115 protein-coding genes, 1 tRNA gene and 1 pseudogene (2 of these 117 only partly in view) are annotated in these 112,135 nt (G+C 54.1%); 50 read left to right on the top strand and 67 right to left on the bottom strand.

Annotation, left to right across the window (positions count from 1 at the left end):
* Positions 1–1,506, bottom strand: partial view of a phosphoenolpyruvate--protein phosphotransferase gene (locus ACGHP1_RS00815; RefSeq protein WP_005943743.1) — the 5' portion only. Its footprint begins 96 nt before the window's first position; the window shows 1,506 of its 1,602 coding nt (coding positions 1–1,506); its start codon is at positions 1,504–1,506; its stop codon lies off the left edge, out of view.
* Positions 1,493–2,683: a patatin-like phospholipase family protein gene (locus ACGHP1_RS00810; RefSeq protein WP_097774552.1), complete on the bottom strand. Its 1,191-nt coding sequence runs from the start codon at positions 2,681–2,683 to the stop codon at positions 1,493–1,495. Before ACGHP1_RS00810 ends, ACGHP1_RS00815 begins: the two co-directional genes overlap by 14 nt.
* A gap of 146 nt (positions 2,684–2,829) precedes the next feature.
* On the opposite strand from ACGHP1_RS00810, the gene ACGHP1_RS00805 reads away from it, so the two are divergent.
* A complete protein-coding gene (locus ACGHP1_RS00805) occupies positions 2,830–3,480 on the top strand; it encodes an HAD family phosphatase (RefSeq protein ID WP_097781135.1) in 651 nt (216 codons plus the stop codon).
* A gap of 188 nt (positions 3,481–3,668) precedes the next feature.
* Positions 3,669–4,655, top strand: coding sequence for a glycosyltransferase (locus ACGHP1_RS00800; RefSeq protein ID WP_390507230.1), 987 nt, complete (start codon positions 3,669–3,671; stop codon positions 4,653–4,655).
* Between the two features lie 53 nt (positions 4,656–4,708).
* Here ACGHP1_RS00800 and ACGHP1_RS00795 read toward each other — a convergent pair whose 3' ends face one another.
* The gene (locus ACGHP1_RS00795) at positions 4,709–5,431 is read right to left on the bottom strand and encodes a LytTR family DNA-binding domain-containing protein (protein ID WP_154255750.1); all 723 of its coding nucleotides are present in this window, start codon (positions 5,429–5,431) and stop codon (positions 4,709–4,711) included.
* Positions 5,432–5,539: 108 nt separating this feature from the next.
* Here ACGHP1_RS00795 and ACGHP1_RS00790 point away from each other — a divergent pair, with 108 nt between their 5' ends.
* Both ACGHP1_RS00790 and ACGHP1_RS00785 read left to right on the top strand, forming a co-directional pair.
* The gene (locus ACGHP1_RS00790) at positions 5,540–6,412 is read left to right on the top strand and encodes a glycosyltransferase (protein WP_097774548.1); all 873 of its coding nucleotides are present in this window, start codon (positions 5,540–5,542) and stop codon (positions 6,410–6,412) included.
* 14 nt (positions 6,413–6,426) lie between these two features.
* Positions 6,427–7,332, top strand: coding sequence for a glycosyltransferase family 2 protein (locus ACGHP1_RS00785; RefSeq protein WP_390507227.1), 906 nt, complete (start codon positions 6,427–6,429; stop codon positions 7,330–7,332).
* Positions 7,333–7,407: 75 nt separating this feature from the next.
* On the opposite strand, the gene ACGHP1_RS00780 is transcribed toward ACGHP1_RS00785, so the two are convergent.
* A complete protein-coding gene (locus tag ACGHP1_RS00780) occupies positions 7,408–9,207 on the bottom strand; it encodes an aminopeptidase P family N-terminal domain-containing protein (RefSeq protein WP_390507226.1) in 1,800 nt (599 codons plus the stop codon).
* A 397-nt stretch (positions 9,208–9,604) separates the two neighbouring features.
* On the opposite strand from ACGHP1_RS00780, the gene ACGHP1_RS00775 reads away from it, so the two are divergent.
* The 3 genes from ACGHP1_RS00775 (at position 9,605) to ACGHP1_RS00765 (ending at position 12,391) form a co-directional block, all read left to right on the top strand.
* Positions 9,605–10,837 (top strand): CobW family GTP-binding protein, encoded by a 1,233-nt coding sequence (locus tag ACGHP1_RS00775; RefSeq protein ID WP_390507224.1) that lies wholly within the window; start codon positions 9,605–9,607, stop codon positions 10,835–10,837.
* A gap of 89 nt (positions 10,838–10,926) precedes the next feature.
* Entirely contained in the window at positions 10,927–11,889 is a 963-nt protein-coding gene (locus ACGHP1_RS00770) for a GTP-binding protein (RefSeq protein ID WP_097774543.1), read from the top strand.
* A gap of 25 nt (positions 11,890–11,914) precedes the next feature.
* Positions 11,915–12,391 (top strand): hypothetical protein, encoded by a 477-nt coding sequence (locus ACGHP1_RS00765; protein ID WP_154260092.1) that lies wholly within the window; start codon positions 11,915–11,917, stop codon positions 12,389–12,391.
* A gap of 49 nt (positions 12,392–12,440) precedes the next feature.
* On the opposite strand, the gene ACGHP1_RS00760 is transcribed toward ACGHP1_RS00765, so the two are convergent.
* The 4 genes from ACGHP1_RS00760 to ACGHP1_RS00745 form a co-directional block, all read right to left on the bottom strand.
* Positions 12,441–13,130 (bottom strand): Crp/Fnr family transcriptional regulator, encoded by a 690-nt coding sequence (locus ACGHP1_RS00760; protein ID WP_005943776.1) that lies wholly within the window; start codon positions 13,128–13,130, stop codon positions 12,441–12,443.
* Between the two features lie 6 nt (positions 13,131–13,136).
* Entirely contained in the window at positions 13,137–13,994 is an 858-nt protein-coding gene (locus ACGHP1_RS00755; protein WP_294647252.1) for an NAD(P)/FAD-dependent oxidoreductase, read from the bottom strand.
* 185 nt (positions 13,995–14,179) lie between these two features.
* A complete protein-coding gene (locus ACGHP1_RS00750) occupies positions 14,180–14,509 on the bottom strand; it encodes a branched-chain amino acid transporter permease (RefSeq protein ID WP_390507221.1) in 330 nt (109 codons plus the stop codon).
* Positions 14,506–15,273: an AzlC family ABC transporter permease gene (locus ACGHP1_RS00745; RefSeq protein ID WP_390507219.1), complete on the bottom strand. Its 768-nt coding sequence runs from the start codon at positions 15,271–15,273 to the stop codon at positions 14,506–14,508. The genes ACGHP1_RS00750 and ACGHP1_RS00745 overlap by 4 nt, the downstream gene beginning before the upstream one ends.
* Positions 15,274–15,469: 196 nt before the next feature.
* On the opposite strand from ACGHP1_RS00745, the gene ACGHP1_RS00740 reads away from it, so the two are divergent.
* Positions 15,470–15,718 carry a hypothetical protein gene (locus ACGHP1_RS00740; RefSeq protein ID WP_390507217.1) on the top strand — a complete coding sequence of 83 codons (249 nt, stop codon included), beginning with the start codon at positions 15,470–15,472 and terminating at the stop codon, positions 15,716–15,718.
* Between the two features lie 49 nt (positions 15,719–15,767).
* Here ACGHP1_RS00740 and ACGHP1_RS00735 read toward each other — a convergent pair whose 3' ends face one another.
* Both ACGHP1_RS00735 and ACGHP1_RS00730 read right to left on the bottom strand, forming a co-directional pair.
* On the bottom strand, positions 15,768–16,229 hold the full coding sequence (locus ACGHP1_RS00735) for a MarR family winged helix-turn-helix transcriptional regulator (RefSeq protein ID WP_097781123.1): 462 nt from the start codon (positions 16,227–16,229) through the stop codon (positions 15,768–15,770).
* Between the two features lie 90 nt (positions 16,230–16,319).
* Positions 16,320–17,984, bottom strand: coding sequence for a Na+/H+ antiporter NhaC family protein (locus tag ACGHP1_RS00730; RefSeq protein WP_120080448.1), 1,665 nt, complete (start codon positions 17,982–17,984; stop codon positions 16,320–16,322).
* Positions 17,985–18,094: 110 nt separating this feature from the next.
* On the opposite strand from ACGHP1_RS00730, the gene ACGHP1_RS00725 reads away from it, so the two are divergent.
* On the top strand, positions 18,095–18,235 hold the full coding sequence (locus ACGHP1_RS00725; protein ID WP_005943803.1) for a hypothetical protein: 141 nt from the start codon (positions 18,095–18,097) through the stop codon (positions 18,233–18,235).
* A gap of 200 nt (positions 18,236–18,435) precedes the next feature.
* Here the strand turns inward: ACGHP1_RS00725 and ACGHP1_RS00720 are convergent, their stop codons facing one another.
* Both ACGHP1_RS00720 and ACGHP1_RS00715 read right to left on the bottom strand, forming a co-directional pair.
* Positions 18,436–18,825, bottom strand: a complete 390-nt coding sequence (locus ACGHP1_RS00720) for a thioesterase family protein (RefSeq protein WP_044953511.1) — start codon at positions 18,823–18,825, stop codon at positions 18,436–18,438.
* Between the two features lie 37 nt (positions 18,826–18,862).
* Positions 18,863–19,030, bottom strand: coding sequence for a hypothetical protein (locus ACGHP1_RS00715; protein ID WP_179860446.1), 168 nt, complete (start codon positions 19,028–19,030; stop codon positions 18,863–18,865).
* A gap of 212 nt (positions 19,031–19,242) precedes the next feature.
* On the opposite strand from ACGHP1_RS00715, the gene ACGHP1_RS00710 reads away from it, so the two are divergent.
* From ACGHP1_RS00710 to ACGHP1_RS00700, 3 genes are all read left to right on the top strand, one after another.
* On the top strand, positions 19,243–19,578 hold the full coding sequence (locus tag ACGHP1_RS00710; RefSeq protein ID WP_044953513.1) for a metalloregulator ArsR/SmtB family transcription factor: 336 nt from the start codon (positions 19,243–19,245) through the stop codon (positions 19,576–19,578).
* A 19-nt stretch (positions 19,579–19,597) separates the two neighbouring features.
* The gene (locus tag ACGHP1_RS00705) at positions 19,598–19,819 is read left to right on the top strand and encodes a cation transporter (RefSeq protein ID WP_097774536.1); all 222 of its coding nucleotides are present in this window, start codon (positions 19,598–19,600) and stop codon (positions 19,817–19,819) included.
* 555 nt (positions 19,820–20,374) lie between these two features.
* Complete coding sequence (locus ACGHP1_RS00700; protein WP_390507213.1) at positions 20,375–22,267, top strand: heavy metal translocating P-type ATPase; 1,893 nt, start codon at positions 20,375–20,377, stop codon at positions 22,265–22,267.
* 41 nt (positions 22,268–22,308) lie between these two features.
* Here the strand turns inward: ACGHP1_RS00700 and ACGHP1_RS00695 are convergent, their stop codons facing one another.
* From ACGHP1_RS00695 to ACGHP1_RS00630, 14 genes are all read right to left on the bottom strand, one after another.
* Positions 22,309–23,187 carry a beta-1,6-N-acetylglucosaminyltransferase gene (locus tag ACGHP1_RS00695; RefSeq protein WP_097781119.1) on the bottom strand — a complete coding sequence of 293 codons (879 nt, stop codon included), beginning with the start codon at positions 23,185–23,187 and terminating at the stop codon, positions 22,309–22,311.
* Positions 23,188–23,355: 168 nt separating this feature from the next.
* The gene (locus ACGHP1_RS00690; protein ID WP_390507210.1) at positions 23,356–24,516 is read right to left on the bottom strand and encodes an iron-containing alcohol dehydrogenase; all 1,161 of its coding nucleotides are present in this window, start codon (positions 24,514–24,516) and stop codon (positions 23,356–23,358) included.
* Positions 24,517–24,531: 15 nt separating this feature from the next.
* Complete coding sequence (locus ACGHP1_RS00685; protein WP_005939599.1) at positions 24,532–25,761, bottom strand: FAD-dependent oxidoreductase; 1,230 nt, start codon at positions 25,759–25,761, stop codon at positions 24,532–24,534.
* 61 nt (positions 25,762–25,822) lie between these two features.
* A complete protein-coding gene (locus ACGHP1_RS00680) occupies positions 25,823–26,083 on the bottom strand; it encodes a EutN/CcmL family microcompartment protein (RefSeq protein WP_005939597.1) in 261 nt (86 codons plus the stop codon).
* 3 nt (positions 26,084–26,086) lie between these two features.
* A complete protein-coding gene (locus tag ACGHP1_RS00675; protein WP_005939594.1) occupies positions 26,087–26,743 on the bottom strand; it encodes a phosphate propanoyltransferase in 657 nt (218 codons plus the stop codon).
* A gap of 39 nt (positions 26,744–26,782) precedes the next feature.
* A complete protein-coding gene (locus tag ACGHP1_RS00670; RefSeq protein WP_005939592.1) occupies positions 26,783–27,373 on the bottom strand; it encodes a BMC domain-containing protein in 591 nt (196 codons plus the stop codon).
* 63 nt (positions 27,374–27,436) lie between these two features.
* Entirely contained in the window at positions 27,437–28,882 is a 1,446-nt protein-coding gene (locus ACGHP1_RS00665; RefSeq protein WP_120080460.1) for an aldehyde dehydrogenase family protein, read from the bottom strand.
* Between the two features lie 55 nt (positions 28,883–28,937).
* Positions 28,938–29,882 carry a class II aldolase/adducin family protein gene (locus ACGHP1_RS00660; protein WP_097774530.1) on the bottom strand — a complete coding sequence of 315 codons (945 nt, stop codon included), beginning with the start codon at positions 29,880–29,882 and terminating at the stop codon, positions 28,938–28,940.
* 18 nt (positions 29,883–29,900) lie between these two features.
* Positions 29,901–30,725, bottom strand: coding sequence for a 3-keto-5-aminohexanoate cleavage protein (locus tag ACGHP1_RS00655; protein WP_097774529.1), 825 nt, complete (start codon positions 30,723–30,725; stop codon positions 29,901–29,903).
* A 134-nt stretch (positions 30,726–30,859) separates the two neighbouring features.
* A complete protein-coding gene (locus ACGHP1_RS00650; protein WP_097774528.1) occupies positions 30,860–31,579 on the bottom strand; it encodes a FadR/GntR family transcriptional regulator in 720 nt (239 codons plus the stop codon).
* Between the two features lie 135 nt (positions 31,580–31,714).
* A complete protein-coding gene (locus ACGHP1_RS00645) occupies positions 31,715–32,992 on the bottom strand; it encodes a TRAP transporter large permease (protein WP_120080466.1) in 1,278 nt (425 codons plus the stop codon).
* Complete coding sequence (locus ACGHP1_RS00640; RefSeq protein WP_120080468.1) at positions 32,989–33,483, bottom strand: TRAP transporter small permease; 495 nt, start codon at positions 33,481–33,483, stop codon at positions 32,989–32,991. The genes ACGHP1_RS00645 and ACGHP1_RS00640 overlap by 4 nt, the downstream gene beginning before the upstream one ends.
* 108 nt (positions 33,484–33,591) lie before the next feature.
* On the bottom strand, positions 33,592–34,665 hold the full coding sequence (locus ACGHP1_RS00635) for a TRAP transporter substrate-binding protein (RefSeq protein WP_097774525.1): 1,074 nt from the start codon (positions 34,663–34,665) through the stop codon (positions 33,592–33,594).
* 66 nt (positions 34,666–34,731) lie between these two features.
* A complete protein-coding gene (locus ACGHP1_RS00630) occupies positions 34,732–35,403 on the bottom strand; it encodes an aspartate/glutamate racemase family protein (RefSeq protein WP_097774524.1) in 672 nt (223 codons plus the stop codon).
* Between the two features lie 303 nt (positions 35,404–35,706).
* On the opposite strand from ACGHP1_RS00630, the gene ACGHP1_RS00625 reads away from it, so the two are divergent.
* Positions 35,707–36,027 (top strand): hypothetical protein, encoded by a 321-nt coding sequence (locus ACGHP1_RS00625; protein ID WP_223388376.1) that lies wholly within the window; start codon positions 35,707–35,709, stop codon positions 36,025–36,027.
* Positions 36,028–36,559: 532 nt separating this feature from the next.
* Here the strand turns inward: ACGHP1_RS00625 and ACGHP1_RS00620 are convergent.
* Together ACGHP1_RS00620 and ACGHP1_RS00615 are read right to left on the bottom strand one after the other, a co-directional pair.
* On the bottom strand, positions 36,560–37,987 hold the full coding sequence (locus ACGHP1_RS00620) for a four-carbon acid sugar kinase family protein (protein ID WP_390507203.1): 1,428 nt from the start codon (positions 37,985–37,987) through the stop codon (positions 36,560–36,562).
* Positions 37,988–38,001: 14 nt separating this feature from the next.
* Positions 38,002–38,331, bottom strand: a complete 330-nt coding sequence (locus ACGHP1_RS00615) for a cupin domain-containing protein (RefSeq protein WP_242960039.1) — start codon at positions 38,329–38,331, stop codon at positions 38,002–38,004.
* A 519-nt stretch (positions 38,332–38,850) separates the two neighbouring features.
* On the opposite strand from ACGHP1_RS00615, the gene ACGHP1_RS00610 reads away from it, so the two are divergent.
* The 3 genes from ACGHP1_RS00610 to ACGHP1_RS00600 all read left to right on the top strand — a co-directional run bounded on the left by ACGHP1_RS00610 (position 38,851) and on the right by ACGHP1_RS00600 (position 41,639).
* On the top strand, positions 38,851–40,296 hold the full coding sequence (locus ACGHP1_RS00610) for a deoxyguanosinetriphosphate triphosphohydrolase (RefSeq protein WP_390507201.1): 1,446 nt from the start codon (positions 38,851–38,853) through the stop codon (positions 40,294–40,296).
* A gap of 243 nt (positions 40,297–40,539) precedes the next feature.
* The gene (locus tag ACGHP1_RS00605; protein WP_390509801.1) at positions 40,540–41,208 is read left to right on the top strand and encodes an alpha/beta hydrolase; all 669 of its coding nucleotides are present in this window, start codon (positions 40,540–40,542) and stop codon (positions 41,206–41,208) included.
* On the top strand, positions 41,205–41,639 hold the full coding sequence (locus tag ACGHP1_RS00600; RefSeq protein ID WP_390507199.1) for a DUF188 domain-containing protein: 435 nt from the start codon (positions 41,205–41,207) through the stop codon (positions 41,637–41,639). Before ACGHP1_RS00605 ends, ACGHP1_RS00600 begins: the two co-directional genes overlap by 4 nt.
* Before the next feature lie 91 nt (positions 41,640–41,730).
* Here the strand turns inward: ACGHP1_RS00600 and ACGHP1_RS00595 are convergent, their stop codons facing one another.
* Positions 41,731–43,074: an MATE family efflux transporter gene (locus ACGHP1_RS00595; RefSeq protein ID WP_097774519.1), complete on the bottom strand. Its 1,344-nt coding sequence runs from the start codon at positions 43,072–43,074 to the stop codon at positions 41,731–41,733.
* A gap of 798 nt (positions 43,075–43,872) precedes the next feature.
* Here ACGHP1_RS00595 and ACGHP1_RS00590 point away from each other — a divergent pair.
* The 25 genes and pseudogenes from ACGHP1_RS00590 (at position 43,873) to ACGHP1_RS00470 (ending at position 69,425) form a co-directional block, all read left to right on the top strand.
* Positions 43,873–44,481, top strand: coding sequence for a helix-turn-helix domain-containing protein (locus ACGHP1_RS00590; RefSeq protein WP_390507197.1), 609 nt, complete (start codon positions 43,873–43,875; stop codon positions 44,479–44,481).
* Between the two features lie 84 nt (positions 44,482–44,565).
* On the top strand, positions 44,566–44,805 hold the full coding sequence (locus tag ACGHP1_RS00585; RefSeq protein WP_390507195.1) for a hypothetical protein: 240 nt from the start codon (positions 44,566–44,568) through the stop codon (positions 44,803–44,805).
* Complete coding sequence (locus ACGHP1_RS00580; RefSeq protein ID WP_390507193.1) at positions 44,798–45,571, top strand: BRO family protein; 774 nt, start codon at positions 44,798–44,800, stop codon at positions 45,569–45,571. Before ACGHP1_RS00585 ends, ACGHP1_RS00580 begins: the two co-directional genes overlap by 8 nt.
* 46 nt (positions 45,572–45,617) lie before the next feature.
* Positions 45,618–46,472, top strand: a complete 855-nt coding sequence (locus tag ACGHP1_RS00575; RefSeq protein WP_390509800.1) for a DUF6017 domain-containing protein — start codon at positions 45,618–45,620, stop codon at positions 46,470–46,472.
* A gap of 129 nt (positions 46,473–46,601) precedes the next feature.
* Complete coding sequence (locus ACGHP1_RS00570; protein ID WP_390507191.1) at positions 46,602–47,093, top strand: PcfB family protein; 492 nt, start codon at positions 46,602–46,604, stop codon at positions 47,091–47,093.
* Positions 47,090–48,859, top strand: coding sequence for a VirD4-like conjugal transfer protein, CD1115 family (locus ACGHP1_RS00565; RefSeq protein ID WP_390507189.1), 1,770 nt, complete (start codon positions 47,090–47,092; stop codon positions 48,857–48,859). The genes ACGHP1_RS00570 and ACGHP1_RS00565 overlap by 4 nt, the downstream gene beginning before the upstream one ends.
* 131 nt (positions 48,860–48,990) lie before the next feature.
* Positions 48,991–49,206: a Maff2 family mobile element protein gene (locus ACGHP1_RS00560; RefSeq protein ID WP_390507187.1), complete on the top strand. Its 216-nt coding sequence runs from the start codon at positions 48,991–48,993 to the stop codon at positions 49,204–49,206.
* Between the two features lie 39 nt (positions 49,207–49,245).
* Positions 49,246–50,115: a VirB6/TrbL-like conjugal transfer protein, CD1112 family gene (locus ACGHP1_RS00555; protein ID WP_007046101.1), complete on the top strand. Its 870-nt coding sequence runs from the start codon at positions 49,246–49,248 to the stop codon at positions 50,113–50,115.
* Between the two features lie 13 nt (positions 50,116–50,128).
* Complete coding sequence (locus tag ACGHP1_RS00550; protein WP_390507185.1) at positions 50,129–50,698, top strand: MT-A70 family methyltransferase; 570 nt, start codon at positions 50,129–50,131, stop codon at positions 50,696–50,698.
* Positions 50,686–51,174, top strand: coding sequence for an XF1762 family protein (locus tag ACGHP1_RS00545; RefSeq protein ID WP_008396842.1), 489 nt, complete (start codon positions 50,686–50,688; stop codon positions 51,172–51,174). The genes ACGHP1_RS00550 and ACGHP1_RS00545 overlap by 13 nt, the downstream gene beginning before the upstream one ends.
* Positions 51,143–51,523: a PrgI family protein gene (locus tag ACGHP1_RS00540; RefSeq protein ID WP_113999279.1), complete on the top strand. Its 381-nt coding sequence runs from the start codon at positions 51,143–51,145 to the stop codon at positions 51,521–51,523. Before ACGHP1_RS00545 ends, ACGHP1_RS00540 begins: the two co-directional genes overlap by 32 nt.
* A 67-nt stretch (positions 51,524–51,590) precedes the next feature.
* A complete protein-coding gene (locus tag ACGHP1_RS00535; RefSeq protein ID WP_390509799.1) occupies positions 51,591–53,924 on the top strand; it encodes a VirB4-like conjugal transfer ATPase, CD1110 family in 2,334 nt (777 codons plus the stop codon).
* Positions 53,925–53,941: 17 nt separating this feature from the next.
* Positions 53,942–54,517: a nitrogen fixation protein gene (locus ACGHP1_RS00530; protein ID WP_390507182.1), complete on the top strand. Its 576-nt coding sequence runs from the start codon at positions 53,942–53,944 to the stop codon at positions 54,515–54,517.
* A 28-nt stretch (positions 54,518–54,545) separates the two neighbouring features.
* Positions 54,546–55,499 carry a DNA-methyltransferase gene (locus ACGHP1_RS00525; RefSeq protein WP_390509798.1) on the top strand — a complete coding sequence of 318 codons (954 nt, stop codon included), beginning with the start codon at positions 54,546–54,548 and terminating at the stop codon, positions 55,497–55,499.
* Positions 55,499–57,451: a CD1108 family mobile element protein gene (locus ACGHP1_RS00520; protein ID WP_390507180.1), complete on the top strand. Its 1,953-nt coding sequence runs from the start codon at positions 55,499–55,501 to the stop codon at positions 57,449–57,451. The genes ACGHP1_RS00525 and ACGHP1_RS00520 overlap by 1 nt, the downstream gene beginning before the upstream one ends.
* A 652-nt stretch (positions 57,452–58,103) precedes the next feature.
* Positions 58,104–60,062, top strand: a complete 1,959-nt coding sequence (ltrA, locus tag ACGHP1_RS00515) for a group II intron reverse transcriptase/maturase (RefSeq protein WP_390507178.1) — start codon at positions 58,104–58,106, stop codon at positions 60,060–60,062.
* Between the two features lie 99 nt (positions 60,063–60,161).
* Positions 60,162–60,485 (top strand): annotated as a pseudogene (locus tag ACGHP1_RS00510) (C40 family peptidase); the annotation flags it as partial.
* Positions 60,486–60,501: 16 nt separating this feature from the next.
* Positions 60,502–60,738 (top strand): DUF4315 family protein, encoded by a 237-nt coding sequence (locus tag ACGHP1_RS00505; RefSeq protein ID WP_349136522.1) that lies wholly within the window; start codon positions 60,502–60,504, stop codon positions 60,736–60,738.
* Positions 60,731–61,510, top strand: a complete 780-nt coding sequence (locus tag ACGHP1_RS00500) for a DUF4366 domain-containing protein (protein WP_390507176.1) — start codon at positions 60,731–60,733, stop codon at positions 61,508–61,510. Before ACGHP1_RS00505 ends, ACGHP1_RS00500 begins: the two co-directional genes overlap by 8 nt.
* Positions 61,507–63,576 (top strand): DNA topoisomerase 3, encoded by a 2,070-nt coding sequence (locus ACGHP1_RS00495; RefSeq protein ID WP_390507174.1) that lies wholly within the window; start codon positions 61,507–61,509, stop codon positions 63,574–63,576. Before ACGHP1_RS00500 ends, ACGHP1_RS00495 begins: the two co-directional genes overlap by 4 nt.
* Complete coding sequence (locus ACGHP1_RS00490; RefSeq protein WP_390507172.1) at positions 63,573–64,331, top strand: phosphoadenosine phosphosulfate reductase; 759 nt, start codon at positions 63,573–63,575, stop codon at positions 64,329–64,331. Before ACGHP1_RS00495 ends, ACGHP1_RS00490 begins: the two co-directional genes overlap by 4 nt.
* 16 nt (positions 64,332–64,347) lie before the next feature.
* The gene (locus ACGHP1_RS00485; protein WP_390507170.1) at positions 64,348–66,216 is read left to right on the top strand and encodes a DUF3849 domain-containing protein; all 1,869 of its coding nucleotides are present in this window, start codon (positions 64,348–64,350) and stop codon (positions 66,214–66,216) included.
* A 12-nt stretch (positions 66,217–66,228) separates the two neighbouring features.
* Positions 66,229–67,422, top strand: a complete 1,194-nt coding sequence (locus ACGHP1_RS00480) for a DNA mismatch repair protein MutS (protein WP_390507168.1) — start codon at positions 66,229–66,231, stop codon at positions 67,420–67,422.
* Between the two features lies 1 nt (position 67,423).
* Positions 67,424–67,639 (top strand): transposon-transfer assisting family protein, encoded by a 216-nt coding sequence (locus tag ACGHP1_RS00475; protein WP_256292771.1) that lies wholly within the window; start codon positions 67,424–67,426, stop codon positions 67,637–67,639.
* 13 nt (positions 67,640–67,652) lie between these two features.
* Positions 67,653–69,425, top strand: a complete 1,773-nt coding sequence (locus ACGHP1_RS00470; RefSeq protein ID WP_390507166.1) for an antirestriction protein ArdA — start codon at positions 67,653–67,655, stop codon at positions 69,423–69,425.
* A 359-nt stretch (positions 69,426–69,784) separates the two neighbouring features.
* Here the strand turns inward: ACGHP1_RS00470 and ACGHP1_RS00465 are convergent, their stop codons facing one another.
* Complete coding sequence (locus tag ACGHP1_RS00465) at positions 69,785–70,114, bottom strand: helix-turn-helix domain-containing protein (RefSeq protein WP_033121893.1); 330 nt, start codon at positions 70,112–70,114, stop codon at positions 69,785–69,787.
* Positions 70,115–70,265: 151 nt separating this feature from the next.
* Between ACGHP1_RS00465 and ACGHP1_RS00460 the strand changes: the two genes are divergently transcribed.
* Positions 70,266–70,841, top strand: coding sequence for an SLOG family protein (locus ACGHP1_RS00460; RefSeq protein WP_390507164.1), 576 nt, complete (start codon positions 70,266–70,268; stop codon positions 70,839–70,841).
* Positions 70,842–71,117: 276 nt separating this feature from the next.
* On the opposite strand, the gene ACGHP1_RS00455 is transcribed toward ACGHP1_RS00460, so the two are convergent.
* From ACGHP1_RS00455 to ACGHP1_RS00435, 5 genes are all read right to left on the bottom strand, one after another.
* The gene (locus ACGHP1_RS00455) at positions 71,118–71,729 is read right to left on the bottom strand and encodes a hypothetical protein (RefSeq protein ID WP_390507162.1); all 612 of its coding nucleotides are present in this window, start codon (positions 71,727–71,729) and stop codon (positions 71,118–71,120) included.
* 289 nt (positions 71,730–72,018) lie between these two features.
* The gene (locus ACGHP1_RS00450) at positions 72,019–73,410 is read right to left on the bottom strand and encodes an NYN domain-containing protein (protein ID WP_390507160.1); all 1,392 of its coding nucleotides are present in this window, start codon (positions 73,408–73,410) and stop codon (positions 72,019–72,021) included.
* Between the two features lie 25 nt (positions 73,411–73,435).
* Entirely contained in the window at positions 73,436–76,525 is a 3,090-nt protein-coding gene (locus ACGHP1_RS00445; RefSeq protein ID WP_390507158.1) for a type I restriction endonuclease subunit R, read from the bottom strand.
* Positions 76,526–76,542: 17 nt separating this feature from the next.
* The gene (locus ACGHP1_RS00440; RefSeq protein ID WP_390507156.1) at positions 76,543–78,366 is read right to left on the bottom strand and encodes a DUF262 domain-containing protein; all 1,824 of its coding nucleotides are present in this window, start codon (positions 78,364–78,366) and stop codon (positions 76,543–76,545) included.
* Positions 78,367–78,389: 23 nt separating this feature from the next.
* Positions 78,390–78,749 carry a hypothetical protein gene (locus ACGHP1_RS00435; RefSeq protein ID WP_390507154.1) on the bottom strand — a complete coding sequence of 120 codons (360 nt, stop codon included), beginning with the start codon at positions 78,747–78,749 and terminating at the stop codon, positions 78,390–78,392.
* Here ACGHP1_RS00435 and ACGHP1_RS00430 point away from each other — a divergent pair.
* The gene (locus tag ACGHP1_RS00430; RefSeq protein WP_390507152.1) at positions 78,748–79,410 is read left to right on the top strand and encodes a restriction endonuclease subunit S; all 663 of its coding nucleotides are present in this window, start codon (positions 78,748–78,750) and stop codon (positions 79,408–79,410) included. The genes ACGHP1_RS00435 and ACGHP1_RS00430 overlap by 2 nt on opposite strands.
* On the opposite strand, the gene ACGHP1_RS00425 is transcribed toward ACGHP1_RS00430, so the two are convergent.
* The 23 genes from ACGHP1_RS00425 to ACGHP1_RS00315 form a co-directional block, all read right to left on the bottom strand.
* A complete protein-coding gene (locus ACGHP1_RS00425; RefSeq protein WP_390507150.1) occupies positions 79,407–79,952 on the bottom strand; it encodes a restriction endonuclease subunit S in 546 nt (181 codons plus the stop codon). The two genes, ACGHP1_RS00430 and ACGHP1_RS00425, sit on opposite strands and share 4 nt — an antisense overlap.
* A gap of 13 nt (positions 79,953–79,965) precedes the next feature.
* Positions 79,966–80,949 carry a site-specific tyrosine recombinase/integron integrase gene (xerA, locus tag ACGHP1_RS00420; RefSeq protein WP_390507148.1) on the bottom strand — a complete coding sequence of 328 codons (984 nt, stop codon included), beginning with the start codon at positions 80,947–80,949 and terminating at the stop codon, positions 79,966–79,968.
* 108 nt (positions 80,950–81,057) lie between these two features.
* Positions 81,058–82,266: a restriction endonuclease subunit S gene (locus tag ACGHP1_RS00415; RefSeq protein ID WP_390507146.1), complete on the bottom strand. Its 1,209-nt coding sequence runs from the start codon at positions 82,264–82,266 to the stop codon at positions 81,058–81,060.
* Positions 82,256–83,758, bottom strand: coding sequence for a class I SAM-dependent DNA methyltransferase (locus tag ACGHP1_RS00410; RefSeq protein WP_008816155.1), 1,503 nt, complete (start codon positions 83,756–83,758; stop codon positions 82,256–82,258). Before ACGHP1_RS00410 ends, ACGHP1_RS00415 begins: the two co-directional genes overlap by 11 nt.
* Positions 83,759–83,827: 69 nt before the next feature.
* Entirely contained in the window at positions 83,828–84,040 is a 213-nt protein-coding gene (locus ACGHP1_RS00405) for a helix-turn-helix domain-containing protein (protein ID WP_390507144.1), read from the bottom strand.
* 174 nt (positions 84,041–84,214) lie between these two features.
* Positions 84,215–85,582 carry a relaxase/mobilization nuclease domain-containing protein gene (locus ACGHP1_RS00400; protein WP_390507142.1) on the bottom strand — a complete coding sequence of 456 codons (1,368 nt, stop codon included), beginning with the start codon at positions 85,580–85,582 and terminating at the stop codon, positions 84,215–84,217.
* Complete coding sequence (locus tag ACGHP1_RS00395; RefSeq protein WP_118480153.1) at positions 85,543–85,872, bottom strand: plasmid mobilization protein; 330 nt, start codon at positions 85,870–85,872, stop codon at positions 85,543–85,545. Before ACGHP1_RS00395 ends, ACGHP1_RS00400 begins: the two co-directional genes overlap by 40 nt.
* 353 nt (positions 85,873–86,225) lie before the next feature.
* On the bottom strand, positions 86,226–86,648 hold the full coding sequence (locus ACGHP1_RS00390) for a hypothetical protein (RefSeq protein WP_390507139.1): 423 nt from the start codon (positions 86,646–86,648) through the stop codon (positions 86,226–86,228).
* A 36-nt stretch (positions 86,649–86,684) separates the two neighbouring features.
* Positions 86,685–87,128 (bottom strand): GNAT family N-acetyltransferase, encoded by a 444-nt coding sequence (locus ACGHP1_RS00385; RefSeq protein WP_390507137.1) that lies wholly within the window; start codon positions 87,126–87,128, stop codon positions 86,685–86,687.
* A gap of 35 nt (positions 87,129–87,163) precedes the next feature.
* On the bottom strand, positions 87,164–88,672 hold the full coding sequence (locus ACGHP1_RS00380) for a DNA methylase (RefSeq protein ID WP_390507135.1): 1,509 nt from the start codon (positions 88,670–88,672) through the stop codon (positions 87,164–87,166).
* Positions 88,673–88,701: 29 nt separating this feature from the next.
* Positions 88,702–89,325 (bottom strand): type A chloramphenicol O-acetyltransferase, encoded by a 624-nt coding sequence (gene catA, locus ACGHP1_RS00375; RefSeq protein WP_390509797.1) that lies wholly within the window; start codon positions 89,323–89,325, stop codon positions 88,702–88,704.
* A gap of 20 nt (positions 89,326–89,345) precedes the next feature.
* Positions 89,346–90,383 (bottom strand): O-acetyl-ADP-ribose deacetylase, encoded by a 1,038-nt coding sequence (locus ACGHP1_RS00370; protein WP_390507133.1) that lies wholly within the window; start codon positions 90,381–90,383, stop codon positions 89,346–89,348.
* Positions 90,384–90,402: 19 nt separating this feature from the next.
* The gene (locus ACGHP1_RS00365) at positions 90,403–90,924 is read right to left on the bottom strand and encodes an SRPBCC family protein (RefSeq protein ID WP_390507131.1); all 522 of its coding nucleotides are present in this window, start codon (positions 90,922–90,924) and stop codon (positions 90,403–90,405) included.
* A 20-nt stretch (positions 90,925–90,944) separates the two neighbouring features.
* The gene (locus tag ACGHP1_RS00360) at positions 90,945–91,154 is read right to left on the bottom strand and encodes a hypothetical protein (RefSeq protein ID WP_390507129.1); all 210 of its coding nucleotides are present in this window, start codon (positions 91,152–91,154) and stop codon (positions 90,945–90,947) included.
* Positions 91,155–91,190: 36 nt separating this feature from the next.
* Positions 91,191–91,391, bottom strand: a complete 201-nt coding sequence (locus tag ACGHP1_RS00355; RefSeq protein WP_390507127.1) for a hypothetical protein — start codon at positions 91,389–91,391, stop codon at positions 91,191–91,193.
* 40 nt (positions 91,392–91,431) lie between these two features.
* Positions 91,432–91,911: a flavodoxin gene (locus tag ACGHP1_RS00350; protein WP_390507125.1), complete on the bottom strand. Its 480-nt coding sequence runs from the start codon at positions 91,909–91,911 to the stop codon at positions 91,432–91,434.
* Positions 91,901–92,635 (bottom strand): hypothetical protein, encoded by a 735-nt coding sequence (locus ACGHP1_RS00345; protein ID WP_021748085.1) that lies wholly within the window; start codon positions 92,633–92,635, stop codon positions 91,901–91,903. The genes ACGHP1_RS00350 and ACGHP1_RS00345 overlap by 11 nt, the downstream gene beginning before the upstream one ends.
* Positions 92,636–92,639: 4 nt before the next feature.
* Positions 92,640–93,326, bottom strand: coding sequence for a hypothetical protein (locus tag ACGHP1_RS00340; protein ID WP_390507123.1), 687 nt, complete (start codon positions 93,324–93,326; stop codon positions 92,640–92,642).
* Positions 93,326–93,631: a carboxylate--amine ligase gene (locus ACGHP1_RS00335; RefSeq protein WP_390507121.1), complete on the bottom strand. Its 306-nt coding sequence runs from the start codon at positions 93,629–93,631 to the stop codon at positions 93,326–93,328. The genes ACGHP1_RS00340 and ACGHP1_RS00335 overlap by 1 nt, the downstream gene beginning before the upstream one ends.
* Before the next feature lie 31 nt (positions 93,632–93,662).
* Positions 93,663–94,487 (bottom strand): hypothetical protein, encoded by an 825-nt coding sequence (locus ACGHP1_RS00330; RefSeq protein WP_390507119.1) that lies wholly within the window; start codon positions 94,485–94,487, stop codon positions 93,663–93,665.
* A gap of 153 nt (positions 94,488–94,640) precedes the next feature.
* On the bottom strand, positions 94,641–94,970 hold the full coding sequence (locus ACGHP1_RS00325; protein WP_390507117.1) for a DUF6050 family protein: 330 nt from the start codon (positions 94,968–94,970) through the stop codon (positions 94,641–94,643).
* An 11-nt stretch (positions 94,971–94,981) separates the two neighbouring features.
* Positions 94,982–95,494 carry an ImmA/IrrE family metallo-endopeptidase gene (locus ACGHP1_RS00320; RefSeq protein ID WP_390507115.1) on the bottom strand — a complete coding sequence of 171 codons (513 nt, stop codon included), beginning with the start codon at positions 95,492–95,494 and terminating at the stop codon, positions 94,982–94,984.
* 59 nt (positions 95,495–95,553) lie between these two features.
* Positions 95,554–95,973 carry a helix-turn-helix domain-containing protein gene (locus ACGHP1_RS00315; protein ID WP_007592960.1) on the bottom strand — a complete coding sequence of 140 codons (420 nt, stop codon included), beginning with the start codon at positions 95,971–95,973 and terminating at the stop codon, positions 95,554–95,556.
* A 203-nt stretch (positions 95,974–96,176) separates the two neighbouring features.
* Between ACGHP1_RS00315 and ACGHP1_RS00310 the strand changes: the two genes are divergently transcribed.
* The 5 genes from ACGHP1_RS00310 to ACGHP1_RS00290 all read left to right on the top strand — a co-directional run bounded on the left by ACGHP1_RS00310 (position 96,177) and on the right by ACGHP1_RS00290 (position 100,112).
* Positions 96,177–96,440 carry a hypothetical protein gene (locus ACGHP1_RS00310; protein WP_007592958.1) on the top strand — a complete coding sequence of 88 codons (264 nt, stop codon included), beginning with the start codon at positions 96,177–96,179 and terminating at the stop codon, positions 96,438–96,440.
* The gene (locus ACGHP1_RS00305; protein ID WP_390507113.1) at positions 96,437–97,165 is read left to right on the top strand and encodes an ImmA/IrrE family metallo-endopeptidase; all 729 of its coding nucleotides are present in this window, start codon (positions 96,437–96,439) and stop codon (positions 97,163–97,165) included. Before ACGHP1_RS00310 ends, ACGHP1_RS00305 begins: the two co-directional genes overlap by 4 nt.
* A 450-nt stretch (positions 97,166–97,615) precedes the next feature.
* Positions 97,616–98,092, top strand: a complete 477-nt coding sequence (locus ACGHP1_RS00300; protein ID WP_390507111.1) for a hypothetical protein — start codon at positions 97,616–97,618, stop codon at positions 98,090–98,092.
* A gap of 497 nt (positions 98,093–98,589) precedes the next feature.
* Positions 98,590–98,829: a helix-turn-helix domain-containing protein gene (locus tag ACGHP1_RS00295; protein ID WP_314987181.1), complete on the top strand. Its 240-nt coding sequence runs from the start codon at positions 98,590–98,592 to the stop codon at positions 98,827–98,829.
* Between the two features lie 122 nt (positions 98,830–98,951).
* A complete protein-coding gene (locus tag ACGHP1_RS00290) occupies positions 98,952–100,112 on the top strand; it encodes a tyrosine-type recombinase/integrase (protein ID WP_390507109.1) in 1,161 nt (386 codons plus the stop codon).
* Positions 100,113–100,157: 45 nt separating this feature from the next.
* On the opposite strand, the gene ACGHP1_RS00285 is transcribed toward ACGHP1_RS00290, so the two are convergent.
* A tRNA-Ser gene (locus tag ACGHP1_RS00285) sits at positions 100,158–100,246 on the bottom strand.
* A 394-nt stretch (positions 100,247–100,640) separates the two neighbouring features.
* On the opposite strand from ACGHP1_RS00285, the gene ACGHP1_RS00280 reads away from it, so the two are divergent.
* Positions 100,641–102,008 carry an MATE family efflux transporter gene (locus tag ACGHP1_RS00280; protein ID WP_390507107.1) on the top strand — a complete coding sequence of 456 codons (1,368 nt, stop codon included), beginning with the start codon at positions 100,641–100,643 and terminating at the stop codon, positions 102,006–102,008.
* A gap of 51 nt (positions 102,009–102,059) precedes the next feature.
* Here the strand turns inward: ACGHP1_RS00280 and ACGHP1_RS00275 are convergent, their stop codons facing one another.
* Positions 102,060–102,791, bottom strand: coding sequence for a GntR family transcriptional regulator (locus tag ACGHP1_RS00275; RefSeq protein ID WP_294648508.1), 732 nt, complete (start codon positions 102,789–102,791; stop codon positions 102,060–102,062).
* Positions 102,792–102,879: 88 nt separating this feature from the next.
* Positions 102,880–104,079 carry an enolase C-terminal domain-like protein gene (locus ACGHP1_RS00270; protein ID WP_294648509.1) on the bottom strand — a complete coding sequence of 400 codons (1,200 nt, stop codon included), beginning with the start codon at positions 104,077–104,079 and terminating at the stop codon, positions 102,880–102,882.
* Positions 104,080–104,391: 312 nt separating this feature from the next.
* On the opposite strand from ACGHP1_RS00270, the gene ACGHP1_RS00265 reads away from it, so the two are divergent.
* A complete protein-coding gene (locus ACGHP1_RS00265; protein ID WP_390507104.1) occupies positions 104,392–105,747 on the top strand; it encodes a PTS transporter subunit EIIC in 1,356 nt (451 codons plus the stop codon).
* Positions 105,748–105,826: 79 nt separating this feature from the next.
* On the opposite strand, the gene argF is transcribed toward ACGHP1_RS00265, so the two are convergent.
* The 6 genes from argF to argH form a co-directional block, all read right to left on the bottom strand.
* Positions 105,827–106,741 (bottom strand): ornithine carbamoyltransferase, encoded by a 915-nt coding sequence (gene argF, locus ACGHP1_RS00260; protein ID WP_390507102.1) that lies wholly within the window; start codon positions 106,739–106,741, stop codon positions 105,827–105,829.
* Positions 106,738–107,940: an aspartate aminotransferase family protein gene (locus ACGHP1_RS00255; protein WP_390507101.1), complete on the bottom strand. Its 1,203-nt coding sequence runs from the start codon at positions 107,938–107,940 to the stop codon at positions 106,738–106,740. Before ACGHP1_RS00255 ends, argF begins: the two co-directional genes overlap by 4 nt.
* A gap of 132 nt (positions 107,941–108,072) precedes the next feature.
* On the bottom strand, positions 108,073–108,927 hold the full coding sequence (argB, locus tag ACGHP1_RS00250; protein ID WP_005938551.1) for an acetylglutamate kinase: 855 nt from the start codon (positions 108,925–108,927) through the stop codon (positions 108,073–108,075).
* Positions 108,928–109,144: 217 nt separating this feature from the next.
* Positions 109,145–110,374 (bottom strand): bifunctional glutamate N-acetyltransferase/amino-acid acetyltransferase ArgJ, encoded by a 1,230-nt coding sequence (gene argJ / locus ACGHP1_RS00245; RefSeq protein WP_005938553.1) that lies wholly within the window; start codon positions 110,372–110,374, stop codon positions 109,145–109,147.
* 168 nt (positions 110,375–110,542) lie between these two features.
* Positions 110,543–111,484, bottom strand: coding sequence for an N-acetyl-gamma-glutamyl-phosphate reductase (gene argC / locus ACGHP1_RS00240; RefSeq protein ID WP_390507098.1), 942 nt, complete (start codon positions 111,482–111,484; stop codon positions 110,543–110,545).
* Positions 111,481–112,135 carry the end of an argininosuccinate lyase gene (gene argH / locus ACGHP1_RS00235; RefSeq protein WP_154255776.1) on the bottom strand. Its footprint extends 746 nt past the window's final position, so only the last 655 of its 1,401 coding nucleotides appear in the window; its start codon lies off the right edge, out of view — the gene reads right to left on this strand; it ends in the stop codon at positions 111,481–111,483. The genes argC and argH overlap by 4 nt, the downstream gene beginning before the upstream one ends.

Here is a 112,135-nt window from a genome sequence, read left to right as displayed (position 1 = left end):
CGGGTTGCCCACCGCAAGGCCGCAGATGGTCACCGGCACATTGCGCACCTTTGCGGCATCCAGCACCATAGTGATGAGCTTTTTCATGGCCTTGCTGGCCGGGCGGTAGTAGTGCTCCGCGCTGGCAAGCTCACGGTCTGCCGCGTGGGTATACTGGGTCAGGTCGTTGGTGCCGACCACAAGAAAATCGACCCCGTGCTCTACAAATTCCTCAGCGGTCAGGCAGGCAGCGGGTACGCTGAGCATCACGCCGAACTTTGTATCTTCGTTGAACGCCACGCCGCGCTCCCGCAGGTGCTCGCGGCAGCGCTCCACCACACGCATGGCTGCATCCCAGTCCTCCACATTCGTCACCATGGGGAACATCACCCGCAGCGGGCCGCGGGCGGCGGCGCGCAGCAGTGCACAGAGCTGCGTCTCGAACTGGTGGGGCTGGCGCAGACTGTTGCGGATGCCCCGCAGGCCAAGCTTGGAAGACTGCAGGCCCTGATAGGCGTCGGAAATGGTGCGGTCTGAGCCAAAGTCGAAGGTGCGCACCGTTACCGGGCAGCCCTTGGCGGCAGCAAGACAGGAGCAGTAGAAGAAATACTGTTCCTGCTCATCGAGGATGCGGCCCGGCAGCATCATGTAGCCGGTGCGCAGCAGGCCCACGCCCTGTGCGCCGGACTGCATGGCCGTGTCGATGTCCTCCGGCCCAAAGCAGTTGGCCAGCAGCTCAAAGGGCTGGCCGTCCTTTGTCCTGTTGGGCAGAGCATGCAGCTGCCCCATCTCTTCGTTCTCCCGTTGCAGCTCGCAGATGCGGGTCTCGGCCTGCTGGCGGGCGGCAGCGTCCGGGTCCAGCGTGCACTGGCCCCCGGTGGCGTCCAAAATCACGGTGCGGCCGTCGCAGTCGTCCAGAAAATCCCGGCCCACCTGCACGATGCCCGGGATATTCATTGCCCGGGCAATGATGGCCGCGTGGCTCTGGCCGCTGCCCTCTGCCGTGATGATGCCTAAAATCATGCCGGAAGGCACGCTGAACAGGTCGGTGGGCATCAGCCGCTCTGCCGCAAGGATCACCGGGTGGTCCAGCGCCAGCCACATGCGGGGGCGGTTGGTGATGATGTTGATGACCCGGCGGCTTGCGTCGAGGATATCCACACTGCGCAGCTGCATGTAGGGGTTATCCTTCATGTTGGCCAGCTGGTCGGCGTAGCGCTGGCCCACCTGATTCATGGCCGCTGCCGCGCCAATGCCTGCATTGATGCAGAAGCGCACCTCGTTCATCATGCCCTCGTCGTCCAGCATCATGCTCTGGAACTGGAAGATGGCCTGCTCGCTGGGTGCGGCACGGTCTGCCATGGATTCCAGCTCGTCCTGCGCCGTGCGGATGGCATCGGTGAGCAGCTGCAGCTCCCGGGACGGTTTAAAGGGGCCCACGGTCGTGGTCTCCACATGGTGCTCCAGACGGCTCACCTGCCCCAGCACAAGGCCGGGAGAAGCGCAGGAACCTTTATACACTTTCATGTTCGGTCACCTCCGGCAAAAGCTCGGCTTCCGGCGTGGTCAGGGTGCGCCAGACCAGCGCCTGCAAAAAGGTATTGGGCAGCAGCGCGGCCAGTGCGGCCCGCGCCGCATCGGCACTGCCCTCAAACAGCGGCGCAAAGCTCTGCATCCGTGCCTGATCGCACTTTGCAAGGAATGCATCGCACAAAGTATGGGTGGTGTAGTAATGGGCCGGGTCCACACCGGCATCTTCCGCGGCGGCTTCCAGCGGGGCAAGGTCGGCATCCTTCATCTTGGCCAGCAGCAGGGCCGCATCCGCCGTCAGGGTGACCGGGTATTTCTCCCGCACGGCCTTTTGCACCCGCTCAAATTTTGCGTGGAACGCAGCAGCATCCGCGCAGCTCTGGGCATCACAGGAGACAGCATAGGCACACCCCCGCAGATATCCCATAGCGCGGCGGGTATCATAGTAGCCCAGCTCGATGTTGCGGCGGGCGGTGTCGGGGTCAAAGTGCAGGATATCGCCCAGCTCCCAGTAGCTGCGCACCATCACGGTGGGCAGGCCGGTGAGGTTGGGGCGGGTGATGCCCACGCCTTCCAGATCGACGCACACCAGTTCATCCGCGCCCATGCGTTTGGCAAGACCGGTGGGCATGTTGTCGCTGTAGCCGCCATCCAGAAACTTGACCCCGTCGATCTCCCGCGCACGCAGCGCCGGGAAGCAGGCAGCGGAGGCCATCAGGTAGTCCTTGACCTTTCCTGCCGGGATCTCGTCCAGCGTCAGCTCCCGGGGCTTTAAGCCCCGCTGCTCCACCGTGACAAGGCCGAAGCGGATGGGCGCCGCGCGCAGGGCATCCTCGTCCAGCACCCGCTCCACGATCTCTTCCAGCGGGGTCACATCCATGCCGCCGGCTTTCACCACGCTGCGCAGGAACTGGTGCAGGGCCGAAAGGTCGGCATCCTCCTCCGGCAGCTCCATCACATCCTTGCTGCGGATGGCCAGCCACATATCGCGGGCCGTCTCGTACTGGTCCAGCACGAACATGGCACCGTTCAGGCTGCCAACGCTGGTGCCGGTAATGATCTGCGGGTGCCAGTCCAGCTCCATCAGCGCGCGCCACACACCCACCTGATAGCTGCCCCTGGCTCCGCCGCCCGCCAGCACCAGAGCTTTGCACGGCGCACTGCGTTCATCCATTGCATCCGCCTCCTTTGATCGTTTCCGGTTTTGTTCAGATTATAGCATATTTCCAGAGAAATTTCTTCCGTTTTTTGTAAATTGATGCCTTTCTCCCGGCAAAGAAACATGGTATACTTGTCAGGATTTCAAAAGGAGGCATTCTAATGCACTGCAAGCAATGGATCTTTGATATGGACGGCACCCTGACCGACAGCATGACCGTGGTGTGGGAGGGTGCCCCCGACGCACTGCTGCGCCGCTATGGCCGCACCCCGCGGGGGGATCTGCGCGCCACACTGCTGAACATGGGAATGCAGGAGGGCGCACAGTATCTGATCCGGGAGTACGGCCTGCCGCTGACCGAGGAAAGCTATTTTTCCGTGATGCGCGAGGTGATCGCCGAATTGTACGAGACCGTGGAGCTGAAACCCGGCGTGCGCACGATGCTGGCAAAGCTGCAGGCCGAGGGCGCACGCATGTGCATCTGCTCCAACACCTGGGCCGAACAGTGCCGCACCGTGCTTACCCGGCTGGGCATCGCGCAGTATTTCTCCTTCATCGTGGAAGCGCAGGGCGTGCTGCACAAAAGCCGCCCGGAGGTGTTCTTTGAGTGCATGAGCCGTTTGGGCGGTGCAGACCCCGCCGCCTGCGCCGTGTGCGAGGATGCCGTATACGCCGCCGCCACCGCCCACAAGGCCGGGTATTACGTCATTGGCATCGCAGACCGCACCTCTGCCGCCGACGAGCCGGAGATGCGCCGCATCTGCAGCCAGTTCGTGCCCCGGTGGGATGCGCTGGACTGGACACGTGTGTAAGAAAAAAGGGCCGCAGCGTGCGGTTCTTTTCTTTATCTGATCCTTCTTTGCTCTTGCATTTTGTGCGCAAGAAGAGTATGATATTATAAATAGGACTGCCCCAAGGGGGAAGTGTCCTCATTTGTGAGAATACACTCTGTGATTTTCAATATAAAGGTATAATATCCGTAAAGAGGAGACCTTCCGTCATGAACAACCCACTCGTCAGCATTATCGTGCCTGTGTACAACGTGCAGAATAGTGTTGCCCGCTGTCTGGAGAGCATTTGTGCCCAGACATGGAAGGATATCGAGGTCATTCTGGTCAACGACGGGTCCCGGGACGAAAGCTTTTCCATCTGTGAGCAATTCCGTGAAAAGGACCCCCGCATCGTTCTGGTGGACAAATCCAATTCCGGTGTGTCGGAAACCCGCAACTGCGGCATGTCCCTTGCAAAGGGCAAGTATGTGCAGTTTGTGGACAGCGACGATTATCTCGACCCTGATTTTACCGAGCGGCTGGTGACTGCCGCCGAAGCGAACAACGCCGATCTGGTCATTGCACCTTACTGGATGGTGATTCCCGCCAACTCTTCCAAGGCCACGCAGGCACTGGAAAACCTGCAGGAGAACCTTGGCATCGATGCCGAGAAAAAGCCTGATGATATCCGTGAATACGGCTTCCTGCCCGAGGGCATCTACGACCGCGATACCTTTGCCCTGCGCCTGATGGAGAAGCCCGCATCCTTCTTCTACAGCGTGCTGTGGAACAAGCTCTACCGCCGGGATATTCTGGCAGACCATCATCTTCAGTTCACCAGCGAGGTGCGCTGGGCCGAAGATCTGGTTTTCAACCTGGAATACATTTTGTACGCCAATGTTTTCGTATCCATTTCCAAAGCGGGCTACCACTATGTGCAGAACCCCCAGAGCATCTGCCACACCCAGATCAATCTGGCTTCCATCGTGCAGAACAAACTGCAGGTGTTCCGCTATTACAAGGAGCTGTACACAAAGCTGGGCCTGTACGATCAGGTGCAGCCGCAGCTGTATAAATTCCTGACCGCGTTCTCCGAGAACGCCTATCCCTCCGGTTCTCCCCAGAAGATCATCATGGACATGGCCAACCACTGGGGCTTTGGTGTTCTGGATGCTTCCGACAAGGAAAAGAAACACAAAACCGAACCTGATGCCTGATCTCCGGGCACGAAAAAAAGAGCCGTGAAAGCGGCTCTTTTTTGTTTGCCATTTTACCGGTCGATCCAGCTGCGGAAGGCTTCGCGCACTGCACCCTCCCGTCCGCGCGGGATGGGGATGCGCGCACCGCTGCACATCTGCAGCTCGCCCGCCGTCAGCAGCTGTGCCGCCGCCAGATTGACCACATAGGAGCGGTGCGGCTGCAAAAAACGCCCGTCTTCCAGCAGCGGCTTTGCTACCTCGGCAAAGGACACCCGCAGCGAAAGGGACACCACATCCTCGCCGCTGAGCAGATGGAAGTGCACCACATGGTGGGTGCACTCCAGATATTCGATCTGCGCATAGGCCAGCGCCCGCAGGCCTTCGGCGGTGACAACGGTCATTGCCGGGCCGTACTCCGGCTCGGTGGCGCGGGCAAGCAGGGCCGAAAGCTCCTGCTGGTGCACCGGCAGAAGCAGATACTGCATGGCATCCACCCGGAAAGCACTGTAGGCGTGGGCCGGTGTGCGGGCCGCAAAGGCCAGCGGAGCCCTGCGGCCCCGGCGGCGCAGCTCCGCAGCCGCCGAAAGCCCTGCCGGGGCCGCTACAGCGCCCAGCTCGATGAGATACAGGTCAAACCGTTCTCCCTCGGTGTCCCGGCGCAGCAGCGCATCTGCATCCGGCAGCTGCTGCACGATGCACGCATCCTGCCGCCGGGCAAAATATTCCATGCACTGGCGTTCCAGCCCGCTGCGCAAGGCCGCGTCCGGGCTGCATACCGCAATGTGAAATACCATCTCACATTCTCCTTTCCGCCAGCCGCCCGCCTTGATTTTTGCGCAGGGCTGGAGTATGATAAATAAAACTTTGCTGCATCGAAAAAAGAAAAAACGGAGGGACCCGCCATGCCGCAGCCGCTTGTCAGCGTTATTGTGCCCGCCTATAACGCGGCGGGCTTCATCTCCCGCTGTGTGGAGAGCATCACATCCCAGAGCTACCCGGAGCTTGAGATCCTTCTGCTGAACGACGGCTCCACCGACGACACCCTTGCTGTCTGCCGGAAGCTTGCTGCCGCCGACAGCCGCATCCGTGTGGTGGACAAGCCCAACACCGGCGCAGCAGACACCCGCAGCTGCGGCCTTGCCCTTGCCCACGGCGAATACATCCAGTTTGCGGACAGCGACGATCATCTGCTGCCGGGCTGCACCGCAAACCTGGTGGCTGCTATGCAGCGCAGCCATGCCGACCTTGTGCTGGCTCCCTACCGGATGATGGTGCCCCGCAAGGATGGCGGCTATGACACCCGGGAGTACAGCCTGCTGCCCGCCGGGGTGTACAACAAGGTGGATTACCTGTGGCAGCTCACCGGCAATGCCGCTGCCTTTTACTACGGCGTGCTCTGGAACAAACTCTACCGCCGGGATCTCATCCAGATGGCGCACATCCGGTTCGAGCATGTGGTATACGCCGAGGACCAGCTGTTCAACACCCGGTATCTGCAGGTGGCACAGCGGTTTGCCGCCATCGACGAAGCCGCCTACTGCTACATCCAGAACCCGCAGAGCGTATGCCATACGCAGGTGAGCGCGGCGGACATGCTGCGCCACCGCAGCCGGATGTACCACACCTACAAGGAACTGTGCATCCAGCTGGGCGTGTACGATAAATTCCGCCTGCGGCTGCACGGCATCTATCTGAGCCTGTTTGAAAGCCCTCTGCCCAACGGCCCGGTGCAGAAACTTTCCGACGCATTTGCCCGCACCCACAGCCGCATCTGAGAAAAGGAGAACCTATGGAATTTCCCCTTGTAAGCATCATCGTGCCCATGTACAACACTGCCGGGTGCATTGCCCGCTGTGTCAAAAGCATCTGCGCCCAGACTTATAAAAGCATTGAGATCCTGCTGCTGAACGATGGCTCCACCGACGACACCCTTGCCGTCTGCCGCGCCCTTGCCGCCAGCGACCACCGCATTGCACTGGTGGATAAAACCAACACCGGCGCAGCGGATACCCGCAATCAGGGCATTGCGCTGGCCCACGGCAAATACATCCAGTTTGTGGACAGCGACGACTGGCTGGCCCCCGATTTTACAGAAAAGCTGGTCTCCGCCGCCGAGGCCCACACCGCCGATCTTGTGATCGCGCCCTTCTGGATGGTGTACCCGGAAAACTATGTGGAGCACATCCGCCCATGGGAAAAGGCGCTGCAGCATGTGCTCCAGCGCAATCCGCCCCGCACCCGGGCCTATGGCTATCTGCCTGCCGGGGTGTACACCGGACAGGAGTACGCAAAGCATCTGATCCAGAAGCCGAACACCTTCTACTATGGCAGCCCCTGCAACAAGCTCTACCGCCGTGACCTCCTGCGGAAGCACAGCCTCCATTTCCGCAAAGAATTGTTTGCGGAGGATCAGCTGTTCAACACCGAATATCTGCGTTTCGTGCGCACCGCCGTTTCCATCCCGGACATCGGCTATTACTACCTGCAGAACAGCCAGAGCGTCTCCCACTCCAGAGTGACCACCGCCGACATCCTTTCGCTGCGGCGGCGGGTGATGCTCCTGTACCGGGACATCTACACCGAACTTGGCATCTACCCGGAAACGCGGGCGGCCATCCTGCGTTCGCCCTTTGGCGAAAACGAGTTCACTCTTCCGCCGCTGGACACCCCACAGACGCACTGCTGCAAGCTGTGACCCTATAAAAAGCACCCGGCTGCCGCCGAGAGCCGCTCTGGCTCCTGCACGGCTCCGGGTGTTTTTTGCGCTTTCTCAGCAGCCGATGGCGGCACACTTCTCCGCCAGCCAGCTGCGCTCTTCGTCGTTCAGGTGCGGTGCCAGCTTTGCAAACACCTGACGGTGGTAATCGTTCAGCCATGCGATCTCGTCCTTATCCAGCACACCGGGCAGGATGGGAGAGGTGGCAATGGGCACAAAGGTCAGCGGTTCAAAGCCAAGGAAGGTACCGTACTGGTTATCGGCCTTGTGCACGCACACCAGCTCGTTCTCGATGCGGATGCCCACGAGGTCGGTCTCGTAAACGCCCGGCTCGTCGGTGACCACCATGCCGGGACGCATCCGGGTGATGTTGCGGCTGTTCAGGGCATGGGGGCCTTCGTGCACGTTGCCCACAAAGCTGACGCTGTGACCGGTGCCGCAGCGGTAGTTGATGAGGTGCCGCCACAGCGGTTCCCGGGCAATAGTGTCGATCATCTTACACTCGCAGTAATCCAGCCAGACGGCCTTGGCAAGGTCGATGTGGCTCTGCAGAGTCCATGTGTAGAAGCGCTTTTCGTCCTCGGTCAGCGGGCCAAGCGGGTAGGTGCGGGTGATGTCGGTGGTGCCGTCCATGTAGGTGGCACCGCTGTCCACCAGCAGAAAGCCCTTCTTTTCCAGCACAGCGTGATTTTCCGGGGTGGCGTGGTAGTGCATCATGGCTGCGTTGCCGCCGTAGGCCGCAATGGTGCCAAAGCTTTCCACAAGGAATTTATCGTCCGCACTGCGGTACTTGTGCAGAATTTCATCCACCGTCAGCTCGGTCAGGGTCTCACCGGCAGCAAGGCGGCTTTCCAGCTCGATCTGGAACCGCACCATGGCCACAGCGTCCCGGATATGGGCCTGCTTTGTGTGGGCAAGCTCCGTTTCGTTCTTCACGCCCTTCATCATCAGCAGCGGGTCGGTGCCGTCCTTCACGGTGAGGGCAGGGTTCTGCTCCAGCACCTGATACACGGCGTAGTTCACCGTGGAGCACTCGGCCAGCACAGTCTGGGGTTCCGTCTCAGCAGCGAGGAACTTCAGCACATCATCATACTCCGCCAGCGTGATGCCGTTGGCTTCCAGCTCTGCCTTTGCCTCCGGGGTGACGCGGGCCGTGTTGATGAAGAGTACCGCGCGGCTGGGGGTCACATAGCAGTAGGCCATGGCATAGGGAGTGCACTCAATGTCCATGGCGCGCAGGTTCAAAAGCCATGCCAGATTATCCAGCTTGCCCACAAACTGAGCAGTGCAGCCCAGCTCCTTGAGCTTGCTGCGCAGCTGATCCAGCTTTTCCGCCGGGGAGAAGCCCGCATATTCCTTCGGCAAGATCCACGCTGGGGTATCCGGCAGGGCAGGGCGGCCCTCTGTCCACAGCTCGTCCTCAAGGTTCAGGGTCTTGATGAAAGCGCCCTTCTTTTCCAGTGCCTTTTTCAGGTCGTTCACGAGGGCCGTGCTGGCGGTCAGGCCGCACAGGCCCAGTGCTTCGCCCACATTCAGGGCATTTGCGCAGTATTCCTCCACGGTGGGCACGCCGGGTTCCCCCATGCGCTGCAGCTTGATCTCGGTACCCGCAATTTCCTTCTCGGCCTGCACAAAATAACGGCCGTCGGCCCACAGGGCGCTCTCGGTGCGGGTGACCACGAAGTTGGAGTTCTCGCCGTGGAACCCGGAGAACCAGGTCAGGCTGGTGTAATGGCAGGGCAGGTATTCGCTGGCGTGGGGATCACCCACAGGGATCAGATAAACGGCCACGCCGTTTGCAGCCATGGCGGCACGCAGAGCGGCAAGGCGCTCTGGAACGGTATTCATGCTCATATGATTTGCTTCCTTTTCTCTCACCGGAAAGCCCGGCAGCGGTGCATTTCTGTTTGGCCTTATTGTATCATTCCGGGAAAAAGATTGCAATGCAGGGGGAACTCCCCCAGTCATCGCTGCGCGATGCCAGCCCCCTCGGAGATGGGGCCACTGGCGAAACCGGAAGCTTTTCCGTACTGCCAGAGGCTCCCTCCCCGAGGGAGCTGGCAAAACCGTCAGGTTTTGACTGAGGGAGTTCGTTCTCCCTCAAAATGCCGCCAATTTGCAAAAAAAGTTACAATTTTTTCTTGAAAAAGGCGGTTTTCCCATTGACAGCCTTGTTATAATAGGAGTGTAAGATTTTTGAGCCAGCACTCTGCGGCTCTGTGTGCTATTCGAAGAAAGAGGCAATTGAATCATGACCAAAATCGATATTTTCTCCGGCTTCCTTGGTGCCGGTAAAACTACCCTGATCAAAAAGCTCATCAAAGAGGCCTTTGCCGGCCAGCAGGTGGTGCTAATCGAGAACGAGTTCGGCGAGATCGGCATTGACGGCGGCTTTCTGAAGGAAAGCGGCATCCAGATCAACGAGCTGAACGCCGGCTGCATCTGCTGCTCTCTGGTGGGCGACTTCCGCACCGCCCTGCAGCAGGTGGTGGAGCAGTACCACCCCGACCGCATCGTCATCGAGCCCTCCGGCGTGGGCAAGCTCTCCGATGTGACCCGCGCTGTGGAAGGCGTGGCCGAGCATCTGGATGTGCAGCTGAACAGCTTTGTCACCGTGGCCGATGTGAACAAGGTGAAGATGTATATGAAGAACTTCGGCGAGTTCTACGACGACCAGATCAGCCACGCAAGCTGCATCCTGCTCAGCCGCACCCAGACCGCCAGCGAAGAGAAGATCGCCGCTGCGGTCGCCATGCTGCGCGAGAAGAACCCCACCGCTACCATCGTGACCACCGCATGGGACGAGCTGACCGGTGAGCAGATCCTGAAGGCCATGTCCACCAAGGACGACTTCAAGGCAGAGCTGATCGCCATGGCTGCAAAGGCCAATGAGGAGCACTCCCACGAGGACGAGGAAGAAGAGCATCACCACCATCATCACCACTATGACGAGAACGGTGTGTGCAGCTGCGGCCATCATCACGACCACGATGATGATGACGACGAGGACGAGCACGAGCATCACCACGATCACGATGAAGATGATGATCACGATGAGCACCATCACCACGATCATGACGACCACGACCATTGCTGCTGTGGCCACCATCACGACCACGATGATGACGATGATGACGACGAGCACGAGCATCATCACGACCATGACGGCCACTGCTGCTGCGGCCATCACCATCATCATGACCACGACGCCGACGAGGTATTCACCAGCTGGGGCGTTGAGACGGCCCGCAAGTTCACCAAGGCAGAAGTGGAGCACGCCCTCACCGAGCTGGATACCGGCAATTACGGCATGATCCTGCGCAGCAAGGGCATCGTGAACGGCGGCGCAGACGGCTGGCTGGAGTTCGACTATGTGCCCGGCGAATGGGAAGTGCGTGCCCGCGGTGCAGATGTGGGCGGCAAGCTGGTCGTGATCGGCTCCAAGCTGAACGAAAAGGCCATTGCAGAGCTGTTCGGCTGCTGAACTCCTTCAGTCAAACCCTAACGGGTTTGCCAGCTCCCTCAGAGAGGGAGCCTGATTGGATAATGATTTTTTAAGGAGAAACCATTCCTATGGCAAAAGAAATTCCGGTCTACCTGTTTGTGGGCTTTCTGGAAAGCGGCAAGACCAAATTCATTCAGGAGACCTTTGAAGACCCCAACTTTGACTCCGGCGACAAGACCCTGCTGCTGATCTGCGAAGAGGGCGAAGAAGAGTACAACGAGAAGAAGTTCGCCTTTCCCGGTGTGACCGTCAAGGTGCTGGAGGACAAGGCCGAGCTGAACCCGCAGAATCTGCTCAAACTGGAAAAGGAATCCGGTGCAGGCCGTGTGGTCATTGAGTACAACGGCATGTGGCTGCTGCAGGATCTGGCCGAGGCTCTGCCCGAGAGCTGGATCGTGTACCAGTGCATCGCCACCGCCGACGGCACCACCGCCCTGACCTACGCCCGCGACAACTCCATGCGCAGCCTGCTGCTGGACAAGATCGCCCGCAGTGAGCTGATCGTGTTCAACCGCGCTGAGGCCGTGAACAACGATGCCGCCCGTCAGGAGCTGCACAAGCTGGTGCGTCAGGCTTCCCGCAAGTGCGATATCGCCTACGAGTTTGCCGACGGCAGCGTGGCCTACGACGATATCCCTGATCCGCTGCCCTTTGACATCAACGCGGACATCATCGACATTCCGGATGACGATTTTGGCATCTGGTACATGGACTGTCAGGACGAGCCCCAGAAGTATACCGGCAAAACGGTCAAATTCCTTGCACAGGTGTGTCAGACCAACCGTGCCGGCAAAAACAGCTTCGTGCCGGGCCGTTTCGCCATGACCTGCTGCGTGCAGGACATCCAGTTCGTGGGCTTTCCCTGCAGCTACGATGGCTACAAGGCGCTGGAGCAGCGCGCATGGGTGCGGGTGACCGCAAAGGTAGGCTACAAGTTCCACAACATCTACCGCGGCAAAGGCCCGGTGCTCACCGCCATTTCGGTGGAGCCTGCCGAAAAGCCGCTGAACGATGTGGTAACATTCTCTTGATCTGATCTTTCAAGGAGGTCCCGGCATGAAAACACTGTTTCGTATCCTTGGCACGGCCGCTGCGGTGGCCGTTACCGGTGCTGCCATTGTGGCACTGGACAAGATCCTGAACCAGAAAGACCCGCTCCATGTGGAGGAAGTAGAGTTCCCGGAGGACGCCGAGCAGAACGCTGAGGAAGCCGCCAAGACTGCCGAAGCCTACGCCGAAGCGGAAACCAAAGCCTCCGATGCTGCCAACGAAAAGGCTGCAGAAGAAGCTGCGCCGGAAGCTCCTGCCGAAGAAGCGGCAGCTGCTGCCCAGCCCGCCGAAGAAGCCTCTGCCCCGGCGGCACCCGCGGAGGGCGGTGAGAAGCCGGTGTTCGACCCGGAAGCTCCCAACCAGAACCCTGTGGAAGCAGGCCCCGCCGTTGCTCCCAAAGACGAGAGCGGAAAATTCGATCCCACCAAGATCGCCGAAGCCAGTGACTTTGGCGACTGGGAAGAACAGGGCTGCAAAGGATAACCCATGACCCAAAAAGGGACGATGTGATGTTCACATCGTCCCTTTTTTGTTATTCTCCTCTTGCCAGCTGCTGCAGCTTTTTCCTGTCCAGCACCTGCACGCCGCCCCGGAACAGCCGCACCCAGCCCTCCTGCGCAAAGTATTTCAGCATCCGGCTCACCACCTCGCGGGCAGACCCCATGTATTTTGCCATCTGGTCGTGGGTCATGCGCACCTCGTCGCCGCCGGTCTTGGCCAGCTCATCGGTAAGAAAAATGGCAAGCCTGCGGTCTGCGCTCATGAACAGCACCTGCTGCATGGTCCACATGCTGTCGGAAAAGCGCTCCGCCGTCATCTGATAGGCGTAGCAGCGCACATGCACATTCTGCTGCATCAGCCTGCGGAAAACGCCCGCGCTGATGCAGTAGGCCTCGGTGTCCTCTTCGGCATCAATATACAGGTCGATGTTCACCGAGTCCATCACGCAGGATGCCGACAGGATGCACACCTCCCCGCCGAACAGGCGGTAGAGCGTCACGTCCCGCCCGTCCTCCGAGAGCAGGTAGGCCCGCAGCTGGCCCGAGCGCAGCAGCAGGATGCCCACACAGCTTTCCAGCGGGCTGTGCACCCGGGCGCCCTTTGCGTAGTGCACCGGCCGGGTATAGCGGCAGAGCATGTCCTGTTCGTCGGGTGTCAGGTCGTTCCAGAAGGGAAAACCTTTGGCCAGACAATCGCGGTGTTCCTTTGTTGTTTCCGACATTGCTTTTCATCCTTTCCGCAGGGCCTTGGCGGCTTCAGTGCCCGCCTGCGCGCCCTCATACACGGCCTTTGCCACCTGCAGAAGGCCCCCGGTGCAGTCGCCCGCCGCATACAGGCCGGGCACGGTGGTCTGCATCTTTTCGTCCACCACGATGCGGTTCCCGTCCACCTCTGCGCCGATCTTCCTAGCCAGTGCGGTGCTGCCCGCCACGCCCAGTGCCACAAATACACCGCTGACAGGCAGCTGCACACCGCCTGACAGCTGCACGCCGGTGACAACGGTTTCGCCCAGAACAGCCTCCACCGCCTGCGGATAGACTGTGACCTCTGGCGGGAAGTCCGCCGTCAGCGGTGCGCCGTTGGTCAGCAGGGCAACGCTTTTTGCCACCGGCAGCAGAGCCTGCACCTCGTGCAGGGCGTACTCGCCGCTGCCCAGCACCGCTACGTCCTTTCCACGGTAGAAAAAGGCGTCGCAGGCGGCACAATAGCTCACGCCGTGCCCCTCCAGCCCGGCAAGGCCCGGGATGCGCGGCACCGCCCGGGATGCACCCGTGGCAAGGATCACAGCGTCCGCCGGGTAATTTTTATCCACTGTTTCTACGGTGAGTTTATCCGTATAGGTCAGGCCCACGGCTTCGGCTGTGACGAATCTCACACCAAGGCGCTTTGCATTCTCGATGCTGCGGCGTTCCAGTTCCGCACCGGAGACCGGCTCGGCAAAGCCGTAATAGTTTTCAATTTTTTCGGCGCGGTCCAGCGCACCGGGGCCTTTGGTGAGCACCGTGGTATCCACACCGGCGCGGACAGCGTACAGCGCGGCGGATACGCCTGCCGGGCCGGAACCTATAATGATGATGCTGGGCATGGGAAAACCCTCCTTCGGATGCATTTTTCTACAGTATACACCTTTTTTTGAAAAATTTCCGTGACCGGGTCGCAAAGCATCGGTTTTTCGGACGGTCCCGCTCCGGTTCGCTGTCAGCGGATCGTCCCATGCACAAACGCGCTGTCGTACAGGAATCTTCCTGCTCGGCAGCGCGCTTTTTTCTTTCAGAACACCAGCTGCACCAGCAGCACATAGCACAGCGTACCGCCTGCGACACTGAGCAGGGTCTCATGCTTCCACTTGTGCAGGCCCACCGTCACCAGCAGGGCGATGGCCTCCGGAATGCCGCGGCTGTCCGCAAAGGGGGTGACGCTTTTCAGGCAGTAGACGATCAGCATACCAAAGATGGCGGCGGGCAGCACCCGGCCCAGATACCGCACCACCTCCGGCGGCTGCTGATCCTTGGAAGAGAACACCACAAAGGGCAGAAAGCGGGTGAGCATGGTGGCGGCGGTGCACACTGCAATGGTCAGGCCCATCTGGACTGCGGTCATGCGCCCACCTCCTCGCCGCTTTTTTCTGCTTCGGTGCCTTCGGCCTTTTCGATCGGTTTACGCAGGGCCAGAAGCAGGATCAGGATGCATCCCATGGAGGGCAGCAAAAAGCTGCTGGAGCCAAAAACAGCCAGACACACCAGCGGGGCGGCAAGGCCGATCAGGGCGCTGTAGTGCTGCCGGTCCTTTTCCCACTGGTTGAGGAAGATCACCGTGAACATGGCGGTCATCACAAAGTCCACACCCTCGGTGCTGAAGGGCAGCACCGAGCCCACCACCGCGCCAAGACCGGCACTGGCCACCCAGTAGCACTGATCCAGCAGGGTGATGAAGAACATGAACCAGCCCCTGTCCACCCCTTCCGGCGGCTCGGCCGAACAGGTGATGGAAAAGGTCTCGTCGCTCATGGCAAAGATCATATAAAAGCTGCGCAGGCCGTAGCCCTTGTAGCGCTCCAGCATGGCAAGGCCGTAGAACAAATGCCGCGCCTGGATCATCAGCGCCATCAAGAAGGCCGAAAGGGGCGAGAACGCGCTCAGCAGCAGGCTTGCCAGCACAAATTCCAGCGAACCGCCGTACACCACGGTGCCCATGAGCATGGGCATCCACACCGGCAGGCCCAGCGACTGCACATAAATGCCATAGCCCATCCCCAGCACAAAATAGCCCGCCAGCACCGGAATGGTCTGCGGTGCGGCGGCACGCAGTGCCCGCCATACGGTGCTCTGCCTCCTTGTCAGTTGTTGTTCGGTTACGTGTTCCATTGGCCTTTCCCTCAAAAAAAAAACAGCATAGGGCCTTTGACCGCAGCCGCAGTGCTGCCGTCAAACCCACTTTTTCGATATGTAGATGTCTGTATTATTATAGCAGGTTTCACGGCTTTTGCAAAGGCGTATCCGAAAACAAACAAGGAAATCAATTTTCCTCTAAAGGATTCCCCTGCCGTCCCTGTTCGGCTCCATGGCGCTGGGCCTGTTCGCCAGCTCTGCCAGCGGCAGCAAGGTGGTCAAGGGCGGCATCAAGGGCGTGCTGCCGGTGCTCATCATCATGACGGTGCTCTCCCTCGCCGCACGCCTTGCAGGCTACGGCTCCGTGCTGGGCGGCCTTGTGGGCATCTTCATCATCGTGATGCTGCCCATCGGCATCCTTACCTCCTATGTGCTGTGGAAGAAGGGCAAGATCCAGGTAGTGGATAAAGAGCAGAAGTAAGGGGAAACAAAAGAACTCCCGGACGGATGTCCGGGAGTTCTTTTGTTGCTTATTCTGCCTTTTCGTCCTTCTTGAGCATATCCAACTCGGGCATCAGCTCGGTGCTCACAATGGTGAGCATCTCCTCCAGCTTTGCACAGTCCTCGGGGGAGAAGCGCTCTCTTGCGCGCTCCACCACAGTGTGCAGGTAGGAATAGCTGATGTTGTAGTAATCGATATACTTCTGGGTGGGGCGCAGGTGATACTCGCGCCGGTCGGTGGTGGACTGGATCTTTTCCACATAGCCCTTTTTCACCAGACTGCCGATCTTATACGCCGCGTTGGGGGTGGAGATCTGCATCATGCGGGAAAACTCCGCAATGGTGGGTTCGCCCATGGCCATGATGCCCTCCATGCAGAAGGACTCCACCGTGGTCAGCGTGGCTTCCCGGGTGGCAAAACGCTGAAAAACGTTCTGGTAGAAATGCAGCTTGAATTTGGTGTATACGTCCTGAAATGCCTGTTCCAGCATAGGTCGTGTGCCTCCGATAGTTCATTTTATTTAAAAATACCACGTTTTGGCCGCGGCGCAAAGCGAAACAGCTGAATTTTGGGCAGGAATTTATTCTGCCGCCTTTTTGTTCGTGCGCACACGGATCACGCTGAGCACCACCAGCTCTACGGCAATGGCAACGGCCAGCAGGATCAGCGAGGTGAACAGGCTGCCGTTGGCGCCAAGGAAAGCCTGTGCAATGCCCGTGATCACATAGCACACTGCCGCGCAGGAAGCCGCCGTAATGGCGTAGGGCAGCTGGGTGGACACATGGTTCACATGGCTGCAGTGGGCACCGGCGGATGCCATGATGGTGGTGTCCGAGATGGGGGAGCAGTGGTCGCCGCAGACGGCACCGGACAGGCAGGCCGCAATGGAAATGACCAGCATCTCGCCCTCCGGGAAGGCATGGCACACGATGGGGATGAGGATGGAGAAGGTGCCCCAGGAAGTGCCGGTGGCAAAGGCAAGGAACACTGCCACAAGGAAGATGATGACCGGCAGCATGTACTGCAGCGCTGCAGCAGAGCCACTCAGCAGGTTGGCAACGTAATATTTTGCGCCCAGCAGGCCGGTCATGCCGGACAGGGTCCATGCGAGGGAGAGGATCAGCATGGGGCTGACCATGGCCTTGAAGCCCTCGGGAATGCAGGCGGCAAAGTCCTGAAAGGTCATCACATTGCGCACGCGGTAGAACACAAAGGTGAACAGCAGGGCAATGCTGCTGCCCAGCACCAGACCTGCAGAAGCGTTGCAGTCCGCAAAGGCGGTAACGAAGTCCACGCCCTCAAAGAAGCCGCCGGTGTAGATCATGCCGAAGATGCAGGCCACGATCAGCACCAGCACCGGGGCGAGCAGGTCTGCAACATGGCCGCAGGTATCGGTGCCATCGTCCACATCGTTGCCGTAGGGACGGTCGGCGGTGGTAAACAGGTCGCCGTTTTTGGCGTTGTCCTCGTTGAGCTTCATGGAGCCAAAGTCCGTGCCGGTGAAGATGAGGAACAGGCTCATCACGAGGGTGAGCAGGGCATAGTAGTTATAAGGAATGGTGCGCAGGAACATGGTAAAGCCGTTGATGCCGGAGCCTTCCGGCACGCTGGAAGTGACCGCAGCTGCCCAGCTGGACACCGGCGCAATGATGCACACGGGTGCTGCGGTGGCATCGATCAGGTAGGCCAGCTTTGCGCGGGACACCTTCTGCCGGTCGGTGACGGGGCGCATGACAGAGCCCACGGTCAGGCAGTTGAAGTAGTCGTCCACAAAGATCATCACGCCCAGCAGCAGGGTGGCAAACTGCGCACCGGCCCGGGAGTGGATGTGGGTGGAGGCCCAGCGGCCAAAGGCGGCAGAGCCGCCGGCCTTGTTCATCAGGGCCACAAGGATGCCCAGCATGACAAGGAACACCAAAATGCCCACGTTGCTGCTGTCCGAAAGCTTGGCCACCATGCCGCCGTCCTCATTGAAGAACAGGGTGTTGATGGCCAGCTCCAGATTGCCGTTGGCATACAGCAGTGCACCGGATGCGATGCCCACCAGCAGAGAGGTGTACACCTCCTTGGTGTTCAGCGCCAGCACAATGGCGATCACCGGCGGCAGCAGCGAAAAGATGGTGCTGTACACCGCACAGGTATAGGTGGACGGGTCCGCGATCTTGCCGGGCGTTGCCGCTGTGCACCACAGCAGCAGGGCAAACACCAGCAGAGCTGCGAACCATGAAAGGTTCTTGTTTTTCATAACGGATTCCTCTTTTTTCAAATTTCCGGGGATGCATACCCCTCTTTGCGCAGGAAAAACTATCCCCATCGAATGCAAGGGAGGTGTGCACCGCGCCGGACTATAAAGCGATGTATTTTGAGCTGTTCCGGGCCAGCGTGCAGGCCGCCCAGCTCTTGCAGGACGCGCAGAAGCGTGCCGAGCAGCACCTGCTGGAAGCTGACCCGCCGCCGATCAGGCTGGAGCAAACAGAGCAGACGGATGAAGAATAGTTTTCTTCGTCAGCGTCCTCGCCCTCTCAGTCACCTTCGGTGCCAGCTCTCCCAAGGGGAGAGCCTTTGGCAAAACCGGGAACTTTACCGTACTGCCAAAGCCTCCCTCATTGAGAAAGACTTCCCCCGGCCGGGGGAAGATGTCGTGTAAGCGACAAAAAGGGGAACGGTGGCATCGCGCAGCGATGACGGAAGGAGTTTTACCCCTTCTTTGCCTCCGCCTTGGCGGCGAACTTTGCGTCGTTCACCACAAAGCGCTCGTGGGTGCCGCCGCCTACAGGGCCTTTTTCGTCGTGCAGGGCCACCTTGAAGGTGAGCTTGCGGCCTTCCACCGCCACCAGCTCGCTCTCGCAGGTCACGGTCATGCCCACGGGGGTGGGGGCGGTGTGCTCCAGCTCGAGCTTGGTGCCCACCGAGCCATTGCCTTCGCCCAGCGCGTCGGCCACGCTCATCCAGCAGGTCTTTTCAGCCAGCGCCACCAGTGCCGGGGTGGCAAACACTTCCAGCGTGCCGCTGCCCATGGTCTTTGCGGTATTGGCTGCGGTGACGAGCACGCTCTGTTCCCCGCGGATACCGGTTTCCAATGTCATATACTTTCCTCTCCTTTTGCGCGCCGTATGGCGCATTTTATTTTTGAACACCTTTATAAGATACCACATTTTGCACCAGAACGCACCCTGTTTTACACTTTTTTGTAAATTTCTCTTTTTCTTTTTGCGCAAACGGGCTGCCAAGTCCTCTCTCTTTGGGAGAGGTGGCACCGAAGGTGACGGAGAGGGCGAGGACACTGACCATGCGGCGACCTCTTTTTTGTTTTCGCCTTCCCTCCAATCCGCATCCTTATTGCGATTCAAAAACGCAAATTTTCTGCGTTTTAAGGCAAATTTCATCAATTTAGAGCAGACGCCGAAAATCTTTAAAAAAGCCTTGACAAGGAGCATTCCGCGTGATACTATGAACACATGAACAAGCGTTCATGTGAATCCACAACGAAGGGAGACGTCAACATGGCGGAAATAAAGGAAGCAATGCCCGCGCCGCAGCCGGAAGCCTTGGATATGCCGGACGACGAGGTGCTGTACGAGTTGGCCGACCTGTTCCGGGTGTTCGGCGACTCCACCCGCATCAAGATCCTGTATGCACTGCACGACAACGAGCTGTGCGTGCAGGACATTGCAAACGCCGTGCAGCTGAGCCAGTCGGCGGTGAGCCATCAGCTGCGGGTGCTCAAGGATTCCAAGCTCGTGCGGTTCCGGCGCGAGGGCAAAACCGTTTACTACGCACTGGACGATGACCATGTGCGCAGCATCCTCTCCATGGGGATGGATCATATCGAAGAATAACGAAAGGCTGGTATTACTTATGAAGAAGAGCTACAAGATCGAAGTGGACTGCGCAAACTGCGCTCAGAAGATGGAAGACGCTGCCAACACCGTTGCAGGCGTGGCAAGTGCTACCGTCAGCTTTATGACCCAGAAGATGAAGGTGGAGTTCTCTGAAGGTGCAGACCCCCACGACACCATGGTGAATGTTCTGGCCGCCTGCAAGAAGGTGGAGGACGACTGCGAGATCTTTGACATCTGATGCGCGGCAGGTTGCTGCACACGATCAACAGCCTCGCCCTCTCCGTCACCTGCGGTGACACACTCCCCCTTTTGTCGCTACGCGACATCTTCCCCCGGCCGGGGGAAGTCTTTCCTCAAAGGGAGAGGCCTTGGCAAAGAGATGAAGTTTGCGTGGACTGCCAAGGGCTCTCCCTTTGGGAGAGCTGGCAAATCCAAAGGATTTGACTGAGAGGGCGAGCCCGCTAAAGAAAAAAGCATCTGCAGCAAGAATTCGTAGATTTTCTGAGAGCTCAAACGAATGTGCAGATGCTTTTTACTTTGTGTGCGATTGTGTTGTGCAATAACTTTTTCTGTTGAAAAATCAGACAGTTTTCAACAGTTTCCACTCAGTTTTCAACACCGTTTGCGGAAAAAACGTAAAATAAACGTGGAAAAGCGCTTTTACGCCTGAAAAACTGTGTGGAAAACACGGGTAAAACCGTGGAATATCCATTTTTATGGGGAAAAGTTGTTGAAATCCCCGCCCGCCGCAGCGTGATGCGGCCCATGGATCCCGCAAAAAGGAGAGTTTTGTATGAACAAAAAGCAGAAAAAGAACCTGCAGCGCATCATCATTGCGCTGATTTTGGTGCTCATCCTCAAGCTTTTGCCCCAGTTCCCCACGCCGGTGGAGCTGGTACTGTACTGCGTCCCGTATCTGGTGGTCGGCTGGGACGTGCTGCGCAAGGCACTGCTTGGCATCAAGAACCGTCAGCCCTTTGACGAGTGCTTCCTGATGGCCGTTGCCACTGTGGGTGCATTTGCACTGGGCGACTACGTGGAGGGCTGTGCCGTTATCATCTTCTACCAGATCGGCGAGCTGTTCCAGAGCGTGGCCGTGGGCAAGAGCCGGCAGAGCATTTCCAGCCTGATGGACATCCGCCCGGACTACGCCAACATTGAGGGCGAGGACGGCAGGCTGGAGCAGGTGGACCCGGACGACGTGGAGATCGGCACCGTGATCGTGGTCCAGCCCGGTGAGCGCGTGCCCATCGACGGCGTGATCATGGAGGGCGCTTCTGCCCTGAACACCGCCGCCCTGACCGGCGAGAGCCTGCCCCGCGATGTGCAGACCGGCGATGAGGTCATCAGCGGCTGCGTGAACATGACCGGCCTGCTGAAGGTAAAGACCACCAAGGAATTCGGCGAATCCACCGTTTCCAAAATTCTCGATCTGGTGGAAAATTCCAGCATGAAGAAGGCCCGCGCCGAGAACTTCATCACCCGTTTTGCCCGCGTGTACACCCCCGCCGTGTGCTATGGCGCATTGGCTCTGGCCTTTATCCCGCCCATCGCGCTGCTGCTCATGGGCCAGCCCACCCGCTTTGGTGACTGGGTCTACCGTGCCCTGACCTTCCTTGTTATCAGCTGCCCCTGCGCACTGGTCATCAGCATTCCCCTGAGCTTCTTCGGCGGCATCGGCGGTGCATCTGCCTGCGGCATTCTGGTCAAGGGTTCCACCTATCTGGAAGAGCTGGCCCGCACCGGCATCGTTGTGTTCGACAAGACCGGCACCCTGACCCAGGGCACCTTTAAAGTGACCGGCATCCACCCCGCAGAGGGCACCAGCGGGGAGCAGCTGGTGGAAGCTGCCGCGCTGGCCGAGAGCTGGTCCAAGCACCCCATCTCCCTCAGCATCAAGGCCGCTTACGGCAGGGAGATCGATCCGAACCGTGTCACCGATGTGCAGGAGCTGGGCGGCCACGGCGTGACCGCCAAGGTGGACGGCAGGACCGTTGCTGCCGGCAACGCCCGCCTGATGGAAAAGCTGGGCCTGAAGGCTCCCGCCGTCAGCGAGACCGGCACCATCGTGCATGTGGCCATCGAGGGCATGTACGCCGGTTATCTGCTGATCGCCGATGTGGTGAAGCCCCACAGCGCACAGGCCATCCGGGGCCTGAAGGATGCCGGTGTGCGCAAGACCGTGATGCTGACCGGCGATGCCGAGCCGGTTGCAAAGGCCGTTTCCGCAGAGCTTGGGCTGGATGAATACCATGCGGGCCTGCTGCCGGGCGACAAGGTAGACCAGATCGAAACGCTGCTCGCCGCAAAGCGGCCCAAAGAGAACCTTGCCTTTGTGGGCGACGGCATCAACGATGCCCCGGTGCTGTCCCGTGCCGATGTGGGCATTGCAATGGGCGCTCTTGGCTCTGACGCTGCCATTGAGGCCGCTGACGTGGTGCTGATGGACGACGACCCCGCCAAGATCGCACTGGCCATGCGCATTGCCCGCCGCACATTACGCATCGTGTACCAGAACATCGTGTTTGCACTGGCCATCAAGTTTGCCTGCCTTGTGCTGGGCGCGATCGGCATGGCCAGCATGTGGACCGCCATCTTTGCCGATGTGGGCGTGATGGTGCTGGCTGTGCTCAACGCCACCCGTGCCCTGTACACCAAGGATCTGGCGAAAAAGAATGAACAGTAAAAAACAGTGCCGGACAGCCTGAAAACTGTCCGGCACTGTTTTTATATATGAGGTGCATACAGGCGTTCTATTTCATGCACAAGCTCCGGTTCTTTTTCGATATCAAATTTTCTGGCAAACATGCAGGGCGATGCTTTCAGCTGTTCCAGATCAGCGTATTTCCAGACCCACGGATTGCCTCTGTCCCAATCGATGGCACGGGCACTGGTATCACCCGGCCCCTGATAGATCTTATCCTGATACGGCGACTGCGCGATCAGTGTCTGCACAAAGAACTCGTCCGAGCAAAAGGTCTTGTCCAGCACCTGCAGGACCCACTCTTCTTTTGTCAGCAGATACCGTGCAAAGCCATCCGTGCAGCTGAACCATTGACTGCCCTTTGTGAAGTGAACGTCCTGATTGCGCTTTATTCTCAGCAGCTTCTGGCCCGACAGCAGGATTCCATTGATCACGCCGAGCACTGGATGGCGGCGCAGATCGATATTCTGGAAAAAGTGCCGGTAATAAACGCGCTCATCGTTGAATGGGCTGAACGGGTGCGGGTCGAAATGAACAAATTCCTTGTCCGGGTTTGCCTCAAAGAATGCGCGGATATCTTCCGGTGGCTGAATCGGCAGATCCGCACCGGAGATCAGGTGGTAATGTTGGTATGGGCCGTGATCTACCGCTGCCTTGAGCAATACAAACTCTGCCTTTACTAAAGTAATACCACCCCAAACAGCGCTCGTTCTCTGTGCGTGAAAAACCTTGGCATATTTTACATATCGTTCAACGGTTTCTGGCTGGTAGTTTTCATTCTTGCTGTCCATATGGATGAAAATATCATTCCACGGTGCATCCAGCATCCGAAGCAAAGTCCAAAACATCTCATTGCACTGATGTGCCATAAGCATGTACGCCTGTTTTTCTCTTGTTTCCATCGCTTTTTCCTCTTACTTCTGCACCGCGTTTTCATTTTATTATAACAGAATCCTCTTTAAAAACAATCCCACCACCCCTTTTTTACAGCACAAAGCCGCTGCTTTCCCTTGCAGAGGGAGAGCGGCGGCTTTGTTTGGGTATGGAGAAAATGGAGGAGGTCTCAAAGTTTATCCGCGGAAAGCAGCGGTATATACCGCCACCACCTCGTCGCGGGTGGGGGTGATCTGGTTGGTGGACATGCAGGTGTCGTGCAGGGCAAGCTCTGCCAGCTCGGCAAAATCTGCAGGGTCCACCTTGTTCAGCTGCGCAAGGTTTGCGGGGATGCCCACCCCTGCACTGAGCTGACGGACAAACTGGATCACTGCCGGTGCGGCAGTGTCCGGGGTAAAAGCGCCCTGCAGGCCCATGGCAGCGGCAATGGTCATGAACCGCTCCCGACACACCGGGCTGCGGCTGTTGAAGGCCAGCACGTAGGGCAGCAGCACCGCATTGCACACACCGTGGGGCAGGTTGTAGTGTCCGCCCAGCGCGTGTGCCATCGCATGCACCATGCCAAGGCCCGCGTTGGAGAAAGCCATGCCTGCCACATTTTCGGCGTAGGCCATCATGGTGCGGGCGGCTTCATCCTGACCGTTGGCAACGGCCCGGGGCAGGTTCTGCACGATCGCATGCATGGCCCAGTAGGCATCCTTGTCCGTGAGCGGGTTGGCGTTTCTGGAAAGCGCCGCCTCGATGGCGTGGGTCAGCGCGTCCATGCCGGTGGCTGCGGTGAGCTTGGGCGGCATGGAGGACATGAAGTCGGTGTCGTTCACCGCAATGCTGACCATGCAGTTGGGGTCCACCATGGCCATTTTGCTGTGGCGGACAGGATCGGTGACGATGTAGAAGGAGGTGCACTCGCTGCCGGTGCCGGCGGTGGTGTTCACCGCCACGATGGGCAGGCCGGGCTTGGAGGACTTGTTCTCGCCCTCGTACTGCTCCACGGTACCGCCGCAGGCCACCACGATGCTGGTTGCCTTAGCGGTATCGATGGCGCTGCCGCCGCCCAGGGCCACCAGCAGCTGCACCTGCAGGGTGCGGGCTGCGGCAATGCAGTCGTTCACCACCTGTACGGTGGGGTTGGGCTGCACATTGTAGTACACGGCGTACTCCACACCGGCATCGGACAGTACCTGACCGACCCGGGCAGCGGCACCGGAATCATAGAGAAAGCGGTCCGTCACCAGCAAAGCACGGCGGATGCCCATCTTCTGAAGCTCCGGTCCCAGAAGACGGATGGCACCCTTGCCAAAAAAGCTGGTCTTGACGGCGTTGATGCGTTCTGCCATGTGTTCACCCTCCGCTTACTGTGCCTGACCGCAGACGATCTGCACCGGGTCCCAAATGGAACAGGACGAGGAGGAATAGACGAAATCCACCTGACCCAGTGCTTCCACGGTCATGCCAGCGCGAATGGCAACGGCAATGGCGTTGATGCGGGCCGAAACATTCTTTTCTCCCCATGCCTGCGCACCCAGCACCTGACGGGTATTGGCCTCATACACCAGCTTGATGGTGATGCGGTGGGGGTTCGGGCAGATGCCCGGACGGTCGGTGCCGGTGGCCATTGCACTCTTGACCCGCAGACCGGCCTTGCGGGCCTCGGTCTCGGTCAGGCCGGTGCGGGCGATCTCCAGATCCGCCACCTTCAGGCTGCTGGTGCGCAGAGATCCGTCGCGGCAGGCCGCGCAGTCGCCCACGGCATAGATATTGGGCACACTGGTGGCAAGGTCGGCACCAATGAGCACAGCGCCATTGGGTGCCAGCTGCGCCCCGGTACCGGCCAGCAGGCCGGTGTTGGGGGTAACGCCGATGGCTACCACGCAAAGGTCACAGGGGTAGGTGCCGCGGTTGGTCTGCACCTGCTCCACGAAGGTACGGCCCGGGAAGGAGCGCACCTGCTCGCCCAGATTGAACTGCACGCCCTGCGCTTCCAGCTCCTTCTGGATCAGCTTGCTCACCTCAGGGTCAAACTGGGGCAAAAGCTGCTGCTCTTTTTCAATGATACGCACATTGCGGCCCAGCTTGAGGAAGGACTTTGCGATTTCCAAACCGGCCCAGCTGCCGCCCAGGATCACGATGTCCCGCACATAGGGGGTGCGGACGAACTCCTTGAGGAAGATCAGATCTTCCACGGTTTTGAGGGTCTGCACGCCCACGCGGTCACTGCCGGGCACCTGCGGCACACGGTTGGAAGAACCGGTGGCCAGCACCAGCTTGTCGTAGTGGTCTTCAAACACGCGTCCGGTGGCAAGATCACATACCGTCACCTTGCGGGCGGCTGCGTCGATGCCGCGCACCTCATGGCGCAGATGTGCGGTGATGCCCTGCGCGTTCAGCTCAGTCTCCTTGGCCTGAATGGCCTTGTTCAGGCTGTCCAGATCCTCGCACAGGTAATGGGGCAGGCCGCCGGTGCCGCAGGAGTAGAAGCCGCCTTTTTCGTAGACGGTGATCTGCGCTCCGCGCTGGGCGGCGGCAAGTCTGGCGGCGGCCGAAACCCCGGCGGCAATGCTGCCGATGATAATAATTTTCATTGTTTAAGCCTCACGATCCCGCCGGGAGGAAGCCCCTCTCTGCGGCAAAACTTGCAGGGTGTTACTTACTCAGGGTGGGAGGATTGTCCACGATGCCCACGATGAAAGCATCAATGGGCGACGGATGGTCCAGACCATGCTGGGTGGTCTCGTCGGTGGTGACCAGAACCATCTCGCCTACACCCGCGCCGATGTTGTCGCCCGCCACGATGGTATCCTTTTTGGAGCCGAACACCGGCTCCACCAGCAGGAACTTATAGCCTACAAGCTCCGGCATTTTGCGGGTGGCGACAACGGTCCCCTTGACGATCCCTAAAATCATAGCTTACTCCTCTTTGCCCAGCACGGTGACCAGCTGCCCCTGCTTGAGCAGGAAGGCATTGCCATCGTCCGTGTCGATGTGAAAATCTAGTGCACATTTGTCGTTTGCGCGGATCAGCACCCCGCCCATCACGCCCGGCTTGGGGCCGTCGATCTTTACCTGCACGCGGTCGCCGTCGGCAAGGCCGAAGGCCGCTGCCTGTGCGGGAGTCATGTGGATGTGGCGGTCGGCGATCATCACGCCCTCCGGCACGGTCAGGGTGCCATTGGGGCCGCGCAGGGTCACGCCCGGCGTGCCCTTTGTATCCCCGCTGGAACGCACCGGCGCTTTGATGCCGATGTTGCGGCAGTCGGTCTGCGCCAGCTCGATCTGAGTGGCACTGCGCTCCGGGCCAAGGATGCGGACATGCTTCAGTTCGCCCTTGGGGCCGATGATGTCCAGACATTCCTCGCAGGCAAACTGGCCGGGCTGGCTCAGCGCCTTTTTGGGGGTGAGCTGGTAACCATAGCCGAACAGCTTGTCCACATCATCGCGGGTAAGGTGGATGTGCCGCACCGAGATGCCTACCGGCACCTGACGGCTGCGCTTTTGCAGCTCTGCCTGCACGGCCTGCGTGATCAGGAGCAGCAGCTGTTCCTGACTGATGTCATGGTAAACCAAGGCACAGCGCTCCTTTCTTATGCAGCGTCAGCGCAGGGCTCAACGCAGCTCAGGCATGCACTCGGACACGCTTGCGTGCGGGCGGGGAATGACCAGTGCGCTGACCACTTCGCCAATGCGGGAAGCAGCGGTCTGGCCTGCCTCAACAGCAGCCTTCACAGCGCCAACGTCGCCCTGCACGAACACGGTAACAAGGCCTGCGCCGATCTTCTCCTGACCCACCAGAGAGACATCTGCGCTCTTCAGCATGGCATCGGCTGCCTCGATGGAAGCGGTCAGGCCGTTGGTCTCGATCATGCCCAGAGCGGCATCCAGCGGCACCTGCTCGCCTGCGGGCAGGCCGGACTTGCCGGTCGCGGGGCCCTTGGCAGGCATGATGCGGGCCAGATCTGCGTGGGGACGTGCAATGACGTTGACGCAGAACAGCTCACCCACGCGGGAAGCAGCCTCTTCGCCAGCCTCGGTAGCAGCCTTGACAGCGCCCACCTCGCCGGTAACGATCACGGTGGTCAGACCGGCACCGATGGTGTCGGAACCAATGAACTCAACGTCAGCAGCCTTCAGCATTGCATCGGTAGCGTCGATGTTGCCAACCAGACCCTTCGTCTCGATAAAACCCAGAGCTTTCATAAGTTGTTCCTCCTGTCAGAACACTGAAAAAAATTGTATGTGATGGTTTCGTCCTTCAAAAACTCAGATGATGCGCAGCCCGCCCTCGGCCAGCATGCAGCGGCGGCGGCGGCAGAAGCTCTTTGCGCAGGTGATGCCCTCGCCGGTGGGGCCGGCAATGGTCATGGTGCAGTGGCCCTCGCCGCCAATGCCAACACCGGCCTTGGTGGCGCTGTTCTTTACGTAGATAGTGGTCTCAATGACCCGGGCAAAGCGGGTCATGTGGTCCACATCCTTGGAGAAGATGGAAGCGGTGTGGCGGTTGCCGTGCTCAGCGACCACGGCATCTTCCACCGCCTGTTCAAAGCTCTGGCAGCGCACGATGGGCAGCACCGGCATCATCTGCTCCACCAGAACGAACGGATGGTCGGCAGGCACCTCGCAGATGGCAAGGCGGCAAGTATCCGGCACATGCACGCCGATGGTCTCCAGAATGCGGGCGGCATCCTTGCCCACCCACTTTTTGTTCACCTCGTGGCCGCCGCCCTTCTTGGGCTGCAGCACGATGTTCACCAGCTGTTCGGTCTGGGCCTTGTTCAGCAGGTAGGCACCCTGCTTCTGCAGCTCGTGCAGCAGGCCGTCGTAGGCGGTGTTCACGGCGAACACTTCCTTCTCTGCAAAGCAGAGGATGTTGTTATCGAACGAAGCGCCTTCGTAGATCTTGCGGCCTGCCAGCTCGATGTCTGCGGTCTCGTCCACGATGACGGGCGGGTTGCCTGCACCGGCACCGATGCACTTTTTGCCGCTGCGCAGCAGGGCGTTCACCATGCCCATGCCACCGGTGCCTGCCATCAGGCGGATCTTGGGGTTTGCGGCCATCTTGTCCACATTCTCCATGGTCGGCTCACGGGTCATGGTAATGAGGTTTGCAGGGCCGCCCGCCTCGATGATGGCGGTATTCAGTGCCTGCAGGCAGTCGGCAGACACCCGCTTTGCGCGGGGGTGCACGTTGAACACCACGGTGTTGCCGCCTGCGATCATGCTGATGGTGTTGTTGATGATGGTCTCGGTAGGGTTGGTGGTGGGGGTGATGGAGCAGATCACACCAAAGGGTGCGTACTCTTCCAGCATCAGGCCCGCGTCACCGCTCTTGGCTTCGGTGGTCAGGCATTCGGGGCCGGGGGTCTTGTTGATGACGGCCAGATGTTTTTCCACCTTGTCCTCATAGCGGCCCATGCCGGTCTCTTCCACGATCTTGTGGCACCACTCCTCCACATGTGCGCGGGCACAGCGGCGGATGGCTTCAATGATGCGCTGGCGATCCTCGATCTTGTAGTTGGCCACCCAGTCGCGCTGGGCTTTCCATGCAGCCTCCACTGCGTCGTCTACGTTCTCGAACACGCCGCGGTCGCCTGCTGCACCGCCGGGTGCAGCGGTATAGGCTGCAGGGGCGGCGCTTGTCTGTGCACCGCCCATACCGGCAAGCACCTGCTTGACGATCGCTTCAATTTCCTGCGAACTGATATCCATGGTTTTCGTTCCTTTCCGTAAAGGTCATATCCGTTGGATCAAACGAAACTTTTTGTTATTGAAAGCTCTTCAGCGTCCGGCGGATGACCTCGGCCATTGCGGCATCGCGGGCATTTGCGGACTTCGGTGCGGCCGGGGCCGCTTCCATTGCAGGGACTGCCACAGGCTGTGCGGCGGGCACCGGGGCAGGGGCAGGAGCCGCCTGCTGTTTGGGCAGGGTGGGCAGCGCCATGCCCGGCTGGATCAGCCCGGTAACGCCCGGCAGGCTCACCGGCTGGGCAGGCTGTGCGGCGGGTACTGCCATTGCCACAGGCTGTGCAGCGGGCTGAGCCATGGGCTGCACGGCAGGTGCGCCGCACTTGCTGCAGCCGGTGCAGTGACCGCCGCAGCTGCCGCATTTGGAGCAGCCTGCGCAGCCCAGCTTTGCGGTGACGGCTGCGTAGTAATCCAGTGCTTCCACCAGATGGGCCGCATCTGCCGGGGTCTTGCCCCAGGTCAGGCAGCCGTCATTTTCCAGCAGGACAGCCTTATCGGTGCGGCACAACAGGCTGACAGCCTGTGCCTGTGCGTCCACGTTCTGGGCGGGCAGCAGCTGCACCCGTCCCAGCGCCCGCACTGCGGGGCTGAATGCTGCAGGCTGCACGGTCTGGCCCTGCATCCCCATCACAGCCGCGCAGGCCGGATAGGTGTGCATCACGCACTGGGCGTTCTCGTTTTCCTGATAGATTTTCAGATGGATGGGCAGGTCTTCGGGCAGGGGCTTGGGCTTTGCGCTGAGCATCGCCTTGCCATTCATATCCACGCGCACCAGCATATCCTGCGTGAGCGCGGCCTTGTCGGCACCGGCAACGGTCACCCACACGGCCTGCGGGCCGACGCGGACGCTCATGCTTCCGTCACCGGCCACCAGCCAGCCCTTGGCTTCCAGCCGACGGGCCATTTCCATGATGGCTTTTTTTGCCTCAAAGTCTGAGAGGTAAGTAACGCCTTGAATCACCATACGTTTCTTTCCTCCTTTTTAACGGCGCAGCGGCGGGATCTTGAGCATGGCGCGCACCTCGTCGGGAGTCATGGGCATCATGCCCTTGGACTTTACGATGTCCGACACCTTTGCGATCAGCGCTGCGTTGTTGTCCACATGGACACCCGGCGCGATCATGTCCGAATCCTCAAAGCCGATGCGCACGGTGGAAGCGCCCATATCCAGCGCAGTCTTGACCATTTCCCAGTCCTCGCGGTGGGCCTGCGTGTAGCCCCACAGGTAGTCGCCGTTGGGAAAGTTTTCTTCCAGCGCCTGGATCATGTGGCGCAGGGCCGGCACCGTGGCAGGCATCTCGCCGCCATGGCCGAACACCAGTGCAAACAGGATGGGTTTTACAAAGTGGAACTTGTCGTTCAGTTCCCGCACGGTGTTGATCATGCCCAGCTCAAAGACCTCGGTCTCCGGGATCTTCTTGTTGTCCATGATGGTCTTGACGCAGTACTCCACATCCTTGATGGGGTTCTGGTACACCGAGGTACCCAGATTCACCGAGCCGACATTCAGGCTGTTGGCTTCCACCCAGGAGGGGTAGCAGGGCTGCACACGTTCCTCAATGGTCAGGTTGGACACGCCGCCGGTGGAGATCTCCACCACGATGTCGCACATCTCGCGGATGTAGGCCACCGTTTCTTCCAGCAGGCTCAGATCCGGGGTGAGGTTGCCGTTCAGGTCGCGGCAGTGCAGGTGCACCATGGACGCGCCGTTTTTGTAGCACTCATACACATCCCGGGCAATGGCCCGCGGATTGATGAGAATGTCTGTGGCCGCAACGGGGGCCACGGAGATCATGATTTTTTTCATTGGATGAACACTCCTTGCATGTCGCATTGGAGAAGCTTAACAAAGGATGCTAACGTCATTTTAGCACAAACATCCTATCTTGTAAACTCACAGTCCCCCGCCCGCCTTTTACGGCAGGCAGGAGGCCTGTATGCTTACTTCTTCCAGAAGATGTAGTGATCCTGCACTGTAGCGGCGATCTCGTCCACCTGCCTGCGCTCGATCACGCTGAGCAGCTGGCGGTGCAGCTCTACGAACCGCTCGATCTCCTCTTCGCCCTTGGCCAGCACCTTGCGGGTGGTCTCCAGACGGCTGGGCAGCGTCAGCCGGGTGATATACTCGGTGATGGTGGCCAGCATAGGGTTCTGGGCCGCATTGGCGATCTGGGTGTGGAACCGGCTGTCCAGCTCCAGCACCTTGTCCACCGAAGGCTCCGGCGAGTGCATTTCGGCAGAAAGCTCGCCGAAGGTGCGGTACAGGTCCGGCAGAAAGGATGTGATATCATTGCGCTGAATGATAATATTCAGCGTACCGATATCGATGACGGAGCGCAGTTCCACAAATTCCTGCCAGCTGTTCTTCTGCAGGATGATGCTGTACAGCATCGGGTCCAGCATTTTCTGGTTGTAGTTTTCGCTCACAAAGGTGCCGTCGGCACGCTTGATGTACAGGATGCCGTAGGCCTGCAGCTTTTTCACAGCTTCCCGCACCGAGTTGCGGCCCGCGCCGAACTGCTTGCACAGTTCCATTTCGGTAGGCAGCTTGTCGCCCGGATGCAGGGTGCCGTCGATGATCTGGGAGATGATCCCATCCATGACCTGATCGACTACAGACTTTACCGCATTCTTCTGTTTTTCCGGATGTTCCATTGACATAGTTCCGCCTCCAAATCCGGTTTGGTGGATATTCGGGGTCGTTCAACGTGGAACGTTCTGGGGCAAAAAGCCTCCAAACATCACACGTTGAACTTCCACCACTATTTTACCATATCTGAAAAGCGGACGCAACGGTTACGCCATCAAATAGGTGGGCAGCAGGATCAGCTGAGGGAAGGCGACCATCAGGGCAATGCAGACGAAGGTGGCCGCAATAAACGGCACCAATGTGGGGAACACTTCACCAACAGTCGTATCCATCAGGTCGCAGGCAACGTAGATACACATGCCCACCGGGGGAGTGACCAGACCAATGCCGATGACCACGGTGATCAGAACGCTGAGCACGATGGGGTTGATGCCCACGCCCAGAGCAATGGGATACAGTATGGGCATGAACAGGGTCAGCGTTGCAATGGACTCCATGAACATGGTGACGATGAAGAAGATCAGCAGGATCATGATGAGGATGACGGTGGGGTTGGTGGAGAAGCCCAGCATGGTCTTGGCCACCCACTTGTCAAAGCCTGCGGTGGTCAGCATGACGGTGTACAGCTTTGCAGCGCCGATAACGATGAAGATACGGCCGCTGGTGCGGACGGTCTCTGCAAAGGCAAACTTGATGTCCTCCCACTTGAGTTCGCGGTAGATGATGCCGCCGGCAAACAGACCGTAAACAACAGCGATCACGCCTGCCTCGGTGGGGCTGACGATACCCATGGTAATGGTGCCCACGATGATGATAGGCATGAGCAGGGCGGGCCAGCTCTCCCACAGGCCGTGCAGCACAGGGCCGATGGTGAAGTGACCGGGCTCCTTGGGCACGCCTTCTTTCTTAGCGAGGAAGTAGCTGACGATCATCTGTGCCAGACCGCACAGGATGCCGGGGATGATGCCGCCGAGGAACAGCTTACCGGTGGAGATGCCGCAGATACCGGCAATGACCACCATGGGGATGGACGGAGGAATGATGATGCCGATGGTGGAGGAAATGGCGGTAACGGCAACGGTAAAGTTCTTGGAGTAGCCCTTGCGGATCATTTCCGGCATGAACATGCCGGAAACACCAGCGGTATCGGCAACAGCGGAACCGGAGATGCCCGCAAAGATCATGCTGGAAAGCACGTTCACGTGAGCCAGACCGCCGTAGATGTGGCCGACGATGGAGTAGCAGAAGTCCATCAGGCGCTTGGAAATACCGCCCTTGGACATGGTGAAGCCGGCAAAGGTATACAGAGGGATGGCCAGCAGTGCAAAGCTGTTCATGCCCTCAAACATGCGCTGGGCAATGGTGACGGTGCTGCCGCCGCCCAGGAACAGGATGCCGCCCATGGCGGACAGGCCCAGACTCATGGCGATGGGCACACCAAGGAACAGCAGAACGAAGAATGAGATCAGCAGCCATGCGATCATTTGGATTCGCCTCCTTCAGGTTTCGTGGTAAGCTCAACCACCAGATTGAGAACGGCGGACAGGATGCACAGCACACCGGCAATGGGGAAGATGGTGTACACCTGACCCATGGTGAACTGCGGCATGGTGGAAACGGCCTGCTTTGCGCGGGTGCACAGCTGGTAGCCGCCGTAGGTGACCATGACGTAGAACAGGATGATGAACACATCACGGATGATGACAACGATCTTTTTGCCCAGCGGAGTCTTACCGAGGATGGAATCCACCACCTCCACGCGGAGGTTGGTGCCCATGGCGTTGATGCCAATGCAGGCAATGAGCATGGACCAGACGTTCAGATACTGGCTGCTCTCCATGTACCACTTGAAGCCGCCGATGCCGGGGATCAGGCGCAGCACAACGTTTGCGAACAGAATTACCATCATAGCCGCGCACAGAATGGCGGAAATGAGGGTGGTGATCTTGTCCAGAGTGGTTTGCAGTTTTTTCACAGTACAAACTCCTTTCCAAGTGCGATTCAGATAAAATGCAAAGGGACGAAGGGCACGCCCCTCGTCCCTTTGCTTCGGTTTTATTTCAAGGTTTTCTGGTCAGTGATCTCAGCGGGCTTCTTTCCATGCCTTCAGCTGATCCAGCAGGTCGCCGTAGGTATCAGCGTTGTCGGTCAGGACTTTTTCGGTCGCAGCTGCAAACGGAGCCAGTTCCGGGCTGTTGATCTTCATGCCCTTCTCTTCCAGAGCGGAGACCAAGTCGTTGGTCTGCTGCTCGTTCAGCTCACGGTCGTAATCGGCAGATGCCTTTGCAGCGTCGGAAACGATCTGCTGCTGGTCAGCGCTCAGCTTGTTCCAGCTGCTCTCGGCAATGGTAAAGCACATGCCGGAGTAGATGTGGTTGGTGATGCTCAGGTACTCCTGAACCTCGAACAGGTTGTTGTTGTAGATAACGGGGATGGGGTTCTCCTGTGCATCGTAGGTCTTCTGCTGCAGAGCCTGATACAGCTCAGAGAAGCTCAGCGGCTGGGGGTTGGCACCCAGAGCGGTCATGGTAGCCATGATGACGGGGTTCTCGGGGGTGCGGATCAGCAGACCGTTCATGTCGGCAGGGCTGTTGATGGGGCCCTTGGAGTTGGTCACGCAGCGGAAGCCGTTGCAGTAGTGGGCCAGCACACGCATATTCTGGCTCAGCAGGCCTTCCTCAGCGGCAGCCTCGATGTCGCTGTCCATGAATGCCCATGCATCGTCGAAGGTCTCGAACTGGAACGGCAGTGCGGAAATGCCCATCTTTGCATCGTAGGTGGCAAAGTTGGAAGCGTCGGTGATGATGATATCCACCGTGCCGGAATCCAGAGCGATAGAGTTGATCAGGTCAGCATCGCCGCCCAGCTGGCCGGAGGGGTACAGCTGAACTTCCACAGCGCCGCCGGTCTTTTCGGCAACTTCTTCTGCAAACTGCTTTGCGCCCTTTGCACGGGGGTCTTCTTCGTTGGTGGAGAAGCCCAGCTTCAGGGTGACAGCCGAGCCGGAAGCGGCAGCGGAAGAACCGGTGGAAGCTGCAGTAGAGGCAGTGGAAGCAGCAGTGCTGGTGCCGGAGCCGCCGCAGGCAGCCAGACCCAGAGCAGCAGCGGAAATGCCAGCCACCTTCAGAAAGTCACGACGGGAAATCATCTTTTTCATAAGAATTCTCCTTCAAAAAAATATCTTCTCCTGAGCCGGTCTCGTGCTCCGGCTCTTGTTCCTTTTTTAAATGGTGCCTTTCTTTTCCAGCGCCTTTTTCAGCTCGGCTGCACCAAAGCGGGGGCTGCTGAGGACCACCTTGCCAAACTTATCGGCGATATACTGTTCGCAGTAGGCCATGCTGCCCTGTGCAAACACGATCACATCCACCTTGTCGGCAATGGTACCGGCCATCTCGGTCATGCGGGCCTTGAACTGGTCCTGATCCAGACCGAATGCACCGTCCACCAGACAGTCCACCAGCTCCACGTGTCTGTTGCACTCGCGGGCCATGCGCAGGATGGTGCCCTTGGTGGGTTCCAGCGTGGTGGGCAGGGTAGCCATCACGCCGATGCGCTGGCCCTTGCGGACAGCCTCGCGGCACATCTCCTCGTCCACGCGGACGATAGGCACACCAATGTACTTTGCCACGTCCTGTGCGCTGTCGGCAACTTCGCCCACGCTGCTGCACAGGTTCAGCATGGCATCCACGCCTTCCTCAGCAGCTTTCATGTACATGCCGATCAGGCGTGCTGCCGGTGCAGTGGTCACATAGCCTGCCGCGCGAACATCTGCCAGAATGCTGGGGTCCTGCAGGCTGTACAGCTCCACATCATCGCCCAGCTGCTTTTTGACCTCCTGCTCCACCAGTTCGATCAGTTCCGGGGTGGTGCTGGTATAGATCAGACCTACCTTCATAACGGAAAAGCCTCCTTTTGTTTTTCGTGTTCTCGTGCCGGACAAGCCCGCAGCAAAGGCTCTTTGCTACATCCTACCTTTAGTTCAATCTCAACAGCTTGTCCGTCTTTACATCCTACCATTAGATTACTCTTCGGTCCGCAAAAAGTAAATTGGCGAATAGCCGATATTTCGGGCCGGTTTTGGTCGTTCTGCACAAATGTGGGATGCAATCGGTGAAAAATCCACTTCTTTCTGGACATCATCCCATCTTGCGGCGTATAATACCCTTAAAGAAAAAGACAGGGAAGGAGCCACCGGAACATGAATCCGTTTCAAAGTGATAACATCTGGAAAAAGAAGGCCCGGCAGGGCAAGGCGCAGCAGCATCCGCTCACGCCGCAGCAGGAGTGGCAAAAGCAGGTGAGCAGCAGCAGCCTGTGGCTGGGCGGCGGCGTGGTGCTGCTGGCACTGTATCTGGCCGCTGTCCGCGCCGGCACCGTGGCGCTGGACGCAAGCGCCGTCGTGCTGATCGTGGTGGTGGGCTGCTTCTGCGTATACACTGCCGCATCCCTCGGCAGGCTGATGAAGAACAAGCCGGAGGAAAAGGCAGCAAAGAAGAAAAAGAAAGCCAAAAAAGAGTGATCGTTCATTTAAAATGGCTCCGCGTGCGCTGCGCCATAAACAGCGGAATTATTATTTTTGTATATTGCAAAGCCGGAATGACTGCGGTCATTCCGGCTTTGCTTTTTCACGGGAAGGGGTCGTAACAGGTAGTGGCATTTGCTTCGCAAACCGGTCTGCGGCTCAAAAGTCCCACTGGGGCTTTCATGCCCTGCGGGCACCGCCGTCCTTTCTGGTTCTCTTTTGGCGCGCAAAAGAGAACGTATCCGGCGGCAATGCATTTTATAAAAGCCATACAAACCTGCCCCACACGAATACCCACTGCACAAGAAGCAGCTTATCTTCGTGAAAAAGCAAAACAGCCAGACCCGCGGAACTTGTCGGGGCAAGGCCCCTCCATCTTGCTCCCGCAAGAACGTTCTGCCGCTTGAAAGCCCCACTGGGGCTTTCATTGCTGCGCAACCGCGGTCTGGCTGTTTTGCAATCATTAAAAATAATTTTTCCGCTGAATATGCCCAGAGCGAAGCGGAGGGCATTCTAAATCATCAGAGTGTCAGCCCAGCAAAATTTCCACCGCTTCCCGCAGGGTGGACACTTCGCCCACATTGCCCGGGAAGATGATGTACGGAGTGCCGGGGAACAGGCTTTCGGCACCGGTCTGCCATACCGGGATGCCCGGCCGGATCTGGCCCAGCACCTTGGCGCATTTCACGCGCAGGGCCTTCACGCCCACGTCGCTGCTGGTGATGCCGCCCTTTGCCACTACAAAAGCCGGGGAAGCGGTCAGCCTGCCCACGCAGCTCTGCAGTGCATCGCTGATGGCAACGCTGCGCACGAGGGCTGCTTCCGGGGTGTCGTCCGGCAGGGTGAGCACCACGCGCTTTGTGGACACGCAGCAGGTGATGCCCTTTGCGATCTGCTGTGAGCAGTGGGCCACGATGGCGGCTGCTTCCTTTTCCAGCTCGCCCGGCACCAGCACCTTGTCGCTGTCCATCTCAATAAACTCGATGCCCTGTACTTTTTTCAGTTCTTCCAGCTGGGCAGTGGTCTTTTTGGTGTGGCTGCCCACCACGATGATGCCGCCTGCCTTGCTTTCCTGCGTGACCATCTTTTCCCGGGTGAGCAGCGGCTGGTCGGAAATATTGCCGATGGCCTTGACCAGTGCGGCCGCACTGCGGATGGTGAAGTGACGGCCCTTTGCCATGGCGCGGTACAGTGCCACTGCAAACACCTTCACATCGCAGTCCGCCACTGCGTTGACGATCACATGGCCGTAATCGTGCACCGCCAGCAGCTGGGCCTCGATGCCGTCAAAGTCCATGGCGCGCAGGCTTTCCAGCGAGATGCAGATCACGTCTCCTGCACGGACTTTGCCGCCGGTTTTTTCCTCAATGTATTCGCACAGGTTGCTGGCGTGGTAGCCAAAGGTCTCGTCCTTGGCAAATTCGGTCTGGCCGCAGGGCACAAGCTCTGCGCCGTAGCGCACATAATGCACGTTGTCCAGTGTAAAGCGTCCGCCCTCGCGGAAGTAGGGGCACAGGATGTCGCCATCCATTTTGTAACCGTTCTCAGCCTCCGTCACCTCGCGCAACAGGTCGGTCTCCAGCGGGTAGTGGCCGCGCAGGGTGGAGTCGCCGCGGCTGATGATAAGGTAGTCCATGCCGAACTCGCGGGCCACCTTGGCGGTGTTCTCCGCGATCTCGCGGTGGGCCTTGGTGGTCTCGGCCACGGTAAAGCCGCGGCTGTTGGTCAGAATAAAGAAGAGCTTTTCCGGCGCAGCAAAGCCCTTGCGCAGGCTTTCTACCGTCCAATCTGTATAAACATAAATATCATGTACCGTCTGTACGCCAGTAGGGTCGTCGTCCAGCACAATGATCTTGCGGTTGCTGGCGGCAGCTTCGGCGGCAAGGGCGGCGTTCAGTTTTTCCTCATCCACCTGCGGAAAATTGGCCAGAACATCGGCACTACGGATCTGTTCCATCTGAAGCTCCTCCTTTATTCGTACAGCACCTGTGCGATCAGCACCAGCGGCTCGTCGCCCAGGCAGGCGATCTGGTGGGTGTCGCCGGGCATGGCGGCAATGATGTCGCCCTTCTCCAAGATCTGCTCCTCGCCGTTGATGATGTGGACAGCGCGGCCGGAGACGATGACCATGCTTTCCATCTCGTGCTCATGCGTGTGCCTGCCAATGGTCACGCCCGGTGCCAGCGTGTGGCGCACGTAGGCGCGGCCCTTGCCCAGCATTTCGGCAGGCGCATCCAGCAGGCGTTCCATCATCACGGTGCCCTCGCCGCCCATGCAATGGGGGATCGGAGTGGGTTTCATCTCAGAAGCTTTCTTATACAACATCCCATGTTCCACCTTTCAAGTCATCTGCAGCAGCATACGGCAGAGTGTTTTTAAACATCCTACCTTTCAAGTCAAGTCCATTATACATGAGCGCAAGCGGAATAGCAAGATTTTTTCCTGAAAAGCTGTTCAATTTTGTGCAATGCGTTTTGTGCAATCTGGCTGATATCCCGCCGTTCCTGCCCCGCAGGCATACAAAAAAGCTTCCCCGCCGCAGGCACGCAGCCCACGAAAAGGGAAGCTTTTGTCTGATTCAATTTCGGGTGCATCTGACGGAAGTAGTACACCGCAGCATAACACTCCGCTTTCCTTTTTTCGGATCCCGAAATAAATTGGAACTCTGCACATGTTCAAGCTGCAGTTTTTGTGTTTTTTTTCAGAGAATCCGTTTTTTGTTGCCGGAGCAGCGTTTCTTTTGTATAATGGCAGTGATGGAAGGCCGATGCCTTTTGCAGGTTTTTAATCACGACGTTTCAAAAGCGAGGTGTACTGATTATGGAATGGGCAAAATTGCTGTCAACTGAAAAGCTTTCTTCTGAACCTCCTGAGCCCGATTCGTTCAAGGAGTATCCCATCAATGCATTTGAAAAGGACTACAGCCGGATCGTTTCCAGCGCTGCATTCCGCAGGCTGCAGGATAAAACGCAGGTGTTTCCTCTGGATAAGAGCGATTTCATCCGAACCCGCCTGACGCACTCGATCGAAGTCTCCACGATCGCCCGGCAGCTTGGCATCATGATCTCCAAAAACACAACACCGTACAAGCCAACTGATATTGCTGTGCCGGAGGATGCCGAAGCCATCGCATCGGTCCTGCTCTGCGCCGGCCTTTTGCACGACCTCGGCAATCCGCCCTTCGGGCATTTCGGCGAGACCGTGATCGGTGACTGGTTCAAAGAGAACCTCGACCATGTAAAATACAAAGGACAGCCCCTTCGCAGCTGGTTATCCGCGCAGATGATCGCTGATCTGGAAAATTTTGAGGGCAATGCACAGGCGCTGCGGATCCTGCTGAAAGCAAAACACGGTTCCAGCCTCAATCTGTCCAAAGCGATCATCAGCACGCTGGTAAAATATCCCACCGACTCCTGCTCCGTTGATAAAGGCAGTGCGGATATCCGAAAGCACAAACTCGGCTTCTTCGCTGCAGAACAGGAGACTTTTGAGCAGATCTCGGAAGCGGTTGGGACCACCACTCCCGACAAAGGCATCGTGCGCCATCCGCTGACCTACCTGCTGGAAGCGGCCGACGACATTGCATACTCTACTGCCGATCTGGAAGATGCCTTTAAAAAGGGCCTGTTCACCCTTGACCAGTTCATTGAATATTACACAAATTCTTATGACCATTCAAAGATCGTTCCCCGCAGAAGCCCTGAGTACTTCTCCGATGAGCGGATCCAAGAACTTTCCAAGCAGCGCGGTGCAGACCACACCCCAGAAAACGACAGCGCTGCATTTAAAAAATGGCTCACCCAAACGCGTCAGTGGCTGATGTATGTAGCCATCTACCGTTTTTCCTGCAAATATAAAGAGATCATGGCCGGAACCTACTGCGGTGATCTGTTTGAAGGAACCAATCACGCCATCACCATTGACATTCTGAAAGGGGCCATGCGGAAATTCGCCTTCGATACGCCCGGCATCCTGAAACTGGAGCTGTCCGGACAGGTCATTCTCGATTTTCTGCTGGATCATTTTGTTCCCGCCGTGCTGTACTATGACTCTGCATACTGCACCGACGGGCAGGCACCTTCCAAGGCCGACAAAAAGCTTCTCGCCATTTTCTCCGGCAATTACAAGCAGGATTACCAAAACACCCGAACCGGCACGGAATCTTTTGACTTATACCTCCGGCTGCTGATGGTCACCGACTATATCAGCGGCATGACAGATTCCTATGCCCGCACGCTGTACCGCGAGCTTAGCGGTATTGAATAACGCTGCCCTGTTCAAATCCCACGTACCCGGTTCGTCTGCCGCTTATGGGCTACGGCATGATCGTTCAAAAACTGCTGATACATCACTCTGGAAGCCTCGCACAACTTCAAATCAGGTGCCAGCTTTTTTACGAAGACACTGCTTGCGAATGCGAACGCCTTTTGAATTGCAAAATGATTTTTCAGTTGCTATACTGGGCTTATCAAAGTTTTTCGGGAGGATGCTGCAATGACCGCACATACAATGCAAATCGGGAACAGACCTTGCCGCATTTACGGTGAAGCCCATGCAGAATACCTACTGCTCCAAATGACAGGCGAACATGAGCTGCAAAGCATGGAAAGCGAGATTGCCGCTATTGCACAGAGTGCGCACCACTTTCTGTTTGCGGCCATCCCGGTGGAAAGCTGGAACGATGCACTTTCCCCGTGGGAAGCCCCTGCCGTGTGGGGAAAGCAGGGTTTCAGTGGCAATGCTGCGGACACCCTGAGCTTCCTGACAGAACAGGTCATTCCAACGCTGAAGCAGCAGTTTCGTCTCCCGGAAGACGTCAAAATCATTCTGGGCGGCTACTCGCTGGCGGGATTGTTTGCTCTGTGGGCATCCACCCAGACTGATCTGTTCTATGGTATCGCTGCCGCCTCGCCCTCTGTTTGGTTTCCGGGCTGGATGGAGTTTGAACAGCGGCACCCGATGCAGGCACAGCGCGTTTATCTGAGCCTTGGCAACAAGGAAGAGCATACGAAAAACGCTGTCATGGCTGCGGTAGGTGATAACATCCGCACCCTGCACAGTCGGCTTGCAGAGCGTGGCGCAGACTGCACCCTTGAATGGAACAGCGGCGGGCATTTCAAAGACGCCGATTTGCGTACCGCGAAAGCCTTTCGGTGGGCGATGGAGGAACACGCATGACCATTTTGATCGATGCAGACGGCTGCCCGGTGGTCGATTTGACGTTGCAGATTGCAAAGCAATTCAGTGTTCCAGTCATCATCCTGTGCGACACCTCTCACCAAATCGAGCGGGAAGGTGCGCAGACGCTGGTGTTCGATAAAGGGGCAGACAGCGTAGATTTTGCTCTCGTCAATCGGGTAAAACCGGGGGATATTGTCGTAACACAGGACTACGGGCTGGCGAGTATGTGCCTTGCCAAGCGCGCACGAGTGCTGAATCAGAACGGGCTGGAGTACACCGCCGACAACATGGAAGCTCTCATGCTGCGGCGTTATGAAAACAAAAAACTCCTCCGTGCCGGAAAGCACCCCAAGGGGAGCCCAAAGCGGACGAAGGAGCAGGATGAAGCATTTGTCGCCACACTGACAAATATTTTAGCGAGCATCTGATTTTCTGAACGGAACACCGGCGAATTTTTTTCGCGTCACATTCTCTGTAAGTGAAGCCCGTCAGAACAAAGCACCTCTCCACTGCATGAAATCATTGAGATACCGCTGCTTTATCCTCTGGCCACGATCTTCTGAGCGCCGCATAGGAAATAAGGAAGTTTGCAAGCCAACCTGCCGGGACTGCAAGCCAAACAAAAGCAATGCCAAAACGCGGTGCACAAATCAAAGCAACAGACAAGCGGATTGCAAGGTTTACCATATTTGCAATAAGAAACGGCCGCATGATTCCAAGTCCGCGAAGAACGCCATCCGTCGCCATCTTGATGCCCATGAAGATGAAAAAGTAACCAAGCCATCTCATATAATCACCGGACACCTGATAGGCCAACGCGGTTCCGTCTTTTCCCAAGAACAACGAGGAAATCTGTGTGTGCAGTGTTTCAATGACCACGAAAGCAAGAACTGCAAAGCATAGATCCAACACCAGTGCAGCATGATACCCTTTTTTGATACGCTCAATTTTCTTTGCGCCAAAATTCTGGGATACAAACGGCGAAACTGCATTGCCGATGGATACGAAGATCAGCGAAAAAACATTTTCTACCCGCATCGTTGCCGCATACCCGGCAAGTGCCTGTGTGCCGAAGGGATTTACCACTGCCTGCACGATCATCATACCGATAGACACTGTGGACTGCTGCAAAACCGATGGTACCGCAATGCGAAGCATGGAATACAGCTCCTGCCGGTCGAACCTGCTAAAGGAGCTCTTGTATTGCCGCATCCGAGACAGAAAGATCAAAAACGAAAACACGGCAGAAATTCCTTGTGCGATCAAGGTCGCAAGGGCTGCACCAAACACCCCCAGACCAAGACCGGCCACCATCCAGAGATCCATAAAAATATTCAGGATAGATGAGAATATCAGCAGTCCCAACGGAATTTTGGATTCACCGATGGAAGTGAACATGGTGGAAAGAATGTTGTACATGAATAGAAACGGGAAACCCACAAAGTAGACACGCAGATACAATACTGCTTCTTCCAATATATCGGCAGGGGTCTGTAATCCGCTCATCATGAAATGGGAAAAGCAAAAGCCAAAGACACCAAGGACAACGCTTAAGATCAAAAAGCTGATCAGGGACGTTGACACAATGGTTTTCATTTTACCATAATTTTTTGCACCAAAATAGCGGCTTACAAGCACACCTGCGCCCACACCAGCACCAAGCGCCACACAAATAAAAACATTGGTCAGTGCAGCACAAGCACCAACAGCCGCAAGTGCCGAGGAGCCAACAAATTGACCAACTATTATGGAATCGGCCATATTGTATACTTGTTGAAAAAAGCTGCCAAGGATCATCGGCATCGCAAAAACAGTCAGCGCTTTAAGGGGTGGATCTGTGATCAAATATTCATCTTTCGACATGATTATATTCCTTCCAAAAATCGTTTATCGCAAATTTTATCGCAAGTTAAGAAATTCGTGCAACATTCAAACGGCATCTTTGCGATATGCAATTCACCGCTTTTGCATTAAAAAGTTAAATTGCTATAGTATTGGAATCTATCCAATATAAGTATATTCCCCCCTGTCTCAAAATGCAATCTGCGACTTCTGGCGGAGATGGTGGATATTCTCCCGCGGGCTAAGCAACAGCCCACAGGGCTGGTTGCTTGCGGCCTGCGGGCCGCCGCCCTGTTCTCATCCGCACCATCTAGCCGCAAAAAAGGCACCAGCCTGAGCTGATGCCTTTTGTTGGCGGAGATGGTGGATATTCTCCCGCGGGCTAAGCAACAGCCCGCAGGGCTGGTTGCTTGCGGTCTGCGGGCCGCCGCCCTGTTCTCATCCGCACCATCTAGCCGCAAAAAAGGCACCAGCCTGAGCTGATGCCTTTTGTTGGCGGAGATGGTGGGATTCGAACCCACGTGCCCGATTAAGGACAAAACGATTTCGAGTTAGAGTCGCTATCCGGACTTTGAAGGAAAACGGCGGAAACTCACGGACAATGCGAGAGCTTGCAAACCCTTGAAAAATCAGCATTTTTCCGCCCTTGAAGGTTGAAAATCCCGAAAGCCCAGACAGAGCAAGGAGTTCGAAAGAAATCCGGTTTTGGGGAGAAAAAAGCCCGTTGGGGAGAAGATGGGGAGAATTCGGGGAGAAATCACAGTCCAATGCAGATGATACCTACCGATACCGAACATCAAAATCAAGGTGGTTATCCGCATGACTGAAAGCATGAAATATTACGAATCCATCCGTCGCAAATACCCTGAGACGGTCTCGAAGGATCAGTTCTACCAAATCGCCCATATCAGCAAAGCAACCGCTCTGCACCTTCTGCAAAACGGTTTAGTCCCGTGCAAGGATACGGGCAAGAAAACCCGCCGGTACACAATCCGCACCGACGATATAATCTTCTATTTGATTGACCGGGAGCTTCACCCGGAAGTCTATCGCGCACCGGATCGCTGGTATCAGGAACGGTCTGGTCATTACAATTCGCGTGTCACCTATCGGAATGAACTGACGAGGCTGTCCGAAGAGGAACGAGCCAGCTTCCGAAAATACATGGAAGACGAGTTTTGTCAGTACGGTGATCTGCTGACCATCGTTGAAGTGGCTGAGGCAATCGGCTACTGCGATACTTCGCTTTATCGCTGGTGCAACGCCAAGAAGCTCAAATCATTCAATATCTCCGGAAAGTTCCTTATACCAAAGATCAGCCTCGTAGATTTCCTCGTTTCTCAGTACAGCTTCGACATTACACGAAAAACTTGGAAGCACACGCTGCTCATCAAAAGTTTTCTTGATAGACTTGATACAACAGAATAATTCGTATAGCAAAGCCCCGTTATTGCACTGCGCATAGCAGAACAATAACGGGGCTTATTTTTTGTCAAATTGGAGGTCAAGGCAATGAACACAAGAGATTCTGCCAAGGCATTTGACGCCTTGATGCAGGAAACGCCGTATTCCCATTTCGATAGCGGCTGCGAGGGCATTATACCGGAATGCCGAACTTGCCGCTTTCATCGCCCCTTCTGGAAATATCAGTCCTGCGTGTTTGCAGAGTGTCCCTACTGCTGCAATCCCGTTTCTACCCTCAAAAATCAAAGTGGCACATCTGATGCCGGAAAGGAAGTCAATCATGGATAACAAAATCGAAGTCTTCAAGAATGAACAGTTTGGAGAAATCCGAACAGCCCTGATCGAAAACGAGCCGTGGTTTGTGGCGGTAGACGTGTGCAGGGCCTTGGAGATCGGCAATTCCTCTCAAGCCATTTCACGGCTGGATGCAGATGAGAAGCTTATTACCCTCATTTCAAATGAGGGTAATAAGCGAGGCAATCCCAACATGACGGTGGTGAACGAACCCGGACTTTACACGCTTATTCTGAGCAGCCGCAAGCCCGAAGCCAAAGCCTTCAAACGCTGGATCACGCATGATGTCATCCCCATGATCCGCAAGACCGGCTGCTATATGACGGACTCTGTGCTGGAACGTATCCGCAAGGATCCGACGTTTACCTATACACTGGCAAAGGCAATGCTCCGGGAAAAAGACCGTGCTGATGCGCTTGAAGCGGAACTGAATGCCACAAAACCAAAGGCTGATTACTACGACGCCTTCATCAATCCGGATGACTGCACCAATATCCGCACCACGGCGAAGGAGCTGAAAATCCCTGAGCGCAAGTTTGTCAAGTTCCTGCTTAACGAAGGCTATCTGTTCCGCTCTCCATCCGGTCAGCTTCTTCCCTACAACAAGAAGAGCAACGAAGGACTTTTCATCGTCCGGGATTTTGTGACCTTCCGCTACACCGGCTCTCAGACCTACTTTACACCGAAAGGCAAGGATGTTATCCGCATCCGGTACTTTGGTATCTGCGGCGTTGAAGTGTCTGCGAAAATGGCAGGGTGATTATGTGTCCGTCTATCGCGTCAATAAAACCCGTGACTTCACGGTCATGGGCAATACACATCTAAGGGATAAGAACCTGTCCCTCAAGGCAGTCGGTCTTCTTTCAAAAATGCTGTCGTTCAATGATGGCTGGCAATTCTCCACCCGTGGGCTGGCTGCTATTTGCAAGGAAGGTCCCGACGCCATTCTCTCGGCACTCAAAGAGCTTGAGAAAAACGGCTATCTTGTTCGTCACAGAGGAAGAGACAGCAAGGGTAGGCTTGTCACCACGGAATTTGACATTTACGAGTCTCCACAAGCAGGTTTGCCACACAGGGAAAAACCACATAAGGAAAATCCCGATGTGGATAGTCCAGATGTGGAGAATCCCCATTGGGATAATCCCGCACAAATAAATACTATCCAAGTAACTAACCAAGGAAGAAATACTCTCTCAAAGAACTATCAATCCATCAATCTTGATGGGATGGACAGGATGGATGAGCGAAGCGAGTATGAAGAGATTATCAAAGAGAATCTTGATTACGACATTCTCTGTCAGGATCCGAAGTTCGATAAAGACCGCTTCCGGGAGATCATGGACATCATGCTGGATGCCGTCTGTTCCACTGCGCCGACCATCCGCATCAACGGTGAGGATATGCCGCAGCAAGTGGTCAAGTCCCGCTTTCTCAAGCTGAATAGCAGCCACATTGAGTACGTTCTGGAAGCAATGAACAAGAATCCGTCAGACATCCGTAATATCCGGGCATACCTTTTAACCGCTCTGTATAATGCCTCTCTGACGATAGACAATTATTACTCTGCGCTTGTCAACCATGATTTCTACGGGCAGGACAGAACGGCAGGGTCAAAGAAGTCCAAGACCTACGATTATAGCCTCTGTGAAGACACTCTTTAATGAATACTGTCGTGAGCATTGCTCGGAAAGGAGGACAGTGTAAATGAAAATCATCTATCGCTGGATTGTGCCGCCTTAGCTTCGGCAGCAGTCCCCATAATCATTCCATGGAAGGAGGTAAACGCCGCAATGCAGGATGAAGTCAACACCAAAGTTGTTGCAATCATGATCAAGGGCGGCAAAATCTCAGCCGAGGTGCTGAAAAAGGCGCTGGACAAGTTCGTTCAGGAGATCGAGAAGGCGCAGAAGCAGATGCAGCAGCCCAAAACCTATCGCGGCAAGCAGTCCATCAAGCATCTGATGAGCCAGAACGCCGCCATCTCCAACATCGAAGTGACGGATGGCAACATCAAGTCCTTTGAGCGAACTGCCAGCAAATACGGTCTGGACTTTGCGCTCAAGAAGGACGTTTCCGTTGAGCCGCCCAACTATCTTGTCTTCTTCAAGGGGCGGGACGTTGATGTAATGACCGCCGCCTTCAAGGAGTTCTCTGCCAAGACTGTCAAGCAGAAGGAACAGCCGTCCATTCGGCACAAGCTGGATCAGGAGAAAGCTCAGAGCAAGGCGCAGCACAAAGAGAAAGTCAAGGTCAAGACCAAGGATCGGGGTGTGGAGCTGTGAACAAACCCGATGTGAAGAGGCTCATTCTTCTAAACCTTCCGTATGTCTTCGCCTTCTACTTTGCGGATAAAATCGCCGCTGTATTCCGCCTTGCTCCCGGCACAGCATTCATCGACAAGCTGACAAACGGCTTTGCTGTATTCGGCACTGCCTTTGCAAATCCGCTGCCCAGCTTTCATCCCGTCGATCTGCTCATCGGTCTGATTGCCGGTGCGTTGCTCAAGCTGGCGGTCTACGTCAAAGGCAAGAACCGCAAGAAGTTCCGGCAGGGCGAAGAATACGGATCTGCACGATGGGGTAAGCCGGAGGACATCAAGCCGTACATGGACCCGGAGTTCTCGAACAACGTCATTCTGACGCAGACGGAGTTCCTGACCATGAACAGCCGTCCAAAGCAGCCGAAATACGCCCGCAACAAGAACATCCTTGTCATCGGCGGTTCCGGCTCAGGCAAGACGCGCTTTTTTGTAAAACCAAATCTGATGCAGATGCACAGTTCATACGTTGTCACCGACCCGAAGGGTACGGTGCTGGTAGAGTGCGGCAAGATGCTCGAAAAGGGCGGCTATGTCATCAAGTCGCTGAACACCATCAATTTCCGGAAATCCATGCACTACAACCCTATCAGCTACATCCGCAGCGAGAAGGACATCCTCAAGCTGGTCAATACGATCATCGTCAACACGAAGGGAGATGGCGATAAATCCGGCGAAGATTTTTGGGTGAAGGCGGAAAAGCTGTACTATACAGCCCTCATCGGTTACATCTGGTACGAGGCACCCGACCACGAGAAAAACTTTACTACCCTGCTCGAAATGATCAATGCCTCGGAAGCCAGAGAGGACGATGAGACCTTCAAGAACCCCGTGGATGTCATGTTCGATGAGCTGGAAGCCCGCGACCCTGACCACTTTGCGGTCAAGCAATACCGCAAATACAAGCTGGCGGCGGGAAAAACTGCGAAGTCGATCCTGATTTCCTGCGGTGCAAGGCTTGCGCCCTTCGACATCGCAGAGCTGCGGGAGCTGATGAGCTACGATGAGATGGAGCTGGACACCATCGGAGACCGGAAGACGGCACTGTTCGTCATCATTTCCGATACTGATGACACCTTCAATTTCGTCGTGGCGATCATGTATTCTCAGCTCTTCAACCTTTTGTGCGACAAAGCAGATGACGTTTACAACGGACGGCTTCCCGTCCATGTGCGGTGTCTGCTGGACGAGTTTGCGAACATCGGTCAAATCCCGAAGTTTGATAAGCTCATCGCCACCATCCGAAGCCGGGAAATCTCGGCGTCAATCATCTTGCAGTCCCAGTCTCAGCTCAAGACCATCTACAAGGATGCGGCGGACACCATCACGGGCAACTGTGACTGCACACTTTTCCTCGGCGGCAAGGAGAAATCCACGCTCAAGGAAATCAGCGAGGTGCTGGGCAAGGAGACAATCGACCTTTACAACACCTCAGAAACCCGTTCCAGCAACAACTCCTACGGCTTGAATTACCAGAAAACCGGCAAGGAACTGATGTCTCAAGATGAGATCGCCGTCATGGACGGAGCCAAGTGTATTTTGCAGCTTCGAGGCGTGAGACCTTTTCTCAGTAACAAATACGACATTACGAAGCATCCAAAGTACCGGCAGCTCTCCGACTACGACAAGCGGAACGCCTTTGACATCGAGAAGTACCGGCAGCACAAGCTGGTAGTCAAGCCCGATGACACATTCGACCTCTATGATATGGGCGAGGCCGAAGCGGATTAAAGCCCCGTCGCTGCACTGCGCAGTGGGTAAAGCCTGATGGCTCCCAAAGCAGAACAGCGACGGGGCTTCTTTTTTTATGCCCATTTTCAAAAATACACAACCAATCTTTTTCAAATCAAGGAGGAAAATATATGGCTTTCATCAATCAGGCTGTCACGGTTCTTCAGACGCTCGTTATCGCCCTCGGCGCCGGTCTCGCGGTGTGGGGTGTTATCAACCTCATGGAAGGCTACGGCAACGACAATCCGGCGGCTAAAAGCCAGGGCATCAAGCAGCTCATGGCTGGCGGCGGTGTGGTGCTGATCGGCTCGACCCTCATCCCCCTGCTCTCCGGTTTGTTCGGCTAATCCACGGCAAGCCCAGCTTAACCGAAGGGTGGTGAAATATTGGGCAGCATTTTAGAAAAGATCGAACAGGCTCTCAAGGATATGCTGATCGGATGGATCGAGAGCAACCTGACCAATATGTTCACCGATGTCAACGAGAAGGTAGGAACGATTGCCGCCGAGGTCGGGCAAACTCCGTCCGGCTGGAACGGCGGCGTGTACCAGATGATCCGGGGACTATCCGAAAATGTGATAGTCCCCATCGCTGGTATCATCATCACCTTTGTTTTGTGCTACGAGCTGATTTCCATGATCACCGAGAAAAACAACCTTCATGACATGGACACATGGATGTTCTTCAAGTGGTTTTTCAAGGCGGCTGTGGCGATCTATCTCGTGACACACACGTTTGACATCGTGATGGCAGTATTCGACATCGGGCAGAACGTGGTTTCCGGTGCAGCCGGTGTCATTCACGGCAACACCAGTATTGATATTGATTCGACGATTGCGCAGATGCGTACCGGCATGGAGAACATGGGCGTCGGAGAACTGCTCGGACTGTCGATAGAAACGCTTCTGATCAGCCTGTGCCTCAAAATTATGGCGATCCTCATTACAGTCATTCTCTACGGGCGCATGATTGAGATTTACTGCACCGTGAGCATTGCGCCTATTCCCATCGCAACCATGAGCAACCGCGAATGGGGCAGCATCGGCACGAACTATCTAAAGGGTCTGTTCGCTCTGGCATTTCAGGGATTTCTCATCATGGTCTGCGTCGGCATCTATGCGGTGCTGATCAACGGCATGATTATCGCAGACAACATTCATTCGGCTCTGTTCTCTGTGGCAGCGTACACGGTTATTCTGTGCTTCTCGCTGTTCAAGACCGGAAGCCTCGCAAAATCCATTTTCCATGCGCACTAAGGAGGTCGGCAGCATGAAGAAGTACAGCATCATCTACGCCGATCCCCCTTGGGCGTATCGGACTTACTCCAAGAAGGGACAGGGACGGTCGGCGGAAAGCCACTATCCGACGATGCGCATTGAGGACATCAAGGCACTTCCGGTTGGTGAGCTTGCCGCCAAGGACTGCGCTCTGTTCCTCTGGATCACGTTCCCGTGCCTCTGTGAAGCACTCGAAGTGCTGACGGCATGGGGCTTTTCTTATAAGACTGTGGCTTTTGTATGGGTGAAGCAAAACCGCAAGAACGATGACCTCTTCACCGGCATGGGGTATTGGACAAGGGCAAACGCGGAAATCTGCATCCTTGCCACAAAGGGGCACCCGAAGCGAGTTGACGCCGGTGTGCGTCAGGTCATCCTCAGCCACATCGAAGAGCATTCCAAAAAGCCGGATGAAGCGCGGGAGCGCATTGTTCGGCTCATGGGAGACCTTCCCCGCGTGGAGCTTTTTGCCCGTCAGTCCCCCGAAGGCTGGGACGTTTGGGGCAATGAGGTCGAATGCACGGCTCATCTTCCTATGGAGGAAACACCATGCTGCGGCTAAGACCCATCTCTCTTCGAGACGCCAACGAGTATGTCCGGCAGCATCACCGACATCACAAGCCGGTTGCCGGTCACAAGTTTTCCATCGGCTGTGAAGCAGACGGTGAGCTGGTCGGTGTAATCATCGCCGGGCGTCCCGTCAGCCGGTATCTGGATGACGGCTTCACATTGGAGGTTACAAGGCTATGCACCAATGGAGAAAAGAACGCTTGCAGCTTTCTCTACGGTGCGGCGGCAAGAGCTGCTGCGGCTATGGGCTATAAGCGCATCATCACCTACACGCTGGAAAGCGAAAACGGTGCAAGCCTTCGGGCTTCCGGCTGGATTTGTCAAGGCAAAGCGGGTGGGCTTCGCTGGACGGGCAAGCGTCAGCCGAAGGAGGATCAATATCCCGCACAAATGAAGCTGCGCTACGAGAAGCAGCTTAGAAAGGAGGAAACAGTCAATGGCATTTGTTCCGGTCCCGAAGGATCTTAACCGCGTCAAAACGAAGGTCATGTTCAACCTGACCAAGCGGCAGCTCGTTTGTTTTTCCATCGCTGCGGCGGTCGGCGTTCCGATCTTCTTTCTGGCGAAGGCACATCTCGACTTGTCTACGGCGGCAATGCTGATGGTGGTGATCATGCTCCCGTTCATCTTCTTCGCGCTTTACGAGAAGGACGGTCAGCCCGCCGAAAAGTATCTGTACCACATCGTACAGTCCATGTTCATCCGGGACAAGGTGCGTCCCTATCGCACAAACAATCTCTACGCTGAAATTCAGCAGAAAATCAAAGAACAGGAGGAATTGCAGCTTGAACAACAGCACAGCAAAGGCAAAGCCTAAGAAGGCCGTCAAGAACGGCGTCGTTTACGGCGATGCCCTTTCCGCTCAGGAAAAGAAGCGGATCGTCATGCAGAAGAAAAAGGACAGGAAGGCAAAGAAAGTCCGCAAGTCCGCCCAGCAGACCATTCCCTATGTGGAGATGTGCCGCGACGGTATCTGCAAGGTAAACAGCCGCCTCTACACGAAGTCCATCGCCTTTGAGGACATCAACTACCAGCTTGCGCAGAACGAGGACAAAACTGCCATCTTTGAGAACTGGTGCGACTTTCTGAACTACTTCGACAGCTCGATTTTCGTCCAGCTCTCCTTCATCAATCAGAAGGCAAGCCTCAATGAGTTCCGCAAGCGCATCAACATTCCGGCACAGGAGGATGCCTTCAACGACATCCGCTCCGAGTATTCCGGTATGCTGCAAAGCCAGCTCACCAAAGGCAACAACGGATTGGTCAAGAGGAAGTACATCACCTTCGGCATTGAGGCGGACTCCCTCCGCACGGCAAAGCCGAAGCTCGAACGTATTGAAACCGACATTCTCAATAACTTCAAAACCCTCGGTGTGAGAACCGAGCCGCTGTCCGGCTACGAACGGCTGAAAGTGCTTCATGACGTATTCAACATGGACACCAATGAGCTGTTCCGCTTTTCCTTTGACATGGTTGCCCGGACAGGACTCAGCACGAAGGACTTCATCGCTCCCACTTCCTTTGACTTCCGTGAAGGCAAGTGCTTCAAGATGGGCAGAACCATCGGCGCGGCGAGCTTCCTGCAAATCCTCGCGCCGGAACTTAATGACCGTATGCTTGCCGACTTCCTTGAGATGGACAGCAACATTACGGTCAATTTTCATATCCGGACGATTGACCAGGCGAAGGCAATCAAGAGCATCAAGTCGAAGATCACCGACCTCGACAAAATGAAGATCGAGGAACAGAAAAAAGCAGTCCGCTCCGGCTACGATATGGACATCATCCCGTCCGATCTCGCCACCTTCGGCGGTGAGGCAAAGCGTCTGTTGCAGGATCTCCAGACCCGCAATGAGAGACTGTTCCTTGTGACTATCCTCATCATGAATACGGCAACCAATCGCCAGAAGCTCGAAAACGCGGTATTCCAAACCGCCGCCATTGCCCAAAAGTATAACTGTGCGCTCAAGCGTCTTGACTTCCAGCAGGAGGAAGGGCTGATGTCCTCTCTGCCTATCGGCGTCAATCAGGTGGAGATCGAACGTGGGCTGACCACTTCCAGCACGGCGGTTTTCGTGCCGTTCACCACGCAGGAGCTTTTTCAGGGCGGCGAAGCTCTCTACTACGGGCTGAACGCGCTGTCCAACAACATGATCATGGTTGACCGCAAGCAGCTCAAAAACCCCAACGGGCTGATCTTGGGTACGCCCGGTTCCGGTAAGTCCTTCTCCGCCAAGCGCGAAATGACGAACGCCTTCCTCATCACGGAGGATGACATCATCGTCTGTGACCCCGAAGCCGAGTATTCCCCCCTCGTGCAGAAGCTCGGCGGTCAGGTCATCCGCATCTCGCCGGTCAGCACGGATTACATCAATCCGCTGGACATCAACACGAACTACTCCGAAGAGGAAAACCCGCTGACGCTGAAATCCGACTTCATCCTCTCTATGTGTGAGCTGATTGTCGGCGGCAAGGACGGCTTGCAGCCGGTTGAGAAGACCATCATTGACCGCAGCGTCCGCATGGTCTATCAGGAGTTTCTTGCAGACCCCATGCCGGAGAAAATGCCGATCCTTGAAGACCTCTACAACATTCTGAGAAATCAGAAGGAGCCGGAGGCACAGCGCATCGCAACCGCCCTTGAAATCTATGTTCACGGCTCTCTGAACGTCTTCAATCACAGAACGAATGTGGATGTCAACAACCGCTTTGTCTGCTATGACATCAAAGAGCTGGGCAAGCAGCTCAAAAAGCTCGGAATGCTCATCGTGCAGGATCAGGTGTGGAACAGAGTCACCATCAACCGCGCCCAGCACAAGGCAACTCGCTACTACATGGACGAGTTCCACCTTTTGCTGAAAGAGGAACAGACCGCCGCGTACAGCGTGGAAATCTGGAAGCGTTTCAGAAAGTGGGGCGGCATCCCCACCGGCATCACCCAGAACGTCAAGGATCTGCTTGCGTCCCGCGAGGTGGAGAATATCTTTGAAAACTCGGATTTTGTCTACCTTCTGAATCAGGCGTCCGGCGACCGGCAGATTCTCTCGAAGGCGCTGAACATCTCGCCCAGCCAGCAGAACTACATCACCAACTCCAACGCCGGTGAGGGGCTGATCTTCTACGGCTCGACCATCGTTCCCTTCAAGGACGATTTCCCCAAGGACACCCAGCTCTACCGCATCATGACCACCCGTTTAGAAGAAACCGAACTGAACTAATAGGAGGATTTTTGAATATGAACAACAAGATGATTACCATTCCCTACGCGGACGCTATCGAATACGGAGAGAACACCTCTGCACTGTTTAAGGCTCTGTGGGAGCTGACCGATCTGATCCGACTGGAAAGCGACCTCAAGAAGCATCATCGCGCCTACCTCCATGTGAGGGAGGACATCGACGAAAAGGTCAAGGAGGCGCGTCAGATTATGACCAAGGTATCTGTGGGTATGATCGGTTTCTACCTCAAGCATGATGTTCCCGAGTGCAGTAACAGCAACGAGGAAACCCCTTTCGCAGATGCGATGGATGACGAAACCGTTACGATCCCCAAGGGCAAGTATGAGCTGATGATCGACGATCTGCTCACGATGTCCGAAATCATTCAGTGCGTTGCGGATATGCGCACGCAGGATGTGAAGGCAATCCGCGAGTTCGGCAAGTTCGTTCCCGCCTTCGCTGCCTTTGAGAAGAACCGCCTGAGCCTCTATCGTGAGGCGGCGAAGGAAGCCGAGGAAATCTTTGACCGTTGGGCGGACGAGATTGACGATCTCGACGAGGACTACGAGCCGGACGAGTTCTTCTCTGACTGAGCCGTCCGGCTCTCAAAGGAAGGAGCTGATACCCATAGAGTTTGACACCATTCATACCGGCGATTGCCTTGAAATCCTGAAAACTCTGCCCGATGACAGCGTTCATTGCTGTGTGACGTCCCCTCCGTATTACGCGCTCCGTGATTACGGTATGGAGGCTCAGATCGGCAGAGAGACAACGCCGAAGGAATACATCTCGCGCCTGACGGAAGTGTTTACCGAAGTCAGGCGCGTTTTGCATCCGGATGGAACGCTCTGGCTGAACATTTCGGATACCTACGCCGGAAAGGGCAATCAGGGAGATTTCATTGACCCGAAGAACCCCAACGGCAGAAACGGTCAGGCTGTGGCTCTCAACAACAAGGTTGAGGGCTGCAAGCCGAAGGACATGATCGGTATTCCGTGGATGCTGGCGTTTGCCCTCCGCGATACCGGCTGGTATCTGCGCAACGACATCATCTGGATGAAGGATAACCCCATGCCGGAGAGCGTGAAAGACCGCTGCGCCCGCTGCTACGAGCATATTTTCCTGTTCTCCAAGTCCAAGAAGTATTTCTTTGACTACAAGGCAATCTCCGAGCCGATTGCCCCTGCAACGGCGGAACGGCTCAAGCGCGGCATGAAGGGCGGCAAAAAATACGGCAAGCCCGTTCCCGGTCAGCCTCAGCCGCAGTCCATCAACCGCCCCCGTGAGCATGGCGAGATCAAGGATTGTGACATCAATCCGCTTCGCAACAAACGCGATGTCTGGAAGATCAACACCGTTCCCTTCAAGGGCGGTCACTACGCCGCCTACCCTCCGAAACTGGTTGAAACCTGTCTGCTTGCCGGTTGTCCCGAAGGCGGCATTGTGCTTGATCCCTTCATGGGGAGCGGCACAACCGGCATGGTTGCCGCGCAGATGGGGCGTCATTTCGTCGGCATCGAGCTGAATCCGGCGTACACCGAGCTTGCCTACAAGCGGATCGGAGGTGAAATCTGATGCCCAAGGAACCGGAACTCAAAGCCCGTGACAAGGTAGTCGTGCGGATGACACGGGAGGGCGCGGTCGAGGAAAACCTGACGGCTGGCACCGAGCAGCGTGTGTCAAAGCGGCTGGAAGATGCAGAGCTGGTGAAGCCCGCTGAGACAGCCGTGCCTTCCGAAGCTCTTTCACCGGAGGAACAGAAAAAGGTGCAGATGCGCCGTCAGCAGCGTCAGTTTCAGGCGGAACACGCCGAGGGTAACGACACACAGCCGCCCTCGGAAACGTCCGTCACAGAAGAGAAAAGGGCAGAAAATCCACCCCAGAATGTATCTGAACCGCTGCCTTCGGAAACGCCGTTCAAGCCTCCAACTTTAGAGCAGCACGGCGTTTCTTCTCATACCGGCACGGTGATTGCCGAAACGGTTGTCACGCACAAGCTGCGCAAGACCTCTGCGGTTGAAGCCGTTGACGCGGATGCCATTCTCACTCAAGCGGCGGAAACCGCCTCTGCAAAGCCGCTCTCGGACGATGCCGTCCCGCCCACGAAGCGGATGCAGAAGCTCGAAAGAAAATCTGAGAAGGCACATGATCGGCTGGATGCTGCCCGTGAGAAACTGCCCACGCACAAGGTTCTCAAGAAAGAGCGTGTCTTTGATGAGGAAACCGGCACGGGCAAAACCCGCCTTCATTTTGAAGATGAGCTGAAAAAGCCGAAGGGCAAGGGCAAACTGCAATTTGAGGCGGACAAAACCGTCCGCAAGGTCGGTGACACCCTCACTTCCGGCATTCACGGCAAAATCCATGAGGTCGAGCAGGAAAACTCGGCTGTCGAGGCGGCGCACAAAACAGAGATTGTCGCCGAGACCGCCGCAAGGCATTTCAGTCATCACAGAGAAAAAAGCGTCAACAAGCCCTATGAGAAGGTCTCCAAGCTGGAACATAAGGCGGATGCTGCTGATGCAAAGCTCCAATATGAGAGAAATCAGCAGGAGCATCCTGAGATGAAGAAGCAGAACATGAACAAGCACTACCAGAAGCAGAACATCAAGAAGGAATATGCCGCTGCACGGAATGCCGGGTCTCAGACCGCCGGGACTGCCACAAAGAATACCGGCAAGAAGCTCGGTGAGAAGGCGTCCGACAAGATCAAGGAGTTTTTTGAGAAAAACAAGAAGGTCTTCATCTGGGTCGGAGTCGGAATTGCCCTTCTCGTTTTGCTCGCTGCCGGAATCAGCTCGTGTTCGATGCTCACCTCTACCGGCTCGTCGGTTATCGCTTCCTCTTATCTCAGCGAGGATGACGCGATGCTCGGCGCGGAGGCGCAGTATTGCCGGATGGAGCAAGAGCTGCAACGCTATCTCGACACCTACGAAAGCACTCACAACTATGATGAATACCACTTCGATCTGGATGACATTGAGCATGACCCCTATGTGCTGATCTCCATTCTATCAGCTCTCCATGAGGGCGAGTTCACGCTGGATGAGGTGCAGGGAACGCTCCAAATGCTGTTTGAAAAGCAGTACATCCTCACCGAAGAGGTCATCGTCGAAACGAGATACCGCACGGAGACCGACACTTGGACGGACGCGGACGGCAACACGCACACGGAAACCTACCGCGTCCCGTATGACTACTACATCTGCAACGTGAAGCTCGAAAACTTCAATCTCTCCCATGTCCCGGTCTACATCATGTCTCAGGAACAGCTTTCCATGTATGCGACGTATATGTCGGTGCTGGGCAACCGCGAGGATCTGTTCGGTGACTCTCCCTATGTGGACAAGTACATCACAAATCCGCCCGCTGACTACGATGTCAACCCGGAATACCTGAACGACGAGAAGTTTGCAGCGCTGATTACCGAGGCGGAAAAGTATCTCGGCTATCCGTATGGTGCAACTTGTTCCCAACTGAAAAGGTTGGGCACTTGTCCAATGATTGGAGGTGAAAAGAAAGACAGGTGAACTGGTAATTCGATTGGTGGAATGATGGAGTAACGCCCTGAAACGCCAGCCTAATACTCCGACTGGCTTAAAGCGGAAACGCTATGGGTCAGAAGCTCGGTGAAGTCGGCCGAGAGTGACCGTAAGAATTGCTGGATAACAACCAGCCACACGAAAGCCGCCCAGAGGTGGGCGGTGTCACCTATAGGCCGGGGCTCTATAAAATACCTATGGTTAGAATGTGCGGAAGCACTGACGAAAACCGCGAATGTACAGGTCTAAAGGTAGGCCATATAGAAATGTATGGTGGCGTTAATTCGCCGTCAGTGTGGTTTAGTAAAAATCGTATGTATGAACGACCATGATGTGTTAAAGGCGCATCCAAGCTGACAGGACTAAAGCGGAGACCTAAGGGTATATGCACAGATAGAATTATCGGAACAAGGAAAGGTATCGGGCTTTACCATATTGGTAAAGCAGGCAGACGAAGAAAATAAGCTGCCGAACCGGTGCTGAAAAGCAGAGGTCGGACTTACGATGAATCCCGCGAAAAAGAAGGATTCGGAGGGATGGCCTCAAGTCATTAGTCATATATGAAACAATCATTCAATCGCAGTAAGGATTCGAGTAGGACAAAAAAGTCACTCAATTCAAAAGAAGGGAGTGATGCCTTATGCCAAAAGAGAAAGCCGAAAAATCATTATGTATGAGCGGACTGCGCCATGCTGAATATTACGGGATACAGGAAGTGTTTGACGGTCTGTATGCGAAAAGCAGTAAAAATGAGACTTTCACAAATTTGATGAACATCATCTTAAAACGTGAAAATATCCTGCTGGCATATAGAAATATCAAGTCAAATGACGGAAGCAAAACTCCGGGAACAGATGGCGTGACATTCGATGACATCGGAAAGCTGATGCCGGATGAGGTTATTGATACAGTCCGTTTCATTACAATCGGCAGTACACATGGGTATCGTCCGAAACCTGTCCGAAGAAAAGAAATACCAAAACCTTACGACCCAACAAAAACCAGGCCGCTGGGAATCCCCTGCGTCTGGGACCGGCTGGTACAACAATGTATCAAGCAGGTCATGGAGCCGATTTGTGAAGCGAAATTCAGCGAAAACAGTTATGGATTCCGTCCAAACAGGTCTGCTGAAAACGCCATCGCAAGAGCGGAGTTCTTAATACAGAATACAAGACTGCACTATGTCGTTGAGTTTGATGTCAAAGGATTCTTTGACAATGTAGACCACAGCAAGCTGATAAAGCAGATATGGTCGCTCGGAATCAGGGACAAAAATCTCCTGTTCGTGCTGAAACGGATTCTTAAAGCACCAATACGGTTAGAAAATGGGGCAATGGAATACCCGACCAAAGGGACACCCCAAGGCGGTATTATCTCCCCGCTTCTGGCGAATATCGTGCTGAATGAATTAGACCAATGGGTTGACAGCCAATGGCAGGATAATCCGGTCACGGCAAAATACAAGACCTCCATAAACGCAAATGGCAGTATCAATAAATCCAATGCCTACAAGTTTATGCGAAGGACAAATCTAAAGGAGATGTATATTGTCCGTTACGCTGATGATTTCAGAATATTTTGCAGGACGAAAGATGAAGCGGAACGGACGATGAAGGCAGTCACACAATGGTTAATGGAACGTCTGCATTTAGAGGTTTCGCCAACAAAAACAAGGATAGTGAATGTAAAACATCGCTATTCAGAGTTCTTAGGGTTCAAGATGAAGGTGTTTCGCAGAGCAGATAAATATGTCATCAAATCTCATGTAGGTGACAAACAGCTTGAACATGCGCGTCAAAAACTGGTCACACAGGCGAAAAATATAATCCACCCAAGAAAGGAAAAACATGAGCGTGGTGAGATTTCGCTGTATAACTCAATCGTCGTGGGGCTGCAAGACTATTACAGAATAGCAACTTGTATCAGTGAAGATTGCAGTTCCCTGGGACGTTCTGTCATGACAGTGCTGACCAATGGATTAAAGGAACGCCAGGGAAGCAGACTTGTGAGAAACGGCCGAAAATTAACGGTCTTTGAATCGCAGAAATATGGAAAGTCTAAATCGTTACGCTATGTGAAAGGGACGGACGAACCAGTATATCCTATCAGCTATATCCGGCATAGCATCCCTCTAAGCCGAAAAAGGGCTATCAACTGCTACACCCCAGCGGGGCGGAAGGGATTGCACGATAATCTGAAAATCAACGTGAATCTGATGCTGGCACTTATGCGACAGCCTATAGGAAACAGGAGCGTTGAATTAGCTGATAACCGGATTTCCCTATTCTCGGCACAATACGGGAAATGTGCTGTTACGGGAATGCCATTTCTGACAACAGATGAAATACACTGCCACCACATCAAGCCGAAAAAATACGGTGGGAATGACAGCTACGAAAATCTGGTGCTGAAAAATAAACTGGTACACCGGCTCGTCCATGCAGAAACGGTTGAAACGATTACTTATTACCTTGAAGTCTGCAATCTCAATAAGAAGCAAATGGAAAAGCTGAACGCTCTGCGCCTGAAAGCAGGTTTAGGAGAAATTCGGGGAACACAACCCCTAAAAACGAACAAGGTAGATTGTAATAGATTGTGAGTATGACTAACGATGGAACGCCGTGTGCGGTGAAAGTCGCATGCACGGTGTGAAGTGGGGGAAAATCCGGAGATAACATCAAAGGATTACCTATCACTATTGTGGGGCGGCTCCAATCCTGACACGTCCTTTGACTGCTCCGGCTTCGTCAGCTATGTCCTCACGAACAGCGGACTTGTGAACACCGGACGGCTGGGCGCGCAGGGGCTTTACAATGTCTGTACGCCGGTTTCAAAGGCGAATGCACAGCCCGGTGATCTCATCTTTTTTGTCGGAACGTATGACACCCCCGGCGTGTCCCACGTCGGCATTTACGTCGGTGATGGGGTCATGATCCACTGCGGCGATCCCATTCAGTACACATCCATCAACTCTTCCTACTGGCAGCAGCATTTCTACGCCTTCGGAAGACCCGCCTATTAAAAGAAAGGAGTTTTTCATGAATCCCAAGTATCAGAAAGTCCTCTCCGACATCGAGAAGGCTGAAAAGAAGAAGTCCGAAATCGAAGGGCAGCTCAAGGAGCTGTACGACAAGAAGACAGAGCTGGAAAACCTCGAAATCATCAATACCGTGCGCTCTATGGTGATGGACAAGGATCAGATCATGGCGTTCCTGTCTTCCATGAAGGGCGGTAACAAGCCCGCCGAAAATACGGAGGTAATCGACAATGCGTAAGAAGTTTCGTTTTATGACCGTCCTTGCGGTCTGCGTCATGGTGCTGTCCTGCTTCTCGGTGACGGCGTTTGCCTATGCCGATGACACCGAGCAGAACCTTCCCGTCACCGAGGCAACCCAGCCGGAACAGCAGCCCGCAGTCACTCCCGCCCCTGAAAAGCCGAAGGGTGAGCCGATTGACGATGAGGGCAACGCCCACACCCGCGACTTGCTCTATGACAGGGCAACCAACAAGCAGTTCATCACTGTTCAGACGAAGAACGGCAACACCTTCTTCATTGTCATCGACTACGATGCGCCCATCAACGAGGATGAGGAACAGTATCAGACGTACTTCCTGAACATGGTCGATGAGAGCGATCTGCTTGCGCTGCTGGATGAAGACACTGCGGCTGCTCTGACCACCTGTAACTGCAAGGAAAAGTGCGCTGCCGGTCAGGTCAACACCGACTGTCCGGTCTGCAAGACCAATATGAGCGAATGCACCGGCACAGCCCCCGTTACACCTGAGCCGGATAAGGATGCGGAAACCGATGTCCCCGCCCCTAAACCCGAAAAGAAATCCAACATCGGCATGATCCTCGTCATCTTTGCCCTTGCCGGTGCTGCGGGTGCAGCTTATTACTACATCAAGTTCGTCAAGGGCAGAAAGCCCAAGGATGAAGATATGGACTTCTTTGATGATGAAGGCTACGAGGAAGAGCCGTACATCAACGAGGATGATGAGCCGCAGATTGCGGAGGATGCTGAAACGGATGGTGATGAAGATTGATCTTAGTCATTGCTGAAAAGCCCAGCGTTGCCCAGTCCATCGCAAAGGTTCTGGGCGCAACTTCCCGAAAGGACGGCTACATGGAGGGCGGCAATTACATCGTTTCGTGGTGTTTCGGTCATCTGGTGGAGCTGGCAGACGCCAGCTCCTACGATGAGCGGTATGCCAAGTGGCGGTATGACGATCTGCCCATTGTTCCGGAAAACTGGATGTTTGAGGTCACAAAGGACAAAGCTCAGCAGTTCAAGGTGCTGTCCTCTCTTATGAAGGACAAGCGCGTCACCGAGCTTGTCTGCGCAACCGATGCAGGACGCGAGGGTGAGCTGATCTTCCGGCTGGTCTACAACAAAGCCGGATGCACCAAACCCTTCAAACGCCTGTGGATCAGCTCGTTGGAGGATTCCGCCATCCGCGAAGGCTTCCAGCATCTCCGGGACGGCAAGGAATATGACCGCCTCTATGAAGCAGCACTCAGCCGCTCGAAGGCGGACTGGATTGTCGGCATCAACGGCACCCGCCTTTTCACCACGCTCTATCACAAGAAACTGGTGGTCGGGCGCGTCCAGACGCCGACTCTTGCAATGCTGGTGGAGCGTGACGGGAAAATCTCCACGTTCCAGAAGAAGAAGTATTTCAACGTCCACGTCTGCAAGGGCGATCTGACCGCCGATCTGGAAAAGGTCAAAACCGAAGAGGAAGCAAAAAAGATTGCGGCGGCTTGCGAGAAAAAGCAAGCCGTCGTTTCTTCTCTCAAGCGGGAGACAAAAACCGTCAATCCTCCGAAGCTCTATGATCTGACCACCTTGCAGCGCGAGACGAACCGCTACTACGGCTTCACTGCCCAGCAGACACTCGATCTCGTCCAGACGCTTTACGAAAAGAAGCTACTGACCTATCCGCGCACGGACAGTCAGTTCATCACCGAGGACATGGAGGCTTCCGCCCGTCAGGTCATTTCTATCGTCCGCCGCCAGCTTCCGCTTTTCTCCGGTGTTTTGGTCACTCCGGACATTGCCCGCGTGACCGACAACAGCAAGGTTACAGATCACCATGCCATTCTCCCGACCGTTCAGCTTGAAAAGCAGGATGTTTTCGCGCTCCCTCAGTCGGAGCAGAAAATCCTCAATCTTGTCGGGATGCGCCTTCTGTGTGCGACCGGCGAGAAGCACACCTACGCGGAAACGCAGATCACGCTCTCCTGCGAGGGCTACGAGTTCAAAACCAAGGGGAGGACCGTCGTTCAAAACGGATGGAAAGCCATCGAAGAGCTGTTCAAGGCTTCCCTCAAGACGAAGGAAAAGGACGATCCCATGAAGTCCCTGCCCGAAGTCCATGAGGGCGATGCTCTGGATGGTGTATCTGCCAGTGTCACCGAACACTTCACAACGCCTCCGAAGCAGTACACGGAAGACACTCTCCTGTCTGCGATGGAGACTGCCGGAAACGATCAGTTTGACGATGACACCGAGAAGAAAGGTCTCGGCACTCCTGCGACCCGCGCCGGGATCATTGAAAAGCTGGTGAAGTCCGGCTTTGCAGAGCGCAAGGGTAAATCCCTCGTTCCCACGAAGGACGGCTGCAACCTTGTCTGCGTCCTGCCGGAACAGATCACCTCTCCCGCAATGACGGCGGAATGGGAAAACACGCTCATGGAGATTGAGCGCGGCAAGGCAGATGCGGACGGCTTTCTCAGCGGCATTGTCCGAATGACCGGAGATTTGGTAAAAGCCTACCCGTTTCTTTCTGATGCCGAAGCCCAGCGTTTCGGCACGGGCAAGGAGGAAATCGGCAAGTGTCCCCGCTGCGGTTCTCCGGTCTATGTGGGCAAGGGCAGCTTCTATTGTTCCAGTAAGGAATGCAACTTCTGTTTGTGGGAAGACAACAAGTTCTTTTCCAGCAAGAAAAAGAAGCTGACCAAGAGGATTGCAAAGGAGCTGCTGGACAAGGGCTGGTGCCGAGTGACCGGACTTTACACGCCGAAGAAGCCTCAGCTCTACGATGCGGTGATTCGTCTGGATGACAGCGGCGGCAAATATGTCAGCTTCAAGATGGAGTTCGACCGATGAGCCGCCCGAAGTATGTTGCCTCTTGCAGTGGAGGCAAAGACAGCGTAGCGACGCTCCTGCTGGCTGCACAGCACAAGGAACCGATGGACGAGGCGATTTTCAGCGAGGTTATGTTTGATCAGAACACAAGCGGTGAAGTCCCGGAACATCGGGACTTCATCTATGACCGGCTCAAGCCCTTCTGTGAAAAGGAACTGGGCATCAAGTTCACCATTCTCCACGCGGACAAGACCTACGATGATGTGTTCCATCATGTCATCACCCGCGGACCGCATAAGGGCGAGGTTCGCGGCTTCGCATGGGCTGGTATGTGTGCAGTCAATCGGGACTGCAAAATCCCGCCCGTCCGCAAGTACAATGCCGCACTCTCGCCGGACACCGTGAGCTATGTCGGCATTGCGGAGGATGAGCCAAAACGCCTTGCTCGTCTGGATGGAGTAACGAAGGTCAGTCTGCTTGCCAAATACGGCATGACAGAGGCGGACGCCTACAAGCTCTGTCAGGATCACGGGCTGCTTTCCCCAATCTACGCTCACTGCCGAAGAAACGGCTGCTGGTTCTGTCCCAACGCCAGTGACTCGGAGCTGCTGCACATGGTCACAAAGCACCCGGATATGTTTGACCGGCTGATTGAATGGGAGAACGAGGATAACATCTTCCATCGTCGGATGACGCGCAGAGAAACCCCGTCTGAGGTAAAGGCTCGTTTACTGAGTAAATCCCAGACGGGGTTTTCTTCGCCCAAAAGCAAATAAGAAATGGAGGTTTGAGATGGCTGAAAACAAAAATGCACAGCAAGTCCGCGAAATCACGGACAAGCTGGAACAGGGCATCAAGGAGCTTTTTGAATCCGAGCGGTTCAAGGAATACCTCCGCACGATGTCCAAGTTCTACAACTATTCCTTCAACAACACGCTGCTCATTGCGATGCAGAAACCGGAGGCAACCTATGTTGCCGGTTATACCTCGTGGCAGCGCAACTTTGACCGTCAGGTCATGAAGGGCGAAAAGGGCATCAAGATTCTTGCACCCGCGCCGTACAAGTCGAAGGAAGAGCGCGAGAAGATCGACCCCGTGACGCAGAAGCCGGTAATCGGCACGGACGGAAAGGCTGTCACGGAGACGGTTGAGGTCCTGCGTCCTGCCTTCAAGGTGGTGAGCGTGTTTGATGTCTCCCAGACGGACGGCAAGGAGCTTCCGGACATCATCGTCGATGAGCTGAAAGGCACCGTCGAAAACTACGAGGCGTTCTTCGATGCGCTCAAGCAGGAATCTCCCGTCCCAATTTCCTTTGAGGATATTCCGGGCGGGGCAAAGGGATTCTTCTCGCCGGTTGAAGGCCGCATTGCCATTCAGGAAGGCATGAGCGAAATCCAGACGGTCAAAACCGCCATTCACGAGATCGCCCACGCAAAGCTCCACGCTGTCAAGCCGGACGAGAAAACCGCCCCCGAAGATAAGAAGGATCGTCATACCAAGGAGGTTGAGGCAGAGAGCGTTGCCTACACCGTCTGCCAGCGTTACGGCATTGAAACCTCGGACTATTCCTTCGGCTATATCGCCGGTTGGTCATCCGGCAAGGAGACCAAGGAGCTGAAAAGCTCTCTGGACACCATCCGCATGACGGCGGCTGAGATGATCGAGGGCATTGATGCCAAGCTCAAGGTGCTGTTGGCGGAGAAAGCGCAGTCCGCCGAGCAGGAAGTCGCTCCGGAGGAAAAATCGGAAGTCCCCATTTACCGCGAGACGGCGAATTACGCCTATGAAGCCGGTGAGATGGAGCCATATCGTGCTTCTCTCGCCGCAAACGTGGAATGCCGACGTGCGATTGAGGCGGAAATCAGTTCTAACTACGGAGACAACCGGCTGGATGCGGATGCTGCCGTGAAAAGCGTCCTTGAGCAGTTCTCTCCGGAGCGCGTCCGGTATGTCCTCGCAAACACCATTCAGCAGAAAGACTTTGACGGGCGCATTCCGCAGCCCCTCAAGGAATGGGCAAAGAGCGTTGACGTCTGTCCGGAGAATGCCTCCCGCTTCCTTGTGGATAAACCAAATCCCGGACTGACAGCACTTTTCGTCGATGCGTTCCGCCAGCAGACCGAAGCTCAAAAGGAAGTCACTTCTGAGAAAACAGAGGAAAGAGACCCTGAGGTTGTTGCGTGGGAGAACGATGAGATTACCTCTATTGAGGTAAAAACCGTGGAGGTCAAGTCTCCCTTTGCCCCCTTGCCGGAGGAAGCGGCAAAAGCACCGAAAGCGCACCGCCTGACTGCCGAAGAGAAGGAGATCAAAGCCGCCGTCATGGACACGCTCAAGGGGCAGATTGCCTATAACAACGACGGTGTGCGGGCGTCCTATCGCGCCTCTAACCACTCCTTCAATCTGCTGGCTCGGAACGGCGTCAAAATCGAGGGCAACACGGTCACGCAGAACGGTGAGCCGCTGTTCAAAATCCATCGCCGTCATGCGACGCGGAAAACGCAGGGCTGTTACCGTGAGCTGATGCCGACGCTGGAATACGTCAAGCAGGAGCAGAAGCAGGAAAAGCCCTCCATCCGTGATCAGCTCAGGACTGCTGCAAAACAGCAGCCGGAGAAAAAGTCTCCGGTCAAATCCAAAACGCACGACATGGAGTTGTGAGAAAGGAGACGCATGAAGAAATACACAGACGTTGACATCGTTGCGGAGCTGCAGAAGCTCGTGGACAGTCATGTAGACAGCTACAAGGAAGACTTCGACATCGACAAGCGCATCATCCGCCGCGCTGCCGAAAGCCGGAATCCCGAAGAGAAAACGCTGATGTGGTTCTGCCGTCCGCATGGAACGCACTGCCTCAATGAAAATCAAGTCTTTATTCAGGGAACGCGAGATCACAACACCTTCCGTTTTTACGCGGAACAGACCTACGACGAGTGCATTGCCCGCGTCATTGTCCCGAAAGCCGTTAAGCGCGGCAAGGTCTTCGGAGATGTCTTTGAGATCAACTACCGGGAACAGGCGGCAAATGTGGCGCAGAACTCGGTTGCGCCGGATCACGACCGGCTGACCTTTGCAGATGGCTTTGTGCTGGAAGCCCCATGCCGCAGCAGCTTCGATGCAGCAATGGCTCTGGTCGGTGAGCATGGCGGCGTCAAAACCCACCAGACGCTCCCGAAGGACGCGGATGCTCTGGTGGAAGTGCTGTCTAAGCAGAAAAGCCGCCGTGACAGACTGCCGGAGACTGAGAGGACGGAGGCGCTTTCGCCTCTGCCCGTTGCAGAACTCCGCAAGTACGAAGCGGTCAAAAAGGCACATCCGGACGCGCTGGTTTGCTTTGCCCAGAACGGCTATTTTGAGCTGTATGGCAAGGACGCGGAAAAAGCCGCGCCCTTGCTCGGCACGAAGCTCCTTGAGAAGAAGGTGCGCGGCAAGCCCTCCATGCCGGTGACCGGCTTCCGTGAAGCTGCATGGGTAGCAGCATCAAAGAAGCTCTGGCAGTCCGGTGCGGATGTCTTTCTCAGCAAGGACGGCGAGACCTTCAAGGAACTCAAAGCCGCAGATTACATTCCTGTCGGCGCGACGCTGAATGTGGACGGCATCAAGTGCAGAATCGACGCGGTTGATTTTGCCGCTGATGAAGTCCGGCTGACCAACATCGAGGACAAGAACCGCCCCATCCGCTTTTCGGAAAGCATCCAGTATGTCCGCTCGTATGTGGAAGATGCCGGTATTGCCGTCTATGACACCGTTCCGAAGAAGTCCGCTGCCCGTGAATCCATCCGTGACAAGCTGAAATCCGCGCAGAAAGCCCAGCCGTCCCACACACCGAAGCCGCAGAAAAACAAAGGAAAGGATATGGAACTCTGATATGAAGAATTTTACCGTGGAAGAAATCAACCTGATGTGCTGCTTCAATACGTCCAGCCGCAAGCGGCTGATCGACGATATGAAGAGCGTCACCCTGAACGACATGGACGGCGAGATCGCAGAGCTGATGTATAAGACCATCCGGAAGCTCGAAGCCATGACTGACGCAGAGTTTGAGGAACTGTATATCATGCCGGACGGCATGATGGATGACTGAAAGGAGGATGCCTATGCCCGTATTAGACGGTAATTTTGAAGCCTTCGTCACAAACCTTGGCAAGTACAACGAGGGTATGCTGGTCGGTGAGTGGGTGAAGCTGCCCACCACCGAAGAAGAGATGCAGAAGGTTTTTGAGCGTATCGGGATCGGCAAGCAGGATGAGTTCGGTCAGCCCTATGAAGAGTGGTTTATTACCGACTACGAATGCCCGATCTACGGTGTCCAGAAGATGCTTGGCGAGTATGAAAGCCTTGATAAGCTCAACTACCTTGCCGCTTTGATTGACGAGCTTTCCCTGAGCGATCAGGAAAAGCTCGTTGCCATTATGGAGGCTGGCTGCGATGAGGTCAGCGACATCGACGATCTCATCAACCTGACGTTCAATCTGGACTGCTACGACATCATGCCCGGTATCAACGACGAATATGACCTCGGCTATTACTATGCCAACGAAGCCGGTATCTACTCCGAAAAGGATCTCGGTCCTCTGGCAGACTACATCGACTATGAACGCTATGGTCACGACATCGCTTATGATGAACAGGGACGCTTCACCGATGAAGGCTATGTCCGCGTCGCAAGCGAACGCTGGGACAGACAGTTTAACGGTGAGCTGGACGATATTCCCGACGAATACCGGATCACCGGCTCAGGGGAAGACGCCGAGCGTGACAGCACCATCGCCGTTCTCGTCGTTGAGCCGGGAAAGGAGCCTTATGTGAAGGAGATTGACTCTGGTCTGGAGTCCTTGCAGCATGAGGTCGGCGGCTACATTGAGGCAATTTATCCCTACGAAGACCCGGTTGCCTTAGTCTGCAACGAGGAAGGCAAGCTGGAAGGTCTGCCCTTGAACCGCGCTCTGCGCGATGAGGACGGTGACATCTACGATGTTGTTGCCGGAACATTCATGGTGGTCGGCTTGACGGATGACAGCTTCGGCTCTCTGACCGTAGAGCAGATGCAGAAGTTCTCTGACCACTTCAAAGTGCCGGAGCAGTTTGTCAAGCTGGGCGATAAGATTGTGGCGATCCCCATGATCTCGCAGGAACAGCAGAAGCAGGAGAGCATCGAGCAGAAGGACTTTGAGATGAACGCCGATACCTCCGGTCTGACGGTTGCCGGTCACATCGGGACGTGGCACACCATTGACCGGCACGAGGTCGGCGGTCACAGCTTTTACCTGATGGAGCATGACACCTACGGCGATGAGGCGGCTTGCATCATCGTCGATGAACGCGGCAAGTTCGTCCTTGATGATGTCTACAACGGCTTTGACGATGACACGCTCCGCCTTCTCGACCTTGAGGTCAAGGAAGTGCCGGAGATGCCCGATCCTGCGCTCTCCGTTCAGGATATGAAGGACTACGGCTACGCATGGGCTGGCGTCCTTCCCGCCGGTCAGGAGGCGGCTGAGAAGGCTTTGGAGAAGGGCTGCGAGGTTTACCGTCTCTATTCGGATAACACCGAGGGCTTGTGCGTGGATGCAAAGGAGATTGCCGACCATGCGGCAAAGGGCGGAATGCTCGGTATCAGCAAGGAAAGCTGGATGACGGCACTTGAGAAGGAAAACTATCTCAAGGCAGCGGAGATGTCGATGGAGGATGACTACGGCATGATTGACGGAATCATCAACAACGGTTCGAAGGAAGACAAGACACTTGATGCCAAAGCCCCCGAAACCGGCGAGAAGTCCTCCATCATGGACAGGCTCAAGTCCGCAAAGGCTGAAAAGCAGAAGGAGTGCTGCCCTCCCAAAAAGCACAAAGGAGAGCTTGACTTATGAGCAGAAGTCAGAAATGGCGGCAGGAGTGGTCATTCTTCATCGGGGACAGCGGACGCCGGAAGTATAACCGCTTCTGTGTCCGCTGCGTCCATAGCTGCAAGCAGAGCTTCCGTGCGGATCTCATCGCCTGTCCGCACTTCTCCCGGAAGGGGGCGCAGAGTAGACAATTAGGGGTTGAAAAAGCCTGTGATTGCAAGCCTCAGAGCGACGCAAATTGACCAACCTAAGTGATTGTATTCCCTGCGCGGTTTCATCCTTAGCGCGGAAACAAGTGTCGATTTCGGCACTTGTTTGAATGCCCGGAAAACGAATCAAGAGCCTCTGTCGATGCCCGGTTGGGTGTCGGCAGAGGCTCTTTTTTATGACATATTCAAAATAGCGGACAGCAGTTCTTGAACCTGTTGCCGGTATTCCGGCTTTATGTCCGAAATACGTCTGGCAAGCGCAAGGGCTTCCGCTTCTGGATCGTCAGTCCCAAAAATAATTCGGTCTGCGCTGACGCCGAGCAAACGGCAAAGACGCTGCAAGGCTTCAAGAGAGATACCGGATGCACCACGCTCAATGGCACTCAGGTGATTCGGCGTCATGCCAAGCATTTCTGAGAGCGTGTCCTGCGTATAGCCCGCCTGTTCTCTTGCCACTTGAATATTGCCGCCGATTTCAATATTGATATCCTTCTTCTCTCGCATAGCCTCACCACCTTTGCATTTAGTGTACCTAACGGCGGTGTCATTATCCACGGTACGCCGTCGTTGTTTTTGCTAACGACAATGCGTTGACTGTCCGTGATGAGGGTGATAGAATGGAGTTACCTACCAAAAGAGCGAAAGAAGGGGTGTCATGTCGCGCATTATTGAGTTTAGAAAGTCTGCTCAAAAAGCTGAAAAGAAATCCGTTCAAGGCAAGACTTGTGCGTTTACCGGTCATAGACCGCAGAGTCTTCCGTTCGGCTTTGATGAATCCGATAAGCGTTGTACTTCTTTGAAGTCTGTTATGCGGGGTCAGATTGTAGCACTCATCGAGAACGAGGGCGTCACGCATTTTATTACCGGCATGGCTCTTGGCGTCGATATGTATGCTGCGGAAATTGTACTCGATTTGAAATCAAAATACCCTCACATTACTCTGGAAAGCGCAATCCCTTGTGAGACACAAGCGATCAAATGGTCTGTGGCTTCACGGGAACGGTATTATAATATCGCGGCAAAGTGTGACAAGGAGACCATGCTGCAACGGGAGTACACGCCGGACTGCATGGACAAGAGAAATCGGTACATGGTCGATCACGCCGATTATATTCTCGCAGTATGGAATGGATGCCCCAGCGGTACCGGGAATACCGTGAGATATGCCCACAAAAAGGGCAAGACCATCATCGTCATCAATCCGGTTTCCCTTGATGTCACGCGGGAATAAGGCAAAAATCCCACTCCTGAATCATGCGTTGTGAAAACCGTGAAGTATTTCCCGATAGCGAATACACATTGCATTACTCAGTGATTATTGGAAACGTGTACGGCGTATGCTGCCCAGTGAACATCTCCACGGAACACTTTGAATTTTCGCGGCTTCGTAAAACGTGAAGTATCACCTTATGAACAGTCCCTTGCCGAGAGAAAAATAAATCGCTGGAAACGGGAACGCCCCCGGCACTGTGCGTCTGGCACAGTGCCGGGGGCGTTTTTCCGTGTCCTAGTTATGAGCCAGTTCATTTAGGAGCAGCTTTCGATAGTCTACATCCAAGATGCAGCGATGGAAGTCCATCAAACGGTGTTCGTCGAACAGTTTTTCACAGAGCTTGGTCAGCGGATGATTCATCAGCTTTGCAGAAATGCCAGTCTCGTTGAAAAACCTTGCCCATGTGAAGACCTCTTCTAAATCCTCCTGCCCAAGCGTGGCAGGAATGATGGCGTTGCAGAGACGGACAATGGGGCTGTCCGCAAATCGCTCTGCGACTTCCCCCGGTGTGCATTCATAGAGGTCATAGTCAAAGGAAAGCGCATCCTCAATTTTAAGATAATTTTCGGTTTCATCCCGCGTCAAGGTTATAGTGTAGTCTCCCATACCGGACGGCACATCAATATTCTCCATGACATCAAGCTCGTAACGGGATCCGCCGATGATCGCTTCAAAGGAGAAGGACTGACAGATTACTGCTGGGTTCTTGTCTATCTTGTCCTCATTCAGAAAGGACAGCGGATTGTACTCTGTTAGTTCCCAGTCGATTTTTCCTCTCTCTGTTTGTTCGGCGATCTGCTGGATCAGATGTCGTTCTTCTTCGCGCAGATTTTCATTGTACAACATGATACACCTCCGTTTTCTGATTTCCTTTTTTGGGGGCTGTTCTATGTTTCCGAAGAGAATGCCGTTTGTACCACCATTCCTTGGCTGAGGGCAGACCTTCGTAAAACTTCCTCAGTTCATCCGGACTGCTTGTACGATTCTTGATAGGCAGGGAGTCCCATGTGATGTCATGATAGCGTTCCGGCGGCTCGTCCCGCAGTCTTTCTGCGCTTTTTCCGTTCCTCCGATGTATTGAATCCAAAATAGAATCTGTTGTCCATCCACATTCCTCCCGGAATAGAAACCAAGGCTATCCGCGTTTCAGTTCAATGCTGACATTTCCGTTCTCGTCGATGGTCAGCGTCATGTGCCTGATGTGCTTCTCATAGAACTGCCGTCGCTCTGCGGGAGACATTTCGATCCTCGTGTTTCGCAGAGCTGCATCAAACATATCGTTGACATTCAGGTGGATGGAGTTGTCGATCCAGCGATACATCTCCTTGAACAAAGCGTTCTTCTTGATGTCTTCGCTGTTGCCAGAATAAAAGTCATCCAGATAGCAGTAGAAAATACCGGCATCTGCAAGTGCCTCTTTCATGTCCGGACCGCATTTCTCGCGCTCAATCATTACAAGGAAATGCGCATCTGGCAGAGACGAGATTAAGCCCCAATAGTCTGAATCGCTGGACACGATAACGAAGGAATCTACATCGTTTTTATAATGTTCCTGACAGGCTCGTGCCGTCAGCTTTATATCTACAAGAGATTTGTTCCGCTTAATACGCTCGATCATAATATGCTCGACCGGAAGTTTGGTATAGCTCTCAAGGATTCTCCATGCGGTTGCTGTGTGGACATCATCAAAGAGAATGACAGAAGAGATTTTCTGCATGACATCATAATCGAGGTTTTTCAGGGTTGCGCACAGCTTGTACGGATCCGAGTTCTCGCAATCCACGACAAGCACGGTTTTTTCGCTATCGTCGATGAAATCGTAGATATTGTTCTTTACAAAAGCGCCAGCATCCGAGACCTTACTGTATTCTGTAAATGCGTCGTTGTGCCATTGATAGAGCAGCGTTGCAAACTTCTTGTCGTTATAGAGGACATTGCCCTCGTCCATCGGTACCCAGTTGATGTACATTTGATAGGGGTAGTAGGAGAGACTTGCGTAATAGATGTCCGCAGCATCTTTCGTTCCGTCCTCTGTCAAGCCGTTTGGCATGATGAACAGCTCTTTTATGTATGCCCAGTTAATCCAGATTGGAAAGAGGCTTTTACAGTTGTTGATGCGATCAGAGATCAGACGGTTGATTTCGATTATATGGTGGCAGAGCCTTGTGCTGGACTTTTTGATGAAGTTAATTCCGTCATGCGAGAGCTGCTGCATACAAATTGGAGGAATAATCTCCGGAATCGAAAGCAGCCCTCGGTACTCCATCCGCATGATGTCATTGATTTTACGGTAGTTTCTCTCTATGGACGTCCGTATGATACACAAATTGCGGATGATACGGGCATTCTTGTCTTTATCAAGCTGCTGGTATATTTCGAGTTTTGGAGGTTCGTGTTCATTTTCAAATATCCGCAGCGGGACGCCGATCAGAAACGCCACCTTAGACACAAGCTCATAGGTGCTGTCCTTATAGGCAAGCGGCTCTCCGATGTATTCAATCTCATTTTGCATGACTGAATTGCCCATGCTCTACTCCTTTCTCGTGGTGTAGTTAAGCTATCATTACATTGTCCGTCCACATCTCACACTGGCTCATGACAGTCTGAACGGCATCATCCATGCCCTCTGGCGGATATTTGTGCTTTTTCAGCAGCCTTTTGACCAAGCGCCGCATTCCAGCTCTTGCACTTTCTTTCTTTTGCCAGTCTATTGTGCGGTTTTTACGAAGCAAGTCCGTCAGTTCCTTCGTGATTGCAATAAGCTCATCATGCTCATAGAAATCTTTGATGGCTTGTGGTTTTGTGAGAGCATCGTAGAAGGCAAGCTCGTCCGCTGTCAATCCGAGTTTTTCTCCTTCGGCAGCAGCGGTAGCAATGTCTTTTGCCAGCTTGAGTAGTTCTTGAATAACTTCCTCATTGGTGAGCATTCCGTTCAGGTAACGGTTCATCGCACTCTGAATGATTTCGGAGAACTTCTCAGACTTGACGATGTTTGTTCGGCGGTAAACAGAGACCTGTTCGGAAATCAGTTTTTTCAGGAGTTCGACTGCAAGATTCTTCTCCTTCATGTTTGCCACTTCTTCAAGGAACTTCGGATCGAACAACGAAAACTCAGTCTGGACATCAGAGAAAAGGTTGATAACGCCTTCGCTTTTGATACTGTGCTTCAAAAGTTCGTTAATGCGCTCATTTACTTCCGGAAGCGTAAACTTCTTTCCGGTACCGCCTGAAACCAAGCGCACGGTCATTGTTCTTACGGACTCGAAGAAAGCTGCCTCCATTCGAGTTTGCTCGTCTACCAAGCTGCTGCACAGCGAAAGTGCCTGCTTGAGAAGCAGGGCTTCTTTGATAAACACATTCTGTGTCTTCTCATGGTCGGGAAGCTCGTACTCTGCAACACTCTTGCCGAGTATGAAGTTCACTCCGCCGCTGATGAGCTTCGCCCTGTCAAGGTCGCTTCCGGTCATGAATTTCTCATAACTGAATCCGTGGAACAAATCTCTGCAAATAGAGAGCTTTTCAAGGAACTTCGGATATGCAGCCTTGCTTACATCTGTATCACCATAGTTCTTCTTGTCTCTGGCAGTATAGTCGTTCATTGCCTGTTTCAGTGCAGCCGCAATACCGACGTAATCGACAACCAAACCGCCTTCTTTATCTTTGAAGACACGATTGACGCGGGCGATAGCTTGCATCAGGTTGTGTCCAGCCATCGGCTTATAGACATACATCGTAGCAAGGGAGGGAACATCAAAGCCGGTCAGCCACATATCCACGACGATGGCGATTTTCAGCGGAGAGTTGTTGTCTTTGAATTTCCGCGCCATATCGTCCTTATGAGCTTTGTTGCCGATAATCTCACGCCATTCTTCGGGATCGTTATTGCCTTGCGTCATGACCACTGCAATCTTTTCCGTCCACGCTGGGCGCAGCTCAAGAATGCGCTTATAAATCTTCATTGCTATGGGACGCGAATAAGCAACGATCATCGCCTTGCCGGTCAGGATATTCTCACGGTAATTCTCGTAATGATCAAGAATGTCATTTACCAAGGAATTGATCGTCTGGTCGGCACCGAGGATTGCTTCCATCTGACCAAGTTCCTTTTTGCTCTTTTCAATGACATACGGATCGGCGTTGTCGGCCATAATGTCATACTCATTATCGATCAGATGGAGGGTGTTCTCGTCGAGTTTCAGGTGAATCACACGGCTCTCGTAGTAGACGGGTCTGGTCGCGCCATCTTCAACTGCCTGAGTCATATCATAGATGTCGATGTAATCACCGAAGACCTCTCGTGTACTGCGGTCTTTTGTGGAGATCGGTGTTCCGGTGAATCCAATGTAGGTCGCATTAGGAAGCGTGTCTCTTATAATGCGGGCAGTGCCGATAACGGTTTTCGCCTCGACTTCGCCGTTGTCCTTCTGCTTGACCACAACCTTCTCATTGAGACCATATTGCCCACGATGCGCTTCATCAGCCATCACGATAATGTTCCGACGCTCCGAAAGAGCTTCGTTGCTTTCTTCAAACTTCTGCATGGTCGTGAAGATTATGCCGTTTGCCTGTCTGTTTGCAAGCAGTTCTTTCAGATTCTTGCGGCTCTCAGCGTGCTGCGGCGTTTGCCGGAGGAAGTCCTTGCAGCGGGCGAATTGTCCGTAAAGCTGGTCATCCAGATCGTTACGGTCGGTAATGACGACGATAGTGGGGCTTTCTAACGCTTCTTGCAGATAATGAGCATAGAAGACCATAGACAACGATTTTCCGCTGCCCTGTGTATGCCAGAAGACGCCACCCTTACCGTCCGTCACGGTTGCGTGTTTTGTAGACTCAATCGCCTTTTTGACTGCGAAATACTGATGATACCCGGCGAGTATCTTGAATGTATTCTGTCCATCCACATTAAAGCAGATGAAGTTTTTCACGATGTCAAGGAAGCGGGTCTTCTCAAACAGTCCTACAAAGAATGTGTCAAATGATGCGTGTTGCGTATTCTCATAGCTGCCGTCTGTTGTTTTCCACTCCATAAAGCGGTCTTCGCCGGACGTGATTGTACCAGCCTTTGAAGTGGTCAAGTCACTCATGACACATACCGCATTATAAATGAACATAGAGGGAATCTCATACATATAGTTCCGGAGCTGACGGTATGCTGCGGAAGCGTCGGTTTCTTCGCGGGACGGAGACTTCAACTCCACAATGACGAGCGGGAGACCATTGACAAAGAGGATCACATCCGGTCTTTTTTCGGAGTTCTCAATGAAAGTCCACTGATTCGCAACTGTGAACTCGTTACTGGCGGGATTTTTGAAGTCTACAAGGTAAACAAGGGTAGAGCGTTCTTCACCCTTGTCATAGTATTTTACCGGAACCCCGTTTTGGAGGTAGTCCATAAAGACCATGTTCTTCTGCAAGAGCGTTCCGGTTTCAAAGTTCTTGAGTTTGTAGATTGCCTCCGTCAGAGCGTCCATAGGCAGGCTCTTGTTGATCCGCTGCAAGGAAGGTAGCAGAACATCCTCATAAAGCGGCGAGTGATAATCGCGCTCCACGTCCGGTCCATAGATATAGTTATAGCCCAGTTCTTCATTGAGAAGCTGCAAGACAGCGTTCTCGTAATTTGATTCTGTAAAATATCCTGCCATAGTTTTGTCACTCCCTTTTACGCCAGACTCGCCCCAAACTGATCCAGCGTATTTTCTGCATCTCTGTCAGTGACAGGCTTATTCATTGCCTTTTCAATCAGATTGAGAAGACTCTTTGCTCTGTCAATGAAGTAGCCATTGAAGTTATCTTCCTTCAATTCTGCATAGTTGATAAAGTGCGATTCCACCCGTGCTTGCAACTCATTCTCAGTCAGTCCATCAACCTTTTTTAGAATTGCCCCCAGATACTCACTCGGCGCATTTCCGCCAATCGAGCGGTTGGTGGCTGGAAGAATCGGCGTCTTGTTAATGATGGAATTATACCGTTCGCGCTTGATGCCCATTTTCTCGCAATATGCTTCGGGGAATATATGGTGAATATCCGGAGACTCAAGCATACTGTTTACAATGTCAATCGTCGTGTTGTTCATAAAGTCACGACACTTCTCCTTGTAAAGAAGAGCCATTATACCTTTATATGCCGCGCTCAAGCGAGTTTGAAGGGTTAGCAGCCGCGTAGAAGAAAAGACTGCGCTGTTAATCGTGTGCATTGCATTCGGACGTCCATTGACATCTTCAACCATGTCCTCAATGTCATAGGCATAGCGGGTTTCGTTCGCACCGCCATACATCTCACCCAAAATCCCGCACCAATACCACCGAGAAAGAGTTTTGATTGTGTTTGGCTCATTGCATTTGGATTTTCCGAGAACAGCGCAGATTGCCGCAAGTGGAATCAACTGCGTTGTATAGGGCAAATCTCTTTGACGGAAAACGCACTGATCCCGAAGAAGAAACTCCTTTGCGATTTTGAACCCAGACAGCACTGCATCCCGGTTCGCTATGTACGATTCATAAGGAAGTCCCAGAACATCTTTCTTTTTGCAGGAGATTGTGTTTGTCTTTCCAGACTGCTTGTTCAAATAGCTTGTATAGAGACAAACCGTTGTCAGGAAGGTAGTCTCATCAATCCCATCGAACAGGTCTGTTCTCAGCGTGTCACCGAAACCGCAAATTGTATTTCGACACTGCACCCAGTCTTTTCTCAGGTCAAAGTCTCTTGTGGCATAAGTTGCGGTAACAAGCTCAAACACCGTGAGAGGAACACCGCCAGTATTGACGTTCTCAAACACCTTGCATACCGCCTCTCGCGGCGTGGACTTGTCCAGCGTAATCACAGGCAGCTTATACCCGGAAATTGTATTCAGCACATCCGCCTGAAAACGCTTGAACTCGTCCATTGCTTCCGGCTTCATTCCATAGTGCGTCATGTAGCCCATGAACCAGTCCATTACGGCATTGCTATCGAACACAATATTGACCGGAAACAACTTGTTCTCGTATTCATACTCTCTGGTTGAGAGGTCGAGCTTCACATCACGGTCAAAGTTCTCTTTAATCTTGCGGTCTTCGGGGATGGACAGGACTGCATCAAAGCGATCCTCATCATCGTCAAGGCACTTCTCCATAGAGAGGTAGTAGTACCGCTTAATCGCCTTGCCTTTTTCCGTTTTGGTAGAGACCGGCTCTTTTGAGGATGTTGCCTGATAGATGGAAGTAAGCCGCTGCTGACCATCGAGAATCAAATGCTCCGGCTTTACTGAAACACCCTTCACACCCGTAATTGTACGGTATTTGAATTGGATGTCCGGATTGCCGTATTGCAGCCGCATGATGGCACCCATAGGATAACCCTGTGATAAGCTGGCGATGATGCCTCTAATCCGGTTATCATCCCATGTCCAGTCACGCTGAAACTCCGGCAACTGCATTGAGCCGGACTTAACCTCCGCTAAAAGCTGACTTAGGTTTGTATCAAGAGATTGTGGTGAAATAATCACGTCTGCGCCTCCTTCATTGAGTTTTACTGATCGGACGAGCCCAGTCTGCTTTCCAAATCTGAAATATCGCTGCGGATGGAAGAGATGTCCGACTCAATATCGTCAACCCGCTCGGATAAAGAAGCCTGCTGACTTTGAATGTACTCTATCTGTGAGTATAAGCCGCGCACTGCCAGAATCAATTCTACCTTCAGCCCCTTATCATCAAGGGAGAGAAGGCGTTCTTTTTCAGCCTGTATCTTTTGAGCCTCCTGTTGAAGCCGCTCTTCCTCACGAGTTGCTTCTGCTGCGGCTTTCTCAAGACGAAGCCGTTCCTTTTCAAGCCGCTTTTTCTGGCGCTCGTCTTTGCTTCTTTTCAAGCTCTCCTGAACTTTATCAAACATGGTATATCCTCCATATCAGGTAAACGATAATTTACAACAGCAGGCACAGGCTCTGTTTACTCAATGTTATGAACAAGCGGATGTTAGTGTCCCATTTACTGATCTCATCCAGGTGCTTGGTGGTGGTACACCAAAAACTGGCGAAGCATCGTATTGGAATGGTGAGATACCTTTCTTTACGCCAAAAGATGTCGGTACTCCTTACACTCTGACAACTGAGAAAACAATTACTCAAAGTGGTCTGGAACATTGCAACAGCAGACTTTATCCCGTGAATACTGTTTTTGTTACTGCACGAGGAACAGTTGGCAAAGTTGGACTGGCTGGTGTACCGATGGCAATGAATCAATCATGTTATGCCCTTACAGGAAAGAGCATTAGTCCGCTTTTAACTTATCATTATACATTGATGACAGTTGCACACTTGAAACACAAAGCAAGCGGAGCTGTTTTTGATGCAATTATCACGAGAGATTTTGAAACGGAAACTGTTAAAAAGCTCTCCGATACACTGGCAGAACAGTTTGTTGCTGTGGCATCTCCCATTTATGAGTGCATCTTGAATAATTCACTTGAGAGCCAAAGATTGGTTGATCTGCGTAATGCACTTTTGCCTAAGTTAATGTCTGGTGAGCTTGATGCATCAGACATTGAACTTTAAGCAGCTACCGCATGTAAATTATCGTTTATCTGCTCGTTGCAGGTGATCTTATCTTCGAGGCATTGCATCGTTTGTACGATAACTTCTTGTACAGCAAGCGAAGGAACGGGTATGGTCAAATTGGCAACTTCGGAAAATGTAATCTGAGGGAATGTGCCAGATCGCGTTTCAGCTAACAGTTGAAGTTCTGCAACTGTGGAACTATTCTTCAAGAAATAGTATAGGTACTTAGGAGATACCACATCCTTTTTTGCACGAATTACCATCAGTTTAGTTGAAGCGATATAGTCTATGGGCGAAAAATCCACATAGGCAAACCGCCTGTTCTGTGGACGGATCTCGCTATATAAAATATCGTCTCGCTGAAAAGTCTTCTTGAACTGCCCTTTCAAATTGGAGTTTGGAACTCGTTCGTGGTTGAGAACTCTACCCTCTAAAACGTCCGAGGTATTGATAAGCGTCACCATATTCTTTTTTTCGCGATAAGTGTCCGAAATAGACGAACAAACTTCACCAACGGGCATATATATTGTTCCATTCATACTACCCACCATCCTAACCGATGTATTTTCTATGTGCCAGCTTCACATTCTGTTGTTTCACCATTGCATAGTGCATGGTGGTGTCGATTTTCTGATGCCCTAAGAGCTGCTGGACTTGCTCTATGGGCATTCCTTTGTCTATGGCAGTTGTAGCCAGTGTACGCCTGAACTTGTGAGGGTGAACCTTCGGGATATTCAGACGCTTTCCCAATTCCCGAAGGCGTGTCTCCACTCCACCGATCATCAATCGGTCAAAGGGTTCTTTCAGAGAAACAAATAAAGCTGGGTTTCCATCCGTTCGACCCTCAAGATAGTTTTGAAGGTGGATCTTCGTCCTTGCATCGAAGTAGACCAATCGTTCTTTATTGCCCTTGCCGATAACAACACATTCGCGTTCGTTGAAGTTGATGTCTTCTCGGTTTAGCGTGACAAGCTCACCAACACGCATTCCAGAGGAAGCCAGAAGATCAATCATCGCCAAGTCTCGTGCTGTTGTGCAGTTGTCACGCATCAGCTCTAACGCTTCATCGGTGTAGGTGTCCTTGACCACCTTTGCAGTCTTGACTTTGTGAATCCGGCGTACCGGACTTTTCACAATGAAATCCTCATCTTCAAGCCATGAGAAGAAGCTGGACAGGATCCGGCGGATGTTGTCTATGGTCACTTTGCTCGACCTGCGCTGAACTTGGTAGCTTGTCAGATAGCGGCGCAAATCATCTGTGGTGATCTGTTGCACAGCCTTTCCGACTCCGGCAATCAGAGATTCAATCGTCTTCCGGTAGTAGCTTAGGGTTTTCTCTGAGCAGCCTTCGATCCGTTTTGCCGTGATAAATGCTTCGACTGCATCTGTTTCTTCTGCTGGAATTGAGCCACTATCATAGGTGATCGTTGCCCCTTCCAATGTCTCAGCCATTGCATCCCGAAGGTGCATGAGCTGTTCGTTGTTAAGATACGGCAGCATTTTTCGCTGTATCTCCGTGATGAGTTGTTCTGTCATTGTCGTGTCTCCTTTCGAGGTAAGAGAACGACATTCAGTGGCAGTTCCTTTTGTAAAACTCTCGCCACTGGTGAGAGTTATTTAGACGGTAAACGATAATTTAGCAGCTTAGAGCTGGACGGCAGAGACGTCGATCTCGCCGGACATCAGCTTGGGTAAAAGACTATCCCGAAGTCGTTTGAGCTTGTCGTTTTCAATGGCGTTAATCCGCATTTGAGCGTACATCGGTGAAACGAGAGACTGAAACTCTGCCAGCTCGTCCTCCGAAGGAAGAATTAACTCATAAGAGAGCGTGTCCGACGGTGTTGTTCTTTGTCTACTGCCCGTTGAGCCAGTAACATGACTACACATAAAGTCGGAAAAGGAGCCGCTGTCTATGACTGAGTACAGGAAATCCGTAATAGATTGATCCTTTGCTTTATAGACGATGAACTCCGTAGAGCATACTGCATTCCCGGTCAGACAATACGGCTTCCAAACACGCTTCGTTGTTGGGTTGAGTTTTGAGATCATGAAGCACGAGGCATCAATGATGAATTTATTGCTCTTGATGGATGTGGATAGCTCAAAGACCGGAAACCTCGCCTCATCAAAAGCTGGAATGCTATAATGCTCAAGCAGTATCTCAGGCTCTTTCAGTGGGTTGAAACTCTTATTTGAGATTGTCGCAACCTCTCCAAGAGTTACAATACGCCAGTCGGAAGGCAAATCATTAGGCGAAACAGTCTCAAAACGCTCATGATATATTGCTTGCGCTTGCTGCTCTAAATTATCGTTTACCTTTTCGTTTGCAATAATCTTTGCATCAATAGAGGAAAGAATTGCAGCTATCACTTTCTGCTCTTGAATCTCTGGACACCGGATAATACATTTCATCAATTCTGGCTGGCGCAAGCCAATTACGGTCGTACCAGTGGCACGTCCATCCAATTCACTTTGAAATTCAGGGGTTGTCATGTAGTAATAGATAAAACGTGCATCGTATTCAGGCTTAATTCTGACACAGAATAGACGTTGACTAAGAACAATCTTCTCGTCGCTATCCCAGAAGAAAATCTGTCCAAATGGAGCCTCTGATGTAATGAGAATATCGCCGCGCTGAACTTCATCCTTCATCCACTTTCGATACAACGATTCGTCAATATATCTGATAGTTTCAGCCTGAACGATGCGTCCGGTTTTGATGTTTTTCGCGGATAAAGCTCTATATCCTTGTTTGCACCAATCACCACCAAGTTTTTTGGGCGTCTTGCCTCGATAATCAATAACAAGCTCTGTGATTTCACCAAGCGCGAAGTGGTTCCACTCAGATGTCATATCCAATCGCCCCCAATCGTTCTTTGATCTGAGCTTCAAGCTCATGAGACTTAGTGAAAAGCTCAGACAGTTCAGAAGTCAGACGCCCCATTTTCTCTTCAAACGGCTCACCGTCATCTTCCTGTTCCTCAATACCAACATAGCGTCCCGGAGTGAGAATGTAATCCTGCTTTGCAATGTCCTGTGTAGTGACAACAGCACAGAAGCCCTTTTCATCTTCGAGTGTTCCGTCAACGAAGGCATTGTAAGTGTCGGCAATTTTCTTAATGTCTTCATCCGTCAGTTCTCGCAGCTTTCGTGTGACCATAGTACCGAGCTTCCGTGCGTCGATGAACAACGTTTTGCCTTTTTGCTTCTTGTTCTTTGCAAGGAACCAGAGCGATACCGGGATCTGCGTCGTGTAGAATAGCTGCGTCGGCATTGCAACGATACAGTCCACAAGGTCAGCATTGATAATGTTCTTGCGGATTTCACCTTCACCGCCGGACTGCGAAGAAAGCGAACCATTTGCAAGCACCATACCGATACGTCCATTCGGAGCGAGATGCCAGATCATGTGCTGCAACCACGCGAAGTTTGCATTTCCAGCAGGAGGCGTACCATACTGCCAACGGACATCATCAACGAGCTTATCCGCACCCCAGCCGGAGAGATTGAAGGGCGGATTTGCCATAATGAAGTCTGCCTTGAGCTGAGGGTGGCAATCGTTAAAGAACGTGTCCGCATTAAACTTGCCGAGGTCGGCTTCAATACCGCGAATGGCAAGATTCATCTGCGCCATCTTCCATGTGGTCGGGTTGGAGTCCTGTCCAAAGACGGAAATCTTGTTGATGTTGCCGCCGTGATTTTCGATGAACTTTGCGGACTGAACGAACATACCGCCAGAGCCGCAGCACGGGTCATAAACACGTCCATTAAACGGCTGCAATACTTCAACAAGGGTACGCACGACACAAGAGGGAGTATAGAACTCACCGGCAAGTTTTCCTTCCTGTTCAGCAAACTTAGAGAGGCAATATTCGTATGTACGACCGAGAATGTCCTTGCTGCTCCCATGCTCGATCATCTGAATGTTGGTGAAGAGATCAACCACTTCACCAAGCCGCCGCTTGTCCAGTTCCGGACGGGCGAAGTTCTTAGGAAGAATATCTTTGAGACGCTTGTTTTCTTTCTCTATACTGCGCATTGCATCATCAATCACCGTGCCAATTTCCGGCGTGTGAGCGGCAGCAGCAATCGCACTCCATCGTGCATTCTCAGGGACAAAGAAGATGTTTTCGGCAGTGTATTCGTCCTGATCCTCTTCAAATCCGTCGCCTTCTTCAACCAGTTCCTTGTACTTTGCCTCGAAGCGATCAGAAATGTATTTCAAGAAAATCAATCCGAGAACGACGGACTTATATTCGGATGCGTCGATGTTTCCGCGCAGGACGCAAGCCGCGTCCCAGATTTGTTTTTCAAAACCGATATTGCTTGTGTTATTCTCAGCCATTTCAGCAACCTCCAAAGTTATAGTTTCACACTTACTATTCTACAAAAAGAGCTGTACGAAAAACCGGACTCAGTTCTTGTCCGTTCGCACAGCCTCACATATATCTCCGATGTCACAGTTCAAGTAATCACAAATGCGCAGCAAAATAGAGAGGGACACTTCTTCCCCCTTGTTCAGTTTTGTCCAAGTTCCGGATGAAAGGTTAAGCTCCTTCCGAAATGAGGACTTCTTGATGTCACGGTCAATTAGTAACACCCAAAGTTTTTTATAGCTTATTCCCATAGTCTATACCCCTTTACTCGTTCGCTAATTACGACCTCCACCATATTATACACGAAACCCTCTTCTTTTGCAATCAGCCTATTTGTAAATCAGAAGGAATGCTGCAAGTTCTTGATGTTTTTGCTACTCAAAAAGCGAGACGGTTATCAACGACAACCGCCTCGCTTCATTCAATTATTCCCGCTGCGAACTACGCTGATAATCGTGTTCCTGCTCTGTACTCGGCTTGAGGAAATCGTCCACGTTTGCCTTCATGGTGTCGATCATCCGCACCTCCTTTTTGAGCCTTGCGCGTTCATCGTAGAGCCGCTGCTGTTCCTCCAAAAGCTGTTGTTGCTCCGCTTGCAGTGTCTTCAAGCTCGGCAGCTTTTCTTCTCCCTGCATGGCAAGCAATGTGCTTCGCGCCGCCTCAAAGATCACAAGCTCCGCTTCGTGCTTTGCCTTGAAGCTCGGCTTATCCTTCGCCTTCTGGAAGGCGTCATACACGGGCTTGAGCCGCTGATAGTTGGAGATATTTTTGATAAGCGGCTGAACTTCCCGTAGACGCGCCTCAACGCCTTTCAGCTCCTTGCCGGTGCGTTCATAGGAGTTGTGAACATCCTCGACCTTCTTCTCAAGATCGGCGTATTGAAGCAGATTGTTTTCCGTGAGATAGTTGAGTGTCCGTGCCGCTTCCTTGAGGATAGTGAGCTTTGCTTTATGCTCGTAACCCTTGCTGTCGATAAGCCTGATCCGCTCCTGAATATCTCCGATGAGAGAGATGCCCTTCGGCGTGGTCTGTCTCTGACTTCTTCGGGGCGTCCGTCCGGCAATCCGTTCCTTGATGCGTTCCTCGGTGTAGTTCTCTCCGATGGTTTTAGACCGGGTAAACCGCTCCTGACCTTCAGCGCGAAAGGAGATGTATTTGCCCGGTTTGATTTCATAACCGGCTTCCTGCATGAGCCGCAGAAAGTCATCGTAGTCCTTTGCTGTGATGACAAGCCGGTCGATGGTCTGCTTGAGCTTTTGCTTCCAGCTCGTGCCGCGTTTGGCTTCGGTATATTCCTTGTAGTCCATGCCCTTGTTCTGCGACGGAGGGATCACAGACAGCCCGTGTTCCTTGCATATCTCATCACTGAGTTGACGCAGCTCACGATAGGTTCTCTTGTTGCTCCGGTAGGCATGGAAGTCCACATAGTTCACGGCATTGAAGATGATGTGATTATGGCAATGCCCCTTGTCGATGTGGGTTGCAATCACATATTCGTACTTGCCCTTGAGCCATTCGTCCGCAAGCTGCTTTCCAACTTCATGAGCCTCTTCCGGCGTCACTTCACCGATGTCAAAGGACTGAATCAGATGACGGGCAAGTACCTTCGGCATTTGCATTCCTTGCTGCACTGCAAGGTTTCTCGTCCACTCAAATTCTTTTGCCGCCGCATCGCTTGCAGCACATCCGTAGGACGAAACATAGAAGGCATCGTCGGTCTTCTGCGGGTCGAGAATATAGGCGAGAGCTTTATTTACAGTTCCTCGGATTGGCTTGATTTTAGTAATTGCCATATCTCACCCTGCCTTTCTTTCAGCTCTGCAATATCGTCCGCATAGAAGTGTCCGGTGGAGTTGATGCGGCGGCAAATCTGATTGATGTTTGAGGCAACACGGCTGACTGCGGCGGCAAGTTTCTTCTGCTGCGTATAGTCCACCTTGATGATATAACCGTCAATCGCCATCTTCCGGAGATATGCTCCCATGTTCTTTGTTCCAAGCTGCGCCATCTTTGCCTTGATGATTCTTTTCTCATCATCGGAAACGAAGAAGAGTATCTGATTTGGTCGCGTTCTGTTTGCCATAGGCGTTCCGTCCTTTCGTAAAGGAAGAGGGTTTGGGAGACTTCCCAACAAGCATTTTTTTCGATTAAGGGGAGGGTTTCCTTAATCAGAAATCGCCGTGTGTATATACACCGGCTGTGCTTGCTATTCTCTAAAATCGTATTCCCTCGTAGAGACTCCCCGTAAAATACCCCTTCATATAACAACGGACAGTTTATTGGGATTTGTCCGGGATTGAATAGGATTTTTCTTAATCTCATTTAGATTTGATACGTCTGCATCCACCGTTTTCACATAAAAAAGACTGCTTGGCATTGCGCCTTGCAGTCTTTTTATCTCTGTATTCAATTCGTTCGGTCGCATGGCAAGCGACATTATTCCAGCGATGAGAACAGCTCTCCGTCAATGCTTAGAACGTCATCCATCGGAATCTTCGTGCCGTCCTGCATGGTGATTCGCCGCTCAAAATCATCAACCTTTTTGACCGCGCTGGTTGCTGTTATGTATTTGCCGCCAGCCTTCCGCTCATCGGGCTGGAAGTAGGTGATGGTGACCTCCGGTGCATCATCAAAGGCATCCATAAGAAGCTGATACTTCATGTCCAATGCAGTCAGAGCTCCCTCGTCAAGCTCAATCCTTTCGTCGGTCAGACGCCCGGTTTCCTTGATGGCGGAGTCATATCCGGTGAGTGCTGCGAAGGGCGCGAACTGCGCCGCTCGATCTGACATCGGCATCTGTGGTCGCGTCTTGGAGATGTGGTGAGGAAGATTGATAATCTCGTCGTACCTATTGTTCATGTGTATTGTGCATCTCCCTTCCATGTAACCGGGGATTTATAACTGCCTTTGCAAATATATCATGTCAACAAGTTGAACACCACACTCAAATATCGGATGGTCATAATTGTCAGTAAAGAAATTAGGGATGCAATGAGAGCGTGTAAAACCGCATTTCTCATAAAACGGAACAGTCAACGCACTATCTCCTGTCCCTACTTGCATAATAGAGTATTTCCCTGTATATCGGTGAATTAAGAAGTTAATTAGGGCTTTTCCGTAACCGCAGCCCTGATATTCTGGCTTCACAGCAATATTCTTGATTTCAAGAATCGCGTTTCCCTCGTCGGTAACGATACACTCTGCTTTCACGCCATTATCATCAAGTACATACATGGTTCCCTTTTCAAGATAGCGGTGAATCATATCTTCCTGTTCATCTGCCAGCAACAATAAGTCCATATAAAGCATCTTATCATCAACGATTTCTTTGATCACCATATTTGACCTCTGCAATTTCCGATTTGTTTGATTCTTTATGCCTTATGCCCGCCGATCTGCGCATTGCGGTCTTTGGCGGTTGCGCCTTCTTCAAGATTCATCGCCTTGAGGATGGCGTTCTTTCCGTACTTCTTTTTGATCGCAAGAGCCGCCTTCTGGATTTTTCGTTCCCGTTCCAATGCGGCATTCTCAGCTTTCTGCTTTTCCTCTTCGGCGGCATAGTCAGTGAAGAGGTCGAGCTGGACAGCACCGTCGTTTTTCTTCGGCGCATCCGCTTCCGGCAGTACATGATTTGCCACAACATACATACGGCGGACAAGCAGATTCTTGTCCACGATCCGGTCGAATAGCTCTGACACAGCACATATTATTTTGCGGGTAGAGGATGTGTGACCGTCGAGATTGATAGAGCCGTGAGCCTGTTTCGGAATCTGCCTTCCATAGTGATCTTTCTCAACCGTGCCGTGATACTTTGCCCGCCGCGAAGGGTCGGTCAAGTTCTCAATATCATAACCAACGGTGAGAACCATCTGGTCAGTAACAAGCCCCTTGTCCACCAAATCCAGCACAAGCAAGTCCGTCATTTCCCGCACAACCAGCTTCGCCTTCTGCGGCTCATAGGGACAGTGCAATACCTGACCGGAGCTGAGGCTGTTGGAGCTGGGACGATACGCTTTAATTGCTTCAATGGTGGTCGGTTCCCATCCCCACGCATGGTCGATGAGCAATTCCGCGTTCTTGCCGAACAGCTTGTAAAGCAAGTCCTCGTTTCGCTCTGAACAAAGTGCAACATCGCCCATTGTGAACATCCCATTCTGCTCAAGTTTCTTGGCAATACCTCGACCCACGCGCCAGAAATCCGTGAGAGGCTGGTGCGCCCAAAGCTCACGCCGGAACTTCATTTCATCCAGTTCGGCTATTCGGACGCCGTTTTTGTCGGCGGGGATGTGCTTCGCTACAATGTCCATTGCCACTTTGCAGAGAAAGAGGTTCGTCCCGATTCCTGCGGTTGCTGTGATGCCGGTTGTTTCAAGCACATCGAGGATGATCTTCATGGCGAGGTCATGTGCCGAGAGCTTGTAAGTATTCAGGTAGTCCGTCACGTCCATGAACACCTCGTCGATGGAGTAGACTACGATGTCCTCCGGCGCGATGTACTTGAGGTAAACCTGATAGATGCGGGTGCTGTACTCCATGTAGTACGCCATCCGGGGCGGCGCGATGATGAAGTCAATCGCCAGAGACGGGTTTGCTTGAAGTTCCGAGAAGAAGTGCGATGTGCCGTCCAGTCTGTGTCCCGGCGCGTCGTGCTGCCGTCCGACATTCGATTCCTTCACGCGCTGCTTGACCTCGAATAGCCGTCCGCGCCCGGAGATACCGTAGCTTTTGAGGGACGGCGTGACGGCAAGGCAGATGGTCTTGTCCGTCCGGCTTTCATCCGCAACGACGAGGTTTGTGTCCAGAGGATCTAAGCCGCGTTCCCGGCACTCCACGGAGGCATAGAAGGATTTCAGGTCGATTGCAATGTAGGTGTGTTGTTTCATCTTCTATACCTCCTTGCGCAGATCAGAAGTTAACTGTTTATCAATTCTTGCAGTTCATTGACAAACCGGCAGATATGAAACCCATCACATACCGCATGATGAACTTGAACCGCTAAAGGAAGCACAATTCTTCCATCTTCCTCGTAATATTTCCCCAAGGTGAAAATGGGAATTAAATAACTATACCCTTTCTGCAAGTTCAAATTAAAACTATCAAATGTTGACCACGGTATCATAGATACCGTAAAAACATTTTCCGGAACATCTGGTTTTCCTATCATGCCGTGGTTACTTCCATACAGACGAATATCGTTTTCATAAGCCCTTGAAAATTCTTCAATATTCGGTACATATTCAGTCCAAAGGTCAGAAAATGTCTCTGTGTCCTCATGGAATATGGTATAGCTGGGTAGCATCTCGTCATATATTCCCAGCTCACCCGCTTGATTGAATGCCGTTCTGAACTCTGAATGACGGTTTACAATCGTTGCAAGATAATAAAGCATCGCAGGGTATAGCTTCATTCGTTTCTTCTTTATTTGCGTAATATCCAATTTAACAGTCATACTGTATGTGCAAGGTATATTCGTAAAGTAGTGTTCAAAATACTCGCGTCGCTTCCATCCGTTTATATCAATTACTTCAAATACCATCCTCTTCATCGTTGTTCTCCTTATGCACCTATGAGACTCTGGTCAAAGGCGAACAGGGCCTCATTGATTTCAAACACGTTATAGTTCCCATGCTCCACGAAATACTCCACGATGATGTCAAACTTGTTGGAGTGGGAGAGTGCAAAGCCCGCTTTCATGAGCATATCCTTCATTTCCGCAAGCGGCAGCTCAAGGGCGATGGCAAATGCAATGACGGTAGGCTTGGAAGGCTTGTAGGACTTGTCCGAGCGGATCTTCGAGAAGAGTTTCCGGTCAATATTTGCCTTCTTGTAGCACTGCGCGTCCGTCATGCCGTGTTCATCAATCTTCCGCAGAAGCATCTCCGAAAAACTCTCATCGATCTGTCCCAGAGCATCGTCAAGGGATGCCGCCTTTTCGGAGCTGACTGCCATAGGAGCTGTGAGCTTTTCAATAGCCTCATCGTAAACGGGGGACTCGCAAGGCATCGGCTCTTCCAACCGGAAGGCACTCATTCTGCGCAGCCGCTCGGAACGATCATCGGTATGCTCGTCCACATAGCGGTCGTCTATGTATGAAGCAATGTCGGCAAACAGCTTGCCGCTGATCTGATAGGCTTTGCGGTCGAAAATGACGATGTACACCGTCATTTCGTTTTCAAGAAGGAAACTGCTGATGGTGTCAATCGCCACTTTGAGAGCCTGATCCTTCGGATAGCCAAAGATGCCGGAGGAAATCAGCGGGAACGCAACAGACTCGCAGCCGTATTCTTTCGCCAGCATGAGCGAAGTCCGATAGCATGAGATCAGCCGTTCGCGCTCACCATGCCGTCCGTCATACCAGCGCGGACCGACTGCGTGAATGACATATTTGCAGGGCAGACGATAGCCCTTCGTGATTTTTGCGCTCCCGGTCTTGCAGCCGTGGAGCGTTTCACATTCCGCCAGCAGCTCCGGTCCTGCAGCGCGATGAATGCAGCCGTCCACACCGCCGCCACCCAGCAGCGACTCGTTGGCAGCGTTGACGATGGCGTCCACCTTCATTTTTGTGATGTCATTTCTGACGATTTGAAGCGGCATTATTCAGTCCTCCGTCCGGTTACTTCGCGCCGGTCAGCAGCTTGTCCAGCGGGATCCTTTCCGGGTATTTTCCTTCGGTCAGAATGTCGTATAAATACCTGTTATCCAGAATCATATCATCCCGGATAAGCTGCCAGTTTGCCTTTTTCCTGAAAAACACCTTGAAGATCAGGAAGTTCATGATCGCCCCAATTACCGGCGTGGTCATGCCGAAAGCCTCGGTGTGAGAGAAATGGCACCCTGTTTTGGTTCTTTTCCCTTCAAAGGTGATGAACGCCGTTTTCTTGTCGCTCCGGAATACAATGCGGAAGTGGTTCTCATCCTGTTCGCATTCCGTAATCGTGCCTGTCACATCGTAGTCCAGCCCCATGACGATCTCGCGGAAGCGGACCTTGCTTCCAACATGATAGTTTCCGTTATAGAGATTGCATTCGATGTGGTAGGGACTCCATTTCACAAACTCTTCCTCAAAGTTAGCAGTCCATGCCTTTAATTTTTCATAGGAAGCCGGAATCTCTATCTGCTCTGTAAGAATAATCATTGTCAGTTTCTCCTTCTCTGTCAAAGTGGCATCGGTGTACGGGCGATCAAAATGACTGCCAGAATCGCGCCTGCAAATGCCGCTGCTCCGATGGCAGCCAACAGCTTTTTGCTGAGTTTCTTTTTCGCTGCCTTGCAGATCAGCGCGGCGCAAGCCATGCAGACAGCCGCAGCCACAAGTGCAATGCCCAGCGTTTCCCATAGCCACGAAAGTTCATGTAGGGTTTTCATGCGATCATCATCTCCTATTCGTCAAATTGGAATTGGTCACGCTTTTGACTTAGAGCATTTCCAAGTTATAAATGCAAGAATACCGCAAATTACGGCAACTCCGATGCATACGGCTTTCGCAATATTGCTCAAATCCAAGAAGCCACTTCCTGTGCCTGTAATAGCACAGGCGATTGCTAAAATGGTTATGAGAACAAAAACAATACTAATAACTTTCAGACTGACGCCTTTTTTCACGCAATCACGCTCCTTTATCAACTTATGATTTGTACTCTTCTCAAAGTCCAAGTCCTTCAACCCACGCCGCAAGCTCCTGATGCCTGACGCTGCCCTTGAAGACCTTGCCGTCCATCAGCTTTGCTCCTTTGCAGCTCGGCACAAGGCGTTCGTTCGTCTTGCCCATATCGCTCCCGCCAGAGGTTGCAAACGGGATGACCGTCTTGCCGGTCAGGTCATAGCTCTCAAGGAACGTATTGATAATCGTCGGCGCAACATACCACCAGATCGGGAAGCCCACAAAGATTGTGTCGTAGTCCTTCATGTTGTCCCGCTTTACGGCAATTTCCGGTCGTGAGGCGGGATTGTTCATTTCAATCGTGCTGCGGGCGTTCTTATCCATCCAGTTCAGATCAGCATCCGTGTAAGGCACCTTCGGCTCAATCTCAAAGATGTCCGCGCCGATTGCCTCTGCCAACGTCTCAGCTACCTTCGCGGTCACGCCGGACGCAGAAAAATATGCTACAAGTTTATTGCTCATTGTGTTCTTCCTCATCAATCTTTTCATTTCCTTCATTCAGCATGAAGTATAGCAGTGCTTCCAGCAATGTTGCCATATAGTGAAGCGACCAGTTTTCTTCCGGCTCTTTTGCCATCTTATCAAGTACGGCTCGAAAAGCCGTGGTACGGTCAATCCTTGTTTCCTCATCAATGCGGTCAAGTATGCCCTTCATTTTCAGAGCAAGTTCTTTTTCCTCGTCAGAAAGCTCCGGTATGCCAAGTAGCGCAGATAGTTTCTTGTCCTGCATAATAGCATCGCATTCGATGTATGACTTGTGTTCGGCTGACATCAATTCTTCAAAGTAGTTGATAAAAATATGAACGCGAATGCCACCTTCTTCGTCCGGGGAGAAGCAGACGGTTTGCGATTTTTCTGCAATTTCTTTCAAAAATGCAAGGTCTTCTGAGTCATCGAACTCCGCAAACGGAAGAAACATATTGATTTCCGCGTGCCAACGATGATAGTCCACGATTCCCTTGATATACCCGCGGTGTTGCTTGACAAACGCATCACAGCGTTCCAGAAGATACTCGTAGTTCTTCTTGTCCTCCGGTACAATGATCTTTGGTATCTTGTCCATTGCTTCGGAGTACGCTTTCAGCATACCCCCATTGACCGCGCGGTCAAACACCTCATCGCACCATTTATCGTATTCGACAGACTCGGTTTCCCGGTAATCCTTCTCAAAGATAATATCGTCCATTGCGTTACCCCTTTATGATTTTCTCAAGCTGCATTTCGGTCGCGTTAGGCAGACGTGATTGCAGATGTTTTTGAATGCGCTCTTTGGATTCCTGCGGGTCTCGCTGATAGGCGGAGGTGATAAAGTCGCACCCGAAAAGCTCTTCCGGCGTCGCATATTCTGCCACACCCCAGCCATAAGGTCTTCCGTACCTGTCCTGCATATAGACAAAATCCGCAATGCAGACATAGCTCTGCATTTGCAGTCTCGTGATACACGTCTCAAAGCCGGTGTTGCCGCCCTTGCGGTAGTTCAGAGCCTCTTTCAGGCGTTTGGAAAGCATCCCGCCTTCACCGTCTATGGCTTCATAAAGCTCCTTGTCCTTGTAGGACGCCAAGCCGTCATCCCAACGGGCGTCAAAGTCATAGCCGTCACGCCGGAAGTTCGCAAACTCCGGAATCCACTCCCGACTCACAAATCCAGCTTTCTTGTTGAAAAGTTTGCCGTAGAGACATTTGCCGCTCCGCGCAGCCGGACCTTTCCATTCCCACGGACCATCTACATCATCCGCAAACCATAACTCAGGTGGGCAAAGTTCCTCGATGGAGAAGCCGTGAATCTCATTCCGAAAGAAGGGCAGAAAGCCGTATTGCTCAACAGCGGCAATCAAGTCATCGGCACTATGCAGTTGTCCGACATCTCGCTCTGACATTACTCTGCCTCTTCAATCACGCCATAATCAATCAGGATATTTTTCTCCGCATACTGCGGGTAAACAATACCCATCATTTCATACTGATAACGTCTCACGCGGCGATGCTCCTGAACCGGCTCCGGTGCATACGCAGCGGTTTCACAGTGCGCAAACTCCGGCATTTCCGCAAGATCATCCCGAACGGCACGGATAAGCGCGTCTGCCACATCATCAATGCTCTTGCCGGTTTCCACGGCAACCAGTTCATGCTTCCGGACTGCCTTATCCAGATCACCGGGGGAGCGAAACAGCTTGTATTTCATTATGCACGTCCTTTCTATCTATCGGTCTGTCTTATTCTTCCTGAAATCTGTTCTTTAGGGACGCAATCATCGCTTGCGCGGCAATGCTCAGATACAACACTCCAATTTCATAAATAAAGTCGCGGTCAATCTCGATAAAGTATTCTCTAACGTGTGTAAAAACCAAGCCCAGCAAGTCCATGTACAACGGATCGTCAAAGGGCTTGAACCGTGCAAACTTGCTTTTGGCAGCGTCCCATGTCATGGACGCTTCACCCTCAGCACTGGTCATCGCCTCGCAGAGAATCATGCTGACGCCCATTTTTCCGTTGTCGGTCAGGAGTTCTCCTTCGTAATAGCTGAGAAGGTCTTTCTTGCGCCGAAACGGAATCATATCACAGTTGTCATCCAGCTCAAATGCAATCAGCTCCGCAGCGAGTTCCCGCCAGACCGCATATCCGGCGTTAATGGTTCCATCCTCTTCGCGGCTGATGGTATCGTCCATGCAGTATCGCTCATAGAAATTATCTCCGTCAAGCTCGTTGCGGGTGCAGAAAATATGCGCCAGCTCATGCAGAAGAATGTGCTTCAACACTGCCGGATGACGCGCAATGTCTGCCCGCAGCAGGATTCCGTCAACGCCGTCTCCCTTGCCAACGAAGGCAGAGGCGTGAAAGTCAAAATAGCCGTCCTCTGTATATCGGTCTTCCAGCCGGTCAGGGAAATACTGCTGGCAGAACTGCTCAAAGACTTCCTGCTGATTTTCCGTCTGAAAGCAGCACAGCACAAGATTGTCCTCGCTGAACTCCGTTCCCAAGCGTTCGTTAAAGATGGAAGCAGCATAGAAAAGGGCTTCTTTATAGTCGTTATTGTTCATCCTGATATTGTCCTTTCGAGACTCAATCTGTATTCATGCTTTTTAGGGTTTTCCAGTCTCTCGCGTAGGCAGCAGCTTTTTCAGATGATGTATCTTCGCTTGGCGTCGTTACAGAAGTCTTGCTTGCATTCTTCTTAGTACATATAGCTCATCTTACGCTTTCACAAAACGGACAACACTCAGAGGAAGATACCAGATGGCAACTGCCAGCTTCCAGATTAGAATTACGCCGCCAATCAGACCACCGAGGACAAGGTTGAGTGCGACAACACCTACTGTCCCGGAAATGCCAAAGCCAATCGGAATCAGCGTGAACATCTTCCCAATGCCAAAAGGCACTCCGCAAGCAAGCCAGATCAGGAAATAATCGGGCGCTCCGTTTTCGACGAAAATACGGCTGAACATCGAAAACAAAAACAGCGCAACCACAACCGGAATGACGGTCTTCTTTAGGAACTCTTTCATGACATCGCTTTTCGTCATACTGACCTCCTTCACTTCAAAAAGCTGCTACGGTACTCCATCCGACGAAGTTTATGTCCGGTTTCTGCCAGATGCGCGATTTTCAAAGCAACCAAGTTGATGTCTGTGTGCATTGCCCGCGCAATCTGCTCCGAGGTGTACCCGTAGTCGTAGATGTATTCGAGGATTTCATCGGAATCAAGAAGGATCTCTGTCGCAACGATGTTTGCCTCGTACTCCGGCTTCGTTGCCATATCATACAGCACAAATTCCTGCAAGCCATGTTTTTTTGCAAGCGCACGGTGCAGCCGGTCGTGACCGATCTCATGGGCGCAGACAATCCGCTTCATTTGTGGACTCAAATCCTTATTAAGAAAGATGAAGCGGTTCCTTTTGACGATGCAGTACATACCCTTGAGTGATCCGAGATTTTCGCAATCGTCCATGACATTGATACCCAGCGCGTTTGCAATCTGGAAAGGATCTCTTGTGCCGCAGCGTCGGACGAGATCGCTGCCGACTTTTGATAGTTGTTCGGCGTTCATCGCGCCACCTCCCTTCGGGGATAACCATTATATCAAACAGCCTGTACCAAAAACCGGACTTACTCTTCCGTCTGTTCTTTCCGGTACTTTTTCGGCGTGTACTTCTTGTTCTTTTCTTTTGCAATCCAGTAGGCTCTGGTGAGAGCCTGCATCGCGCCGTCCAGCGCGTCTTCACTGAGACTGCCTCCTGCAAACATACCGGAAACCTCGCTCACCAGCTCGTCAATTTCCCGTGCTGCCTTTGCACCGCCCTGTTCCTGTGCGGCAAGGACGAGCATTCCACTGTTGCCGAGAAGATATTCCGGCGTTGTATTCAGAGCCTCAGCGATTTTCTTCACGACTTCATATTTTGTTGGCTTTCGACTGCCCAGCTCGTAATTTTGAATTGTCCTCGCAGTAACAGAGACTTTTTCTGCAAGAGCGGCTTGTGTCAGGTTGGCTTCCACTCTCTTTTCTCTTAGCCTGTCTTTGAATCCCATAAGGCACCTCTTTCTAAAATTTTCTGCAAACACGAACAGAACTTTCGCTAATTCCATTGACGTGAACATTATGTTCGTGCTATACTGTGCCTACACGAACGTTCCGTTCGTGAGCATGATACCACACGAACAGAGCGTGTGTCAACATTCTTGGCGAAATTCGTGTCGGAAACAGGCAACTTTTTTAGGAGCGGAGGACGCTTATGAACAATTTACAATGCAGAAAAGCCTACGTCAGAGTCAATTTGGATGTCGATGAAGAGGGAACAATCATCCCGATGCTGATCCGATGGAAGGACGGAAGGGTTTTTCAGATCGAACAGCTCAAGTACAAATGCCGCGCCAGCTCCAACAAGGTTGGGGGTGGCGGCATCCGCTACACGGTCATAATCAGAGGAAAGGAGTCGTTCCTCTTTCATGAAGGTGATAAGTGGTTTGTCGAAGCAAAGGAGGACAACTGCTCATGATTTTATCCCAGCGCCAACTTGAAGAAATTGCAGCCTCAACAACGAAGGACTTCAACCGGTTCTTTTTCGGGGATGAGGCTGACAAGCCCGACCGATCAGCTTTGCCAACGCCCATTGATCAGTTTGCAAAGAATTATCTCGGTCTTCGCGTATCATTCGCCCGTCTCTCGCCGGATGGAAGCATCTGCGGTGTCACTGCCTATGCCGACACTGAGTACAAGATCACGGAGCTTGGCATTACGCGCACACTGGCTTTGAAGCGTAATCAGGTTATCTTGGACGAGAGCTTCATTCGCTCCGGCAACGTGCAGCGGCTCTGTGCCAAGCGCAGATTTACCCTTGCCCACGAGTGCGCTCATCAGATTCTCTTCCAACTGGAATCGGAAGAGGTAAAGGCATCCTGCGAAATGAGATATTCCGCACGGACTGCTTATACACCGCGAGAGCTGAAAACCCGCGAGGACTGGAACGAGTGGCAAGCAAATGTCTTGGGCGCGGCGATCCTGCTTCCTCAAAAAGAGGTTGACCTGGCAATGCGTCGGTTTGCAGAAACGCCGCTGATCAATTACGAGGGGAGGTATTCGTATGGTGATCACTTAACGCTGCGCCTTTTCTGCCGGTTGTTCGGTGTCTCCAAGACAACGGCGTCTATCCGCCTTCGTCAACTCGGCTACATGGTAGATCGTCCATTCAGTGAGTATGTTGACACATTGGAGGTGTGGTAATGAAGAGAGCATCCATTCGGGTTCAGGAACCGACGCCGGAGCTTATCGAAAAAATCCACAGGGCAAGAGTTGCCATTTCCCAGCAGAAGCCCCGATACCTGAAATGTCCCTATTGTCAGCATAATGCCATTGCTGTCTACGAAGACACGAGAGGTCATGTAGAATCCAAGTGCAAGAAATGCGGGCGGATCACAGTCTTTGATGTGCTGAATATGAGAAGACTGCGACCGCGTACCAAGTAAGAACCAGAGGACAAGCCTCTGTTCTAAAATAAAATATATGTCATAGCTGAGCTGTGGAGCCGCCTGATAGGTGAAGTCATCCTAATGCCGCATGAGACAGAGTTTAATTACTCTGTTTTATCGGCATGGGATTCAAACCTCACCGTCATGCGGCTCTTTTTCTGTCTTCACCCTTCCCGCTGCTCCCGCGCAGCGGAAAGGATGAACAATGAAAACACCTAAGACCCCTATCGAGTTCGACTACGACCTCTGGACTACGGAGGACGGAAAGTGCATGGTGCGCGTGAAAATCACCGGCGAAGTGACGGAGGTTGACCGTGAAGTCATGAAAGCCCTCCGAGCTGAGGAAAAGAGAATCAGACGCGCATTGAGATCGAACGAAGGAACCGTCAAAGATGGGATTGCGCATCAGCCCCGGATATTTTCGCTAAGTGCTGTAAGCGAAAACGAAATGGAGAAATCCGACTGGCTGGTCGATCCGACATCTGATTTTGCGAATATCGAAGCGAGGCTTTTCGTGGAGTCTGCTATGGAGATGCTTTCACCGCTTGAGCAGGAAATCTTTTTGAGCTGCCTTCTCGGAGAAATGCCTATACGCCAATTCGCAGAGCGAAATGGAATGAGAAAATCGACTGCATGGGACATGGCAAACTCCATCAGAAAAAAACTTCAAGAAATTTTTTGAGTTTTCCCGGACAAACGGCAAAAAAGTGTCCGTTGGTTATATGAAGGGGTCAATTAGACTGCCTCGCTTGTTCTTTGAAAACTGAATAGTTCAGTGCTGCGGATCTTTCCGCTTCTGCGAAGCAACACAGCTTCCGACGCCAGGACCTCCCGCAAGGGAGTGAGCGACCTCCGGAGAGCTATAACAGCCGTGTGGTGCGGCTGCTTGCGACGATGCAGATGCCGGGTATAATGATACTTCCGTCTTTTCTTTGAAGGGGCGGCTCGGAGCGATCCTCGGAGGGGTGAGAGTCCCATGATACCGATTGACCATTGGTAGTCCGCAGCATTCCCAATTCGGCAGGGGCGCGAGCTGCAAATATGCCGGAAGGATAAACAATATGAAAACGCCCGAAAGGGCTTTATCATCAAAAACTATGGGCAGCAGTCTACTCAAAAAGGACTGCTGCCTATCCTTTTGCTGATAAGGCAAAAACAAATCTTGTGGAGGTGAGACGGGTGAATACCGCATCAACCATTTCTCAGCGCGATGCCTACAAGCTCATGCTAAAAGACTATCCCGATGTGATGAGCATTGAGCAGATGTGCGAAATACTCAGCATCAGCACAAAGACCGGCTACCGCATCCTGCGGGAAGGCAAAATCTGTTGTCTCAAAGTCGGCAGAGCCTATCGTATTCCGAAGGCTCATCTTTTCACGTTTCTCTGCATCGGTTGCGGAGAAGCAGTCACGGCGTAATGCTTGGACTCAATTTGTTTACAAAAAATGTTCGGCAGAGGTCCTCCAATTCGAACCCGGTTCTGGTATAATAGAAGCACGGTATCAGGTAGGTGTCTCTGCTACAATGAAGGAGGTTAATTATGGTAGCAGGACATCTCCGCGAAAAAAGCGGATATTACTACGCCGTGTTGAATTACACCGATTCTCTCGGAAAAAGAAAGACCAAGTGGATTTCCACCGGGCTTACTGTGAAGGGAAACAAAAAACGCGCCGAAGCGATCCTGATGGACGCACGACGCAATTTCAATCCCGAAGAGCCGAAGGTCATGAACGGAGACATTCTGTTCGCGGACTATATGGAAAAGTGGCTCGACATCATCAAAAGCTCGGTTGCAGTCCCTACATTCGCTTCATACTCGACTACGGTTAAGAAGATTGTAGCACCGTACTTCCGCGAAAAGGAAGTGACGCTCAAGAACCTGACCGCAAAAGACATTCAGGAGTTTTACCTAAGTGAGCTTGAGCGTGTCAGCCCGTCCTCGGTCATTCATTATCACGCCAACATTCACAAGGCTCTCAAGTATGCCGTGAAGATTGACCTAATTGATGTAAACCCGGCGGATAAGGTTGAGCGTCCGAAGAAAGACCGCTACGTCGGCAGCTTCTATGATGCCGATGAGGTCAACGCTCTTTTCGAGGCTGCAAAGGGAAGCAAACTTGAACTGCCAATTCTGTTCGGTGCGTTCTACGGTCTACGCCGGAGCGAAGCAATCGGTCTGAAATGGGATGCCATCGACTTTGACCAGAACACCATCACCATCCGTCATACGGTTACTTCCTGTGATCTCGACGGCAAGCGCGTTCTGGTTGCGTCGGACACCACAAAGACCAAATCGAGTATGAGGACACTGCCTCTTGTTCCGTTCATGCGGGAAAGACTTCTTACGCTGAAAGAAGAACAGCAGGAAAACCGCCGCTTGTGCGGACGCAGCTACATCAAGGACTATCTTGAGTATGTATGTGTCAATGAGATTGGCGATCTAATCAAGCCTCACTACGTCACAGAGAGCTTTCCGAAGCTGCTCAAGGCGAAGGGGATGAGGCAGATCAGGTATCACGATCTCCGACATAGCTGCGCCTCGCTACTTCTGGCAAATGGTGTTCCCATGAAGCAGATTCAGGAATGGCTTGGTCACAGCGACTTCTCAACTACGGCGAACATTTACGCACATCTGGATTACAGCTCGAAGCTGACTTCGGCTGATGCAATGCTCAATGGCTTGGGCTTTGCAGCGAATTGAAAAGAAAAGCCAGCAGCCGGGAAAACCGACTACTGGCGTGATTTCTGGCGGAGCGGGTGGGATTCGAACCCACGGAACCTTGCGGTTCAACTGATTTCGAGTCAGTCCCGTTATGACCACTTCGATACCGCTCCGTATTTATCTCAACATCAGCACCTCGGAAAACGGGGAGAACTGCTGGGGAGAACAAGCAAAAATATTAAGTTAAGAATACCCGAAAAACTCCGTAAAATCAAGGGATTCCGGTCAGGGAGCTACCGAGTAGCGACCACGATTTCGAGTCGTTCTCGTTACGACCGCTTCGATACATCTCCATATATTAGCCTTTACAGTATAGCAAAAAAGCGGTTTTCCGTCAACACTTTTCTCCCGTTACGGCACGGCTGCAAGCCATACGCAGCCGTGCCGTTTTGCGTTTTTGGGGCAGAAAGCGCGGTTTCTTTGCAAAAAAGGCTGTTCTTTTGGGCGGGAGCCGAGTATAATAGGAACGATATTTTTCAAATTTGAAGTACAGAGGAGAGCATTCCAATGGCACAGGCAAAACAAGATATGGGCACCGGCAGCATCAAAAAGCTGATGCTGCAGCTCATGATCCCCGCCGTGGTAGCGCAGGTCGTGAACCTGCTGTATAACATCGTGGACCGCATTTACATCGGCCACATTGCAGGCATTGGCGCGGCAGCGCTGACCGGCGTGGGGCTGTTCACACCTATTCTGATGCTGCTGAACGCTTTTGCCATGCTGGTGGGCGCGGGCGGCGCGCCGCGCACCGCCATTGCTCTGGGGCAGGGGGACAAGAAACAGGCCGAAAAGATCATCTCCAACAGCTTTACCATGCTGCTGCTCTTTTCGGTGGTGCTGACCATTGGCTTCTATGCCGGGGCACCGGTGCTGCTGCGGCTGTTCGGTGCCAGCGATGCCACCCTGCCGTACGCCCTGAGCTACAGCCGCATCTACATTGCAGGCTCGGTGTTCGTGCTGGTGGTGCTGGGCATGAACCCTTTTATCACCACGCAGGGCTTTGCCAAGACCAGTATGCTTACCACCGTGATCGGCGCGGTGATCAACATTATCCTCGACCCCATCCTGATCTTCGGGTTCGGGCTGGGCGTGCGGGGTGCGGCCATTGCCACGGTGCTCAGTCAGGCCGTGGGTGCGGCATGGATCATCCGCTTTCTCACCGGCAAAAAGACCATCCTGCGCCTGCGCAGAGACTACCTGCGCCCGGAAAAGCAGATCATTCTGCCGGTGCTGGCGCTGGGCATCTCTTCGTTTGTGATGCTCTCCACCGAAAGCCTGCTTTCCATCAGCTTCAGCTCCAGTCTGGCGCGGTACGGCGGCGATGTGGCTGTGGGTGCCATGACCGTCATCACCAGCGCATCCCAGCTGTGCACGCTGCCCATTCAGGGCATCTGTCAGGGCGGACAGCCGGTGATGAGCTTCAACTTCGGCGCAGGCAAGAAGGCCCGCGTCAAGGAAGCCTTCCGTTTTCAGCTGACGCTGTGCGGGGCCTACACCTGCTTGTTCTGGCTGTTGATGATGCTGTTTCCCGGCGCGGTGGCAGGCATTTTCACCTCGGACACCGCACTGATCCAGTACACCACGTGGGCCATGCGCATTTACATGGCGGGCATTTTTGCCATGGGCTTCCAGATCGCCTGCCAGCAAAGCTTTATGGCGCTGGGGCAGGCTAAGGTCAGCCTGCTGCTGGCCTGCCTGCGCAAGATCATTCTGTTGATCCCCCTCATCTTCATTCTGCCGCATGTTTTGCCGGATGCAGTGTTCGGCGTGTTTCTGGCCGAGCCGGTCAGCGACATTCTGGCCGCCACCATCACCACCATCACCTTCTTTGCCCGGTTCGATAAGATCCTCGACCGCGGTGCGGCTCACGTATGATCCCCATGCAAGAACGCCTGCCGGGCCATTGAGCCTGACAGGCGTTCTTTTTTACGCATCTTCCGTGATTATTTTCCGCCGGGAAAGGAACACGTCCTTATTGAAGGGCGAGACATACGTGCACTCATACTGCACCGCCTTGATGCGGCTGTAAACAAAGATCCTTCCATCCCGCAGTACACCACGGGAAGTGATATCCATGACCGGCAACCCCTTTTTGCAGTGCAAAAGTTCGGCGTGCTCTGCATCCAGTGCTGCTGCATGGTAGTTGGTAATAAAGTAGGCAATGCGGTACTTCTGCCGCAAGGCATAGCTCTGAATAGAATCCTCCAGCACCTCCCGGTTCAGCTCCGGAAACAGCGCACAGGGCATCCAGCCAGTCTCTACCTGACTGATCTCATACCGCACGATACGGATGCGGCGGAACTCCCACAGGGTCTCGCCGGCTTCAAGATTGAACACCCGGCGCAGCTCCGCCGTAGGCTCCACCTGCTTCAGGTACAGAGTTCTGGAACGCAGCTCCTCATAGGGCACTTCGGTAAGGGAATTGTAGACCATGGGATGCCCCAGTGCCTTTTTGTTGATATAGGTGCCATCACCCTGTGTCATATAGATCAAACCAATGGATTGCAGCCTTCCCAGCACCTTCTGGATCGTGAAACGGGAAACGTGATAGATCTCTGCCAATTCCCGCTGGCTGGGCAGCTTGTCCATTATGGTCTTGCGCTGAAAGATCTTGCTGATGAGGTCTGTAACGATGAACTCGGTCTTTTTGGCAGTCACAGGCAGTATCCTCCCTTGGGGTCTTTTGCTAAGGATACCACACTGGGACAAAAAGTGCAAAGTCCTGCACATTATTGAAAGCGGTCGGTCACGGTGTCACCAGCGTACCATCCGGGATACGGCTCTGGGTCCACTCATGGGGACGGTAGCGCACCGGATACTTGACGATCTCCTTTTCGTCGATATCCACACCGATGCCCGGACGCTCAATAGGGTAGAAGTAGCCGCCTTTTGCCTCGTTGTAGCCGGGGAACACTGCCTTGATCTTGTCTTTCAGCTCGATGTTCTCCTGAATGGCGGCATTATGCAGATGGATGTTCAGGTGGGTATTCACCGCCACCCCGATGGGGGTAATGTCCGATGGGGTGTGCCATGCGATACGCACACCAAAGGGTTCGCAGAAGTGCGCCAGCTTTACCGCCGGGGTAATGCCACCCAGCTGGGAAACATGGCAGCGCAGGTAGTCCACGCGGCGGTTCACGACCAGTTCTTTCCATTCCATGGGGTTATTGAACAGCTCGCCGGTAGCAATGGGGGCCGCACACTGGCTGCGCAGCTGGGCCAGCCACTCGTTCTGATCCGGCGGAAGCAGATCTTCGAGGAAATAGGGAGCGTACGGTTCCAGCTCTTTGGCAAACCGGATCGCCTGATTTGGGGTCAGCCTTTCATGCACATCGTGCAGGATGTGGAAGGAGCTGCCGTACTTTTCCCGCAGCTTGCCGAACATATACACGGTGTTGCGCATGTAGTCGTCCTGGTTAAAATAGGTGCCGGGCAGGGGGTTTTCCGGGGTATTCAGCTCGTCCGGGATCCCGCCGTAAAAGCCCAGCTGGCAGCGGATATAACGGTAGCCCTCCTTGTAGATGCGGTCCACCTCGCGGTATAATCCTTCCAGATCATCCGCCACGGCGTGGGTATAGGCCGGGATCGCCGTCCGCGCCTTGCCGCCCAGCAGCTGGTACAGGGGCATATCTGCCAGCTTGCCCTTGATATCCCACAGCGCCATGTCGATGCCTGCCACGGCGTTGTTCAGCACCGGGCCGTTGCGCCAGTAGGAGTTGACCATCATCAGGTTCCACAGGTCTTCAATATCGTTGGCATCGCGTCCGATCAGGATGGGCTTGAGGTAATCCTCCACCGCGCATTTCACCGCCAGCGGCCGCTGCTGGAAGGTTGCGCAGCCCACACCATAAACGCCCTTATTCGTGAGCACCTTGACAGCCACCAGATTGTGGCGTTCCGGGTTCGTGACAAAACATTTGATATCTGTAATGATCGTAGGTTTCATAAGAAGCACACCTCTTTATAGCAGATTGAAAAGGGTTTGCATTTTTGCTTGCAGAACTATTCAATCATACCTTTGGCGGCAAATCAATTCCTGCTTTTTATTTGGCGAAAACCGCAAAATAAAACAGTCCAATTTTTGAAACTAAAATCATTTAACAACATGTTATCGTTTCTTTTTTAAATCATTCCAGAGAAATGGTATGTTTTACAATGAAATTTTTCCGTGGTATATTAGCGTCACAACGCACGTGCTGGATTTTCGCATTGGAACACAATCGAGGAAAAAGGAAACCGAAGAAGGAGGCTCTCCCTTATGGAAAAGACTGAAGTCGTCGCAAAGATCATCGAGTATGTCGGCGGCAAGGACAATGTTGTGAACACTTGGCATTGCATGACCCGTCTGCGCTTTGAGCTCAAGGATACCAGCAAGATCCAGGAGGACGCCATCAAGGCGCTGGATGGTGTCATTGGCGTGCAGTTTGCCAAAGGCCAGCTGCAGATCGTGCTTGGCACCAGCGTCCATAAATATTATGACATTGCCTTGCAGATGCTGGATCTGAAGGAGGATATCGCAGCTCCTGCCCAGCCGGAAAAAAAGAAAGATTTTATTTCCTGGTTCATGGATATGGTGTCCGGCGTATTCGGCCCCATCGTGCCCGCCATTGCCGGTGCCGGTATGATCAAGGGCCTGATGGGCGGTCTTGTCGCTCTGGGTGTTGTATCCAACGCCACCGACACCTATAAGATCATTGATATGCTGGCAAGCGGTGTGTTTACCTTCCTGCCGTTCTTCATTGCCGCATCGGCCGCAAAAAAATTCAAGACCAACCAGTATCTGGCCATTGCCATTGCCGCCACTCTGATGTACCCCACCATGGTGGATGCTGCCAAGGCAGGCGAGATCAGCAACTTTATGTTTGCAGGCATCCTGCCCATCCCGGTGTTCAACTATTCCGGTTCGGTCATTCCCATCATCTTCGGCGTATTTGCTCTGAGCTATATCTACAAGTGGGTCGATAATATCGTTCCCGAAGCCGCCCGCACCGTTATCACCCCCACCATCACCCTGTTCATTTCCGGCTTCTTTGCCCTGACTGTCATTGGTCCCGTGGGCATTTACATCGGTAAAGGTCTGGCATGGATGCTGGATGTGCTGTTCGGTATCTCTCCCATCTTTGCCGGTGTCGTCATGGGTCTGATCCGTCCCGCCTCTATTCTGGTGGGTATGCACCACGCCATGACTCCTATTGCTCTGGAGAACTTTGCCACCAAGGGCTACGACATGCTCATGCCCATGATGTTCATTGCAAATCTGTCCATTGTGGGTGCAGCAGCAGGCTGCTATTTTAAGGAAAAGACCCAAAAGGAACGTTCCATCGTTCTGTCCTCCGTTCTGTCCGGCATTCTGGGCATCACCGAGCCGGCACTGTTCGGCGTTCTGACCAAGTACAAGAAGGGTTTCCTTGCTGCCACCATCGGCAGCTGCGTGGGCAGCGCCTTCATCGGTGCCTTTGGTGTGCGCCTGTACGGCTACATCACCTCCAGCATTTTCAGCATTCCCGCTTATATCGGACCTTACTTCATCTACGCCGCCATCGGCTGGGTCATTGCCTTTGGCTTATCCTTTGTTCTGAGCTACCTGTTCGTGGTCAAAATGGACCGCAGCTGATCGCTTTTTCAAATCTCCCACGATAAAAAACAGGGCCGCCGCACAAACGATGTGCGGCGGCCCTGTTGGCGTTCTGTTTTTATTTCCCCGCCAGCAGAATGGCCAGCACGGCTTTCTGCACATGCAGGCGGTTCTCGGCTTCGTCAAAGATCTCCGGTGCGTGCTGCTCGAACACCGCCGAGGAGATCTCCTCGCCCCGGTGGGCGGGCAGGCAGTGCAGCACCATGACATCGGGCTTGGCGCTTTCCAGCAGCTTGCCGGTGAGCTGGAAGCCCACAAAATCCCGCAGGCGCTGCTCACTTTCCGGCGTGCCGGGCTTGGCGGTGTTCCACACAGCCGTTGCCACCACGTCGGCATCCTGAATACCCTCGGCAGGGTCTGCGGTCAGGTGGAAGGCGCTGCCGTACTTGTGGGCGAACATCAGCACATCCGCCGCCGGGCGGTAGCTCTGCGGGCAGACGCAGGTGACCTGCATCCCAGCCAGCAGTCCGCCCACGATGAGGCTGTTTGCCATGCTGCTGCCGTCGCCGACAAAGCAGAGCTTCCGCCCGGCCAGGGTGCCCCGGCGCTCCCGAATGGTCATCAGGTCGGCCAGAACCTGGCAGGGATGGGCGTAATCCGTCAGGCCGTTGATCACCGGCACACCGGCCAGCTCGGCAAACTCTTCCAGATCGCTCTGGCGGTAGGTGCGCCACACCACGCAGTCGTAGTAGCGGCCCAGCACCCGGGCGGTGTCCTTGAGGGGCTCGCCGCGCCCGGCCTGCAGCTCGGCGGTGTTCATGTAGTTGCCCAGACCGCCCAGCTGGTACACACCCACCTCAAAGCTGGTGCGGGTTCGGGTGGATGCCTTGGAGAATATCAGGGCAACCGTCTTTCCTGCCAGCAGCGGGGCCGTGCCGCCCAGCTTCTGCTGTGCCTTGAGCTGGTCGGCCACATCCAGAATGTGGGTCAGCTCGGCAGGGGAGAGGTCGCTCATTTTCAGCAGATTTTTCATGCCTGCTCCTTCGGAGCCGTCGGCTCCATCTTGCCCAGCACATCGCTCAGGATCTCCAGCGCCATGTCCACATCGTGCTCGCTGAGGGTCAGCGGCGGCAGCAGGCGCAGGCGGGTCTTGGCTGTCAGCACCAGCAGGCCCGCTTCGCGGCAGGCGGCCAGCACATCTGCGGCCTTGAGGTCGTAGAACTCGATGCCCACCATCAGGCCGATGCCGGAAATGCTCTTGACATGGGGCAGCTTTGCGATGCCCGCGCGCAGCTGGACGGCACGCTCGTTGACATTGGCAAGGAAGCTCTGGTCCATGTGGTCCACCACCACGTTGGCACCGGCGCAGACCACCGGGTTGCCGCCGAAGGTGGAGCCATGGGTGCCGGGGCCCATGCCCTCGGCTACCTTTTCGTTCATCAGCACTGCGCCGATGGGCAGGCCGCCGCCCAGACCCTTGGCCAGCGTGACCACGTCCGGCTTGAGGTTGTAGTGCTCGCAGCACAGGAAGGTGCCGGTGCGGCCCACGCCGGTCTGCACCTCGTCCACGATGAGCACAAGGTCTTTTTCGTCGCAGAGCTTGCGCACGGCCTGCACGTAGTCCGGGTCCAGCGCCATCACGCCGCCCTCGCCCTGAATGAGTTCCAGCATCACGGCGCAGGTGGTGCGGTCCACCAGCTCCTCCAGCGCTTCGATATCGCCTGCCGGAGCATACAGGAAGCCTTCGTTGAAGGGGCCGAAGTAGTTGTGGAACACCTCCTGACCGGTGGCGGTCAGGGTGGCGATGGTGCGGCCGTGGAAGCTGTTCACCAGCGTGATGACCGTGGTGCGGTCCTTGCGGTAGTGGTCCACGCTGTACTTGCGCGCGGCCTTAATGGCACCCTCGTTGGCCTCGGCACCGGAGTTGCCAAAGAACACCTTGCTCATGCCGGTGCGCTTGCACAGCTTTTTGGCCAGCTTGCCGCAGGGCGCGGTGTAGTAAAGGTTAGAGGTATGCTGCAGCTTGTGGGCCTGCTCGGAAACGGCCTCGGCCCAGTCCAGATCACAGTAGCCAAGGCTGTTCACGCCAATGCCGCTGGTAAAATCCAGATACTGCTGGCCCTCGGGGCCTGCGGCGCGCAGGCCGTGGCCTTTTTCCAGCACAATAGGGTTGCGGTTATAGGTGTGCAGGACGTATTCGTTGTCCCGCTTGATGACTTTTTCAGAATCCATAGGTGTACCCTCCTGTGAACAGAAACTGTGAACAGAAAACCCTCTCAGGCGCTTTCGCGCCAGAAAATGCTGGCAAAGGCTTGAGAGGGTCATTTTTCTTATTATACCGCCTGCACGGCACCTGCGCAATGCTTATTCGCGGTGGCTGCGGCGGTAAAAGCGGGTGCCGGAGCCGCGGTTGGAGAACAGCTCCAGCAGGATGGAGTGGGGCACGCGGCCATCGATGATGACCGCCTCGTGCACACCTTGATAGATGGCATCGGCCATGCCGCCGATCTTGGGGATCATGCCGCCCGCAATGATGCCGGCGGACTTATAGCCCTCGATCTCGGACACCTCCACCTCGGGGATGAGGGTGCTCTCGTCGTCTTTATCCCGCAGCAGGCCCGCGATATCGGTCATGGATACCAGCTTCTCCGCTTTCAGCGCAATCGCGATCTGTGCAGCGGCAGTGTCGGCGTTCACGTTGTAGGCCTGACCCAGATCGTCCATGCCCACCGTGGCGATCACGGGGATGAAGCCGCCATCCAGCAGGCTTGCGATCAGGGTAGCGTCCACATGCACGATCTCGCCCACATGGCCCAGCTGGGGGTCCAGCTCGGTGCAGCGCAGCATCTGACCGTCCATGCCGCACAGGCCCACGCCGCGGCCGCGCAGCTTGGCCACCAGATCCTTGTTCACCTTACCGGCCAGCACCTGCTGCACGATTTCCATGGTGGCATCGTCAGTCACCCGCAGACCGTTTGCGAAATGGCTCTCCACACCCACCTTTTTCAGCATCTCGTTGATAGCCGGGCCGCCGCCGTGCACCAGCACCACGCGCACACCCAGCAGGGTAAGGGTGACCAAATCGTTCATGACGGCATTTTTCAGTTCTTCGTTGATCATGGCATTGCCGCCGTACTTTACCACCATGGTCTTTCCGTGATACTTCTGGATGTAGGGTGTCGCCTCAGAGAAAAGGCGCGCCATTTCTTCGTTTTTCATAAGATTTCCTCTGAACCCTCTCAGTCAATGCCTTGCGGCATTGCCAGATTCCCCTTTTTGTCGCTCACGCGACATCTTCCCCCGGCGCGGGGGAAGTCTGTCCTCTCAAGGGGGAGCCTTTGCTGGACGGGTCACTTTATTTCATAAAATCAGCTGCTTGTCGTTCGTTTTAAGCTCCCCCTTCGGGGGAGCTGGCGCGCAGCGCCTGAGAGGGTTATCAGGTGCGGTAGTCGCCGTTGATCTTGACGTAATCGTAGGTCAGATCGCAGCCCCATGCCTTTGCGGATGCATCGCCGGTGCCCATGTCCACCTTGACCAGCACATCGTGCTCAGCCAGCACCTTGGCGGCTTCGTCCTCGCTGTAGGGGTGGTAGGCGGCGTTTTCGCACACATACACCTCACCGGCCTTGCTGGAAAGCCACACGCAGACCTTATCAATGGAGAAATCGCCGGGGGTGTAGCCGATGGCGCACAGGATGCGGCCCCAGTTGGCATCGCGGCCGAACACTGCGGCCTTGAACAGGTTGGAGCACACCACGCTGCGGCTGACGGCACGGGCGGTCTTCAGGTCGGGGGCGTGGGTCACTTCGCAGGTGATGAGGTGGGTGGCACCCTCGCCGTCACCGGCGTGCTCGGCACACATGTGCTCTGCAATGGCGGTGAGCGCGGCAACAAAGGCTTCGTAGTCCGCATTCTCCTCGCAGATCTCCGGGTTGCCTGCAAGGCCGGAAGCCATGATGATCAAGGTATCGTTGGTGGAGGTGTCCAGATCCACGCTCATCTGGTTGTAGGTGCCGGGCACCACGGTCTTGAGGGCCTTTTCCAACAGGATGGGCGAGACCGCCGCATCGGTGGTGTAGAAGGCCAGCATGGTGGCCATGTTGGGGGCGATCATGCCGCTGCCCTTGCCAATGGCACCCACCGTGCAGGTCTTGCCGCCCAGCTCGAACTGGATGGCGTATTCCTTTTTGTGGGTGTCGGTGGTCATGATGGCGGTGGCCGCGTCGGTGCTGCCCTGCTCGTCCGCAGCCAGCTTTGCGGCGGCGGCAGGGATGCCCCGGGCAAAGGGGTCGATGACCATGGGCTGACCGATGACACCGGTGGAGGCGGGCAGAACGTCCTGCGGGTCGATGCCCAGCTCCTTGCCCACCAGCTCGCAGCATTCTTCGGCCAGAGCCACGCCGTTGGCGGCGCAGGTGTTGGCGTTGCCGCTGTTCACGATGATCGCCTGTGCGTAGCCGTCCTTCAGGTGGGCACGGTCCACCTTGATGGGTGCGCCGCAGACCTTGTTGGTGGTGTACACACCGGCGGCGGCGCAGCGCACGTCCGCCTTGATGAGTGCCAGATCGTATTTTTCTGCATGGTTTGCGCGGATGCCGCAGTGCACGCCAGCCGCTGCAAAGCCCTTGGGCGCGCAGATGCCGCCCGCAACTTCTTGATACTGCATAATGATCTTCCTTTCCCACAGGACGAACCCTCTCAGTCAATGCCTTGCGGCATTGCCAGCTCCCCCAAAAGGGGGAGCTTTTCAGCAAGAGGGAAACCTTATCTTTTTGCCAAAAGCTCCCCCTTCGGGGGAGCTGTCACCGTCAGGTGACTGAGAGGGTTTTCTTTTTTATTCCAACCCTTTGGTCTCTTCCAGCCCCAGCATCAGGTTCATGCACTGGACGGCCGCGCCGGAGGAGCCTTTGCCCAGATTATCGAACAGGGAGACCAGCATCATCTGGTCGCCTGCAGCGTTCACGGTCATGTACAGCTCCATGCGGTCGGTACCGGCCATAGCATTGGAGTACAGGCCGTTTTCCGGCAGGGCTTCGTTCAGGGCGTGCACCTTGACGGTGGCAGCATCCTTGTAATATGCCGCAATGCCCTCGGCCACCTGTTCGGCGGTGCTGCCCGCCAGCGTCAGATCCAGCGGCACCAGCACCTGCATGCCGCAGTAGTAATCGCACACCACGGGCACGAACATGGGGGTGTGGGCAAGGCCGCTGATCTTCTGCATTTCCGGCAGATGCTTATGGGCAAGGCCCAGACCGTAGCTCTTGGGTGCATCCAGCTTGCTGTGCGCCGGGCGGTCAGCGCTCTCGTACTCGGCGATCATCTTTTTGCCGCCGCCGGAGTAGCCGGAGATGCCGGTACAGCTGAAGGGATACTCTGCCGGTGCAAGGCCCAGCTCCACCAGCGGGCGGGCAATGCTGATAAAGCCGCTGGCATAGCAGCCGGGCACTGCCACGCGGCAGGAATTTTTGATTTTTTCCTTCTGGCCCGCCAGCTCCGGGAAGCCGTAGTCCCATGCGGCATCGGTGCGGAAGGCGGTGGAGGTGTCCAGCACCTTCACGTCCGGGCGCAGCAGAGGCATGACCTCTTTGGAAGCGGCATCCGGCAGGCAGAGGAAGGCAAGGTCGGCGGAGTTGATCACCTTCGCGCGCTCGTTCACATCCTTGCGGCCCTCTGCGGAAATGGAAAGCAGCTCGATCTCCGGGCGTTGTGCCAGACGGTCGGCAATGCGCAGGCCGGTGGTGCCGGAAGAGCCATCAATAAAAACTTTCACGCTCATGCGTTCTTTTCCTCCCACGCATCCAGCTGTGCGTTTGCCAGTGCGATCTGGTTGTTCACGCTGGCTTCGCTGGGGCCGCCGTAGCTGGTGCGGCCCTCGCAGCACTTGACCAGATCAATGGCATCGTAGATATCGTTCTCAAACAGAGCGCTGTAGCCCTTGAACTCGTCGAGGGTCAGCTCTTCAAGGGTCTTGTCCTTTGCGATGCAGTCGGACACCATGCAGCCGGTCAGCTTGTAGGCATCGCGGAAGGGCATCCCCTTCTTGGTGAGGTAGTCGGCGCAGTCGGTGGCGTTGATAAAGCCCTTGGCGGCGGCGCGGCGCATGTTGGCCGGAATGGTCTTCATGGTGTCCAGCATGGGAGTGACCGTCTTCAGGCACAGCTCCAGCGTATCCACTGCGTCGAAGATGGCTTCCTTATCTTCCTGCATGTCCTTGTTGTAGGCGAGGGGAATGCCCTTCATCATCACCAGCAGGGTGTTCAGGTCGCCGTAGACGCGGCCGGTCTTTCCGCGGATCAGCTCGGTAACATCGGGGTTCTTCTTCTGCGGCATGATGGAAGAGCCGGTGGTAAAGGCATCGTCCAGCTCAATGAACTTGAACTCCCAGCTGCACCACAGGATGATCTCCTCGGAAAGACGGGACAGGTGC

This window comes from Faecalibacterium sp. i21-0019-B1 (assembly GCF_042852915.1).
In the GTDB taxonomy this organism is placed as follows: Bacteria; Bacillota; Clostridia; order Oscillospirales; family Ruminococcaceae; genus Faecalibacterium; species Faecalibacterium taiwanense.
This window is presented reverse-complemented; position numbering and strand designations above follow the sequence as displayed.

What these genes read in the sequence shown, in the direction of transcription:
- ACGHP1_RS00810 (WP_097774552.1), bottom strand. Translation starts at nt 2,683, where the DNA reads ATGGATGAACGCAGTGCGCCGTGCAAAGCTCTGGTGCTGGCGGGCGGC.
- ACGHP1_RS00805 (WP_097781135.1), top strand. Translation starts at nt 2,830, where the DNA reads ATGCACTGCAAGCAATGGATCTTTGATATGGACGGCACCCTGACCGAC.
- ACGHP1_RS00800 (WP_390507230.1), top strand. Translation starts at nt 3,669, where the DNA reads ATGAACAACCCACTCGTCAGCATTATCGTGCCTGTGTACAACGTGCAG.
- ACGHP1_RS00795 (WP_154255750.1), bottom strand. Translation starts at nt 5,431, where the DNA reads ATGGTATTTCACATTGCGGTATGCAGCCCGGACGCGGCCTTGCGCAGC.
- ACGHP1_RS00790 (WP_097774548.1), top strand. Translation starts at nt 5,540, where the DNA reads ATGCCGCAGCCGCTTGTCAGCGTTATTGTGCCCGCCTATAACGCGGCG.
- ACGHP1_RS00785 (WP_390507227.1), top strand. Translation starts at nt 6,427, where the DNA reads ATGGAATTTCCCCTTGTAAGCATCATCGTGCCCATGTACAACACTGCC.
- ACGHP1_RS00780 (WP_390507226.1), bottom strand. Translation starts at nt 9,207, where the DNA reads ATGAGCATGAATACCGTTCCAGAGCGCCTTGCCGCTCTGCGTGCCGCC.
- ACGHP1_RS00775 (WP_390507224.1), top strand. Translation starts at nt 9,605, where the DNA reads ATGACCAAAATCGATATTTTCTCCGGCTTCCTTGGTGCCGGTAAAACT.
- ACGHP1_RS00770 (WP_097774543.1), top strand. Translation starts at nt 10,927, where the DNA reads ATGGCAAAAGAAATTCCGGTCTACCTGTTTGTGGGCTTTCTGGAAAGC.
- ACGHP1_RS00765 (WP_154260092.1), top strand. Translation starts at nt 11,915, where the DNA reads ATGAAAACACTGTTTCGTATCCTTGGCACGGCCGCTGCGGTGGCCGTT.
- ACGHP1_RS00760 (WP_005943776.1), bottom strand. Translation starts at nt 13,130, where the DNA reads ATGTCGGAAACAACAAAGGAACACCGCGATTGTCTGGCCAAAGGTTTT.
- ACGHP1_RS00755 (WP_294647252.1), bottom strand. Translation starts at nt 13,994, where the DNA reads ATGCCCAGCATCATCATTATAGGTTCCGGCCCGGCAGGCGTATCCGCC.
- ACGHP1_RS00750 (WP_390507221.1), bottom strand. Translation starts at nt 14,509, where the DNA reads ATGACCGCAGTCCAGATGGGCCTGACCATTGCAGTGTGCACCGCCGCC.
- ACGHP1_RS00745 (WP_390507219.1), bottom strand. Translation starts at nt 15,273, where the DNA reads ATGGAACACGTAACCGAACAACAACTGACAAGGAGGCAGAGCACCGTA.
- ACGHP1_RS00740 (WP_390507217.1), top strand. Translation starts at nt 15,470, where the DNA reads ATGGCGCTGGGCCTGTTCGCCAGCTCTGCCAGCGGCAGCAAGGTGGTC.
- ACGHP1_RS00735 (WP_097781123.1), bottom strand. Translation starts at nt 16,229, where the DNA reads ATGCTGGAACAGGCATTTCAGGACGTATACACCAAATTCAAGCTGCAT.
- ACGHP1_RS00730 (WP_120080448.1), bottom strand. Translation starts at nt 17,984, where the DNA reads ATGAAAAACAAGAACCTTTCATGGTTCGCAGCTCTGCTGGTGTTTGCC.
- ACGHP1_RS00725 (WP_005943803.1), top strand. Translation starts at nt 18,095, where the DNA reads ATGTATTTTGAGCTGTTCCGGGCCAGCGTGCAGGCCGCCCAGCTCTTG.
- ACGHP1_RS00720 (WP_044953511.1), bottom strand. Translation starts at nt 18,825, where the DNA reads ATGACATTGGAAACCGGTATCCGCGGGGAACAGAGCGTGCTCGTCACC.
- ACGHP1_RS00715 (WP_179860446.1), bottom strand. Translation starts at nt 19,030, where the DNA reads ATGGTCAGTGTCCTCGCCCTCTCCGTCACCTTCGGTGCCACCTCTCCC.
- ACGHP1_RS00710 (WP_044953513.1), top strand. Translation starts at nt 19,243, where the DNA reads ATGGCGGAAATAAAGGAAGCAATGCCCGCGCCGCAGCCGGAAGCCTTG.
- ACGHP1_RS00705 (WP_097774536.1), top strand. Translation starts at nt 19,598, where the DNA reads ATGAAGAAGAGCTACAAGATCGAAGTGGACTGCGCAAACTGCGCTCAG.
- ACGHP1_RS00700 (WP_390507213.1), top strand. Translation starts at nt 20,375, where the DNA reads ATGAACAAAAAGCAGAAAAAGAACCTGCAGCGCATCATCATTGCGCTG.
- ACGHP1_RS00695 (WP_097781119.1), bottom strand. Translation starts at nt 23,187, where the DNA reads ATGGAAACAAGAGAAAAACAGGCGTACATGCTTATGGCACATCAGTGC.
- ACGHP1_RS00690 (WP_390507210.1), bottom strand. Translation starts at nt 24,516, where the DNA reads ATGGCAGAACGCATCAACGCCGTCAAGACCAGCTTTTTTGGCAAGGGT.
- ACGHP1_RS00685 (WP_005939599.1), bottom strand. Translation starts at nt 25,761, where the DNA reads ATGAAAATTATTATCATCGGCAGCATTGCCGCCGGGGTTTCGGCCGCC.
- ACGHP1_RS00680 (WP_005939597.1), bottom strand. Translation starts at nt 26,083, where the DNA reads ATGATTTTAGGGATCGTCAAGGGGACCGTTGTCGCCACCCGCAAAATG.
- ACGHP1_RS00670 (WP_005939592.1), bottom strand. Translation starts at nt 27,373, where the DNA reads ATGAAAGCTCTGGGTTTTATCGAGACGAAGGGTCTGGTTGGCAACATC.
- ACGHP1_RS00665 (WP_120080460.1), bottom strand. Translation starts at nt 28,882, where the DNA reads ATGGATATCAGTTCGCAGGAAATTGAAGCGATCGTCAAGCAGGTGCTT.
- ACGHP1_RS00660 (WP_097774530.1), bottom strand. Translation starts at nt 29,882, where the DNA reads ATGGTGATTCAAGGCGTTACTTACCTCTCAGACTTTGAGGCAAAAAAA.
- ACGHP1_RS00655 (WP_097774529.1), bottom strand. Translation starts at nt 30,725, where the DNA reads ATGAAAAAAATCATGATCTCCGTGGCCCCCGTTGCGGCCACAGACATT.
- ACGHP1_RS00650 (WP_097774528.1), bottom strand. Translation starts at nt 31,579, where the DNA reads ATGTCAATGGAACATCCGGAAAAACAGAAGAATGCGGTAAAGTCTGTA.
- ACGHP1_RS00645 (WP_120080466.1), bottom strand. Translation starts at nt 32,992, where the DNA reads ATGATCGCATGGCTGCTGATCTCATTCTTCGTTCTGCTGTTCCTTGGT.
- ACGHP1_RS00635 (WP_097774525.1), bottom strand. Translation starts at nt 34,665, where the DNA reads ATGAAAAAGATGATTTCCCGTCGTGACTTTCTGAAGGTGGCTGGCATT.
- ACGHP1_RS00630 (WP_097774524.1), bottom strand. Translation starts at nt 35,403, where the DNA reads ATGAAGGTAGGTCTGATCTATACCAGCACCACCCCGGAACTGATCGAA.
- ACGHP1_RS00625 (WP_223388376.1), top strand. Translation starts at nt 35,707, where the DNA reads ATGAATCCGTTTCAAAGTGATAACATCTGGAAAAAGAAGGCCCGGCAG.
- ACGHP1_RS00620 (WP_390507203.1), bottom strand. Translation starts at nt 37,987, where the DNA reads ATGGAACAGATCCGTAGTGCCGATGTTCTGGCCAATTTTCCGCAGGTG.
- ACGHP1_RS00615 (WP_242960039.1), bottom strand. Translation starts at nt 38,331, where the DNA reads ATGAAACCCACTCCGATCCCCCATTGCATGGGCGGCGAGGGCACCGTG.
- ACGHP1_RS00610 (WP_390507201.1), top strand. Translation starts at nt 38,851, where the DNA reads ATGGAATGGGCAAAATTGCTGTCAACTGAAAAGCTTTCTTCTGAACCT.
- ACGHP1_RS00605 (WP_390509801.1), top strand. Translation starts at nt 40,540, where the DNA reads ATGCAAATCGGGAACAGACCTTGCCGCATTTACGGTGAAGCCCATGCA.
- ACGHP1_RS00600 (WP_390507199.1), top strand. Translation starts at nt 41,205, where the DNA reads ATGACCATTTTGATCGATGCAGACGGCTGCCCGGTGGTCGATTTGACG.
- ACGHP1_RS00595 (WP_097774519.1), bottom strand. Translation starts at nt 43,074, where the DNA reads ATGTCGAAAGATGAATATTTGATCACAGATCCACCCCTTAAAGCGCTG.
- ACGHP1_RS00590 (WP_390507197.1), top strand. Translation starts at nt 43,873, where the DNA reads ATGACTGAAAGCATGAAATATTACGAATCCATCCGTCGCAAATACCCT.
- ACGHP1_RS00585 (WP_390507195.1), top strand. Translation starts at nt 44,566, where the DNA reads ATGAACACAAGAGATTCTGCCAAGGCATTTGACGCCTTGATGCAGGAA.
- ACGHP1_RS00580 (WP_390507193.1), top strand. Translation starts at nt 44,798, where the DNA reads ATGGATAACAAAATCGAAGTCTTCAAGAATGAACAGTTTGGAGAAATC.
- ACGHP1_RS00575 (WP_390509800.1), top strand. Translation starts at nt 45,618, where the DNA reads ATGGGCAATACACATCTAAGGGATAAGAACCTGTCCCTCAAGGCAGTC.
- ACGHP1_RS00570 (WP_390507191.1), top strand. Translation starts at nt 46,602, where the DNA reads ATGCAGGATGAAGTCAACACCAAAGTTGTTGCAATCATGATCAAGGGC.
- ACGHP1_RS00560 (WP_390507187.1), top strand. Translation starts at nt 48,991, where the DNA reads ATGGCTTTCATCAATCAGGCTGTCACGGTTCTTCAGACGCTCGTTATC.
- ACGHP1_RS00550 (WP_390507185.1), top strand. Translation starts at nt 50,129, where the DNA reads ATGAAGAAGTACAGCATCATCTACGCCGATCCCCCTTGGGCGTATCGG.
- ACGHP1_RS00545 (WP_008396842.1), top strand. Translation starts at nt 50,686, where the DNA reads ATGCTGCGGCTAAGACCCATCTCTCTTCGAGACGCCAACGAGTATGTC.
- ACGHP1_RS00540 (WP_113999279.1), top strand. Translation starts at nt 51,143, where the DNA reads ATGGCATTTGTTCCGGTCCCGAAGGATCTTAACCGCGTCAAAACGAAG.
- ACGHP1_RS00535 (WP_390509799.1), top strand. Translation starts at nt 51,591, where the DNA reads ATGCAGAAGAAAAAGGACAGGAAGGCAAAGAAAGTCCGCAAGTCCGCC.
- ACGHP1_RS00530 (WP_390507182.1), top strand. Translation starts at nt 53,942, where the DNA reads ATGAACAACAAGATGATTACCATTCCCTACGCGGACGCTATCGAATAC.
- ACGHP1_RS00520 (WP_390507180.1), top strand. Translation starts at nt 55,499, where the DNA reads ATGCCCAAGGAACCGGAACTCAAAGCCCGTGACAAGGTAGTCGTGCGG.
- ltrA (WP_390507178.1), top strand. Translation starts at nt 58,104, where the DNA reads ATGCCAAAAGAGAAAGCCGAAAAATCATTATGTATGAGCGGACTGCGC.
- ACGHP1_RS00505 (WP_349136522.1), top strand. Translation starts at nt 60,502, where the DNA reads ATGAATCCCAAGTATCAGAAAGTCCTCTCCGACATCGAGAAGGCTGAA.
- ACGHP1_RS00500 (WP_390507176.1), top strand. Translation starts at nt 60,731, where the DNA reads ATGCGTAAGAAGTTTCGTTTTATGACCGTCCTTGCGGTCTGCGTCATG.
- ACGHP1_RS00490 (WP_390507172.1), top strand. Translation starts at nt 63,573, where the DNA reads ATGAGCCGCCCGAAGTATGTTGCCTCTTGCAGTGGAGGCAAAGACAGC.
- ACGHP1_RS00485 (WP_390507170.1), top strand. Translation starts at nt 64,348, where the DNA reads ATGGCTGAAAACAAAAATGCACAGCAAGTCCGCGAAATCACGGACAAG.
- ACGHP1_RS00480 (WP_390507168.1), top strand. Translation starts at nt 66,229, where the DNA reads ATGAAGAAATACACAGACGTTGACATCGTTGCGGAGCTGCAGAAGCTC.
- ACGHP1_RS00475 (WP_256292771.1), top strand. Translation starts at nt 67,424, where the DNA reads ATGAAGAATTTTACCGTGGAAGAAATCAACCTGATGTGCTGCTTCAAT.
- ACGHP1_RS00470 (WP_390507166.1), top strand. Translation starts at nt 67,653, where the DNA reads ATGCCCGTATTAGACGGTAATTTTGAAGCCTTCGTCACAAACCTTGGC.
- ACGHP1_RS00465 (WP_033121893.1), bottom strand. Translation starts at nt 70,114, where the DNA reads ATGCGAGAGAAGAAGGATATCAATATTGAAATCGGCGGCAATATTCAA.
- ACGHP1_RS00460 (WP_390507164.1), top strand. Translation starts at nt 70,266, where the DNA reads ATGTCGCGCATTATTGAGTTTAGAAAGTCTGCTCAAAAAGCTGAAAAG.
- ACGHP1_RS00455 (WP_390507162.1), bottom strand. Translation starts at nt 71,729, where the DNA reads ATGTTGTACAATGAAAATCTGCGCGAAGAAGAACGACATCTGATCCAG.
- ACGHP1_RS00450 (WP_390507160.1), bottom strand. Translation starts at nt 73,410, where the DNA reads ATGGGCAATTCAGTCATGCAAAATGAGATTGAATACATCGGAGAGCCG.
- ACGHP1_RS00445 (WP_390507158.1), bottom strand. Translation starts at nt 76,525, where the DNA reads ATGGCAGGATATTTTACAGAATCAAATTACGAGAACGCTGTCTTGCAG.
- ACGHP1_RS00430 (WP_390507152.1), top strand. Translation starts at nt 78,748, where the DNA reads ATGGTATATCCTCCATATCAGGTAAACGATAATTTACAACAGCAGGCA.
- ACGHP1_RS00435 (WP_390507154.1), bottom strand. Translation starts at nt 78,749, where the DNA reads ATGTTTGATAAAGTTCAGGAGAGCTTGAAAAGAAGCAAAGACGAGCGC.
- ACGHP1_RS00425 (WP_390507150.1), bottom strand. Translation starts at nt 79,952, where the DNA reads ATGAATGGAACAATATATATGCCCGTTGGTGAAGTTTGTTCGTCTATT.
- xerA (WP_390507148.1), bottom strand. Translation starts at nt 80,949, where the DNA reads ATGACAGAACAACTCATCACGGAGATACAGCGAAAAATGCTGCCGTAT.
- ACGHP1_RS00415 (WP_390507146.1), bottom strand. Translation starts at nt 82,266, where the DNA reads ATGACATCTGAGTGGAACCACTTCGCGCTTGGTGAAATCACAGAGCTT.
- ACGHP1_RS00410 (WP_008816155.1), bottom strand. Translation starts at nt 83,758, where the DNA reads ATGGCTGAGAATAACACAAGCAATATCGGTTTTGAAAAACAAATCTGG.
- ACGHP1_RS00405 (WP_390507144.1), bottom strand. Translation starts at nt 84,040, where the DNA reads ATGGGAATAAGCTATAAAAAACTTTGGGTGTTACTAATTGACCGTGAC.
- ACGHP1_RS00400 (WP_390507142.1), bottom strand. Translation starts at nt 85,582, where the DNA reads ATGGCAATTACTAAAATCAAGCCAATCCGAGGAACTGTAAATAAAGCT.
- ACGHP1_RS00395 (WP_118480153.1), bottom strand. Translation starts at nt 85,872, where the DNA reads ATGGCAAACAGAACGCGACCAAATCAGATACTCTTCTTCGTTTCCGAT.
- ACGHP1_RS00390 (WP_390507139.1), bottom strand. Translation starts at nt 86,648, where the DNA reads ATGAACAATAGGTACGACGAGATTATCAATCTTCCTCACCACATCTCC.
- ACGHP1_RS00385 (WP_390507137.1), bottom strand. Translation starts at nt 87,128, where the DNA reads ATGGTGATCAAAGAAATCGTTGATGATAAGATGCTTTATATGGACTTA.
- ACGHP1_RS00380 (WP_390507135.1), bottom strand. Translation starts at nt 88,672, where the DNA reads ATGAAACAACACACCTACATTGCAATCGACCTGAAATCCTTCTATGCC.
- catA (WP_390509797.1), bottom strand. Translation starts at nt 89,325, where the DNA reads ATGGTATTTGAAGTAATTGATATAAACGGATGGAAGCGACGCGAGTAT.
- ACGHP1_RS00370 (WP_390507133.1), bottom strand. Translation starts at nt 90,383, where the DNA reads ATGCCGCTTCAAATCGTCAGAAATGACATCACAAAAATGAAGGTGGAC.
- ACGHP1_RS00365 (WP_390507131.1), bottom strand. Translation starts at nt 90,924, where the DNA reads ATGATTATTCTTACAGAGCAGATAGAGATTCCGGCTTCCTATGAAAAA.
- ACGHP1_RS00360 (WP_390507129.1), bottom strand. Translation starts at nt 91,154, where the DNA reads ATGAAAACCCTACATGAACTTTCGTGGCTATGGGAAACGCTGGGCATT.
- ACGHP1_RS00350 (WP_390507125.1), bottom strand. Translation starts at nt 91,911, where the DNA reads ATGAGCAATAAACTTGTAGCATATTTTTCTGCGTCCGGCGTGACCGCG.
- ACGHP1_RS00345 (WP_021748085.1), bottom strand. Translation starts at nt 92,635, where the DNA reads ATGGACGATATTATCTTTGAGAAGGATTACCGGGAAACCGAGTCTGTC.
- ACGHP1_RS00340 (WP_390507123.1), bottom strand. Translation starts at nt 93,326, where the DNA reads ATGTCAGAGCGAGATGTCGGACAACTGCATAGTGCCGATGACTTGATT.
- ACGHP1_RS00335 (WP_390507121.1), bottom strand. Translation starts at nt 93,631, where the DNA reads ATGAAATACAAGCTGTTTCGCTCCCCCGGTGATCTGGATAAGGCAGTC.
- ACGHP1_RS00330 (WP_390507119.1), bottom strand. Translation starts at nt 94,487, where the DNA reads ATGAACAATAACGACTATAAAGAAGCCCTTTTCTATGCTGCTTCCATC.
- ACGHP1_RS00325 (WP_390507117.1), bottom strand. Translation starts at nt 94,970, where the DNA reads ATGACGAAAAGCGATGTCATGAAAGAGTTCCTAAAGAAGACCGTCATT.
- ACGHP1_RS00320 (WP_390507115.1), bottom strand. Translation starts at nt 95,494, where the DNA reads ATGAACGCCGAACAACTATCAAAAGTCGGCAGCGATCTCGTCCGACGC.
- ACGHP1_RS00315 (WP_007592960.1), bottom strand. Translation starts at nt 95,973, where the DNA reads ATGGGATTCAAAGACAGGCTAAGAGAAAAGAGAGTGGAAGCCAACCTG.
- ACGHP1_RS00310 (WP_007592958.1), top strand. Translation starts at nt 96,177, where the DNA reads ATGAACAATTTACAATGCAGAAAAGCCTACGTCAGAGTCAATTTGGAT.
- ACGHP1_RS00305 (WP_390507113.1), top strand. Translation starts at nt 96,437, where the DNA reads ATGATTTTATCCCAGCGCCAACTTGAAGAAATTGCAGCCTCAACAACG.
- ACGHP1_RS00300 (WP_390507111.1), top strand. Translation starts at nt 97,616, where the DNA reads ATGAAAACACCTAAGACCCCTATCGAGTTCGACTACGACCTCTGGACT.
- ACGHP1_RS00290 (WP_390507109.1), top strand. Translation starts at nt 98,952, where the DNA reads ATGGTAGCAGGACATCTCCGCGAAAAAAGCGGATATTACTACGCCGTG.
- ACGHP1_RS00280 (WP_390507107.1), top strand. Translation starts at nt 100,641, where the DNA reads ATGGCACAGGCAAAACAAGATATGGGCACCGGCAGCATCAAAAAGCTG.
- ACGHP1_RS00270 (WP_294648509.1), bottom strand. Translation starts at nt 104,079, where the DNA reads ATGAAACCTACGATCATTACAGATATCAAATGTTTTGTCACGAACCCG.
- ACGHP1_RS00265 (WP_390507104.1), top strand. Translation starts at nt 104,392, where the DNA reads ATGGAAAAGACTGAAGTCGTCGCAAAGATCATCGAGTATGTCGGCGGC.
- argF (WP_390507102.1), bottom strand. Translation starts at nt 106,741, where the DNA reads ATGAAAAATCTGCTGAAAATGAGCGACCTCTCCCCTGCCGAGCTGACC.
- ACGHP1_RS00255 (WP_390507101.1), bottom strand. Translation starts at nt 107,940, where the DNA reads ATGGATTCTGAAAAAGTCATCAAGCGGGACAACGAATACGTCCTGCAC.
- argB (WP_005938551.1), bottom strand. Translation starts at nt 108,927, where the DNA reads ATGAAAAACGAAGAAATGGCGCGCCTTTTCTCTGAGGCGACACCCTAC.
- argJ (WP_005938553.1), bottom strand. Translation starts at nt 110,374, where the DNA reads ATGCAGTATCAAGAAGTTGCGGGCGGCATCTGCGCGCCCAAGGGCTTT.
- argC (WP_390507098.1), bottom strand. Translation starts at nt 111,484, where the DNA reads ATGAGCGTGAAAGTTTTTATTGATGGCTCTTCCGGCACCACCGGCCTG.